This is a genomic window from Nocardia sp. JW2 (assembly GCF_051843015.1).
In the GTDB taxonomy this organism is placed as follows: domain Bacteria; phylum Actinomycetota; class Actinomycetes; order Mycobacteriales; family Mycobacteriaceae; genus Nocardia; species Nocardia coubleae.
In genome coordinates this window covers 1-114,205 of the sequence record NZ_JBPXLK010000004.1, presented here as the reverse complement: position 1 = coordinate 114,205, position 114,205 = coordinate 1, and the positions used below count along the sequence as shown (strand labels likewise).

The following is a 114,205-nucleotide window of genomic DNA, read 5'->3' as shown; positions in this document are numbered from 1 at the left end:
TCACCGACCGGACCGCGATCGTCACCGGCGCGGCACAGGGTATCGGCGCGGCCTACGCCAAGGCGCTCGCCGCCGAGGGCGCCCGCGTGGTGGTGGCCGACATCAATGCCGAGGCGGGCGAATCGGTCGCCAAGGAGATCACCGCGGCCGGCGGTGTCGCCGCTTTCCGTGAGGTCGATGTCGCCGACCCGGATTCCGCGGCCGCGCTCGCCGCGTTCACCGTCGAGAAGTTCGGCGGCATCGACCATCTGGTGAACAACGCGGCCATCTACGGGACCATGAAGCTGAACCTGCTGCTCACGGTGCCGTGGGATTACTACAAGCACTTCATGAGCGTGAACTTCGACGGCGCGCTGAACGTGACCCGCGCGGTCTGGCCGACGATGCGCGCCAGTGGTGGGTCCATCGTGAACCAGTCCTCCACCGCCGCGTGGACCTATTCGAGCTTCTACGGGCTGGCCAAGGTCGGCGTGAACGGTCTCACCCAGCAGCTGGCCCACGAGCTCGGCAGCTCCGGCATCCGGATCAACGCCATCGCCCCCGGCCCCATCGATACCGAGGCGACCAAGACGATCACACCGTCGGTCATCGTCGACGACATGGTGAAGCGGTTGCCGCTCAAGCGGATGGGCACACCGCAGGATCTCGTCGGCGCCTGCCTGTATCTGCTCTCCGACGACGCCGCCTGGGTGACCGGGCAGATCTTCAATGTGGACGGCGGACAGGTGATCCGCTCATGACCACCGACAACGCGCCACGTCTCGGCTACATCGGGCTGGGCAACATGGGTGCGCCCATGGCGCGCAGGCTCGTCGACTGGCCGGGCGGGCTGGTGGTGTGCGACGCGCGGGCCGCTGCCACCGAGAAGTTCGCCGCCGCGGGTGTCGCGGTGGCGGCGACACCGGCCGAGGTCGCCGCTCGCGCGGCGGTGATCTCGGTGACCGTCCTCGACGACACCCAGGTTCGCGATGTGCTGACCGGTCCGCAGGGAATTCTGTCGACGGCCGCCGCGGGCACGGTGGTCGCCGTGCATTCGACCATCGCCGACAGCACGGCGGTCGAATTGGCCGAGGAATGCGCGCGCCACGAGGTCGAGCTGGTCGACGCACCCGTCAGCGGTGGCGCGCCCGGCGCGAAACAGGGGCGCCTCGCGGTAATGGTCGGCGGCAGCGAGACCGCGTTCGAGGCGGTGCGGTCCCCGTTCGCCCGCTTCGCCGATCTCGTGGTGCACGCGGGCCCGGTGGGTGCGGGTACCCGGATGAAGCTCGCCCGCAATCTGGTGCACTTCGTCGCCTTCGCCGCCGCCGCCGAGGCCTCGCGCCTGGCCGAGTCGGCCGGGCTCGACATCCGCCGCCTCGGTGAGGTGGTGCGCCACTCCGACGCCGTCACCGGCGGACCGGGTGCCATCTTGTGGCGCGAGTCCACCGCCCGCCTCGCCGAGGGCGATCCGTGGCTGCCGATCATGTCGCACGTACGCGATCTGGGCGAGAAGGACCTGGCGCTGGCCCTGGACCTCGGCGCCCGGCTCGGCGTCGAATTACCGCTCGCCCGAATGGGTTTCGAGCATCTCGCCGAAGGTCTCGGCCTTCGGGTCCCCACATCCGACAGGAGCAGCACATGACCGACGACGCCCGCGCCCGCGGCCTGGCCCGCATGAAAGAGGTATACGGCTGGCAACCGCCGGAGATCGACGGCGCGTTCTTCGCCACCACCGTCGATCACCTCTTCGCCGAGATCTGGTCGCGCCCCGGACTCACCGACCGCGACCGTCGGCTGCTGCTGCTCGGCGCGCTCGCCGCCCAGGGCCGCATGGAAACCGCCGAAATCCAGATCCACGCCGCCCTGCACAACAAAGAGCTCACCGAGGAACAGCTCCGCGAAATCGCCCTGTTCCTGTGCCACTATGTCGGCTGGCCCAACGGGACCCGGCTCGATACCGCGATCAGCACCGTTTCCGAACGGGCGCGCGGGGGCGGCGAACCGCGCATGCGCAGGCCCAAATAGGTATCCCATGTACCTGCGACTAATATGGAATTGTGTCCGAAAACCATTCTGATCCCGCGATTCTCGAGGCCACGCGCAGGCGCCTGACCGAGAAACAGGCCGATACGGTCGACCGGCTCACCCGCGCCGCCGTCGACGTCATCACCGAGCAGGGTTATTCCGGACTCACCGTGCGTCAGGTGGCCGCCGCCGCGGGCGTGGGAACCGCGACCGCCTACACCTATTTCTCGTCGAAGGAACACCTCGTCGCCGAGGTGTTCTGGCGTCGCCTGCTGCAGACGCCGCAGCTCGAACACGACGACGACAAGTCGGCGGCCGAGCGGGTCGTCGAGACGCTGCGGCAGGTGTCGCTGATGGTCGGCGGGGAGAACGAGCTGGCGGGTGCCGTGACCAGCGCCCTGCTCGGCCAGGACCCCGACGTGTCGCATCTGCGGGTGCGGATCGGCCTGGAGATCCGGCAGCGGATCGCGCGGGCACTGGGTCCCGACCACGATCCGGATGCGCTCGAGGCGTTCGAATTGCTCTACGCGGGCGCGCTGGTGCGTGCCGGGATGGGATACGGGACCTACGACGAAATGGCGGACCGGATCGAGAAATCGGTCTATCTGATCCTGAAATAGTCTCCGCGACAACAGAAGCCGTCATCCGGTAACCGGGTGGCGGCTTTTTCGCGCATTGCGCCACGCCCGAGAACTGTAGTACCGTCTGGACATGTGTCTATATGACCCAGAGATTGAGAGGTCTTCGATGACGCTTCTGAAACCGCGACGGGTCTCCGGCGGCGAACACGAGCACGGTCACCTCGAGGAACTGCGTTCCGATCCGATCGCCCTCATGCGCCGGGTGCGCGAGGAATGTGGCGACGTGGGCGTTTTCGAGTTGGCCGGGCGCGACGTGGTGTTGCTCTCGGGTGCCGAGGCCAATGAATTCTTCTTCCGCGCCGGCGACGAGGACCTCGACCAGGAGGCGGCGTATCCCTTCATGAAGCCGATCTTCGGCGAGGGCGTCGTCTTCGACGCCAGCCCGGAGCGGCGCAAGGAGATGCTGCACAATCAGGCGTTGCGCGCCGACTACATGCGCGGCCACGCGGCGACGATTTCGCACGAGGTGGACCGGATGATCGCGGACTGGGGTGATTCCGGCGAAATAGATCTGCTCGGCTTCTTCGCCGAGCTCACCATCTACACATCCTCGGCGTGCCTGATCGGCACCAAATTCCGCAATGAACTCGACAGCCGTTTCGCCGAGCTCTATCACGATCTCGAGCGCGGCACCGACGCGCTGGCCTATGTCGATCCGTATATGCCGATCGAGAGCTTCCGTAAACGCGACGAATCGCGGCGCCGACTCGTCGAATTGGTCGGCGAGATCATGGACCGCCGCATCGCCGCGCCTCCCCAGGGCAAGGAGGAACGCGATCTGCTCGACGTGCTGGTGTCGGTGCGTGACGAACAGGGCGCACCGCGCTTCTCGGCGTCGGTGGTCACCGGCATCTTCATCTCGATGATGTTCGCCGGTCACCACACCACCTCGGGGACCTCGGCGTGGACGATGATCGAACTGCTGCGCCATCCCGACACACTCGCCGACGTGGTCGGGGAACTCGACAGCCTCTTCGCCGACGACACCGAGGTGAGTTTCCGTGCGCTGCGCCAGATTCCGCGACTGGAGGCGGCGTTGAAGGAGACGCTGCGACTGCATCCGCCACTCATCATCCTGATGCGGGTGGCCAGGGACGAGTTCGAGGTGTGTGGGCACCGCATCGCGCCGGGCGACCTGGTGGCGGCCACCCCGGCGGTGTCCAACCGGCTGCCCGAATGCTTCCCCGACCCGGATGCCTTCGATCCCGGCCGCTATATCGACCCCGAACAGGCCGATATCGTCAACCGCTGGACCTGGATCCCGTTCGGCGCGGGCAGGCATCGCTGCGTCGGTGCCGCGTTCGCGCTCATGCAGATGAAGGCGATCTTCTCGATCCTGTTGCGCGACTGGGAGTTCGAGATGGCGCAGCCGTCGGACAGCTATCGCAACGATCACTCCAAGATGGTCGTGCAGCTGCAGCAGCCGTGCCGGGTGCGCTACCGCAGGCGCCGCTGACGTCACACGCGAAAGCCGCCCCGAAAGGTTCGGGGCGGCTTTCGACGTCTGACGAGTCAGCGCAGCGGCGACTCGGGCTGGACCTCGCTGACGATCACATGGGCACCGCGCGGCGTGGACACCACCGCGGTGACGGCGTCGGCCAGGTCGGCGGCGCGCAGCATGTAGGGGTGGCGTGCGAAGCCCCAGCGTGCCCAGTCCTTCAGTAGCGGCTCGATGTCCTCGACGGTCGCGTCGGTGCCCATCTCGGTGGCGGTGGGACCGGGGCGGACCAGCGACACGCGAACGCCGGTGCCTTCCAGCTCCATCCGCATCTGGGTGGCCAGGGTCTCGATGCCCGCTTTGGCAGCGCTGTAGGCGCCGGTGCGCGGACGTGGCGTCACCGAGCAGTCCGAGCCGATGAGCACCACGTCGCCGCGGCGTCGCTCGATCATGCCGGGCACGAGCAGGCGCAGCAGGCGCTGAGGGCCCGCCAGGTGCAGGTCGAGCTGGCGGACGAAGTCGGCCGAGGACAACTCGTGCACGCACCCGAATTTCACCACCCCGGCGGCCGAAACCAGGATCTCGATGTCACCGAGTTCACGCTGCGCGGCGGCGACGAACTCCTCCACCGAGTCGTTGTCGGTGACATCGAGCCGGTGGGCGAACGCGGTGCCGCCCTTCTCCCGGATGGCCGCCGCGACGGCCTCGCACTCGGCCTCGCGCCGGGCACCGAGCGCGACCGGATGGCCCAGTTCGGCAAGGGCTTTCGCGGTGGCGGCGCCGATGCCGGACGAGCCGCCGGTGACCAGGGCGGGGCGCGCAGGCGGGTGGGGTTCGAATCGTGGCATGGTCACACCTTCCTTCCGTCCAGACGGAGCCTGGACACCTGTCTGGACATTACTACGGATCAGTCTTGGCGACCGGCGATCGGCCTCACTCGTAGGCGACCTGCCAGTGCTTGATCCCGTTGACGAAGCTCGACCGCAACCTGGTCGGCTCGGCCACCTGCCGTAGGCGCGGCATGGCGTCGGCGATGGCCCCGAAGATCAGCTCCAGTTGCAGTCGCGCCAGATTCGCGCCCACGCAGTAGTGCGGGCCTGTTCCACCGAATCCCAGGTGCGGGTTGGGGTCTCGCAGGATGTCGAAGGTGAAGGGGTTGCCGAAGGCGGATTCGTCGAAATTCGCCGAGCTGTAGAACATCGCCACCCGCTGCCCCGCGCGGATCGGCTGACCGCTCAGTTCGGTGTCCTCGGTGGCCGTGCGCTGGAACGCGATCACCGGAGTCGCCCAGCGGACGATCTCGTCGGCGGCGGTGCGTGGGCGCTGCGCGCGGAAGAGTTCCCACTGCTCCGGATGATCCACGAAGGCCTTCATGCCATGGGTGGTGGCATTGCGGGTGGTCTCGTTGCCCGCGACGGTCAGCAGGATCATGAAGAAGCCGAATTCGTCGGGTGTCAGTGAACCGCCGTCGATATCGGCGGTGACCAGTTTCGACACCAGGTCGTCGGCGGGGTCGAGGCGTCGCGATTCGGCCAGCTGCCAGGCGTAGCCGAGCAGATCCGCGGTGGCGCCGATGGGGTCGCCGTATTCGGGGTCGTCGAAATTGAGCATCTGGTTGGACCAGTCGAACAGGCGCAGCCGATCCGGTTGCGGGATGCCGAACAATTCGGCGATGGCCTGCAGCGGCAGCTCGCGCGCCACCTGGTGGACGAAGTCGCCGCCGCCGGTCGCACGGGCGGCGTGCACGATGGCCTCGGCGCGTTCGGCCAGCGCGGCGCGCAGCGCCTCGACCGCGCGTGGGGTGAATCCGCGCGAGATGATGCGGCGCACGGCCGAGTGCTTGGGTGGATCCATGTTGAGGAGCATGGATTTCGTCGCTTCGAAGGTGTCGGCGGTGACGGTACCGGGGAAGCGGATCACCGAACCCTTGGTGCTCGCGGAGAACAGGGTGGGGTTGCGCGAGATCGTTCGCACGTCCTCGTGACGGCTCACGACCCAGAATCCGCCGTCGTCGTGGGGCACGCACATGTCGTCGGACTGCGCGTTCCACCACACCGGGGCGGCCTTGCGCAACATCGCGAATTCCTCGACGGGCGTGCGCTGTGCCCAGAGTCCCGGGTCGGAGAAGTCCAGGCCGGCGGGGAGGGTGAGTGGGGGCATCGGGATCTCCTCACATCCGCGTCGCGACGCCGCGCGCCCACCGGTAGTCGGCCTTGCCGGTGGGTGAGCGCAGGATTTCGCGACAGCGCAGAATGGCTTTGGGCAGTTTGTAGCGGGCGATGTGCTTGGCGCATTCGTCGAGCAGCTCGGCATCGGTGACGGTCTCGTCGTCCATCTGTACGAGGGCGACGACCTCACTACCCCACCGCTGTGACGGTCTGCCGACCACGACCACGTCGAGCACGCTCGCGTGGGCGGCGACGGCGCGCTCGACCTCTTCGACGAAGATCTTCTCGCCGCCGGAGTTGATCGTCAGGTTGTCGCGGCCGAGCAGTTCGATCCGGCCGTCGCCCAGCACCTTCGCGCGATCACCCGCGATGGACCAGCGCACACCGTCGACGACCGGAAAGGTGCGCCGTGTCTTCTCCTCGTCGCCCAGATAGCCCAGCGGGATGCGGCCCTTGCGCGCCAGCCAGCCCGAGGCGCCCGGTTCGTCGAGCAGCCGGGTGAGGTCCTCGTCGATCACGGCGGTGTCGGTGTCGGCGGGCACGAAGCTGCTCGCTGTGGTTCGGGCGTCGGCGTCGTAGATCTGGGTCATCTGGATGCCGGACTCCGAGGAGCCCACCGAGTCGACGACGAGTACGGGTTTGCCGAAGGCCTCGATCAATCGCTGTCGCACGGCCGGGGTGAGCGGGGCGCCTGCGTTGTGCACGGCGGCCAGCGACGGCAGATCGTAGTGGCGCCGCTCGAGTTCGGCGACGATCGGTCGCGCCATGGCGTCCCCGACGAGCGGAAGGGCGATCACGTTCTCCCTGGCCACAGCCTCGAGGACCGAGGTGGCGTCGAAGCGGTCGACCACGGTGGGCAGCACCAGGGTTCCGCCGTTGGTGACGCACTGGAACAGCAACCACTGCGCGGCGCCGTGCATGAACGGGGCGGCGACGACCAAGCGGTAGGCGCCGCCGGTGACCGTGGCCGAATCGGCGAGTTCCGCATAGGAATTCAGTCGCACGCCGGTGCCGAAGCGGGTGCCGCCCATGGCGGCGAGGTAGATGTCGTCCTGGCGCCACAGCACACCCTTGGGCATCCCGGTGGTGCCGCCGGTGTAGAGCAGGTACAGATCGTCGCCGTCGGGTTCCGGCAGCTCGCCCTCGGTGGTGGCGACGGTGGTCTCGTAGTCGACCGCGCCCGGCAACAGGTCGTTGCCGCTGCTGTCGGCGACCTGGATCAGGAGCGGCGGGTCGGTCAGCGTGGGCAGTACCGCGGCCACCCGTGGAGCGAATTCGGCGTGGTACACCAGCACTCGTGCCCGGGCGTCGCGGAGCAGGTACAGCAATTCCTCTTCGACATAGCGGTAGTTGATATTGAAAGGCACCGCGCGCGCCCGGTAGGCACCGATCAAGATCTCCGGGTACTCGGTGCCGTTGCGCAAATAGACGCCCAAATGGTCCTGCCCGGACAAATGCCGGGCGGTCCGCTCGACCTCGGCACCGATCCCCCGCGCCGCCAGGAATTTCGCGAATCCCGTTACCCTGCGGTCGGTTTCGGCATAGGACATCCGGCGGTCACCGTGCACGAGGAATTCGCGCTCCGGAATCGCCGCCGCCACGGTCGCGAATACGTTCGACAAACTGAAACCAACCATGCAGTGCCTCGCAACTCGATACCGGTTCGCTATTTCTGAATTTCTGTCCAGACAGGTGTCCATGATACGGAGAATCGCTCTCGTTCGGAGTGATTCGCGATTACGACCTTCCGTCGAAGCTGGGTGTAGTACCGTCCAGACTGGTGTCCAGGCAATTGAACGGGCATTCGAACACCGAGGGGGTGTGCATTGTTCGGGCGGACCACATCGCGAGCCGGGCACGGCCATTCCACCGACGCTGAGCCACTCGCGCAGCCACGCACCGCGGGCGCGGTGCTGCGCCGCAACTTCGCCGACACCGTGCTGTCGGCGCTGGCCACCTTCGGCCGCGCCCTGCGCATGGGCACCTCGGCCGTGCGGATCGGTGCGAACGACGCCGTGCGCCTGCGGTTTCCGGTGCACGAAGCCTTGGAACAGGCCTGGTTCCTGGTGAAGGTGACCGCGATTCCGGCCGTGCTGATGGCCGTGCCGTTCGGGGTGATCCTGTCCACCCAGGTCGGCAATATCGTCTCCCAGCTGGGCGCCGACTCGATGATCGGCGCCGCAGGCGGGCTGGGGGTGATCAAACAGGGCGCGCCGATGGCCGCGGGCATTCTGCTCGGCGGGGCGGGCGCCGCCGCGATCGCCGCCGACCTCGGTGCGCGCACCGTGCGCGAGGAAGTCGACGCCATGCGCGTGATGGGCGTGGATCCGGTGCAGCGCCTGGTCGTTCCACGCATCGCGGCCATGATGCTGATCGCGCCGCTGCTCGACGTGCTCATCATCGTCGTCGGGATCGCCGCCGGATACGGCGTGGCGGTCACGGCCCTGGATGTCACGCCGGGCAGTTATTGGGACTCCTTCGGTGCGTTCACCACCTCGCTGGATGTGTGGGTGTCGCTGGTGAAGTCACTGATGTTCGGGTTCCTCGTGGTGGTGATCGCCTGTCAGCGCGGGCTGGAGGCACGGGGTGGACCACGCGGGGTGGCCGACGGTGTCAACGCGGCGGTGGTGATGTCGGTCGCGGCGATCACTGTGCTCAATACCGTTGTCACCCAGGTGGTCACGGTGTTCGTACCACTGCGGGCGGCCTGATGACCGCGAGCCCGTATCTGCCGTTCGGAGTGCGCTGGATCGGCCGGCTGCGCCGCCGCATCGGCCCGGTGCGCCCCGTGGAATCGCTCGGGTTCGTGATCGGGTTCTGCTGGCAGGTGCTGTCGTCGGTGCCGTACACCCTCGCGCACTACCGACGCCAGACACTCACCGCGATCACGGATATGACCTGGGGGCGCGGCTCGGTGATCGTCGGCGGCGGGGTGGTGCCGCTGATGTTGCTGATGGGTGCGGCGATGGGCGCCTCCATCGGCATCGAGGCCCATCACGCGCTGGACGCGCTGGCACTCGGTCAGCTCAGCGGGCTCATCTCCGCGTTCGGGGTGACCCGGGAGCTGGCACCGATCGCTGCCGGGGTGGGTTTCGCCGCACAGGCGGGCTGCCGGATGACGGCGGAGATCGGGTCGATGCGGATCTCGGAGGAGATCGACGCACTCGAATCCATGGGGATCCGGTCGGTGCCGTTCGTGGTCACCACCCGGGTGGTGGCCGGGATCGTCGCGGTGGCACCGGCTTTCGTGGTGGCGCTGATCCTGAGCTATCTGTCGTGTCAGCTGATCGTGACATCGATCCACGAGGTGCCGACCGGGACCTACGACCACTACTTCGACCAGTTCGTCCTCGGCTGGGATGTGTTCGCCGCGACCGTGAAGGTGGTGGTGTTCGCCGTCGCGGTGGTGCTGATCCATTGTTACCAGGGCTATTTCGCGGTCGGTGGACCCGAAGGTGTCGGTATCGGTTCGGGGCGCGCCATCCGCGCCAGCCTGGTGGCGATCATCGCGCTCGACATGGTGGCCACCGTCGTCCTGTGGGGCTGGCGCTCCCCGATCACGTTCACGGGGTGACGCGCATGCCTCCGTACGCACTTCCCGGGACCGAGGTGGGGCCGTTGCGTGCCCGTGTCCTCGGCGTCTGCGCGCTCCTGGTCGCGCTGGCGAGCGTGCTGGCTTGGCAGGTGTGGCCGGAATCTCTTGCCCCCGAGCAGATCCGGGTGACGTTGCGGACCGAGCGGGTCGGTGCGGGCATCGCCCCCGGCACCGATGTCCGTCTCGACGGGGTGCGGGTCGGGACGGTCGAGGCCATCGCACCGGCCGGGCTGGGGCGCGAACAGCTCACCCTGGTGCTCGACCGGCCGCAGCTGTTCGGGCTCACCGACACCGTCGATGTCGAGTTCGCGCCGGGCAATCTGTTCGGCATCAGCGCGCTGAATCTCGTGGCGCGGCCCGGTGGCACCGAGCTCGGGAACGGTTCCTCGGTCGACCTCGACGACGGCCGCGTCCGCGACGCCACGCTGGCGGCGCTGCTGCGCTCCACCGGCGGACTCGTCGAGCAGGTACTCACCCCGAAACTGGCCGCGCTGCTGCACACCATCGCCGGTGACCTGCGTGCCTTCACCCCGCTGCTGGAAGCCCTCGGTGCCACCCTGCGCGCCTACGCCGACACCCGCGAACTGCCGCCGTCGGAGCTGGCGAGTTCCTCCGGTTCGGTGCTGGCCGGTATGCCGCCGATGCTGACCGGCGCCGTCGACGTGCTCGAGGCCGCCTACACCAACGAGTACCTGCGCTCACCGGCGAACATCGCGCGGTTCGGGCAGTTCTGGGGCGATATGCAGTACCAGCTCCTGCCCGCCGTCACCGCGCTGATGACCACCGCGCGAACACATTTCGGCGACATGATGCCGATGGCCACACTGCTGCTCGACGAGGTGTCCGCGACCATGGGTCCACCGGGACGATCGGCGGATCAGCTCGCCACGCTGCTCGAACGCCTCGGCGCCGCGTTCCGTGACACCCCCGACGGTCCCGTGCTCCGGGTCTCGGTCGAACTCGACACCGTGCCGGGTCTGGCCGGGCCGCTGGCCGCACTGCTGCCGAGCGGAGGGCGCTGATGAGGACTCGCGGGCTCGCCGTGCGGGTGGCGATCGCACTGACGCTCACCGCCGTCGCACTGGCCGGGATCTTCCGGTTGATCGAGCGACCGGTGCGCGGCGACACCGAGTCCTTCACCGCGCTGTTCACCGATGCCAACGGGTTGCGCACGGGCGACGACGTGCGGTTGCACGGAGTCGCGGTCGGCAAGGTGTCGGGGATCGAGCTCGACGGCGCACTGGCCCGCGTCCGGTTCACCGTGCTGCGCGCGCACCCGGTCGACACGGCCGCCACCATCGCCGTCCGGTACCAGAACCTCACCGGCTTCCGGTATCTGGAGATCGTCGCACCGCAGCGGCCGAGTACACCGCGCGCGCCCGAGCAGGTGTTCGGGACCGCCGAAACCGTTCCTTCGTTCGACATCACCACGCTGTTCAAGGGTTTGCAGCCGGTGCTCGCGCAGCTGTCAACCGAGGAGATCAACCGGTTCACCACCAGCCTGCTCGCCGTGATCCAGGGGGACGGGGCCGGTCTCGGTCCCGCTCTCGACGCGGTCGACACCCTGAGCCGCTACGCCTCCGACCGGCAGGTCGTGCTGTCGACGCTGGTGCGTAATCTGGCCGTGATCGCGGAGCGCCTGGGCGGTAAGTCGGCGCAGGCGGTGCGGATGCTGACCAACCTCACCGGCTTGTTCACCGCCATCGCCGACAAGCTGCCCGGTCTGGTCGATTTCTCCGTTGCCATTCCCCCGGTGCTGCAACCGATCCGGTCGATGCTGACCGTCGCGGGCATCACCGGTGACGAGGACAGCGATCTGGACCTGGTGTTGCGCAATGCCTTTCCCGATCCGCAGGTGGCGGCCGAGGTCTTCGCCGGACTGCCGGGGCTCATCCAGACCATGGCGGCCACCGTGCCCGCGAACGGGCGGGCGGGCACGTGCACTCATGGGGTCGCTGCGGCGCCGGAGCCGTTGCGGGTGCTGTTCGACGGGCAGGGGGTGACGCTGTGCCGCACCCGATGACACGACTGCGGGCCCTGTTCGGTCGGCGCACGGACGGGCGTGCCGGTGACCTGCGCTGGGGGCTGGCCGGGCTGTGCGGTGCCGTGCTGCTCATGATCGCGCTGGGTGTGGTCGCGGTGGTCGGGACGGATGCCGAGCGGGTGTACCACGCCGAACTGGCCGACGCGGGTGCGCTGCGCGAAGGCGACGATGTACGGATCGCGGGGATCGGTGTCGGCCGGGTACGGACGCTTGACCTGCTGGCGGATCGGGTGCGGATGACGTTCACCGTGCGCGAGGACGTGGCCGTCGGCGATCAGACGATCCTGGAGATCCGCATGCTGACGGTGGTGGGCGGCTACTACGTCGCCCTGCGACCGGCGGGCACCGCTGCACTGGGTTCGGCCGTGATCCCCCGGGAGCGAGTGATCCTGCCCTACAACCTCACCGAGGTCTTCCAGGACGCGGTACGACCCGTGCGCGAGATCGACGGCTCGGTGCTGCGACAGAACCTGGCCGCCCTGTCCACCTCGTTCGACAACAGTCCCGACGCTTTCCGCTCGGCGCTGCGCGCCGCCGGTGACCTCGTGGCGGTGCTGGACACCCAGAACGCCGACATCTCGCGCGCGCTCGCCTTCGCCGACGAGTACCTGACCGCGCTGAGCGGGAGTTCGCAGGTGCTCGCCCAATTGGTGCGCAACCTGCACACCCTGGAAACGCTGGTGCAGACCAACAAGGCCATCGTGAGCCAGGCGCTGGGCGACCTGTCCGATGTGCTGCGCAAGGCGTCCCCGCTCGGCCGGGCCTGGGACCGCGACCTGCGAGCCCGCGCGCAACCGCTCGCCGACGCCGTCGCGGGCTTGGAAAACCTGGGCGCGCACCTGGGTTCGCTCTTCGAAGCACTGGTGGCGCTGGAACAGCGACTGACGCCGCTGCTCGCCGGTGGCGACGGAATGAGCATCGACCACTCGGCGGTGACGATCGTGCCGGACCGTATCTGTGTGCCGGTGCAGGGAGGTGGGTGCTGATGGTGACACGCCTGCTCGGTTCGCGCGGGTTCATGTCCACGGCGGTGGTGCTTGTCGTCGTCCTCGCGGGCGCGATGGCACTACAGCTGTCACGGCCCGCGCCGCCGGTGCGCACCTATTGCGCGGACATGCCCGACAGCATCGGGCTCTACCGGGGCAGCTCCGTCACCGTGCTCGGCATCCCGGTCGGTGAGGTCACCGGCATCGAGCCACACGGCGCCTCGGCTCGCGTGCGGTTCACCGTGCGCGCCGATCGCCGGCTGCCCCCTGATGTGGGCGCGGTGACCGTGAGCGACACCCTGGTGGCCGATCGCCATCTCGCTCTCGTCGGCGACGAACCGGCTGCCGGTGGCTGGGAGCCGGGCACGTGCATCACCAGAACACTGACGCCGCTGAGTCTTTCGGAGACCTTCGACGCGCTCGCCGGGCTGGCCGACGAACTGAACGCCGCCGACGATCCCGCGCAGCGCACGGCCCTCGGCTCGGGCTTGTCGGCGCTCGACCGGGCGACCGCGGGCACCGGCGACGACATCAACGCGCTCCTGCACCACCTCGGCCGGGCGCTGGCCGCCCCCGATGCCGCGATGGGGCACCTCGGCAGTCTCATCGACGCCCTCACCGAGCTGGTACGGCACGCCCGCAACGGGTGGGACACCGTGCGGGCGATGACGATCGAGCTGCCGCGGACGTTCGACGACATCGTCACCATCGCCTTCCCACCGATCATCGACATCGTCACCTACCTGATCCAGGTCCTGCCCCAGCTCAACGACGTGATGATGATGATCGGCACCCCGGCGGTCCGTGCGCTCGACAAGATCGCCGACCTGCCCGCACTGCTGACGGCGGGATTCGGCTCGGTTGCCGAAGTCATCGAGCTCACCCCCGCCCTCGCCGCCGGCTTCGCCGCGAGTATCGATCCGGACAGTGGACGGCCGACCGTCGGGTATGCGCCGCCGAGGTTGGCTGTCCCCCAAGCAGATTCTCCACACCTATGCGCCGCGATCCAGGTCGTGACCGGTCAGCCTTGTGCTCTCGGGCCGGACGGTACGGTCACCGTGCCCACGATCGCGGCCCTGCTCGCGGGGGTGAGCGCGCGATGACGACGATGAACAGCCTTGCCCGGCATCGGGAAGTAGTCCGCTCCACGCTGCCCACATGCCGGGTGCGATACCTGCTTTCGATCAGGGGGCGCGGCCGACTCCGCCACCTGTTCCTGATTGTCGTAGTGGCCTGCACCCTGCTCGGATGCGCGTCGACTCTGCCGGGCACCGGCGAACCCACCTATCGGCTGCGCATCGAATTCGCCAGTGTCCTCAACCTGCCGCAGGGCGCGAAGGTGATCGCCGACGGTGTCCGGGTGGGCAAGCTCTCGTCGGTCGCCCTCAGCGAAAAAGGCCATGCCACAGCGGAAGTCGAGATCAACGACACGGTTCGGCTGCCGGTGGGCACCACGGCCGAGCTGCGCCAGAACACCCCACTGGGCGACGTGCACATCGCGCTCACCGAACCGCGCGAATCCACCACCGGCACGCTGGGACCTGGCGCGACGATCCCGCTGGCCGACACCGCCCGCGCCCCGGCCATCGAGGACATTCTCGCCACGCTGTCGGTGTTCATCGGCACCGGCGCGGTCACCGATCTGCAGGACATCGTCACCACGATGAACGGGGTGCTGCCCGCCGATCCGCGCGACACCGCCCGCCTCTCCGAAACCCTCGGCACGGACCTGTCGGACCTGGCCGATCACCTCGACTCGGTCGACGCGATCCTCGACGGTCTCGGTGCCACCCTCGAGGACGGGGTTCTCGACAATGCCCCGGTGCTGGCCGAGCTGCTCACGCCCTACGGCGTCACCCAGACCACCGATGCGATCAACGCCCAGATCGGTGTCATCTTCGTCCTCACCGCGCTCGGCCCGGTCGCGCCGAGCGCCGCCTGGCTCGGGCCGCTGCTCGGTTCGCTCGACGCCACGACCGCCGCGGTGGTGCCGATGCTGTTCGGCAGCAGACCGTTCGACACCTCGTCGCCGTCGAACCTGAAGACGCTCGTCGACCTGATCCATACCAGGGTGCTGCCCTTCGCTCAGCGCGGGCCGAAGGTCGACGTGGTCGAGATCGGGGTGACGGGGGCGATGAGTACCGACGAGCAGACCGCGCGAATCGTCGACCTGCTGCGGATGATCGGAGCCGTCCGATGAATACCCGTGCCGCACTGTCGCTCTCGGCCATCGCGGCCGTGCTGGTGCTCGGCGTCGCGTACATGACGTTCGGGGTACTGAATATCGACCCGCGTCGCGACTACCTGGCTGTCGAGCTGGAGCTGAGCACCTCGGGTGGGCTCGGTCCCGGCGCGCCGGTGCTGCTCAACGGGATCGCGGTGGGCCGGGCCGAGTCGGTGCGCAAGCAGGCGAGCGGGGTGCTCGTTGCCTTGCGGATCGACGAGCGGTACCCGATTCCGGTGTCGAGCCGGATCCGCGTGGAACAGCTCTCGGCACTCGGCGAGCCCTACATCGGTTTCGACCCGGTCGACGACGCGGGGCCGTATCTCACCGACGGGCAGCGCATTCCGGCGCACCGCGTGCCCGCGCCGATGACCATCACCACCCTGTCCACCCGGCTGATCGACCTGCTCGATCAGATCCGCCCCGAGGTGATGGCGGGCCTGGTCGACACCTTCGACCGTGCCCTCGCCGACACCGAGGCGACCATGCAGACCCTGCGCCGCTCCACCACGTTGCTGGCGGCGACGCTGCTCAGCCGCACCGATCGGCTGCGTCAGCTGTTCGCCGACCTGCAATTCCTCGGCGCCGACATCGACTGGATGGGGCCGTCGCTGAGCACAGCGGGCCCGCTGTTCGGCGAGTTCGGCATCACTCTCAGCGCCATCGTGCAGTCCGGGTCGGCGCTGGTCGAGAGCCGCCCGGTCGCCGACTATTTCTCCGGGAGCGGGGTGCTGGTGTTCGTGCGCGAACTCGACGCGCTGCTCGCGAAGATCGGGCCGAGCGCCGCGGCCTTGGGTCCGATGCTGCAACCGGTGGTGCGCGACGCGGTGGCCACCGCACCCGATCTCGATCTCGGCGCCCTGCTCGACCAGGCCCTGCACGGCCTCGGCGACGACACGGTGCATCTGCGCATCGGCATCAAATAGGCACGAAAGGATCGGCACCCCATGACCGTTGACCTCGAGACCCGCCCCCACACGCCTGCCCCCGGCGGACCCCAGCCACGCACCCTCTCGATCCGGCTGTCGAGCGTGCTCACCGGGTGTGCCGTCGCGGCGCTCGTGGTGGCGACGGCCACCTTCGGCCTGCTGTATCTGTCGGCGCGCACCACCATCGCCGACCACGATCGGCGCGCCGCCGAGGATCGCCGGGTCGAACAGGTCGCCCTCGACTACGCGCTCGGGGCGTCGACCATCGACTACCGGGACGCCAAGGCGTGGCTGGCCCGGCTGAAAACCGGTACCACACCGCAGCTTTCGGGCAAGTTCGACGCGACAGCGCCGCAACTCGAGCAGATCCTGCTGCCGCTGCAGTGGACCTCGACGGCGACACCCTTGTCGGCGGGCGTCGTGTCCGAGTCGGGCGGGGTGTACAAGGTGAACGCCTATCTCACCGTCAACTCCACCAGCGTGCAGAATCCCACCGGCACCCTCACCACCGTGGCCTATTCGCTCACGGTCGACCGCAACGCGGACTGGCGGATCGCCGATGTCGGTGGGCTGCAGAACGCCCTGCCGCTGAAGTGACCTATCTCGCCCGCACCGACATCGGCAGCGTGGCGAAGCCGCGCACGCTCACCGAGTGCACCCGTTCGGCAGCCGCGGTGTCGATCTCGTAGCCGCGGATGGAGGCGGCGATCTGCCCGAGGCCGATATTGGCCTCCATCCGCGCCAGGTGCGCACCGAGGCAGAAGTGCACGCCGAGACCGAAACTCAGCAGGGTCTGGGAGCTGTCGCGGCCGATACGGTACTCGGCGGCGTCGTCGAAGACGTCCTCGTCGCGGTTGGCGGAACCGAGCAGCAACAGCACCCGCTCCCCCGCCGCGATGGTGTGCTCACCGAATTCGACATCCGCGAGGACACGGCGCACCAGAATCTGGGTCGAATTGTCGTAACGCAGCGTCTCTTCGGTCCAGTCCGGCACGAGCGACGGGTCGGCCAAGGGTTTGGCGACCTCGTCGGGAAACCGCGAACCCCAGTACATGGCGTTGCCGAGCAGCTTGGTCGTCGTCTCGTTGCCCGCGACGACCATCAGGATCAGGAAGCCGATGATCTCGGCGTCGGACAGGCGGGTGGTGCCCGCGTCGCCGTCGGTGATCTCGGCGTCCATCAGTACCGACACCAGATCCTCACCGGGGTTCTTGCGGCGCCCTTCGAGCAGGTCGCGGTAGTAACCGGTGAGTTCGAGATAGGCCATGATCGCGCCCTGCGGCACGTCGAGCACGCCTTCCTCCCGGTGCAACAGCAGATCCGACTGGGTGCGCAGGTGGGCGCGGTCCGATTCGGGGACGCCGAGCATCTCCGAGACCACGTCCATCGGCAGCAGCCCGGCGAAGTCGCGGATGTAGTCGAACTCGCCCAGCTGCAGACACCGATCCCAGTGGCTACGGGTGAGTTCGGCGATCCGTTCGCTCAGGTCCGCGAGCCTGCGCGGGGTGAAACCCTTGGACACCAGTTTGCGGATGCGCGCGTGCTTGGGGTCGTCCATCGCCAGGAAAGACATGGACCGGTGCGCTTCGGGACCGTAGGCGGTGGGGTCGAGCGAGACACCCCAGCTGTTGGACAGGCGGGCGCTGTCGCGCAGGGCGGCCCGCACATCGCGGTGCCGCGACAACGCCCAGAAGTCCATCGACGCGTTGCGGTACACCGGCGCCTCCGCCCGCAGCCGGGCGTAGGTGGGGTACGGGTCCTCGTGGAAGGCGTAGTCGTACGGGTCGAACGGGATCGAGGTCTCCATGTCAACGGTCACTGCGCACTCCACTCGAATCTACGACGGTCAACGGCAACGGGATTCCGCGATCGGCGAAGGTGAAGGCGGCCCCGGTGCTGATCCTGGTCAGCGCCACCTCCACCGCCTCGGCGGCCGGTTCCTCGGCACGCACGACCTCGACGACGAGTTCGGTGTCGGTCGCCTTCGAGGTGTGGCAGGTGTAGTGCGGGTCGACTCCACGCACCAGCGCGTCGAGCGGCGCGAGATGGTCCGGGTCGAGCAGGGCGGGCCACACACCGTCGGTGACCGCACCGCACCCGCGCTCGAGCACGAGACGCACTCCGGCACCGGACTTTTCGACTCTCGCGCCGACGTACTGCCGTGGATTGAGCGCCGGATGCAGGTCGAGCACGCGCGCCAGCGACTCCGGGTCACCACCCAGGCCCAAGGCCGATCTGATCCGCTCCGCGGCCACGCCCGCCACACCGGCGAACTGCTTGCGCCCGATCTCCGCCGCACGCTGCGCGTCGACCCGTTCGCGGATCGCGATGAGGAAACCGGCGACCAGCAGGTGCTGTTGCAGCGCGACCTCCTCGGCGATGCGGATCAGCGCCGACCGGGAGAAATCACCGAACCGCAGATCGCTCAGCAACGGGCCACGGTAGTCGGCGGTGCCGTCGTCGGCCGGGTCGATCGGCGACAACGCCACCGTCGCCGCGACGGACCCGGCCACCTGCCCCGCGTTGCGCGGAATCGGCGGCGGTTCGTTGGCCGGATCGATACTCACCCGCCACGCGCACACCGGCTTGCGGTCGGCGGGCGCACGCGGCGGGCGGTGGATCGGGCGGACCTGGGCGTGCGGATTGGTGGCCAGGGCGGTCGCGTCGAAGGTCGGATCCTCGATGTCGTGACACATGGCCCGCACGAACTGGTCGCCGAGTGGTTCCACGTCGGCCAGCGCTCCACAGTGGTCGAGCCAGAACTCGCCGTGATCGTGATCCTCGACGCGGAAGCGGAAGTCGAGAAACTGTGGCGGGGCGCCGATATCGAGCTGCAGGCCTTTGAAGATCGTCTCGACACCGTCACCGGCGAAGCCGAGCGCGGCCTGCATCCGCCGGGTGTAGACGGGACTGGCGACCTGCCACTCGTCGATGGCGACCTCGGTCATGCCCTCGCGACCGAACGCGCCGATCGTGTGCGGCATGCCCGACCGATCGATCAGGTGACCGCACAGCAGCAGTTCCGGGACGAGCGTGGCCAGTTGCGCGCGCGACAGTCCGGCGTAGGACTGTCGCGAATTCGGTGTCACCACAGCGGAACCGGCGCCTTCCCGATCGGGTACCACCCCGGCAGCGGCTGTTCGGTCGTCGCCTTCTTGATGCGGGTGAGCATGCCGGGGGTCATCGCCTTGTTCGTCATCATCTCCATGAACAAGGCGCCGACATTGCCGTAGTCGAAGAAGTCGCGCTGCCAGGACCATTGGAAATCGCCGCCGTAACGGAACCAGCTGCCACCGATGCCCTGCACCTGATAGTTGCTGCCGTCGGGGCGGGTCGCGCTCGAGGTCTGCTTCCAGAAACCGACCACGTCACCGGTCTTCTCGTCGATCACCACGTGCTGATACGGGTAGGTCCAGCCCTCGAGGCCGTCCATCTCCTGGCCGACCGCGATCTCGCGGATCTGCTCGCGACCCACCGCCATGAACTCGTGGTTCGGTCCGTAGTTCCAGCCGTAGGTGGCGTCCTCGGTGTACATGTCGGCCAGCGGCCGCCAGTCGCCTTCGGCCTCACAGCGCTTGTTCGCATCCAGCCAGCGCTGGACCATCTCTTCCAGTTCGCCGCGCGAAAAACCGGTCATGTCATTCTCCTTCGTCGTCGGCCGCGCTGTCGTCGACGATCGACAGCGCCCGCGTGGGGCAGTAGGTCACCGCGTCGGCGACGGCCGCGTGCTGGGCGCTCGACGGCCGTTCGACGAGGATTTCGACCTTCCCGCGTTTGGGCACCGTGAACACCTCCGGCGCTTCCTCCTGGCACGCGGCGTGCCCCTGACACAGATCCAGATCAACGACGATGCGTCTGCTCATCTCGTCGCCCGCCTTCCCCTGTCGCCCAGGTGTTCTCAGCTTCGAGACACCGAGCTGGACACCTGTCTGGACAGTATCATCGACGCGCGCGGACAGCAATGGTCCATCGGTGAGCGTGGAGCGTGTGGGAGGTGGGGTTACGACTCGTCGGTCGCGGCGCCCGGCGAGTAGGGCGACCCGAAACCGGAGTTCCACGCGAAGTCACCGCTGTCGGTGGTGGTCACCCGGAGGGCGGCGGCGGCCAATGGCGTGTTGTCACCGGTGAGCCGGGTGATGGTGCGCTCGAGGGCGGGCACGATGTCGGCGATGTCGAGGTCGCCGTGCGCGAACCGGGCGAGCAGGGCGAAGACCATGTTCGACAGGACGAGCGCGAGATCGGCGGCGTAGTCCTTGTCGAGGGTGGCGAACATCGGGGCGACCACGGGCAGGATGGCGGCGAAGCCCTGGTTGTCGAGACGCTGGCCGCCGGGACCCGACCTGGCGTGATGGTAGGCGGCCAGCATCCGTGGATGACGCTCCCACGGCTCGAAGACGTAGCGGATCACCCGGATGAGCACCTCGGCCAGCGACTCCCCCTGGCGCGGCGGCTCGAGTTCGGTGTAGGTGTTGGTGGCCATCCACTGCGCGACGGCGGCGAGGACCAGCTCGTCGCGAGTGGCGTAGAGCTTGTAGACGGTGCTCAGCGACGCGTGGGCGAGCCTGGCCACGGTGCGCAACTGCACCGCCTCGTACCCTTCGGTCTCGAGCAGCGTGAGGGTCACCTCGGTGATCCTGCGCGCCGGATCGCCTTCGCCCCTTCGTGCCACCCGGACAGGGTAGTGCACGGAGCTCAGATGCGAGTCCCGATGTCTTCGGCGACCACGGTGTCCATGGCCCGTTCGGCCACGGCGGCGATGGTCATGGACGGATTGCACGCGGCGGCGCTGCCCGGCAGCAGCGCGCCGTCGAGTACGTAGAGCCCCGGCTGGCCGTGTACGCGGCCGTTCAGGTCGCACACCGCGCCCATATTGGCACCGCCGAGCGGGTGCCAGGTGGAGGGGAACAGGGTGTTGGTGTCGAGCAGCGTGGCGCCGGGGCCCGCGATGCGCGCGACCGTCGGTCCGATGTGGTTGTCCTGGATGGTCCGGTCGCCGTCGGCGGGCCAGCGCAGCACGGCCTCGTCGCGCGCGGCGTCGTAGGTGAAGGCGCCACGGCTGTCGCTCACGCCGTAGCCGACGAGCATCGTGCTGCCCGCATCGAAGGACACGGGCGGGACGGACGCCTGGATCACCGTGTGCGCGGTGTGCGGGTCGTGCCAGTTCTTGCTGCCGTAGACCACCGGACCGCCCTGTGCCGCACCGAAATTCGCGGCCGGATCGCGCCAGACGTAGATGCGGTCGGCATTGGTTCCCCAGCCTCGGCCGAGGTCGTCGGGCAGGTCGGGGATCAGCCCCTTGGCGCCGGCACGGACCAGCAGGCGGGTGGTGTTGAGGCTGCCGGCCGCCATGATGAGCGCGCCGGTGGTGAGGATCTTGTGCTCGACGACGGCGCCGGTGGTGTCGAGCCGTTGCACGTGCACGACCCAGCGGCCGTCGGCCGCGCGCTCGACGTCGGTGACCTCGTGCAGGGTTTCCACCCGGCAGTTGCCGGTGGCCTCGGCGGCGGCGATATAGGTGACGTCGACGGAATGCTTGCCGCCGTTGTTCACTCCCATCGCGCCGTCGCCGTTGGTGTAGGAGGCCTTCATCTCCCCGCGCAGTTCGGCGAGGGCGAAGTTCCAGTCGATGGGCATCGGGATCTTCGACAGCGGCAGCCCGGCCTGGCGCACCCGTTCGGCGAAAATCCTCGCGACGCGGTAGTTCTCGGTGTTCACCAACTCGTCGGGCGCCTCGGCGAGGCCGAGCATCGCCGCCACCCTCGGGTAGTGGACCCGGTTCATCCGCGCCCAATCCAGCTCCTGCGGGAAGTGCGCCTCGAACACCTCCTGGGCAGGCTGCAGCGACATGCCCTGGTAGACCAGCGAACCGCCACCGACACCGGCGGCGCACAGGGCGGTCATGTTCTCACCGGGCACCGCCTCGACCAACCCGGCATAGGGCTCGACGAGCAGGGGGCGCCCGAACAGGTTCGGGCTCGACCGGCACCACAGCATCCGCTTGTCCGGCGCGGACGCGCGCGGGAAGGTCTCGGCGTTCGGGCCGGTCGGCCAGCGCAGCCCGCGTTCGAGCACGGTAACCGGCACGCCCGCCTGCGCCAGCCGCAAAGCGCTGACGCCGCCACCGAATCCGGAGCCGATGACGACGACCCGATGGTCCTCACGGGTCAGGGGAATGGTGCCGGTGCGCGCCGGAATCGGCGCGGCGAGGCCCGGGCGGTCGCCGAGCAGCATGCCGCCCAGCGCCGCCCCGGCCGCGAGCATGCTGCGGCGAGAGAACGTATTCACGGGGATTTCCTCGCAAGAAGTCAGTCGAAGGTGCAGCCGGTGACCGGCTTGTCCGCGAGGCGATCGAGCAGATAGGTGATCGCGTTGTCGGGACCGAATCCGTCGATCATCTCGGGACCGAAATGGTTCGGGATGGTGGTCCCGGGCAGGATCGGCGGCAGCTCGTTGGTGCGGAAGGTGACCGTTGCGCCCTTGGCGCACCAGGTCTCGGCGAGCGCGCGGGCCTGGCCGTAGGGGACGGTGTCGTCGTTGAGCCCACTGGTGATGAGCACCGGTGTGGCCGGGGTCATCGAGCCGACCCGCAGTTCTTCCAGAGCCGCTGCGGCTTCGGGCATTTCGGCCAGGTGCTCGGTCAGCGTGCGACCGTCCTTGGTCAGCGTCGTGGTCTTCAGGAACGGGTGTCGGGTGATGAGGTCGGCGATGCACGAGTCGCTCAGGGTGGCGAGCATGTCGCGGCCCGACGGGCTGATGACCCGGTCGATGGCCGCGTTCAGCTCCGGGTAGCGGGCGACCATGCCGTTCACCGCGAAGCCGATGGCACCACTGATCAGGGCGCCGTCGATCTTGGCGAGGATCGCGGACAGGTCGGCGACCGGCCCACCCGCCCAGGTGCCCTTCACCGTGAGTTCCGGCGCGTAGTCCGGCGCCATCTCCGCGGCGGCCGCGGTCGAACCGCCGCCCTGCGAGTAGCCCCACAGCACCACCGGTGTCTCCGGGCCGACACCCGCCAGGCGATGTGCCGCGCGGGCGCCGTCGAGCACCGCGTGGGCGCTCTCGATGCGATTGGCGTAGGTGTGGATGCCCGGGGTGCCGAGTCCGATGTAGTCGGTGACGAGCACGCGGGCGCCGAGCTGGCTCCACACCGCCGAGGACGGCAGTTCCTGGTTCGCCGACAGGCCGAGCGCGGGATCGGTGTGCACGCTCAGGCCGGTGGAGAACGCCTGCGACATGGCGCACCGGTCGGCTTGACCCGAGGTGCCGGGCGCGATGACGACGGTCGGGCGGGGGCCCGCACCCAGCCAGGGGCCGGTCGGTTCGAGGTAGGTACCCGACACCGCGACAGGCGACCCGTCCTGCAGGCGTGAGGTGTACATGACGTGCTGGGCGGCGCCCGGCCAGCCCTTCTCGGTGGGCGGGGTGGCGAGCAGGGTCATCGGGGCGGTCTTGACGATGGCGCCGGGTTCCTGCGGGATCTGCGCGGGCGGGGTGTAGAACGAGCCGACCGGCTCGGCCGACGAGGCATCGGTCTGCGCGACCATGACGGTGGCCGCCATCGCACAGGCTACGGCTGCTCCCAGGACGACGCGGCCTGTCTTCGGCCGCCGTCGCCCGATACCCTGCTGATCCATCGAGAACCTTTCCTTCCACCGCCCGGCGACGTCGCCGGAGTGATTCACGACGCAGGTGAAAGGAACCATGAGGCCCGTCACACCTGCGCCGCGGGGAAGAGTAACACTGTTACTACTCGAGTGGAAGGTGTGGTTACCGACGAGTTCAGAAGCGGGCGATCACCAGCGCGACGCAGCCGATCAGCGGCGGGACCAATTGGATCAGGGCCGGGCGCGCCTTGCTCGGCGAGGACGCGAGCAGCACGACACCCGCCGCGACCATCGAACCGGCTCCCGCGAGCACGAGCGCGAGCCCGATGCCCTTGTCGCCGAAGGCCGTGAACCCCATTCCGGTGGCCGCGACGACAGCCAGGAAGAGGTTGTAGAAGCCCTGATTGAAGGCCATCTCCTTGGTGGACTCGGCCTCGGCGGCCGACATCCCGAAGGTCCGCCGGGTGCTCGGAGCCGTCCATTGCAGCGACTCCAGCACGAAGATGTAGGCGTGCAGGAGCACCGCCACTCCGGTGAAGATCAAACCGATCGCGGTCATCGTCGCACCTCTCGCCGCCGTCCGGACCTACCGGGCTTCCGAGGTGATTATTCACCGGCAGCAGCCGCTGATCCCGCGCCGACTCGCGGCGAGGCACGAGAAACAGACCATACAATCTTGGAGTGATATGTATGGTTGGTGCGTGACCACTCCGCCCCGACCTCGTCAGCTCGATCATCCGGTGCTGCCCAAGATCTTCCGGATCGTCGGCCGCGCACAGGTGGCGATCTACCGGCGCACCGGTGGGCGCATCGGCGGCACCTGGCGCATCGGCGCGGGCTTCCGCAAGCCGGTGCCCACCCTGTTGCTCGAGCATCGCGGCCGTAAGTCGGGCAAGCAGTTCACCGTTCCGCTGCTCTACCTGGCCGACGGTGCCGACATCGTGGTCGTCGCCTCCCAGGGCGGGTTGGCGAATCATCCGCAGTGGTACCGAAACCTGTGCGTACACCCGGACACGCACGTGCAGATCGGGCGTGAGCGCCGGGCCGTGCGGGCGGTGGTCGCCGATGACGAGCAGCGCGCTCGGCTGTGGCCGGCACTGGTCGACCTGTACGCCGATTTCGACACCTACCAGGCGTGGACCGAACGCCGGATACCGGTGGTGATCCTGACGCCGCGGCCCGCCTGAGAACTACCTGCCCAGCACGACCGACATCGCCTCGGCCCCTGCGGTTATCGCCTCGACGTAGACCATTCGCTCGGCGCGGCCGACGGCCGGGCGCAGCGGGCCGAGCTGCAGTTCGTAGGGCGCGGCGCCGCCGGCGAACACCGGGGCCGACAGGTAGCTCACGGGCAGCGGATCGTCGCCGGTGAATTCGGTGTCGCGATACGGGCGGGCGGTGAGACGGGCGAGCTGGCGCAGGACGCGGGCGCGCAGGTCGGGTTGCAGGAGTTCCGCGCCGAGGGCGCCGAGCAGGTCGGCGAGCACGTCGACAACGCCCGCGTCGTCGGAGTCGGGACGGAAGACCGCGCACCCGTTGACCCGCACGAATTCCAGCAGGGCCGCGGCCTCGCCGGGAGCGGTCCTCGACCACGCGGCACGCTCGGCCGCCGCGCGCCACGGCATCACGGCCGCGCCCGCGGGATAGGCCAGCGGAATCGATTGACCCACACCGAGTCCCGGCACCACACGGGCATCCGGTGCGTACTCCTTCGCGACGACGGTCAGGGTGGTTCGTTCGATCCTGCTCAGCGTCACCCCGCAGCCCGCCGCGACCGCGAGCGCCCGCAGTTCGGCCCGCACGGCCGCCTCGGGCAGTTCGGATTCCGCCGGAGACAGCGCCGCCAGGGCCGGACCGGGGCGGAAACGGCGTTCCCCGTCCCGGCGCACCCATCCGGCCGCGGCGAGTTCGGTGAGGACGGCGGTGACCGTGGCGCGCGCCAGTGACAGTGCCGTCGCGACCTCCGAGGCCGTGAGCGGCTTGCCCGCGCTCGCGAGCAACTCCATCACCTCGACGACCCGCCGGGTCGGCGGCGATGCCGACTGCACCATGACAACCCCTTGTCCGCGGGGTCGCCCCGCCCTACACTGCTTCGACTATTCGCCACACATTAGTCGAATATTCGACGCCTGAGGGGCTTTCATGATTCTCGATCACTTCCGGCTCGACGACCGCGTCGCCGTCGTCACCGGGGCAGGACGCGGACTCGGGGCCGCGATCGCCGTCGGATTCGCCGAGGCGGGCGCCGATGTGGTGATCGCCGCGCGGACCGAGTCGGATCTGCGTGCGGTCGCCGAGCAGGTGGCGGCCACCGGCCGGCGAGCGGAGGTCGTGGTCGCCGACCTCGCCGACCCGGCGGCCGCGGCCGCGCTCGCCGAGGTGGCCGTCGAGCGGTTCGGGCGCCTCGATATCGCCGTCAACAACGTCGGTGGGGCGCTGCCGAAACCGTTGCTGGACACCACTCCCGAGGACCTGGCCGAGGCCTTCACCTTCAATGTCGGCACCGCGCACGCCCTGGCGCGGGCCGCGGTGCCGAGGATGCTCGCCACGGCCGAGGGTGGTTCGATCATCAACATCACCTCGACCATGGGCCGTTTGCCCGGGCGCGCGTTCGCCGCGTACGCGACGGCCAAGGCCGCGCTTGCCCACTACACGCGTACCGCCGCGGCCGATTTGAGCCCGCGGGTGCGGGTCAACGCCATCGCACCCGGTTCGATCCTCACCTCGGCGCTGGCGGTCGTCGCGGGCAACGAGCAGATGCGCGGCCAGATGGAACAGGCGACGCCGCTGCGGCGCCTCGGTGAGCCCACCGATATCGCCGCGGCGGCGGTGTATCTCGCCTCGCCCGCCGGGTCGTTTCTCACCGGCAAGGTGCTCGAGGTCGACGGCGGCCTGATCGCACCCAATCTGACGATTCCGCTTCCCGATCTGTGAGGACCACATCATGACTGTTCGCGTAATCCACTGGGGTACCGGCAATGTCGGAAGGCACGCGTTGGCGGGTGTGCTCGCCGACCCGCGGTTCGAACTGGTCGGGGTCCATGTTTCCGGACCCGACAAGGTCGGTCTCGACGCGGCCGAACTGGCAGGACTCGCCGCCCCGTCCGGCGTGCTGGCCACCACCGGCATCGAGGAGGTGCTGGCTCGCCGTCCCGACTGTGTCGTCTACACCGCGATGACCGACAACCGGCTACCCGAGGCGCTCGAAGATCTGCGCAGGCTGCTCGCCGCGGGCATCGATGTGGTGGCCAGCGCACCGGTGTTCCTGCAGTACCCGTGGGGTGTGCTCCCGGCGGAGCTGCTCGATCCCATCGAACAGGCTGCGGCACAGGGTGATTCGTCGCTGTTCGTGAACGGGATCGACCCCGGGTTCGCCAATGATCTGCTCCCCCTCGCCCTGCTCGGCACCTGCCGGTACGTCGAGCAGGTGCGCTGCCTCGAGATCGTCGACTACTCGACCTACGACAATCCGGCGGTCATGTTCGACATCATGGGGTTCGGCAAGCCGATGACCGAGACGCCGCTGCTGTTGCAGCCGGGGGTGCTGTCGCTGGCCTGGGGCAGCGTCGTGCGTCAGCTCGCGGCCGGGCTCGGCATCGAACTCGACGCCGTCACCCAGGAGTACCAGCGGTTGCCCGCCCCGGAGACCTTCGACATCGACTCCGGCACCATCGAGGCGGGTACGGCGGCGGCACTGCGGTTCGAAGTGCGCGGCATGGTTGGTGATCGCGCCGTCACGGTGCTCGAGCACGTCACCCGGCTGCGCGCCGATCTCGCACCCGACTGGCCGCAGCCCGCCCGGGCCGGCGGTTCCTACCGGGTGGAGGTCACCGGCGAGCCGAACTACACCCTCGATCTGGCCATGTTCAGCGACCACGGCGACCACAACCACGCCAGCCTCGTCGGCACCGCGATGCGCCTGGTCAACGCCATCCCCGCCGTCGTCGCCGCACCGGCGGGCATCCGCACCACGCTCGACCTCCCGCTGGTGACGGGAACCGGGCTGGCGGATACATCGCGGATCCCGGCCGCGAAACAGCGGTGACCCAGGTGCCGGTCAGGGCGCTTTCAACGGATCGTGGCCGAGGCTCATGAGCCGGTGCCGGAACTGGGCCTCACCGGCGACGGGTTCCAGATCGGCTCGGCGCGAGGCGTTGATCTCGTCGACCACCTGCCGCATGACCGCCACATCGTCGGTGGTCACGTCGGTGCGACGTTTGCCGAGGATCGCCAGCACGTGCCTGCCGATCTCGGGTCCGGACAGATCCGGCTCCCGTTCCGCGTCGGTGCCCGCCGCCGCGGTGCGCAACCAGTCGCTCAGCTCGCGTGAGGACATGTTCACCACGCGATGGAATTCGTCCCAGAGTTCGTCGTCGACCTGCGTCTCGGCCATGCGTCACACCTCCGTCAGCTGTCCCGGTTCTCCCCCAGCTCCTCCACGATCGGGTTCGGCGGTACCTCGCGGTCCCGCTCGGCGACACCGGGGTGCGCGTGATCGCGGCTCTGTGCCATGCGCTGTGCCTCGGTTCGTCCGTCGTCGAGGGTCACCGACTGCAGGACCTCGGTCAGGTTGGCATAGGCCACCGGTGGGATGGCGCGCAGGGCGCGCACCGTGTCCTCGTCGGCTTTCGCGTCGGTCGCGCACCGCACCAGGTCGTCCTTGTTCGCCGGGAAATCCACCTCCGACAACGCTCGCTCGACCCGCTGCACATCGGTAGTCACCATCACGGAACCTTTCCGGGCGCCGAAGCGACCTGCGTCAGTTTCCTCGAACGGCTGCCGAAATACCCGGGCGGACCGGCCTCAAACAGGGCTGTCTTCAGGCGGCGGGGATGACTTCCGGACGGGCGGGCTCCACCGCGACGGACTTGCGGTCCGCGCGTCTGCCGGTGACGAGGAACAGCACAACCAGCGCCACCGCCAACCACACGTAGGTATCGCCGATGAGGTGCTGATCCCAGGTCCACGACGTTTCCCGGTGTTCACCGTCGGGCAGGAAACTGTGCGGCGCGATGACGAAGACGGCGGCGACAACGACAGCCGTGGCGTACCAGCCGCGCGCGCTCGCGGCGGGCAGGGTGCGGGCGTGGCAGACGATGGCGAGCAGTGCGGGAGCGATCCACACCCAGTGGTGCGACCACGAGATCGGCGACAGCAGCAGGGTGAAGACGGCGTTGAGGGCAAGGGCGATCGCGGGAGCGTCGGCGGCCTTGCGCATGGCGACCACGACGAGGGCGAGCAGCAGGGCGCCGAAGAACAACCACAGGGCGTCGAACGGCAGGCCGGTGACGTGCAGGCGGGCCAGTACCGCCTGAATCGACTGGTTCGTGTGGAAGGCCGAACCGCTCAGTCCCGAGACATTGCCGAGGCCGCCGAACCAGTAGCGCACGGACTCCGTCGGCAGGATCGCGAACGAGGCGAGCGTGGCGATCGCGCCGGTCGCGGCCGCGGTGGCGGCGGCCTTGTAGTCCTTGCGGACGAGGAAGAACAGCACGAACGCGGCGGGCGTGAGCTTGACGGCGGCGGCCAGGCCGATGAGCATGCCGCGCGGGTAGCGGGTCTTCGGCAGCAGGCAGTCCGTGGCGACCAGGACCATGAGCAGCAGGTTCACCTGGCCGAAGTCGATGGTGGCCCGCACCGGTTCGAGCAGCATCGCGACCGGTAGCGCACAGGCGGTGACCAAGAGGGCGACCTGCTTGCGCTCGGGGTTGTAGCGGCGGGCGACCAGGTACAGGGTCCAGGCCAGCGCGGCGACCGACACCGCGACGTAGAGGGTTTTGGCCGCACCCCACGGCAGCAACGCGAACGGCGCGAGCGCGATCGCCGCGAACGGCGGATAGATGAACGGCAGTCCGATACCCACGCTGGTCTTGGGGAGCTGGCCGTACATGTCGGCACCGTCGCGCATGGCCTCGATCCCGAGGCGATACACCTGCAGGTCGATGAAGGCGCCGGAGTACGGTTCGAACGGCCACAGCGGGGTCCGCATGCACACCACCGCGACGACACCGAGCAACACCGGCACCAGCCACCAGGCTCGATTGATCGGGCGTGGGGTCGGTTGCGCGGGGTGGGTGGTGTCACTACTCATCCGCGGCGACTATACCGACCGAGCGCCCGAGTCGGGGCACCGACCTTCGGCGGCAGTGACGCGCACGACACCCCGTTCAGCCGTGGTTGTAGCGGACGAGCAGGCGGGCAAGGGTGCGGACATCCTCGTCGGACCAGTCGGCGAAACGGGCCGTGAAGGCGGCTCGGCGGGTGCGTTCGGCCTTGCGTGCGGCAGCGCGACCCTCGGGAGTGGCGCGCAGGATGTGGTTGCGCCGGTTGGCGGGGTCGATTTCGCGTTCGAGGTAGCCGAGCTGCTCGAGCGCGCCGACCTGTCTGCTGACAGTCGACTTGTCGAGCAGGAACTGCGCGGCCACGTCGGCGGCCTGGCAGCCGTCGCGTTCGAGGACCAGGTCGAGGATGCTGTAGGCGACCAGGCTCAATTCCGGGTGCAGTTCGGCGGCGCGGCCGCGGGCGCGGCGGGAGAAGGCGGTCAACTCCCGCTGGATGACGTCGACGGCGTCGTCCCTTGCCTCTGACTCAGTCATGGTTGTAGGATACAACAATCATAGTTGCATTTACCAACCTTCTTGGAGACTTCCCTCGATGACCGTCACCCAGCTGCGGCACCTCGCCGGCCACCTGCTCACCCCCCTGCTGATGTGTCTCGGTATGGCCCTGGCCTATCTCGGCGCCTTCCATCAGCCCACGCCGAACCATCTGGCGCTGGCCGTCGTCGGTGACTCCCCGCAGGCGATGGTGCTCGCCCAGACGATGCAGAACCGGGGCGGGTCGGGTGTCGACGTGATCACCGTGCCCACCCGCGAGGCCGCGACGGACCTGCTGCACGAGCGCGACCTCGTCGGCGCCTACGTGCCCGATGCCGCGCGCCCCGAACTGCTCGTGGCCACCGCCGGTTCGGACACGAGCGCGATGGCCGCCGAGGTGGCGTTCCGGTCGGTCGCCGACCATCAGGGCGTGCCGCTGGTGGTCACCGATGTGACGAGCAAGGCCGAGGGTGATCCGACCGGGCAGGGGCTGTTCTTCCTGCTGGTGGCGTTGAGTGTCGGCTCCTACGGCAGTGTCGCGGTGATCGGCGCCGCGGGCGCGATGCTGCGGATGCGGGTGCGCGCGGCGATCGGCGTGCTGACGGCCCTGGTGGTGAGCCTGATCGGTGTCGTGGTGGCGGGCCCGGTGTTCGGGGTGATCGACAGCGACTTCGCGAGCGTGTTCGGCATCGCCTGGCTGTATTCCGCGGGCATCATCCTGATCGGTATCGGCCTGCACACCTTCCTGAAGCGCTGGACCACGCTCGCCCTGATCACCCTGTTCGTGATGCTCAACTTCACCACCTCCGGCGGTGTCTACCGGCCGGAACTGCAGAACGGGTTCTTCGGTGCGCTGCATTCGTTCTGGAACGGTGCCGATTTCGTCGAAGGTCTGCGCAGCCTGCTGTACTTCGACGGTGGCGCCGGTTTCAGCGCCCGCCTCGGCGGGTTGTTCGTGTGGCTGGCGGTCGGTGTGCTGCTCGTTGCCGTCGCGGGAAGGTACGAGGCGCGGCATGCCCCTGCGCCGGTCAGCGAGCGTGCGGTCGAGGAGGAGATCGGCGAATCGGCCGCCGTCTGAATCGGGTGACGTGCGCCACAACAGCTTCCGCGGTGTCACATTCCGGCGCGCGGCGGTGTCTCGGGAGGCATGTCTGAACACAGCACACCGAGCAAGCAGGTTCTCGTGGTCGGCGGGGGTTACGCCGGGGCGCTCGCGGCCAACCGGCTGCGGATGCGCCCCGATGTCGACATCACGCTGATCAACCCACGCCCCACCTTCATCGACCGGGTCCGGCTACATCAATACGTGGCGGGCACGGGCGGGGTCGAGGTCGACTTCGGCACGCTGCTCGCCGAGCAGGTGCGGTTGGTCGTCGACCGTGCCGCCCGCATCGATACCGCCACCCGCACCGTGGAACTGGCCTCCGGGTCCACCGTGGACTACGACTACCTGGTCTATGCGGTCGGCAGCACCGGAGGCGCGGCGGCAGTACCCGGCGCGGCCGAGTTCGCCTACTCCCCTGCCGAATTCGAGGAGGCGCACCGGCTGCGCGCCGGGCTCGACGAGCTGCCGCTCGACTCGCCGGTCACCGTCGTCGGTGGCGGGCTCACCGGCATCGAGGCCGCGGCCGAACTGGCCGAGCGCGGTCGCCGCGTCACGCTGATCTGCGGTACGGAGCCGGCGCCCACCTTCAGCACGTGTGCGCGCCGGTCCATCGTCGAATGGTTGTCCCGCCACGGTGTCGACGTGCTCGAGCACGCCACGGTGGCCGAGGTCGAGCCCGACGCGGTGGTCCTCGCCGACGGTGTCCGACGGCCGAGCGCGGTCACCATCTGGGCGACCGGTTTCGGTGTGCCGGACCTGGCTCGCGCGAGCGGCCTGCGCACCGACGCCCTCGGGCGCCTGCTCACCGACGAAACGCTGACCAGCCTCGACGACGAGCGGATCGTCGCGGCCGGAGACGCCGCGGCGCCGTCGGGACACCCACTGCGGATGAGCTCCTACGCCGCGGGACCGCTCGGCGCGCAAGCGGTGGACACCGTGCTGAGCCGCCTCGCCGGGACCACCCCCGCGCCGCTGAGCGTGGCGTTCTCGGGAGCGTGCGTGAGTCTCGGCAGACGTCGTGGGATCCGCCAGCTCGCGGGCAAGGACGACGTTGCGATGAACGTCTACATCGGCGGGCGTGCGGGCGCCGCGATCAAGGAACTGACCTGCAAACTCGGCGTGGCGAAGATCCGCCGGGAAGCCCGCAAGCCCGGTTCCCTGGTCTGGCCCAAGGGCGGCACCCGGCCCGAGGCTCCCGCGGCCCCGGCGCGGGGAGTCCCGTCATCGTGACCACCGACATCTGCGCCATCCGCAACCCGAACCGACAGACAGGAAGAACGAATGCCCATCAGCGAGAACCGTTTCGGCAAAGCCGGTCGGTGCCTCGTCGCGATGACGCTCATCGGCGCCGTGGCCGGTGGCTGCGGCACGGCGGAGACCGAAACGCCCGACCCGGCCGGTCAGGTCGAGGTCCTCGAGCTGCGCGTGCAGAACATTCGGTACGAGGCGATCGACCTCGGCCCGGCGGGGCCCAGCCTGGGCGACATGGATGTCTACTCCGGGGACGCGATCCAAGACGGACGCGCGGTCGGCCACGGTGGCGGCACCTGTCAGACCCTCCGCATCGACGGCGGCGACGCCACCATGCAGTGCTCGATCACGATGGAGCTCGGCAACGGCTCGATCACCATGCAGTCGCTGTGGAAGCGCGGGACGAGTCCGCTCGACATGGCGATCTCCGGTGGCACCGGCGACTACCGCGAGGCGCGGGGCACCGTCCGGTTCTGGGACATCGCCACGCCGAACGAGCGTGCGCGGGCCGAGATCATCCGGTGAGCCGCGCGGTGGGTGCCGGCATCGGCGAGGCGCAGGCGGATCACGCGGAGGTGAGATGACCGATTCCGTGTCATGAATCAGCCCGCGTTCGGGGTGGGACGCGGGTACGGTGTAGCGCGCGACCGATGCAGGGGGTACTACGTCGGAAAGGGTGGGCTGCACCGATGAATCGTCCTGGCGCACAGCGCCCCGGTGACGTGCCGCTCGAGCACCGCTACACCGGGGCCGATCCCATCGACTGGTGCGGTGCCGACGTGTACCCCATGTACACCGAGGCACTACCGACCGGGACGACCGCGCTACGGCTGCGCGCGCTGTCGGTGATGCCGCCCGCCGACGTATCCGGATTGGGTCTCGGGCTCACCGTCACAGACGGCCACGTGAATCTGGGCGGGCGAACCCTAGGCGGCGTGGACATCTGGTCCGACGCGCTCGCGGCGGGCATCGACATCACCGTCACCGCCGAGGCGCCCGAGGCCCTGTTCACCCTCACGCCCGTCTGGGTGGCCGGTGCGGGCCCGCAGCAGTCGTGGACCGGCAACTACGGCATGGTCGTCGACCTGCTGCCCGACGGTGCGTCGACGCTGTGGTGCAGCACCGGCCCGGGTACCCCCGACTTCAATGAACTCGTCGTCGAACTCACCCGGGCCGACGCGGATCCCGCACCGACCGATCAGCTGCCGCGGGTGGGCGCCCAGCCACTCGTGCGGGCCGAGCCGCCCCTGTACGCCAAGCCGACCGCGCGTGTCCAGCCGGTCGTCGCCGCCGAACCGACCACGCAGCCATACGCGGAGCAGAATGTCGGACGCGCGCTGCACGACCTGGGCTCGGCCATGTTCGCACGGGGAGAACACGACTCGGCTCGTGTGCTCTGGGCCCAAGCCGCCGAGGCCGGAAACAGCGCCGCCGCCTACGACCTGGGCCTGCTCGCCCTGCACGTCGGCGATATCGACGCCGCCCGCACCTGGTGGCAGGCCGCGGCCCACGAGGATCCCCGGGCCGCGGCCTGCCTGGCCGAGCTGCCTCAGCGCACCTGATCCACCAGGTGCCGCTCGGCGGATAACGACCGCACGGGCGTGAAATCACGTGCGGCGATGTGCTCCGGCCTGCGCTGCGGCGCCGCGAACGGCTCGACCAGGGCGTTCTCGACACTGTTGAACACCAGGAAGATGTTCGACCTGGCATACGGCGTGATGTTGTTCGACGACCCGTGCATCAGGTTGGAATCGAACAGCAGCGCCGAGCCGGCCTTACCGGTGAACTGGGTGATGCCGTAGCGCGCGGCGAGGAAGGTGATGTCGTCGTTGGTCGGGATGCCGATGCGCTGCTCGCGCAACGACTCCCGGTAATGACCCTCCGGCGTCTCACCCAGGCACGGCACGAACGTGCGATGCGAGCCCGGCATCACCATCAGCGACCCGTTGAACGGGTAGTTGTCGGTCAACGCGATCGACAGACTCACCGCGCGCGGGGTCGGCATCCCGTCCTCGGCGTGCCAGGTCTCGAAATCGGAGTGCCAGCCGAAGCCGCTACCACCGAAACCCGGCATGTAGTTCACCCGGCTCTGATGCAGATACACCGGCGAACCGAGGATCTGCTCGGCGAGCCCGACGATGCGCGACTCGGCGAGCAGTTCCGCGATCGGCTTGCTCAGCCGGTGCACCTGGAACACCGAACGAACCTGTCCGGCAACGGGTTCCACGATCACGCGCTCGTCGCCGTAGAGCACCGGGTCGGCCGCCAGGTGCCCTATCTCGGCCCCGAAAGCCGCCACCTCGTCCGCACTGAGCAGATCCGGGATCGTCGCGAAACCGTTCGCGTCGAACTCGGCCAGCTCGGGTGTACTCACCTGCCCCCACACCGTCGGATCGGTGCGCTCGATGTGGGGGGCGGGCTCGGACAACCGCGTGGGGTAGCGGTCGGACCGATCAGACACTGGCATCCTCCTCGATAATCAGCGGATACACCCCGTTCTCGTCGTGTACCTCGCGGCCGGTGACCGGCGGATTGAACACACACAACATCCGCAGCGTGGTGCGGGCGGTGACCTGATGACGTTCGTGGCCGTCGAGCAGGTACATCGAGCCGGGACCGAGCGGGTACACGGTCTGGTCCTCGAGGTCGAGCAGTTCACCCTCGCCCTCGACCAGCCAGACCGCCTCCACATGGTTCTGGTAGTGGAACCGGTGCACGGTGCCTGCCTCGATCGTGGTCTCGTGGAACGAGAACCCGACCTTGTCGCCCGCGAGCACGATACGTTTGCTTCGCCACCCGGGACCGGCCACATCACGGTCGGTTCCGGTGATCTCGGCGGTGGTGCGCACGATCATGCGGCACCACCACAGACGGTGTCGATGCTGTCCGACAGCACCGAAAGACCACGGTCGAGCTCGTCGCTGCGCAGCGTCAACGGCGGCAGCAGTTTCACGACCTCGTCCATCGAGCCCGAGGTCTCCACCAGCAGACCCTGCTCGAACGCGGTACGGCACACCTTGCCCGCCTGCGACGGGTCGTCGAACACGATGCCGTGCACCATGCCGCGACCGCGGGTGGTGATGCCCTCGTGCCGCTGCGCCACGGCCGAGAGCGTGCGGCCGATGTACTCGCCGTTGGCGGCGGTGAGCCGGGCCAGCTTGTCGTCGGACCAGTACTCGCGCAGCGCGGCGGTCGCGGTGACGAAGGCGGGGTTGTTGCCGCGGAAGGTGCCGTTGTGCTCACCGGGAGCCCACTGGTCGTGCTCGGGCTTGAGCAGCACCAGCGCCATCGGCAGGCCGTAGCCACCGATCGACTTGGACAGGGTGACGATGTCGGGGGTGATGCCCGCGATCTCGAAGGAGAAGAACGGGCCGGTGCGGCCGCAACCCATCTGCACGTCGTCGACGATGAGCAGGATGTCGCGCGCGGCGCACAGGCCGGCCAGGTGGCGCAGCCACTCGGCGCGGGCCAGGTTCACACCGCCCTCACCCTGCACGGTCTCCACGATCACCGCGGCGGGGCGGTCGAAACCCGAGGAGCTGTCGTCGAGCACCCGCTGCATCCAGCCGAAGTCCTCGATGGTGTTGTCGAAGTAGCCGTCGTAGGGCATCGGGGTGGCGTGCTCGAGCGGCACACCGGCGCCCGCCCGCTTGGCCGCGTTGCCGGTGACCGACAGCGCGCCGAGCGTCATGCCGTGGAAGGCGTTGGTGAAGCTCAGGATCGTCTTGCGGCCGGTGACCTTGCGGGCCAGCTTCAGCGCCGCCTCGACGGCGTTGGCACCCGTGGGGCCGGGGAACTGCACCTTGTAGTCGAGCCCGCGCGGGGTGAGCAGGGTTTCACGGATGGTCTCGAGCAGTTCACGCTTGGCCACGGTCGACATGTCCAGACCGTGGGTGATGCCGTTGCTGCCGATGTATTCCAGCAGCGCCTTCTTGAGCACCGGGTTGTTGTGGCCGTAGTTCAGCGCGCCTGCGCCCGCGAAGAAGTCGAGATAGTCGCGGCCCTGCTCATCGCGGATCCAGGCACCTTCGGCGGTGGTGAACACGGCGGGCCAGTCGCGGCAGTAGCCACGCACATTCGATTCCATCGCTTCGAAAATGCTGGTGTCGGTGGTCGTGATCATGATCATGCCTCCTGGCGCTGAGCGGGCGAAATAATGTAGAGGTGCTCGGCTTCGTGGGAATCTGGAAAATGATGTGCTTCGAATAGTTCCTCGGTACGCAATTGCGCGCCGCGTTCGCGGGCCACCGCGGAGAACAACGCCTGGGAAGCGGAATTATCGGGAGAGATCGTCGTTTCCAGGGTGTTGATCCCGGCGGGTGCCACGGAATCGAGCAGGGCGTGCAGGAGTTTCGCGGCCAGACCCCGGCCGCGGAATTCGGCGTCGACGGCGATCTGCCAGACGAAAAGCGTGTCCGGCGCATCGGGACGAACATACCCGATCACGAATCCCACTGCCTGCCCGCCACATTCGACGACCATGGAGGTCGCCTCGAAATCCCGACACCACAGCAGATAGGCGTAGCTCGTATTCACGTCGAGTACGCGGGAATCGCGCGCGATGCGCCACAATTGGGCACCGTCACCCAATCTCGGGTGTCTGAGAATAATTTCCGAACCTCGAGCCGTCGCGGTATCGGTCGGCTCCATGGACATAGTCGGACTCGGCATACATTCCACCTTGACTAAGAGACTTTACGGTCTTTGTGTCGAGCTCTTTGCGGTTGTATGACGAATCGTTTACTGCGGCTGGATATCCAGCCGGTAACCCAGCCCGCGCACGGTCACCACGATGCGCGGATCCGAGGCGTCACGCTCGATCTTGGTGCGCAACCGGCGCACGTGGACGTCGACGATGCGTTCGTCACCGAAAAAGCCTTGATCCCAGACTCTTTCGAGCAGCACCGCGCGGCTGAGCACGCGACCGGGGGTCTCGGCGAGTTCGCACAGCAAGCGGAACTCGGTGACCGTGAGGTGCAGTTCCTCGCTGCCACGGCGCACCGCGCCCGCGTCGGCCGCGAGGACAAGGGGACGCACCGGGTCGTCGTCGAGGACGACTTCGGGAGTGGCATCGCGTTCGGCGGCGATCCTGGCGCGGCGGCGCAGGGCGCGCATCCGGGCGGTGATCTCCTTGATCTCGAACGGCTTGCTGACGAAGTCGTCGGCACCGGCTTCCAGGGCCGCGACCACGTCGTGGGTGTCGTACCTGGTGCTGATCACGATGATCGGCACGTCGTGGTCGCGGCGGATCTCGCGGATGCAGTCGAAGCCGTCGGTGGCCCCGCGCATCAGATCGACGATCATCAGATCGGGCGGTCCGTCGTTGCGCAGCCGGTCGAGGGCGTCCTCGGGGACACCCGCCTCGGCCACGGCGTAGCCCTCGTCTTCCATCGCGCGACGCAGATCGCCCCGCATCTGCACATCGTCGTCGACGATCATCAAGTTGGCGGTCATCCTCGCACCTCGCTGCCGCCCGGCGCGACCGTGACCGCCGATGCGGCTGTGTTCTGCCAATGCTCGCTCATGTGCACTTCCTTTGCTGACACGCTCGTGCGTGCGGCCGGTACACCTGGGGAATTCGCGTCCCCAGTCCGACACGACATCCCGCTTTCGAGCTTGTTACCAATCCGTTACTTACCCAGAGCGCTCGTCGCGTAAACCCGCCGTAACAATTCGTGCCCGATTTGCACGGTTTCAAAGGTCGGTCGGGGTGCCGCGCGCGGTGGCATAGTCGACGGGGTGATGCCCACTTTCGACGACATCGAGGCCGCCGCCGCGCGGATCGAGGGCCGGGTTCGCCCGGTGACGGTTGCACCCGCTGGACCTGGGGATTCCCCGCTCTGGTTCGCACTGGAGTTCTTGCAGTTCACCGGGACTTTCAAGGCGCGTGGCGCGCAGAACTTCCTGCGCGCCGCCGGAGAGTTGCCCGCCGCCGGTGTGACGATCGCCTCAGGCGGCAATGCGGGACTCGCGTGCGCGTGGTCGGCGCGGGAAGCGGGGGTGCCGGCGACCGTGTTTCTGCCCGAATCGGCGCCGCCGGTCAAAATCCGTCGACTTCGTGACTTGGGCGCCGATGTACGACTGATCGGTCCCGAGTACAAGCAGGCGCTTGCCGCGTGCCAGGAGTTCGCGGCGGACACCGGGGCGCTGTTCTCGCACGCCTACGATCATCCGCTCATCGCGGCGGGCGCGGGCACGCTGATGCGCGAGATCAAGCAGCGCGTGCCCGATCTGGACACGGTGGTCGTCGCGGTGGGCGGCGGTGGACTGTTCACCGGAACCGCGGTCGCCGCACAGCATTTCGGCATCCGCACCGTCGCGGTGGAACCGGTGGGCTGCCGCTCGCTGAACGCCGCGCTCGAGGCGGGCCGTCCGGTGCAGGTGAGCGTCGACTCGATCGCCGCCGATTCGCTCGGCGCACCGAACGTGTCGGAGATGGCGCTGGCCGCCGCCCAGCACCCCGACGTGGTGTCGGTGCTGGTCGCGGACGAGGCGATTCGCGCCGCGCGCCGACAGCTCTGGGACGAGCACCGGATCGCCGTGGAGAACGGTGCCGCGACCGCGCTGGCGGCGCTGCGCGACACCGGTTCCGGTGCGGCCTACCGGCCCGCCGAAGGCGAGCGGGTCTGCGTCATCCTGTGCGGTGCCAACACCGACCCGTCGGACCTGGTCTGAGCGTGCTCAGCGCACCAGTTCGTTCTTGGTGGCGTAGTTGGTCATCGCGGCGTTGAGGCCGCGCATGGCCAGCGTGTAGCCGTAGGGGACGTAGCGCTGGCCCCAGTGGGCGAGGTGGATGTCGCGGGAGGTGTAGACCCAGTAGCGGTTGCGTTCCACACCGCGGATCACCGCGTCGGCGGCCTGTTCCGGCGTGACGGCATGGCGCAGGAACAGGCCGATGGCCTTGCGCAGCGCGGCGTTGTCGCGGTCGACGCCCGCGATGTCGACGCTGTCGACCATCGGGGTGGCCATCGCCCCGGGAAGTACGAGGCTGACGCCGATCTTGTGCCTGCGTAGGTCGAACCGCAGCACCTCCGACACACCGCGTAGCCCGAACTTCGTGGCGCTGTAGGGCGCGTGCCACGGCAACCCGAACAGTCCGGCCGCCGAGGACACGTTCACCAGGTGACCGCCACGCCGCGCGGCGATCATCGGTGGCAGGAACTCCTCGATGACGTGGATGGGGCCCATGAGGTTGATGTCGATGGTGCGCCGCCACTGCTGATGGGTGAGTTTGTCGACGGTGCCCCAGGTGGCGATGCCCGCCACGTTCATCACGATGTCGACGTGCCCGACGGCCTCGAAGGTGTGCGCGGCCAGCCCGACGACGGCCGAATGGTCGCTCACATCGGCGGGATGGGCCAGGTGCACGGTGGCACCGGCGGCGCGCAGTTCCTCGGCGGTGGCGGCCAGCGTGTCGGCGGTGATGTCGGTGAGCACCAGCGACGCGCCCTTGGCGGCGGCCGCGAAGGCGGTTGCCCGGCCGAGACCGCTGGCGGCGCCGGTGATCAAACAGGTCTTCCCGTCGAACTTCGTCATGGTCCCGACCCTACGGTTCGCTCGATGTTCCCGTCTACGACAGGGTATCGATGGTTATGGTCGTCCAGCCGCCGACGTGCAGGCGGCTACCCGCCCGCAACGGCACCGGAACCTGTGGCGACAGCGGTGTCTCGGTGCCGTCGAGGCTGGTCCCGTTGGTCGAACCGAGATCGGTGACGGTGAGTGAACCGTCGGTCCCGACGCGCAACAGGGCGTGCGCACGCGACACACCCGGGTCGGCCGGGGCGATACCCAGGTCGATCTCGGGCACGATGCCCTGCGAGGCCGAGCGTTTGCCGATCAGGAACTCGCTGCCGCGCAACTCGATCCGGCGTTCGGGGTAGAAACCGGGGAAGGCCACCCGGTCGGCGTCGGGACCTTTGCGGGCTTGCACCCGGTCGTAGAACTCGCGGTCGGCGAGGACCCTGGCCACCCAGACGGTTTCGCGCGCATCGGCGGTACCGCGCAGATCGGTGGCGGGTGAGTCGGTGCGCGGTGGCGGCGCGGGCAGGGCCGAGTCGTATCCGCAGTTCTCGCAGAAGCGTCCGCTGGTCGGCACCGAACACGCGGGGCACAGGCGCAGATCGGCCGGATCGGCGGCCGGGACACCGGCGAGCGCCGACCCGCACACATCGCAGTAGTCGGTGGCCTGCGTCTGGTGACCGTCCGCGCACACCGCCATGTCAGGAACCCTCCGACCGCAATCGGGTGGTCTTGGTGGAGCGGATGTCGAGTGCGAGTTCGTCGGCGGCCGCGACCTGACCGCGCAGCTTCACCGTCCCGTCCTTCTCGTCGACCTCGACAACGGTGCGCAGCAGTTTGGCGGTCGACTCGTGTCCCGAGGCGGCGGCCAGTTCCACCGCGCGGCGCAATTTCGCGGTGGCCGTGGACAAGTCGCCCTCGCGGCGGGCGGCGAGACCCTCCTGGACGGCCTGGGCGAGTTCGACCTGGCCGGTGTAGTGGGCGACGCGGGTGCTGATCCTGGTCGACAGCGTGGAGTCGGTGGTCCACACCGCGCGGACCAGCCCCTGACCGAGCACGTCCTCGCCCGCGAGCACGCTGAGGCGGGCCGCGAGCTTCTCCCGCCCGGGCGCGGCCGGTTCCAGTTCGATCTGCAGATGGTATTCGCGTTCCTCGGCCGCCCACGACGACAGCGGGTAGTCCCCCACCTGCGCCCCGGAATCGGTACGGCGCCCGGTGAGGTCCTCCAGCACGGGTGCGACCTGCTTGACCATGCGCACCCGCGCGCCGGCCGGAGTCCACACGCGCAGGGTGAGTTCCGGGATCACCCGGGCCGCCGACGAGCGCATCATGGCGGCGAAATCGGCCGCCAGGTCCTTGGGATCGGCGACGATATCGGCGCCGCCGGACAGCTTCGAGGAGATCTTGTGCAGATCGGCCGCCGCCCAGTCGGCACCGACACCACGGCAGTCACAGACGAAAAGCCCTTCGGCGCGGTCGAGTTCGGTGGCCAGCTGCTCGGGGGTCTCGTGTTCGTTCTTGCCGTCGGTGAGCAGGATGGCGTGCGCCTGGGCACCCGGATGCCCGGCGGCGACCTGGCGAGCAAGGGCGAGCCAGGACCCCATGGCGGTGCCGCCGTCGGGCCGCAACCGGTCGAGGGCCCGCTTGGCGGCGGTGCGGTGGGTGTGGTCGGCGGGCGCCGACAGCGCGCCGGTGGGGTAGATCATCCGCGCGGACTCGGTGCCCTCGATGATGGCGAAGGCGGTGCCGTCGGGGATCTCGTCGAGCGCGGCGCGGGTGGCGGTGCGCGCGTTCTCGAACTTGCGCTTGTGCCCCATCGACCCGGAGCAGTCGATGATCAGGATCTCGAGCCGGGGCGGCGGGGTGGCGACGGCGGCCAACTCGGGGCCGGTGGCGACGGTGAGCACCGCGTCGACCACGCTCGCACCCTCGGCGAGGAATTCGTTCTGGTCGACGGCGACCGAAAGGCCTGCGATATCAGGGGAACTCATGACACTCCTGGATCGGGTACAGCGGCACGCGCGGGCACGGGGGCGAGCGCGACCGTGATGTTGTCGCTGCCGCCGCTGTCGAGCGCGAAGTCGGCCAGGGCGCGCGCCGCGGCCTGCGGGGTGGTCTCGACGGTGAACCCGGCCAGCGCGACCGGATCGGGCAGGTAGTTCCACAGCCCGTCGGTGCACAACAGCAGGGTGCCGGGTTCGGTGACGAGCATGCTCTGCAGGCAGTTCGCCGACCAGGGCGCCTCGCCGCCGTCGGCGCCGAGCCAGCGCAGCAGGGTGTGCGCGCGTGGGTCGCGCATGGCGGCTTCCTCGTCCATGGCGCCCGCGTCGACGAGGGCCTGGGCCCAGGAGTCGTCGACGCTGAGCCTGCGCGACGCCGTCGGATCGCCCGCGGCGAGCCAGAATGCCCGGCTGTCACCGACATTGGCGACGGTGATCTCGGTGCCCTCGGGGGTGTCGCGCAGGATCGCCGAGACGTAGGTGCACGAGGGCGCGTATTCGGGGGTGCGTGACATGCCGCGCACCGCGGCGACGGCGGTGGCCAGTCCGGCCATCACGGCGTCGGGGGCGGGGCGGCCGTCGGCGAGCGCGGCCAGCACCGCGTCGACGCCGGTGCGGGCGGCGGTGCCGGAGGCGGCCTGGGGGTCCTGGGAGGTCGAGACGCCGTCGCTGACGACGATCACCCGGACACCGTCACCGTCGCGCACGGCGGCGGCGACCGCGTCCTCGTTGCGGGAGTGGCTGATTCCGCGATCGGTGAGGATGTACACCGGGCCGAGGTCTTCCTCGAAACGGTCCGGAACCGGCTTCGGAGTGCGGCACACCACGCACAGCCCGGCCTCGTAACGCCGTTCCCCACAGGTGGGGCACTGCGGCACCGTGACCGGATCGTGCACCGGCAGGGCCGCCTTGCGCACCCCGAGTTCGCGACCGCAGCTCTCGCAGTACCGGTATCCCGCCCTGGCCGCGCCCGCGCAGTCCGGGCACCCCGCGGCGGTCACAGCGTGGTCCTGGGGCGCACGTTGTTGGCCTGATCCACCAGCACGAAGCGGGTCCACATGTCGTCGGCTTCGCGCGCCAATGTCCGCAAGCATCGTTCCAACCCCGTCCGCACTCCCACTTCGGTGAATTCCACATCCAACAGCTTGCCTGGTGCACTCGGCCGCTGTCCCGACCGGATCCAGTTCAGTGCCGCCTCGAGCACGTGCATGCGCACCCGGGCGGTGCGCGCACGCGAGTCGAGGCGCAGGTGCTCGACCCGCTCCCCCGCCTCGCGCAACGCGGCTTCGTCCAGTTCGGCCGGACCACGTTCGGCCAGCAGCGTCTCCACGGCACGCACGCGGGCCTCGGTGTACATCGACGAGGTGCGTTCGACCTGGTCGAGTACCCGCACCGCACCGGCGCGGTCGCCGTCGGCACGGCGCAACCGGGCGGCGCCGAAGGCCGCCGACAGATAGGTGTGGTCCGTGCACCAGACCAGGTCGTAGAGGGCGAGCGCCTCGCGTGGCCGGTCGCCGTGCTCCAGCGCCACGGCCAGGGCGAGCTTGGGCGCGGGTTCGCCGGGCAGCGCCGCGTAGACGGCCTCGAAATCGGCTGCGGCACTGCCGTAGTCGCCCTTCAGCAGGGCGGCCTGAGCGCGGTACCACACCGTGCGCCAGTCGAAATCCAGCTCCAGCCCGGCGAGCCGGGCGAGGGCGGCGTCGGCGTCGCCCGCCTCGAGTTCGGCACGCACGAGGCGCAACGGGATCTCCACCGATTCCCCGGCGCCGGTCACCACCGCGCGCAGGCCCGCGGTGAGTGCCTGCTCGAGTTCGGCGGGGGTCGCGGCGTCGGTGGTGGCCAGCAGCGCGGCGCCACTGTCGCCCGGGTCGACGAGCGGCGCGGGCAGGGCGGCGACGACCGCGGCGGGTTCCGGTGTGGCGCTTTCGATTCCGAAGACGGCGCGGGCGGGACCGAAGACAGCCGACATGCCGGGGCGCGGTACACCGTCCTCGGCGGCGAGGACCTCGCGCAGCACACCGGTGAGCTGGTCGGCCATCTCGCTCGTCGAGGCGAAGCGGGCCAGCGGATCGGGGTCGGTGGCGCGCAGCAGGAACCGGTACAGCGAATCGTGGCGGGCCAGCAGCGGTTCGGTGTCGGGCGTCGGCAGCGGCCCGAGGCGGCCGTCCACCGAGGGCACCCGCATCATCAGCACCGCGAGTGTTCGGCCGGCCGTGTAGATCTCGGTGGCCACGGTCGGGCCCGTTTCGGCGATCTCGGGTGCCTGGTAGCCCAGGGTGCCGTAGATCGGGGACGTGGTGTCGTCCATGGCGATCACGGCGCCGAGGTCGATGAGTTCGAGGCGTTCCTCGGTCTGCATCACGTTGTCGGGTTTGAAATCGCAGTAGGCCCAGCCGCGCGCGTGCAGATAGCCGAGGGCGGGCAGCATTTCCAGCACATAGGCGATGGCCCTGGCCGGCGGCAGGTAGGCGTTGTGCGCGGCGCGGTAGTCGCGCAGGATCTGTTTGAGCGAGGTGCCGCCCACGTAGGCCATCACGATGTAGCCCACCGGTTCGCCGTCGGCGTCGGCGTGTTCGGTGAAGTTGTGGATCTTGACGATATTGGGGTGGTCCACCTCGGCGAGGAAGCGCCGTTCGGCCAGGGCGGCGGCCTGCGCGTCGCTGTCGCCGGTGTCGATGAGGCCCTTGAGCACCACCCAGCGGTCGTTGACGCGGATGTCGGTGGCCAGGTAGATCCAGCCGAGGCCGCCGTGCGCGAGGGCGCCTTCGACCTTGTACTGCCCGCCGACCAGGTCGCCGGGTTGCAGGCGCGGCACGAACGAGTAGCGGGTACCGCAGTGCGGGCAGAAACCGCTGGTGCGTCCCGGGATTCCGTCGTTGGTCCGGCCGACCGGTTTGTCGCATCGGCCGCAGTAGCGGTCGGATTCGGGGACCTTGGGGTCGGTGAGCACGGCCGACGCGGGATCCACGCGCGGTACCGGCGGCACCTCGACCAGTCCGGCGCCGAGCCGGCCGCGCGCTGCCGATCGGGCCGAGCCCGAGCGGGTGCGTACCGATCGGCTCGAGGTGCGGTTGCCGCTGATGGTCGCCGCCGACGGGCTGTGCACGGGGGCGCCGAGCGGGGCGGGCGCGGTGCCGCAGGTATCGCAGTAGCCGTCGACGATCGTTCCGCCGCAGCCTGTTTCGGCGCAGAGTCCCGGCGCGGTCACCTTCGGGGCGGCACCGGTCGAGGTGCCGCCTGTCGGGGCAGGTGTTCGCCGGACGGCCGTGGTGTGGCCCGAGCGCCGGGGCGAGGTCGGCGCGGCGCCGTGGGCGGCGACCGCCACGGGCGCGGTGCCGCAGACGGCGCAGTAGCCGTCCTCGATCACACCGCCGCAACCCGGTTCACTACAGATCATGCTGTCCGCCCCGCTTTCTCCCCGATGATCGAACGATAGTCGGCGACCGCCCGGGTGACGGCGGCCAGATCGCACGGTGTGCGCGTGAGCAGGCCCGAGGCGATGCGGTCGGCGGCGAGCACATCGCGCTCTTCGGCCACACCCAGACGCGAGGCCTTGGCACGGTAGGCGGCGAGCCTGCCCTGCAGCTCGGCCCGCCGATCGAGCAGACCCTGCGCCAATTCCGTTCGGCGCGCGGTCTTGTCGGCCGCGTCGTCGGCACGGACGCGCAGGGCGAGCAGGTGTTCGACGGTCGAGCGGGTCGGTTCGTCGCCGAGGGTCGACAGCTCGGTGAGCAAGGTCGCGGCCGGCGCGCCGCCGGGCGGCAAGGGTCCGGTGTGGACCTTGCGTTCGGCGCGAGCGGCGGTGTCGTCGGCGCTTCGCTGCGCGTCGGCGAGGTCGGTGAGCCGAGCCCGCAGTGCGGCAACGGCGGCAGGGAGATCGGTGGCCACCGAGAGGTATTCGGCATTGCGGGCGGTTTCGGTCTCGATCAGCTCGGTGAGCGAGGCCAGTGCCGCGGCGATCTCCCCCGGCGCGAAACCGAGCGGGTCGGTGCCCGCGCGGCGCAGCAGGTCGGCCAGGGGTTCGGTGGCGGCGGCCAAGGCGCCGTTGGCCTGCTCCACCCGCTGCTGCAAGGGCGCGAGGGCGCCGAGTACCTGCCGGTCGACGGCCTCGACCTCCTCGGCGAACGGCGCGACGAACGCGAAGGCGGTGCGCATGCGGTCGAGGCAGTCGGCGATCCCGACGGTCACCACGGTTTCGCTCGGCCCGGTAAGCCCGCGCTGCGCCAACGGCACCGGCACCCGGGCGATTTCGTGCGGACGCCCCCGCAGCAGGTCGGTGAGCCGGGCGCGGGCACGATCATCGATCCGGCCGCGCCCACGCACCGTCTCGGCCTCGGTGAGGATGGCGCGCACACGGGCGAGGTCGTCGAAGAGCTCGCCGAGCGCCTTCTCCACCGGCGCCCATCGCCGCGCGGTCTCCCCCTCCGGCGGATAGCGGCGCACCAGGGCGATGCCGGGGTGCCGGTCCAACTCGAGCAGGGTGCTGCTCACCGTCGCCAATTCCGCGGTGCGCCCGGCCAGTTCACGATCGATCTCGGCGGTGCCGAGTATCGGCGAACTCATCCGGCGTACCTGGGCGCGGGTGCGCCGGGCGAGGGGCCGAGCGCCGACAGATGCTGGGCGTAGATCCGTTCCCAGGTGCCGTCGCCGCTGATCCGTTCGAGCACGCCGTTGACGAAACGCACCAATTCGTCGCTGCCCTTGGGCACCCCGACCGCGTAGGCCCCCGAACCGATGGGCGCACCGACGAGTTCGAGGTTGCGGTCCTGGGCGACCAGACCGGACAGGATCGGTTCGTCACCGCTGATCGCGTCGACGGTGCCCTGCTGCAGCGCGACGAGGCAGTCGGTCCAGTTGGTCACGCCGAGCACCGTCGGCGGGGTCGGCAGGGTGAACAGCGGCGCGGCCGCGGTGGTGCCCTTGGTGACGCACACCCGTTTGCCCGCCAGGTCGGCACCGGAGGCGATGCCGGCGCCGCGCGGTGCCGCGAAGCGTTGGGCCGCACGGTAGTACACGCTGGAGAAGTCGACGTCGCGGCGGCGTTCGCAGGTGGCGGAGAAGGTGCGCACGATCATGTCGACCTTGCGCTCCTGCAGCAACTGGATGCGGTCGGCGGCGGTCACCGAGCGCAACTCGATGCGGTCGGGGTCGCCGAACAGATCGCGGGCGATCTCGCGGGCCAGGTCGATGTCGAAACCCTCGAGCCGCCCGGTGGACGGATTGCGGAACCCGAACATGTAGGTGTTCTGGTCGACGCCCACCCGCAACCTGCCGTTGGCGACGATGGCGGCCATCGCCGATCCGGCGGGCATCGCCCCCGGTCGTGGCTGTGCACGCGGCGCCAAGGTGGCCTCGGTGTCGCAGGATCCGGTGCCCTCGGCGGTCGGTGCCGAGGTGATCGCCTCGGCGCCCGGCAGCGGGGGTGCGACGGCCGTGGCCTCGATCGACGACGGGGCGGGCGCGTCACCGCAGCCCGCGAGCAGGACGGCGGTCGTGGCGAGAACCAGCGCGAACCGGGAACGACGAATGCTCACAGGAACTCCTTCAAGCGTGGCCACAGGCCCGTGACCACCGCACCGGCCGCGGCGAGCAGCAGGAGCAGGGTGCCGAAGGGGCTCAGCGTCAAGGCCGTTCGCGCGTCGTCGACGCCGTCGCGCAGATCGGTGCGTGCCTGGGCGAGGGCGTCGCGCAGTTCGCTGTCGAGGCGGGTGAAGCTCGTGGCCGAGCTCTCGGGGCCGGTACCGATGGCCTGGGTGACCGCGCCGGTGAAGTCGGCCTTCTCGTAGGCGGTGCGCTGGGCGTTGTGTCCGGCGTTCCAATTCGTCAGCGCGCGTGCGGCATCGGAGTCGGCGGCACCGGCGGCGGCCAGGCGCTGTTCCAGGTCGGCGGTGTGGGTGCGGAAGGCGGCCTCGGGTGCGGTGATGTCGCCCCGGGTGATGAGGGCGAGGGTCTCGTCGGTGCGGGCCTGCTGGGCGAGGATGCGCGCGCCCGCCAGGTTCTCCACCCGCGCGCCCGCACCGGAGTCGCCGGTGTCGAGCAGCTGGGCGGCGGTGAGCGTCGAGCCGACGGTCCACAGCAGGGCGAGCGCGGCCGCCGCGGCCGCCAGGGCCACACCGGGGTTCACCAGGCGGTTGGTGCGGCGCAGCAGGATCACCGAGGCCACCGCGCAGGCGAGCAACACCAGCAGCAGCAACAGGATCGACGTCAGCGGCAGGGCGCCGATGCGCTGCTGATCGTCACGGACGGCGGCGAAGCGGGCCTCGTTGAGCTGCTCGGCGTGCGGCAGCAGCGAGGTCTGCATGAGGTCGGAGGCCTGGCGCAGATAGGCCGAGCCGACCGGGAAGCCCTGGCGGTTGTTGGCGCGCGCGGTTTCCACCAGCCCGGTGTAGGTGGGCAGGTCGGCGGCGATGCGGGCCACGATCGTCCTGGTCTTGGCATCGGTGGCGCCTGCCGTCGCCTCGGCGAGGGCGGCGGCGGCCTCGGCGAGCGCCTGCTCGTAGGTGTCGCGCACCTGCGGTGATTCGATGCCGCCGGACAGGAACGCGGTGGCGGCGCCCGCGTCGGCGGCCGAGAGCGACACGTAGAGGCTCTGCGCGGCGAAGGCCAGTGGTTCGGTGCGATCGAGCACCTGCTCGGAGCGGACGATCTTGGCGTCGAGCTGTTGTCCCGCAGTCGATCCCGCGATCAGACAGGCCAGGGTGGTGAGGACGAGGACAACCCCGATCACCCCCGGTGTCGTCGCGGCGAACCGCCGCAACCACGTCCCCGCGTCACGGATGGTCGCCGGTAGGCGAGATCCCACACCGTCCTCCTCACTTCTCCCCGGGCGGTGTCTTCGATCGCGATCCTACGGGAGCCGCGGATAATTCGCCCGCGCGCGGGAAATGCGCTCGCGCAACCCGATTCACCAGGGAAAAGCGACGGGCCCGCCGCACCTTCCGGTGCGACGGGCCCGTGAGTTCGGCCGGTCAGGCGCTGGCGACCTGCTCGTCGGGTCGGGCGGCCGAGCGGGTCTTGCCGAAGCGCAGCACACCGTCCTCGATGGGCGCCTTGTGCATGAGCGTGCGGTCGCGGTAGTAGTTGTTCACCAGCTTCCAGGCACCACGCTTGCCCTGGCGCGGCATCTCACCGTTGCCGCGCTGGATGTAGCCCGAGGTGAGGGCGCCACCCATCAGCGACTCGTCGGCGTAGTCCTCCGGATCGGCGTGCACCTCGAAGGTGCTGTAGCCCCGGTCGCGCATGATGTTGAGCACCCGGCACAGGTAGGCGGCGGCCAGGTCGGCCTTCAGCGTCCAGGAGGCGTTGGTGTAGCCGATGATCATCAGGAAGTTCGGGATGTCGGAGTACAGGACGCTCTTGTAGGCGACCGTCTCGTTCATCTTCACCGGGTTGCCGTCGATGCTCATGGTCGCACCGCCGAGGATCTGGACGTTGAGACCGGTGGCGGTGACGATGATGTCGGCCTCGAGCTCCTGGCCCGACTCGGTCAGGATGCCCGTCTCGGTGAACTTCGCGATGCGGTCGGTGACGATGTCGGCCTTGCCGCTCTTGAGCACCTTGAACAGGTCGCCGTTGGGGACCACGCACAGGCGCTGGTCCCACGGGTTGTAGCTGGGGGTGAAGTGGCGCAGATCGACCTTGTTGCCGAGCTGCAGGCGCACCTGGGCCAGCATCAGCTTCTTGGCCAGCTCGGGGTTGGTCCGCGAGAGCTGGAAGCTGGCGCGCTGCAGGGCGATGTTGCGGGCACGGCCGATCTTGTAGGCGATCGAATCGGGCACCCGGGTCTTCTTGAACCCGATGGCGACCGGGTCGTCCGACGGCAGCGCCTGGATCCAGGTGGGCGAGCGCTGCAGCATGGTGACGTGGGCGGCCTTGTCGGCCATCGACGGGATCAGCGTGATGGCGGTGGCGCCGGAACCGATGACCACGACCTTCTTACCGGTGTAGTCGAGGTCCTCGGGCCAGTGCTGCGGGTGCACGATCTGTCCCTGGAAGTCGGCCTCGCCGGGGAACTCGGGGCGGTAGCCCTTGTCGTAGTTGTAGTAGCCGCTGGCGCCGACGACGAAGTTCGCGGTCCAGGTCTCGGTCTCACCGGTGGCCTCGATCAGGGCGGTGACGGTCCACTGCGCGGCGTCGCGGTCGAAGGCCAGGTGCACGACCTTGCGGCCGAAGGTGATGTGGTCGGTGACGCCGTATTCCTTGGCGGTGTCCTCGACGTACTGACGGATGCTCGCGCCGTCGGCCAGCACCTTGGTGCCGATCCACGGACGGAAACCGAAGCCGAAGGTGAGCATGTCGGAGTCGGAGCGGATGCCGGGGTACTTGAACAGGTCCCAGGTGCCACCGATGTTCTCGCGGCGCTCGAGGATCGCGTAGCTGCGTCCGGTCTGCTCGCGAATGAGGTGACAGGCCGTGCCGATTCCGGACAGGCCAGCGCCGATGATCAGTACGTCGACATGCCGCGTCATTGAGGAAACTCGTTTCGTAGGGTCGTCGCCGCCCGGGCACCGTCGCCCGAGCCTGCCATGAGGTTACGTGTTTCGCATGGTTACGTCTAGTTCCGTGCGGCGGGTGGGAGTTGTGCGCACGGTGAGCACAATGCGTGACCTCATCGGATGCGCCGGTCAGCATCGTTGCCATGAGTAAGCAAGCACTGTCGTTCCACTGGTTCCTGCCCACCTACGGCGATTCGCGGGGGTTGGTCGCGGGTGGGCACGGCAGTTTCATGTCCGGTGACCGACCGGCCACCCTGCGCTATCTCAATCAGCTCACCGCCGCCGCCGAGGACAACGGGTTCACCGGCGTGCTCACCCCCACCGGCGCCTGGTGCGAGGACGCCTGGCTCACCACCGCGATGCTGGTGCAGACCAGTGAGACGCTCAAATTCCTGGTCGCCCTGCGGCCCGGCCTCGTCAGCCCCACCCTGGCCGCGCAGATGGCCGCGACCTTCCAGCGCCACTCCGGTGGCCGGTTGCTGCTCAACGTGGTCACCGGCGGTGAACCGAAGGAGCAGCAGGCCTACGGCGATTTCCTCGACAAGGAGCAGCGGTACGCACGCACCGGAGAATTCCTGCACATCGTGCGTGAACTGTGGCAGTCGACCGAGCCGGTCACGTTCACCGGCGAGCATCTGCGGGTGAACGAGGCGCTGCTCAGCGCGCGACCCGATCCGGTACCGCCGGTGTTCTTCGGTGGGTCGTCGGGTCCGGCGGGTCCGGTCGCGGCACGCTATGCCGACACCTATCTCACCTGGGGCGAACCACTCGACGCGGTCGCGAAGAAGCTGGACTGGATTCGTGGGCTCGCCGCGCTCGAGGGCCGGTCGGTCGACTTCGGGTTGCGCGTGCACGTGATCACCCGCGACACCGCCGCCGAGGCGTGGGCCGAGGCCGACCGGCTGCTCTCGGGCATCGCGCCCGGCGAGATCGAACGGGTGCAGGCGAGCCTGGCCCGCAGCGAGTCCGAGGGGCAGCGGCGGATGGCCCGGCTGCACAACGGACGCACCGACAACCTCGAGATCGCCCCGAACCTGTGGGCCGGTGTCGGCCTGGTGCGCGGCGGGGCGGGCACGGCCCTGGTCGGCTCCCACGCGGAGGTGGCCGAGCGGCTGCTCGAGTACGCCGCGCTCGGCATCGACCACTTCATCCTCTCCGGTTACCCGCACCTGGAGGAGGCGTACTGGTTCGGTGAGGGTGTGCTGCCGATCCTGGAACGCCAAGGGGTGTGGCGGCATCCGTCCCGGCCCGCCGCCCCACGGGTCGTCACCCCGTTCACCGCAGCGGCCCAGTGAGTCGGCCGGGCGCCTGGATCACCGATTCCGCCTGACCTCCGGCGAAACGGCGTTCCCGGCACCGGGTATCAGGCGCGCGGCTCGCCGAACCATCGAGTGAGGGCTTGGGCGAGGTCGTGGCGGCCGTCGTCGACCCAGGCGACGTGACCGTCGGGACGGATCAGGACGGCGGGTAGATCGTCCGTGCCGTCCACGAGGTGATCGACCCGGTCGGCCCAGCCGGTCACCGACAACGCGTCGGCCGGGTCGAGGAGCAGGGCACGACCGGCGTGCAGGCGGTCGTAGAGACTGCCCTGCGCGAGGTCGATATCGGGCAGGCGCCTGCCGAGTAGGTCGTGGCCGTCGCCCAGGTCGTAGCGGATGGCGGTGGCGATGATCTTCTCGATCAGGTGCCGGGTGACGCCCTCGAAGTCCATCAGTTCGGACAGGACGCGGCGCACCGCCTGGGCGCCGGGATCGAGCGAGACCAGAGTCATCTGCGCGCGGGTGTTGTCCAGGACGTCGGCGGCCACCGGGCGACGTTCGGCGGCGTAGCTGTCGAGCAGCCCTGCCGGCGCCCAGCCGTTGACCTCGGCGGCGAGTTTCCAGCCGAGATTCACCGCGTCCTGGATACCCAGGTTCAAGCCCTGGCCGCCCAGCGGCGGGTGGATGTGGGCGGCATCGCCCGCGAGCAGGACGCGGCCGCGGCGGTAGTCCTCGGCCAAGCGGGTGGCGTCGCCGAAGCGTGAGAGCCAGCGCGGTGCGTGCGCGCCGAGGTCGGTGCCCGCCGTGGCGATCAGCCGACCGCGGAATTCGTCGAACGTCGGCGGGACTGTGCGGTCCTCGGCTACTTCGTCGGCGGGCACGACCACGCGATAGAACCCGTCGCCGATCGGCCCGGCACCGAAGCGCAGCTGAGTCCGGCGCACCTCGGTGTTCACGGCGGACACCGTGTCGGACGTCGCGGTCAACCGCATCTCGCCGAGCAGGGTGTCGGCCCGGCTGGGTTCGCCGGGAAAGCCGATGCCGAGCAGCGAGCGCACCGTGCTGCGGCCACCGTCGCAACCGACGAGGTAGCGCGCGGCGAGGGTGGAGCCGTCGGCCAGTTCGGCGGTTACCGCGTGCTCGTCCTGGGTGAGGCCGATCAGCTCGGTGTCGCGCCGGATCTCGGCACCCAGGGCCACGGCGTGCTCGGTGAGCAGGCGTTCGGTGACGGGCTGCGGGAGGCCGAGTACGAACGGGTAGGTGGTGTCCAGGCCGGTGGGCTGAGGTTTGGCGATGCCGGCGAAATAGCCGCCGAGCGGGTGGCGCGAGCCGAGTGCGAGGAACCGGTCGACCAGGCCTCGCTGGGCGAGTACCTCGAGGCTTCGGGCGTGCAGGCCCAGAGCACGCACGACCGGGGTCGGTGCCGGATCCCGGTCGAGAACGACCACCCGCACGCCCTGCAACCGGAGCTCCCCGGCCAGCATCATCCCGGTCGGACCCGCGCCCACGACAATGACGTCGATCATCAATCCACCTCTGTTTCCGCTGGTCACACACTCAGGCAGGCGATTGTGCAGGACGACCGGGGGCTTGTGGCAAGACCCGGGGTGCGCTATATGTTGAGAGTGGCAGGGAGTGGTTCGACCTCCTTGCCATTGTTTTTGTCCGAGCACCTTCCCCTCGCGCGATGTGCGCTGAACCGAGACCGATCGGGCACCCCGCTCACCCGGTGGTAGGCACGATCATGGCCGGAATATTGCACTCGATGCATGACTGCACGCGATGTGAGTAACCGAGGATTCCGCAGGCGCAGCGAGGGCGAACTCGCCCCCACCTGCACGATCACGACCCCCGCCGTACTCGAGGTTATCCGGCCGTCACTGCTTGCCCGCACGCCGTGCACCGCGCATTCCCTCTCCCCCAAGCGATTTCGGCACCGAGTGCAGCGGCGGTTCCACGTGAATCAGGGCTCTACCGGCGGTTTCGCACCGATGCCTGAACGGTCGTCCAGCCCGGCGGCGATACGCTCGGCGACGTGACCATCACCGTCGGCTTCGACCTGGACATGACGCTCATCGACTCGCGGCCGGGCGTGGCCGTGGCGATCGACACGCTCGCGCAGGAGTTCGACCTGCCGATGATCGGCGCGCGTTTCGCCGAGCACCTCGGCCCGCCGCTGGCCACCCTGCTCGGCGACGCGGGCGCACCCGACGACCTCGTCCCACATCTGGTCACCCGGTACCGCGAGCTGTATCCGGATGTCATCGCGAGCATCCCGGCCCTGCCCGGCGCGGGCGACGCGCTCGAAGTCGTTCGGGCGGGCGGCGGGCGGGTCCTCGTCGTCACCGGCAAATACGAACCGCATGCCCGCCTGCATGTTGAACATCTGGGGTGGGACGTGGACCGGGTGGCAGGCGATCTGTGGTCCACCGGGAAGGCGGCGGTGCTCCGTGCGGAATCGGCGTCGATCTTCGTCGGCGATCACGCCGGTGACATGCGCGGAGCGAAGGCGGCCGGTGCGTTCGCGGTCGGTGTGACCACCGGCCCCTACGATGCCGACGGACTGCGCGCGGCCGGTGCCGATGTCGTGCTCGACGGCCTCACCGGATTCGCCGACTGGCTGGCCGGTCACACCGCCACCTGATCCGCGAAAACGCCTGTGCGGTGATCCTTTCGGAACCCTGTGGGCCGCGCGGGCGTTGACCGGTCATGTCGACGGACCCCTACTGGAACCACAACACGCACTACCACCCCTGGCTGCTCGATCAGGTGCCCGCGCACGCCCGCACCGCCCTCGATATCGGGTGCGGCGACGGCCTGCTCGCCCGCAAACTGGCCACCCGCTGTGATGCGGTGCTCGGCATCGACATCGATCCCGAGGTCATCGCGAACGCACCGTCGACACCCCACGTGCACCTGGACAAGGCCGACTTCCGCGACCTCGACGACACCTTCGACATGGTGACCGCCGTCGCCACCCTGCACCACGTCCCCGTCCGCGAGGGTATGGCGGCGCTGCGCGACCTCGTCGCCCCCGGCGGCACGCTCGCGGTGGTCGGGCTCTGGAAGATGCACCCGCTCACCGACATCGGCTACCTCCCCCTGCTACCGGTCGTCTGGGCCACCGACCGTCGCCACCGCCGCGAAGCAGGCGGACCGAACGCGACGATCCGGGATCCGGAGGAAACGCTCGGCGAAATCCGGCGGGCCGCCGAGGAATTCCTGCCCGGTGCGCAGATCCGCCGCCGCCTGCTGTGGCGATACACGCTGCTGTGGCAACGACCCCGCTGACCCCGCCGATCCCATCACCGCACACGGCCCGGTAGTCGGCTGTGATCTGAATCGCAGTTGCTCAACTCCCCACGGTCGGCGGCGCGAACCCGGTGATACAGTCCGGCCAGTTTTTCGACGGGGAGGGATTCTCATCAGCACAACGCCGACAGTTCTGTGGCGCACCGGTTTCGGGGTGCCGCGGTGACCCGGACAAGATGGATCGTGGTCGGCATCCTGGCCTCCGTGGTCGCGGTGATCGTCGCGGTGGTCACGGTCGTCGCGGTGACCGGGCCGCAGGATCCGCGCGAGTTCGTCGCCGAGAAGTACCAGCGTGCCCGCCAGCTCGACCAGGCCAACGACGGCCTCGCCTTCACCACGGCCGCCGCGCCCGCCGCGGTCGCGGCCGCCATCGCCAAGGCCACCGAGCCGCGCGACCGCCGCAATACCGGCGACAACCACTATCTGCGGTTCGACAAGGACCTCGTCGCGGTGTCGCCGCACGCGGGCGGCTCGCTCGTGCTGGTCGACAGCTGGGCCAACGGCACGCGTCGCCACCACTCGCACACCAGCACCTACGGCTGGACCAGCGGTTCCGCGGCGGGTGACTACCGCGGTGGCGGCAGCGACAGCGGCGGCAAGTAGTTCATTCGGGGCATCTCGCCTCACAAGCACAGGAGGACACTCATGCTCGCCGAACTGGGGGCGGACGCGGGCGCCGCGCTCGCCTATTCCGCGGTGGGAATCGTGTTGATGGCCGTCGGATTCGGGCTCGTCGACCTGCTCACCCCCGGTGATCTGCGCGCGCAGATCTGGATCGAACGCAACCGCAATGCCGCGACCCTGCTCGCCTCGAACCTGTTCGGCACCGGCATCATCGTCGCCACCGCCATCTGGACCTCCGACGGGGAGATCGTGAAGGCGCTGCTTGCGAGCGCGGTGTACGGCGTGATCGGGCTGGCCGCGATGGCGTTGGCGTTCGTGCTGCTCGACGCGCTCACCCCCGGTGATTTCCGGACCGTTGTCGCCGATCCCGAACCGCACCCGGCGGTCTGGGTGACGGCATCGGCCCATGTCGCCGTCGCGCTGGTGGTGGCCGCGGGCCTCACCTGATGCCCACCCACCGCCTGGCGCGAGTGGCGCTGTTGGCGACGGTATTCGTCTGCGCCGCCTGCGGTCTGGTGTACGAGCTGTCGCTGGTGACCCTCGGCAGCTATCTGATCGGTGACACCGCCGCGCAGGCCTCGATCACCTTGAGCGTGATGGTGTGCGCGATGGGAGTCGGTGCGCTCCTCGCCAAACCGTTGCGCCCGCATGCCGCCGCCGCGTTCGTCGCGGTGGAGCTGGCGCTCGCGGTGATCGGCGGGTTGTCGGTGGCGGCGCTCTACGCCAGCTACGCCTGGCTCAACGTGTACACCGCCGCGTTGGTCGTGGCGGCGGCGGTGATCGGGATGCTCGTCGGTGCCGAGATCCCGCTGCTGATGGAGCTGTTGCAGCAGGTGCGCAAGCAGGAGGCCAGCAGCGCGGTGGCCGACCTGTTCGCCGCCGACTATGTGGGTGCGCTGCTGGGTGGCCTGGCGTTCCCGTTCCTGCTGCTGCCGGTGTTCGGGCAGATCCGCGGCAGCCTGGTGGTGGGTGTGGTGAACGCGATCGCCGGTCTGGCGTTGGCGTTCTTCTTCTTTCGCGACCGGATGACCCGCGCCGCCCGGCACACATTGATCGCCACCACCGCGGTCGTGGCCTGCGGTCTGTCGAGCGCCTACCTGTACGCCGATCGTTTCGAGGCCACCGCGCAGCAGGCGCTGTTCGCGCATCCGATCGTGTGGCAGACCCGCACGCCGTATCAGCAGATCGTGCTCACCGAGTCGTTCTCGCCGTTCGCCACCACCGACACCCGGCTGTTCCTCAACGGCGGCCTGCAGTTCTCCTCCGTCGACGAGTACCGCTACCACGAGGCGCTGGTGCACCCGGTGCTCGCCGGGTCACGTCGCTCGGTGCTCGTGCTCGGCGGCGGCGACGGGCTCGCGCTGCGTGAGATCCTGCGCTACCCCCACGTGGAGCGGGTGACGCTGGTCGAGCTCGACCCGGCGATGGTGGCGCTGGCCCGCACCGACGACCGGCTCACCGAACTGAACCGGCACGCCTTCGACGATCCGCGCGTGCGGGTGGTCAACGCCGACGCCTTCAACTGGTTGCGCGGTGCGCCAGGGCTTTTCGACGCGGTGATCGTCGACCTGCCCGACCCCGACCAGACCTCTGTCGCCAAGCTGTACTCGCAGGAGTTCTACGCGATGGCCGCGAACGTCCTGGCGCCCGGCGCCCGCCTGGTGGTGCAGTCCGGTTCCCCGTTCTTCGCGCCACGCTCCTTCTGGACCATCGACGCCACCCTGCGCTCTGCCGGACTGCACACCACCCCGTTCCACGTGGATGTCCCCAGTTTCGGTGACTGGGGCTTCGTCCTCGCGGCGATGAACGAGTCCCCGACCCCCGCCCTGCGCTCCCCCACTCCCCTACGCTCCCTGGACGAGACAACCCTCACCGCGGCTACCGTCTTCCCGCCGGACCGCCGCCCGAAAGACCCTGAGGTCTCCACCCTCATGCACCCGGTGATCCTCGACCTCCAACGCCAGGAATGGCGTTGAACACCGCCCCGCCGCAGGCCGAGTTCCCAGCATCGACACCGAGGTCCTCATCCTGCCGACGCGGTGGTCCGGAACGGCACTGAACCCGGTTCAGCCGCACACCGAGTCCCCAGGACCGACCGAGGTCGCACTCCTGATTCGCCCAGTGATCCTGGACGCGCAGCGCCGTTCATAGCATCGGGTCCGGTTCAACCGCAGGCCAATTGGGTTCCCGTGATGGCCAAGGCCAGCACCGCCACCGAAGTCGACAGTGCCCGTCCCTGGTGCCGCATACGCCGTCCGAGACGGTTGATCTGGGCACCCGCGCCCGTCGCCACGGCGCGCACCGCGGCACCGGCACTCAGCGCGGCCGACGCCAGCCCGCGTCGCGCCCGGCGGTACTCCTCGACCAGCGCTACGGACCGCAGACGGCCCCCGAATACGGACGCGGCGTACACGCGCCGCGACACAGATCCCGCGCCTTCTTCGCCATCCGCGCGGCGACGCCGAGTCCGCCGGAACGCACCGACGAGGGTCAGGATCAGAGCGGTGATCAGCATCGTCTTCCCTTCCCGCTCAGCGTGTTCCGGCCGGAACGGCTGGTGCTGATCGACGCTTGCCCGGTGCGGTGACGACGCCGAAGGCGATCAGGCTGTCGGCGGTGTCGCGGACCGTCTGTTCCACCGGGCGCATGGTCCAGCCGAGTTCGCGGCGAGCCTTCTCAGCACTCACCCGTTCGGCACGGCCGAGGACCGGCACGGTGAGGCGGACGGTCTTGTCGAAGCGGGCGACGAGGCGGACAAGGGCGTTGGGCAGTACCCGCGTCGGCACGCGGAAGCCCTGGGGGCCGAAGTCGCGGGCGAGCAGGCCGGCCAGCTCCGCCATCCACAGCGGCTCACCGCCGCAGATGTACCGGTTGCCCGCCGCCGCAGGGACTTCCATGGCGAGGCGGTGGGCAATGGCGAGGTCACGCACGTCGACCGGGGACCAGCCGGTGCGCACCGAACCCGGCACGTCGCGGGCCAGCAGGCGCTGGATCGGTGCGTGCGAGGTGCTGGTTCGTGGTTCGAGCAGTGGCCCGAGGATCATGCCCGGGTTCAGCACTACCAGTTCGAGATCGCTGGTGTCGCCGAGGGATTCGACGTAGTCCCAGGCGGCGCGTTCGGCGAGGGTCTTGCTCTTCTGGTAGGCCGGAATCCGGTCGACGACCGACCAGTCGTTCTCGGTCCGCACGTCGTCGTTGCCGTGGCCGTAGGCGACCGCCGCCACCGAGGAAGTGAGCACGACCCGCCGCACCCCGGCCGCTGCCGCCGCACGCAGCACCCGCAGTGTGCCCTGCACGGCGGGCTCGATGAGGTCGCGTTCGTTCTCCGGCGGACTGTCGGGGAACGGGGAGGCGACGTGCAGCACGGTGTCGCAGCCGGCCACCGCCTCGGCCCACCCGGCGTCGTCGTCGAGCGTCGCGGCGGCGAATTCCAGCTCGCCACCGGTGCGGCGGGCCAGCTCGGTGAGGTGGGCGCGCTTGGCGGTGGCACCGAGATCGCGCACGGTGCCGCGCACGGCGTATCCGTGCTCGAGCAGTTCGGCGATGCAGTGTCCGGCGACGAAGCCGGTGGCGCCGGTGACGAGAACCCTTGCGGTCATGGTGTTCTTCCGTTCCCTCGGAGGAGCCCACCCATCTGAGCGGTGCTCAGATAATCTAAGCACTGCATAGATCTGCTGTCCAGTGCCTATTTTCCCGGGCGCGTCGCCTAGGCTCGGAGAGGTGAAGCGCACCAGTTACCACCACGGCGACCTGCGAGCCACCCTGATGGCGGCCTGCCTGCGCCTGATCGAGAGCGAGGGGCTCGCGGCGGTGAGCCTGCGCCGGGTCGCGCGCGAGGCCGGGGTGAGCAGCGGCGCGCCCTATCACCACTTCGCCGATCGCGCCGCGCTGCTGTCGGCGCTGTCGGTCGACGGTTTCCAGCGCCTGGCGGAGGAATTGATCGCCACGCGGGCGCAGGCGAGCAGCCCGCTGGCCGCGCTCACCGAACTCGCCGCCACCTATGTCCGGTTCTCCCGGGAGAACCCGGCCCTGTTCCGGCTGATGTTCCGGCCCGAATTGTCCCAACCGGACAAGCATCCCGACGCCGCGCACGCCGGTGACACCGCCTTCGGCGTGCTCGCCGACACCGTCACCGAATGTGTCGCCGCCGGACAGCTTCCCGCGAACCAGGCCGACACGCTGGCCGTGGCGTGGTGGAGTCTCGGCCACGGACTCGCCTCGCTGTGGCTCGACGGCCACCTCGAAAAGCGCAGTGAGCAGCTGGGAACCAACGCGCCCGACCTCGTCGACGAGATCATGCGCGCCTTCACCGCGCTCGTCGCCACACGCACCTGAAAATTTTGCGGTGCGGGGTGTGCGAGCGGCCCTAGAGTGGGTAAGGCTGTTCTACCCAGTGCGCCCGAACACGAGCAGGAGGCCCGATGGCTGAGACTGTGAAACTCGATCCCGCGGTCGAGGCGTTCGTCGACGCGCTCAACGCCCAGGACACCGACCGCTTCTACGGCGTGCTCGCCGAAGACGCCACCATGTCCGACGACGGCGTGGAACGCAACCTCGCGCAGTGGACCGAGGCCGAGATCTTCAGCGCCAACGGGCATCTGGAGATCGACACGGTGGAAGCCGACGGACTCGAGTTCACCGCCGACTACACCAACAGCCGGTGGGGTTCCATGCGCACCACCTGGCGATTCGATGTGCGCAACGGCCTCATCAGCCGCTTCGAGACCGGACAGGCGTGAACGAACTTCTCCTCCCGCGTTACGGCCACGCGTCACTGGCCGACCTGCTCCCCTCGATCCTGGCCTGCCTCGGCGTGCCCGGCGAGCACGACCGGCTCGGTCTCGAACTGGATGTCGACCATGTGTGCGTGCTGCTCGTCGACGGGCTGGGTGCCACCGCCCTGGACGCCGAAAGCGCTGCGGCGCCGTTCCTTTCGGGGTTGCCCGCGGCCACCCTCGATGCCGGGTTCCCCAGTACGACGGCGACCAGCCTCACCACCCTCGGTACCGGCCTGCCGCCGGGCGAACACGGCACCGTCGGCTACACCTTCCAGCTGCCCGGGCAGGACCGCCTGTTCAACGGCCTGCGCTGGCAGCTCACCGGCGACGGACCGAAGGTCGACGCTCTCGCCGAGTTCCCACCGGAGCGAATCCAGCCGCACCGCACCACCTTCGAACGCGCGACCGCCGCGGGCATCGCCGCCGTCCAGGTGGCACCGAGCTACCAGGACGGCTCGGGTCTCACCCGCGCGGGCTGGCGCGGTGGCGGATTCCGGACGGCCTTCTCGGTGGGCGACCTGGTCGACGGTGTGCTCTCCGCGCTCGGCTCGGCACCGAAAACCCTTGTCTACACCTATCATTCGGATCTCGACACCACCGGGCACGCGCGCGGCCCGCAGACCAGGGCGTGGCGGTTCGAACTGGCCAATGTCGACCGGATCGCGGCCGAGCTGGCAGGCAACCTGCCGCCGCGCTCGGCACTGATCGTCACCGCCGATCACGGCATGGTGCCGCTGGTGCACCGCATCGACTTCGACACCCACCCGCACCTGTCCGAGGGCGTGCGCGCGCTCGGGGGCGAACCGCGCGCCCGCCACGTCTACACCGAAGCGGGCGCCACCGAGCAGGTCGCCGACACCTGGACGGGCACGCTCGGTGACGAGTTCGTGGTGCGCACCAAGGCCCAGGTCATCGAGGCCGGGTGGTTCGGCCCGCGGGTGAATCCGGAGGTGGCGGCGCGGATCGGTGATCTCGTGGTGGTCGCCACCGGGACGAGCGGAGTGATCCGCAGCGGCGCCGAACCCCTGCAATCGCAGATGCCCGGCCATCACGGGTCGTTGACCGCCGACGAACTGCTCGTGCCGTTGCGGATCCACCGCAGCTGACCGCTTACTCTGAAGCGGACCCCGGCGAGTCGTCCCGGGCGCGACCTTTCAGGAGGAATCATGCACGCCACCCGCAGCGGCGCCGTCGCGGTCGGACTCGCGGTGCTGGCGGCACTGGTGACCGGCTGCTCCGATGTCGAGCGCCTGCTCAACCAGGGCGGCGACACCCCCTGCCGCGATTACATCAACCAGGAGCCGGACACCAAGCGGATCACCATCACCAAGGCGATCAAAGAGCAGACGGGCAACGACAACGAACCGGCAGGCACCGTGGTCGACGCGATGATCGTGCAGGTCGATCTGCTGTGCGCGGGCCAGCGCAATATCGACACCCCCATCAAGAACGCCGATATCGCGGGCCTGTTCCTGAACAAATAACCGACCGCGCGTCAAGCCGACGCGACAGGGCACACCCCGGTGACCCGGTAGTCCGCCCGTAATCCCGGCCCACGCCGGTGGCACACCTGATAGACAGGAACAGCCACCGACGAGCAGGAGTGAACGTGGGCGCATCCGACGATCCGATTCCCGGATCGCCCAGGCCCGACGGGCTCGCGGATTATCGCGGCGCGATCGAGAAGCAATGGAACCGCCTCGCCGCCCCGTCGCGTCCACTGCAACTACCCCGCGACACCGGGCCCGTGCGCCGGGAGGTGGCCAAATCCTGGCAGCGTTCCCTGCACACCGTCGACCCCGCCCAGACCGTCGCCCCCGGGCTCGACGACATCAGCGGCCGCTGGCGGGAGTCACCGCTACGCAGGCCGGTCACCGAACTCGCGGGCCAATTGCGTGGTATCGCCGAGGATTCCGGCTACCTCGCCGTCGTCAGTGACGAATCGGGCACCATCCTGTGGACCGCTGGCGACCGCACCCTGCGCCGCCAGGGTGAGCAGGTGAACTTCGCGCCCGGCGGGGTGTGGGACGAAAGCCATATGGGCACCAACGGCCTGTCGCTCGCCCTGCACGACGACCGCGCCTGCACCGTGTTCTCCGCCGAACACCTGGTGGCCGCCCTGCACGGGTGGGTCTGCTATTCGGCGCCCATCCACGGACCCGACGGCCGCACCGTCGGTGTCCTCGATCTGTCCTCCACGTGGGAACGCTCGCACCCGATGGTGATGACCTCGGTACGCGCCCTCGTGACGGCCGTGGAGACCATGCTGCGCGCCGAGGCACCGACTCCCGTTCCCGGTGTCCGTCTCGAATGTCTCGGCGCGGCAAGGCTGCTGCGCGACGGCCGACCCGTCCCGCTGCCGCCGCGCCAGCTCGAGATCCTCGCCCTGCTCGCCCTCGAACCCGACGGGTACACCCCGGAACAGCTGCACGCCGCCGTCTACGGCGACCGCGCGGTATCGCTGAACACGCTCAAAGCCGATGTCTCCCATCTGCGCCGGGCGACCAGGGGCGAGATCACCAACCGCCGGTACATGCTCACCGGTGCGGTGTCGTGCGACGCGGTGGAACTGCTCGCGGCCATCGAGGGCGGCGACCTCACCTCGGCGCTGTGGCTGTATCGCGGACCGCTGCTACCCGGCTCGGATCTGCCCGGCGTGCACCAGTGGCGCGACCATCTCGATGTCGGCCTGCGCGACGCGGTGCTCGGCAGCGATCGTCCCGAGCACGCGGTGGCCTTCGGGCAGCGCTGCCCCGGCGATGTCGCCGTGCACGAACACGCCCTGCGACTGCTGCCGCGCGACGACGTCCGCCGGGCCGTCGTCACCGCTCGCCTGTACACCGCGCGCCAGGGCTGACCTGCGCGAACGGTACAACCAACCTCGTACCAACCTTCGCCGACCATAGTGTGTCCCACCACGCACGAGGTCGCGAGGAGCGAGACGCATGATCTACGGCAAGCCCGGATCGGATACCGGCATAGTCAGCTATGCCGCCCGATACGACAACTTCATCGGAGGCGAATGGGTCGCCCCCGTCGAAGGCCGCTATTTCGACAACACCTCCCCGGTCGACGGCGAGGCGTTCTGCGCCGTTGCCCGTTCCGGCGCCGCCGACATCGACCTGGCGCTCACCGCCGCCCGCCGCGCCGCTCCCGGCTGGGCCGCCACCTCCCCGGCCGACCGCGCGGGCATCCTGCTTGCCATCGCCGACCGCATCGAGAACAGCATCGAACCACTCGCGGTCGCCGAGACCTGGGACAACGGCAAACCCGTCCGCGAGACCCTGCACACCGATCTGCCCCTGGCCGTCGACCACTTCCGGTATTTCGCCGGCGTGCTGCGCGGACAGGAGGGGACGATCTCCACGGTCGACAGCGAGACCGTGGCCTACCACCTGTCCGGTCCGCTCGGCGTCGTCGGGCACATCCTGCCCTGGAACTACCCGATCCTCACCGCCGCATGGGAACTCGCGCCCGCCCTCGCGGCGGGCAACTGCGTGGTGCTCAAACCGGCCGAGCAGACACCGGCCTCGCTGCTGCTCGTCGTGGAGCTGATCGCCGACCTGCTGCCCGACGGTGTGCTCAACGTGGTCAACGGATTCGGGGCGGAGGCTGGCGTTCCGCTGGCGCGCAGCCCGCACCTGGACAAGCTCACCTTCACCGGTGATACCGCGACGGCGCGGCTGATCCTGCGGCACGCCGCCGAGAACATCGTCCCGGTGTCGCTGCGGCTGGGTGGCAAGTGCGCCAACGTGTTCACCGCCGATGTCCTCGCCGCCGACGACACATTCCTCGACAGCGCCGTCGAGGGATTCGTGATGTTCGTCCTGAACCAGGGTGAGGTCGGCACGTGCCCGTCACGTGCGCTGATCCACTCGTCGATCTACGACGAGTTCCTCGCCCGCTGCATCGCCCGCACCGAGGCCGTCGTGTCCGGTCATCCCCTCGACACCGAGACGATGATCGGCGCGCAGGCAGGCAACGACCAGTACGAAAGGATCCTGTCCTACTTCGACATCGGCAGAGCCGAAGGCGCCCGCGTGCTGACTGGAGGGGAAGCACGCAAGGTCGACGGCCTGCCGGGTGGGTACTACATCGAACCCACCGTCTTCGAAGGCGACAACTCGATGCGGATCTTCCAGGAGGAGATCTTCGGCCCGGTGCTGGGGGTGACCCGCTTCGACACGCTCGACGAAGCGGTGCGGGTCACCGACGACACCTCCCACCGCCTCGGTGCGGGCGTGTGGACCCGCGATCTGGGCACCGCGCACCGGTTCGCGGGCGCGGTCGGCACCCGCCGGGTGTGGGCCAACTGCTACCACCCCTACCCCGCGCACGCCGCGGGCGAGAACACCGCCATGATGCTGGGGCGCTACCAGCGGTCCAAGAACCTGCTGGTGCGCCATTCGACGACGACACCAGGGATGTTCTGATGCAGAACACGATCCACCGCGTGGATATCACCGAACGCGCCCAGGACCTGCTGCGCCGCGTCATCGAGGACAACGGCCCGGTGCTGTTCCGGCAGGCGGGCGACTGCTGCGGGGACGACTCCGCGCCGATGTGCTTACCCACCCGGCAGTTCCCGATCGAGAAGAGCGACATCCTGCTCGGCCGGCTGAGCTGGCACACCGAATTCTGGATCAGCCCGGAACAATTCGAGTGCTGGAAAGACACCCACCTCACCATCGATGTGACCCGTGGACCCGCCTCCGAGCAGTCCCTGGAAGCCTCGCACGGCCTGCGATTCGTGCTGCGCGCGCGGCAGTTGACCGCGGCGGAGAACGCGGCGCTCGCGGCCGCACCGCCACCGCGCACCGGCGCCGACCGCACGCTGTAGGCGCGGGGAGAAGACCTGACCTGGCCCACCCCTCCGGGTACGCCAGGGCACGGCGAGCCCCCGCCGACTGGGCCATCGCGGCTCAGCCGGCGGGGCGAGCTCGAGGTCGCCCCGAATGCCAAACCGCGTCTCGCTCAGCGAGACCCGTGCGGCAACACTGCAACAATTCCGTTACGTTATGGCGATGTTCTTAGCGAGACTCGGTGTTCGCACCCGGATTCTGGCGATCGCTCTCATCCCCAGTCTGACCCTGGTGGTGGTCGGCGTCGGCACGGCGGGCTACCTGGTCGAGGAGAGCAACAAGGCCAAGACCTGGGCGACGGAGATGCAGGCGGCCGTCCCCTATACCCGCGCGCTGATCGAAGCGGTGCAGTCGGAACGTCAGCTCACCCTGGCCTATCTGGCCGGTGACGACACCGCCGCCGACGCCCTCGGCCCGGCCAGGACCCGCCTCGACGCGGCCGTGCAGGGCCTGATCGATATCTCCACCGATATCCGCGCGGTCGACGATTCCGAAATCGGTGACGACAAGGGCGGATTCAACACTCTCAAGACGCATCTGACCGGTGTGCGCCAGGGCGCCGACGCGCGGATGCTGCCCGCCAACGACGCCTACACCTTCTTCAGCCGCCTGCTCGACGTGCTCACCCAGGGCACCAAGGTGGCCGAGCGCGCCGCCCCCGACGCGGAGGTGGCCTCCGGTGTGGCCGAGGGCGTGCGTCTGCTGCACGCCGCCGAGGCGATGTCGCGCAGCAACGCGATCTCCCTGTCGCTGGTCACCGCCGACGGCCCGACGGGCATCCCGATCGAGGAGCTCATCAACCAGATCGGTTACTACCACACCGAATTGGCCGGCATCGTCACCGAGCTCGACGAGGACGAGCGCGCCCCGATCGCCGCGATGATGTCCTCGCCGCACTTCGCCCAGCTCGCCGCGATGGAGTCGGCGATCGTGAGCCGTTTCGCCGCGCCGCAGCAGCCGTCCGGCTCGTCGAGTCGCACGCAGGCCGTCACCGCACTGCCCATGTCGATCCCCGAATGGCACACCGCCGCAGGCGAAGTCAATCGGGCCATGATCGAGGCCTACGGTGCTCACAACAGCCATATCCAGAAGCTGGCCGAGAAGACCGCGCAGCGCGCCGAGGTGAACGCGGCGATGGCCGGTGGCGGCGTCGTGGTGGTCAGCCTGCTGGCGTTCCTGGTCGCGGTGATCCTGGCCAACCGGATCATCCGCCGCCTGCGCAGGCTGCGCACCGAAACCCTCGCCCTGGCCGACCAACAGCTGCCGGCCACCATGCGCGCCCTGCGCGAGGGCGGTGAGGTCGATCCCGCCGACATCGCCCCGAAGCTCGACTTCGGTCGCGACGAGATCGGTCAGGTCGCCGACGCCTTCGAGCACGCCGCCGCGGCGGCGCTGCGCGCGGCCGTCGACGAGGCACGCACCCGTGAGGGTGTGCGCGCGGTGTTCCTCAATATCGCCCACCGCAGCCAGATCGTGGTGCATCGTCAGCTCGAGATCCTCGACGAAGCCGAACGCAGCCAAGAGGATCCGGCGCTGCTGGAGACCCTGTTCCGGCTCGACCACCTGGCCACCCGCGAACGCCGCAACGCCGAGAACCTCATCATCCTCGGCGGTGGCCGCCCGGGTCGCCAGTGGCGCAACCCGATTCCGCTGATGGACATCGTGCGCAGTGCCATCGGTGAAACCCTCGACTACGCGCGGGTGCGGGTCACCAAGCTGCCCGAGGTCGATGTCGTCGGCACCGTGGTCGCCGACCTCGTGCACCTGCTCGCCGAACTCGTCGACAACGCCACCGCCTTCTCCCCGCCGCAGTCGCGGGTCGAGGCGGGCGGCAACATCGTCGGCAAGGGTGTGGTCGTCGAGATCACCGACCAGGGCATGGGCATGAGCCCCGAGGATCTGGCCCGCTACAACGACATGCTCGCCGATCCGCCGGACTTCGGCGTGGGCACGCTGTCCTCGGATTCGCGTCTGGGCCTGTTCGTTGTCGCGAGACTGTCCACCGCGCACGGTGTTTCGGTGCGGCTCAGCGAGTCCGACTACGGCGGCATCCGCGCCATCGTGCTCATCCCGCAGAACCTGCTCGCCGGGACCGCGGCGATGCCGAGCTCGCCCGCGACCACCGGTCCGCTGCGCCGTGGGCTGCCCCGCCCGCACGAGCAGGCGCCCGCCGCCGCGCTCGAGCAGGCACCGGTGGCCACCCTGGTCGCCGAACCGCCGGCACCGCGCCCCGCCGAGCCGATCGTCGACACCCGAGTCGTCGAGGTCGAAGCCCCGCCGCAGCCGGAGACCGGCCCCGACGGCAGGCCCCTGCTGCCCCGACGGCAGCGGCAGACGAATCTGCGCCCCGAACTCGCCGAGGAACCGACCACCGCCGAAACGACCGCACCCGCGCCGCGTCCCCGCTCCGCCGAGCAGGCCCGCGACCTGATGTCCGCGATCGAGATCGGCACTCGACAGGGCCGCAAGCCCCTGTCGAACTCTCACCAGGACGAACAGGAAGGCTGAGGTGAACTCTCCCCAACCAGGTGATCTCAACTGGCTGCTCGACGATCTCGTCGACCGGCTGGCAGGGGTCCGCTACGCGGTCGTGTTGTCCACCGACGGGCTGCTGCTCGGGCGCTCCACCCAGATGAAACGGGAGGACGCCGAGCATTTCGCGGCGATGTCGTCCACGCTCTACGGGTTGGCGCGCAGCGCGGGCAACCGGTTCGACGGCGGCGGCGTACGCCAGGCCGTGATCGAACTCGATCGGGCCGTCCTGTTCGTGACCTCCGCCGGTGACAACGCCTGCCTGGCGTTGCAGGCCACCGAGTCGGCCAATCTCGGGATGGTCGCCTACGAGATGAACCTCACCGTGCAGCGGGTCGGCAGCTTCCTGTCGGCGGAACCGCGTCACGGGCTGGCCGAAATATAGGACGCGGCACCATGACTCGACTCGGCGATCCGTGGTTCGACGACGCGGCCGGACCCCTGGTCCGGCCGTACGCGGTGACCCGCGGCCGCACCATGGGTGCGGCGCACGACCTGGACATGCTGACAGTGGTTGTCGCGGTGCATCCCGCGCCGACCCTGCGCAGGCCCGAACCCGAGTACGGCACGATCGCACAGCTGTGCAAACGTCCGCAGTCGGTGGCCGAGGTGTCGGCCGTGCTGAAACTTCCTCTTGCGGTGACCAAGATCCTCGTCGGTGATCTCATCGGCGACGGCCACCTCATCTTCCGGGCTCCGGTAGCGGCCGAGGCAGGCGCCGGCGACCTCAACGTATTGCGAGCGGTTCTGGATGGCATCCGAAAACTTTGACCCGACCATGAGCAGGCACCTCGCCGCCTCGGTCAAGATCCTCATCGCCGGCGGCTTCGGCGTCGGCAAGACCACGATGGTCTCCTCGATCAGCGAGATCGCCCCGCTGCGCACCGAGGAGCTGATCACCGAGGTGAGCACCGGTGTCGACGATCTGTCGGGGGTGGAGCAGAAGTCGACGACCACGGTCGCGCTCGACTTCGGCCGCATCACCATCGACCGCGACCTGGTGCTGTACCTGTTCGGCACGCCCGGCCAGGACCGCTTCTGGTTCCTGTGGGACGAGCTGTGCCGCGGCGCCCTCGGTGCGATCGTGCTCGCCGATACCCGCAGGCTGAGCAATTCCTTCGCCGCCGTGGACTTCTTCGAACGTCGTGGGCTGCCGTTCCTGATCGCGGTGAACTGCTTCGACGGTGCTCCCCGCTACACCGTGGACGAGGTCCGCGACGCGCTGGACCTGGACCCGAACACCCCGGTGATCCTGTGCGATGCCCGCGACCGTCCGTCGGCCAAGGCGGTGCTCACCCACCTGGTGGAGTACCTCATCGACCGCGCCACCCGCACGCCGGTCACCACCTAGCTCCCACGGCGACGCCCACCAGCACCCTGGTGGGCGTCGCCGCTTTCAGTGACCGCCCGGTGCGGCGACCGCTCGTTCGGCGGCCCGGCTGGTCGCCTCCCACGCCGCCCAGGTGTCGAGCTTGGCGCGGGTGAGGTCGAAGGCCAAGTCGTACACCATGTTTCCGAGCAGCAGGCGCCGCGGCGGGTCGTCGGAGCCGACCAGTTCCAGCAGTGCCTCGGCGGCCAGCGCCGGTTCGCTGTCGATGGAACCCTCCGCCCACTGGGCCTCCAGCTGGGCGCGCAGCGGGGCGTAGGCCTCGATCGGTTCGGTGTTGTGCATCGCGGTGTAGAGCTCGGTCCAGTAGCCACCGGGCTGCAGAATGCTCACCCGCACACCGAAATCGGCCGCCTCGAGCGCGAGCGCCTCACTCATGCCCTCGAGCGCGAACTTGCTCGCGGCGTACATTCCCGACAGCGGGAATCCGGCCAGACCCCCGATGCTCGAGACCTGGACGATGTGGCCCGAGCGCTGCTCCCGCAGGTGCGGGAGGACGGCCTGGCTCACCCACAGGGCGCCGAAGAAGTTCACCTCGAACTGGGCGCGGGCCTCGTCCTCGGTGAATTCCTCGATCATGCCCATCGACAGGGTGCCCGCGTTGTTCACCACGATGTCGAGGCGGCCGAAGTGCGCGACGGCTTCTTCGACGGCACCGATCACGGCGGCCCGGTCGGTGACGTCGAGGGTCAGGGGCAGTACCCGGCCCGGGTGGGCGGCGGCGAGTTCGTCGAGTGCGGTGCGGGTGCGGGCGGCGGCGACCACCCGGTCCCCCGCGGCGAGCGCGGCCTCGGCGAAGGCGCGGCCGAGACCACGGCTGGCGCCGGTGATGAACCAGGTGCGGGGAGATACGGCGGTGGTCATGTCACTCTCCTATCCAGTCGAGACGGTCCGTCTCGACTCACGAGTTACACCATGCCAACAGTCGGCCGTTCTGTCAAGACGCAACGTCTCGTCTATTTACGACTTGCTGAGCGCCACGCGCTCTCCGAGATATCCGCCCGTAGTCGGATCTGCGGACCGCCCGAACCGGTTAGCGTGGAACCAGGCGATTCTGCGGAAGGCGGGAAAAGCTGTGGACAGCAAGACGATCGCGCGCCAATGCACGCTGTGCGAGGCACACTGCGGAATTCTGGTGACAGTGCGGGAGGACCGCGTCACCCGGATCGAAGGCAATCCCGACGACGTTCTCTCCCAGGGCTACATCTGCCCGAAGGCCACCGCCATGGGCGGCCTGCATCACGATCCCGACCGCCTGCGCACCCCTATGCGACGCACCGCCACCGGATTCGTCCCGGTGACCTGGGACGAGGCGTTCCGCGAGATCGGCACCAGACTGCGAGCCGTGCGCGCCACGCACGGCCCGAGCGCGATCGCCATGTACATGGGTAATCCGGCAGCGCACAGTTCGTCGGTGCTCTACGGCGGGTTGTTGCGGGCGGCCCTGTTCACCCGCAACTTCTTCACCGCGTCCTCGATCGACCAGTTCCCGCAGGAATTCACCGCCTGGCGGATGTTCGGATCGAATGTGCTGATGCCGGTGGCCGATATCGATTGCACGCACCGGCTGGTGGTCCTCGGAGCCAATCCGGCGGTGTCGAACGGCTCGATCACCACCATGCCCGGCGCCAAACAGCGCATCAAGGACGTCCGCAAACGGGGTGGGACGGTGGTGGTGATCGACCCGCGCCGCACCGAAACCGCGCGCCTGGCCGACGAACACGTCGCCGTGCGGCCGGGCGGTGACGTCTATCTGCTGCTCGGCATGCTGCACGTGCTGCTCACCGAGGGGTTGTGCGACGAACGCCGGGTGCGCGGGCAGTGCGTGGGCCTGGACGAACTCAGCGCCTTGGTCGCCGACACCACGCCGGAGCGGATGGCCGGTCCGGCCGGGGTCGAGGCCGATACCATCCGCACACTCGCCCGCGACCACGCGGCCGCGCCGTCGGCGGTGCTGTACGCGCGGATCGGTGTCTGCCAGCAGGTCACCGGCACCCTCACCCACTGGCTGGTGAACACGATCAACGCCGTCACCGGCAATCTCGACCGGCCCGGCGGCCAGATGTTCGCCACGCCCGTCGTCGACGGCGCGCGGTATGCCAAGCACCTACGGGTGGGCTACGGCGCGTGGACCGACCGCACCGGCGCCTACCGGTCCTTCCGCAGCGAATTGCCCGTCGCCGCCCTCGCGCACGACATCCTCGAACCAGGCGAGGACCGGATCCGGGCGATGATCACCTACGCGGGCAACCCGGTGCTCTCGACACCACAGGGGGGCAAGCTCGACGAAGCCCTCGCCGCCCTCGACTTCTTCGTCGCCGTGGACATGTACATCACCGAGACCACCCGGCACGCCGACTTCATCCTGCCGCCCGTCTCCGCGCTGGAACGCGAGGAGCTGAACCTGCTGTTCCCCATCTTCAGCGTGCGCAACAACGCCCGCTACGACGCGAAGGTGTTCGACCCACCCGCCGACGGCAAGGACGACTGGCAGATCCTGGCCCGCCTCGTCACCGAGGTGACCCCACTGCCCGCCCGCCGACTCACCGGCCGGGTCCTCGACGCGGTCTTCGAACAGCTCAGCCCCCTGCGCCTGACCGCGGCCGCGGTGGCGGCAGGCCCCTACGGGGTCTTGCGGCGCGGCCGGAAAGGATTGACGCTCGGCAAGATTCGTGACACACCGGGCGGCATCGACCTCGGTCCGTTGCGCCCGCGCCTACCCGAACTGATCGGTACCCCCGACCGGGCGGTCCACCTGGCACCCGACGATTTCCTCACGGCGGTCCGCACGGTCCTCGACGAAACCGACTCCCCCACAACCGAATACGACCTGCAACTGATCGGCCGACGGCACCTGCGCAGCAACAACTCCTGGCTGCACAACATCGAGTCGATGGTCAAGGGCCGCGACCGCTGCACGGTCCTGATGCACCCCGACGACGCCGCCGCCCGCGGCCTCGCCGACGGCGACCACGCCACCGTCGAGTCCCCGGTCGGCGCCATCGAGGTTCCGGTGGAGATCAGCACCGACATCCGGGCCGGTGTGGTGGCCGTGCCGCACGGATACGGCCACCGCGAACCCGGCGTCGGCTGGCAGGTGGCCGCCGCGCTGCCGGGCGCCAATGTCAACCTGCTGCACGACCCGGCCCGCACCGACCCGCTCTCGGGCACGTCGGCGGTGAACAACACCTGGGTGCGGGTCGGCCGGGTCGAGAAGGCAGGCAGCGCAACCGGATCCGAGGTGGCCGTGGCGCCGCGGTGAAGTCACCGCGGCGAGACGGTCAGCGGAAACGCAGGTCGGCGGTGGCCAGGCCGAAGATCTTGCGACCGGCCGACTTGGCGACGACCGCGATCACCGCGGTACGGGCGACCGGGTCGAGGGACTTCACCCGGCCGGTGTACTCGACCTGCCCGCCCTCGCGCCCGACGATCGTGTAGTTCGACAGGCGGACACCGTAGCGGGTCACCGCGCCCGGATCGCCCGACCAGGCCGACAGGAAGCCCGCACCGAGGCCCATGGTCACCATGCCGTGGGCGATGATGTCGGGCAGCCCCGCCAGCTGGGCGATGCGCTCGTCCCAGTGGATCGGGTTGCTGTCGCCGGACACACCGGCGTAGTTCACCAGATCGCCACGCGACAGGCGCGCGTCACGCAGCGGCAGTTCGTCGCCGACACTGAGGTCCTCGAAGGCGAGCGTGGTGCTCGGCACCCGGGCGGCCCCGGCGGCGGACAGGTGGATGTCGCCCTCGGGGCGGCGCGGGGTCTCGACGTCGGACGCGGCGGCGTCCTTGTCCTGGCTGAAGACCTTCACCCCGTGCACCATCACGTTCTCCACCGCACGAGTGATCTCGGGGTCCACCCCGTCGTCACCGGTGATGCCGACGACCGTGGTGTGCATGATGTGCACGGTCTCGCCGGATTCGTCGGCGAAGGTGTTGGTGACGGTGATGAGGTCCTTGCCCGCGATGCGGCGCACCGAGGACAGCTCCACGTCCACGGTCAGGCGGTCACCGGCGACGATCGGCTTGTGCTGCTCGAAGACCTGCTCGGTCTGCACGAACATGTCGTAGCCGACGACCACCGATTCGAACAGGTGCCGGTTGGCCGCCATCGCGGGAATGGAGACGAACGTCAACGGGGCGACCAGACCCTGGTACCCGAGCGCGGCGGCCGCCTCGTCCTCCCAGTGCGCGGGATGGAAATCCTGCACCGCGCGGGCGTATTCGCGCACCTTCTCACGGCCGACCTCGTAGACGTCGTCCACCCGGTAGTAGTGCCCTACCTTCGACGCGATATCGGGGGCTTCGGCCACGGAAGTCACTATGGATCACCTTCGTTCGGGGGACGGACTCCCGGCAGGGTAGCCGACGAGCCCGTCCACCGGGCGCACCATGGCACAGTTCACAATCACGCGCGCTGTGCGATGGGCTCGATCAGAACGAGGGGACGTCGCTCGTGGAGGCGTTGCCGCCGATCGAGGGCTGCAGGGTGATCTCCCACTCGGTGTCGGCGTCGAACACGTCGTCGAACTTCGAGAATTCCTGATCCCGGGTGAAGCCGAGTGCGGCCTGGTCCCAGTCGGTTCCGTACTTCATGTAGACGTAGTAGGAGCCGGCGATGCCGCTCAGCGTGGCGTTGGAGTTGCCCTGCACGTAGATCGTGGCCTGCGGCGACTTCGGGTCGCTGCTGGTGACGACGATCGCGCAATCGGAGGAATTGCCGTTGACGATCTTCAGCTCGCCCGACCCGTCGAGGCCGTTCTGCTGGACGACGGCGCCGTTGTCGGCCCGGCGGTTCTGCAGCGGGTCGGCGACGGTGCTCGAGGTCGAGGTGGACCCCTTACCGGTCGGTGCGGATTTCGTGTCGTCCAGGCAGGCGCTCGTGGCGAGCGCGGTAGCAATGGCGATCACGGCGAACAGGCGGCGGTGAAGCATTCTTCCCCCGTACTCAGGACCGGAATTCGATACCGGTGTCGGCGCACAGTATTGCGCGAAATGCCGGAATTGTCAGATCGCCTGTCGGGGTTGCCGGTTCACTCCTGGGCATATGCGAGCAGGTCCTTACGTCCTCTAACGTTGCGGGGTGCTAGGACATTCACACGCGACCAGTGGGGCGCTTGCCTGGGCGGGGACCGCCGCGGCGCTGCCGCTCACCGTCGCCGCCTTCCCCCTGTTCGACAGCGAGACAACACGATTCGGCGTCGCCGAGCTGATCATGGGTACTTTCCTCACCGCGGGCGCGGCCCTGCTGCCGGACGCGGATCACCCGAGCGGGACCATTTCGCACGTGCTCGGGCCGGTGTCACATCACCTGTGCCGCTTCATCTCCTGGGTGTCGGGCGGACATCGACACGGCACGCATTCGCTGTTGTTCGTCGCGGGCGCGGTGGGCGCCACCTGGGCCGGTGAGCACTGGCTCGGCAGGCCGTTCACGCTGAGCCTGGTGTTCTTCCTGCTCGCGCTGGCGGTGCGGTCGTTGCACCTGTGTCCGCCGGGCAAGAGTGTGCGCACGTACGGCACGGTGATCGTGCTGGCCAGCGCGGGCACCTTCGCGGTCGATCACTGGATCGTCGACCGGCCCGCCTGGTTGCCGATCTGCGTCGGCCTCGGCTGCCTCGCGCACCTGCTCGGCGACTGTCTCACCGAGCGCGGCTGCCGGCTGCTGTGGCCGTTCCCGCTGCGCACCCGGGTGCCGCTGATCGACCGCACCGGCAACCGGGTGGAGACCTGGGTCATCTCACCGCTGTTCGTGCTCGGCACGATGGGCGCGCTCTGGTACGCGATCACCCAGCAGGGCTGACCGCGCAAGGACGGCGGAACCCCTCACCCCGCCGTCCTTGCCCGTTCTTTTCCTCGGTGTTCCAGCGAGGATTACATAGTTAGATGCGCATATCGCGCTGATCTAATGCCTTGTGCTGGAGCACGGAACCCGACCGGTGAGTCCGGTCAGATCTCCCGAAGCATCCCCGAATCCGCCGCGTTTCAGTGCACAGTTGTACTCTCAAAAGCGTGACCGAGCAACTCCCCCAGTCCCAGGCCGAAGTCCAGGCGCTCGCCCGCCTGGCGGGCGACGAGTTCGTCGGTGCGGTCGACGGGATCGCGGCCATCCACCGCGCCATCAGCGATCGGGTGTTCACCGCCGTGCGCGCGGGTGTCGGGTCGGCCGCGGACCCGGTGAAGGTCGTGCACGACGCCATCACCGAGAGCGTGTACGCGGTCGTCGGCGGCACCGGCTACGTCGTCGGCGAGATGGCGAGCGCGGTGCAGGTACCCGGCCTGCCCGCGCCCTCACGCACCGTCTGGGGCGCGGGCTTCCTCGCGGCCGTCCAGGGGCTGATCGGTGACGCGCTCGAGGACGACGCACCGATCCTGGCCTCCCCCATGACCATTCGTGTCGACGGTGCCCCGGTCCCGGCCGAACAGCTGGCCGCGCACGTTCCCGTGCCGACCACGAAGCTCGTCGTCCTGCTGCACGGGCTGGTCGAGACCGAACACGCCTGGCGCCTCGGCGGCAGGCCGACCTACGGCGAACGCCTCGAAGACGACCTCGGTTACACCCCCGTCTTCGTGCGCTACAACACCGGCCTGCACATCTCCGAGAACGCCGCGCAACTCGACGCCCTGCTCACCCGGCTCGTCGAGCAGTGGCCGCTCCCGGTCCACGAGATCTGCCTGATCGGGCACTCCATGGGCGGGCTCGTCGCGCGCAGCGCCTGCCACCGGGCCGAGCAGAGCGACGCCGTCTGGGCGCGTTCGGTGCGACAGGTGGTGTGCCTCGGCTCGCCGCATCTGGGCGCCCCGCTCGAACAGTTCGTGCACTACGCGGCCGCGGTGCTCGACCGGCTGCCCGAGACCCGCCCGCTGAGCACCCTGCTGCGCAGGCGAAGTGCGGGCATCCGCGATCTGCGCCAGGGCTCCCTCGTCGACGAGGACTGGCGCGACCGGGACGTCGACGCGCTGCGGGCCGAGGCGGTGCGCGAGGTACCGCTGCTGGCCGGTGCCGACCACTACTTCGTCACCGCGACCGTCACCCACAGTCCGAAGCATCCGCTCGGGATGGTGGTCGGCGACGGGATGGTGTTGCGCGGCAGCGGTTCCGGGGTCGGGCGCAGCAGGCGCATCGGTTTCGACAGCGGCAACGGGTTGCACGTACCGGGCGCCAACCATTTCAGCCTGCTCAATCACGACGCCGTCTACACCGCACTGCACGGATGGTTGTCGGGGACGCCCCACCATCCGGTCCAGCTCGATACGCTGGGGTCATGACTCTCGACCACGGCGATCCCGGCGACGCACCGGCCATTCCGCTGCCCACCGCTCCCCTGGCCAACGACGCGCGGCCGTCCGCCGCCGAGGAGGCCAGAACGATTGCGGCCGCGTCCAATACGGGCACGCTGGCCAGCCTGACCGCCGACGGCGCGCCGTGGGCGTCGTTCATCACCTACGGGCTGCTCGACGGCGCTCCCGTGCTGAGCGTGTCGCACCTGGCCGAGCACGGACGCAATCTGGCCGCCGATCCGCGCGCCAGCATCGCGATCGTGACGCCGGACATGCCCGCCGATCCGCTGGCGGGCACGCGCATCACCCTGGCCGGAGTGGTGGAGCGGCCGACCGGCGCCGAGGCCGAGGCGGCCCGCGCCGCGCACTTGGCCGCGGTGCCCGCGGCCAAGTACTACATCGACTACAGCGATTTCACGCTGTGGGTGCTGCGGGTCGAACGAGTGCGCTGGGTCGGCGGCTACGGCCGGATGGAGTCCGCGACCGCCGCGCAGTACCTGGCCGCGCGACCGGACCCGATCATGCCGCAGGCGGCGCCCGGCATCGCCCACCTCAACGCCGACCACGCCGACGCGTTGCTCGCCATGGCCACCCAGCTCGGCGGCTTCCCCGATGCCACAGCCGCGAGCTGCGAACGGGCCGACCGCTACGGTCTCGAACTGCGGGTCGAGACACCGCGCGGAGTGGCCCGCACCCGCGTCGGCTATGCCGAACCGCTCACCGAGATCGGTCAGTTGCGAGCCGCGACAGTGGAGTTGACGCGCCGGGCGCGGGCGATGGCCGGTCAGGTCTCGTAACCGGTCAGTTCCAGAGCACGGCGACCAGCACGTTGACGATGGCGAGTCCGCCCGCGGCATCGGTCATCCAGCCGACCTGCTTGCCGCGCTTGGCATCGGCCCGGCCGACTTCGGCGAACCCGGCCACCGCGATCGAGACGACGAGCTTCACGGCCAGTTTCGTCGTGTCGGGTTCCTTGTCCAGCGATTCGACGCCGGAGGCGAGGCCCGCGAGGATCACGCCGGTGACGAGCTGGGCGCGGGCGCCCCACACCATCAGTTCCGAGACCACCGGGCGCGACGCGACATACCCACCGACCACCGCGGCCATGCCGAGCAGATGGGTGACGACCACCAGGTCGTAAACGAATTCCATGACTGCCGAGGGTAGTTCACACGACAATGGCCGGCACCCGATGGCGCCGGCCATTGTGGACGAATGCGGCTAGCGGGTGGCCTGGTCGAGCAGGTGCGCGTCCTTGCGCATCCCGAACGCCGTGACGACCTCCATGATGCCGATGACGATCAGGAAGATACCGACGACGAGAACCAGCGTGGCGATGGAGCCGATCGGCCAGACGATCAGGATCACACCGGCGATCGCGCTCAGCACACCGTAGAAGATCTGCCAGCCGCGGCCCGGGATGCTCGGTTCCGAGATCGCCGCGAAAAGCACGGTGATACCGCGGAACAACCAGCCGATGCCGATCCACAACCCGAGCAACACGATCGAGGTGAGGTCGTCGCGAAAGCAGAACACACCGATGATCAGCGAAAGCACACCGCTGATGAACGAGAGCACCCGCAGGCTCGTACTCGGCAGATGAGTGAATGCGGCGACCAACTGGAAGATGCCGCTGGCGACCATATAGATACCGAAAAGAACGCCCGCGACAAGCAATGACGGACCGGGCCATACGAGCACGATGATGCCGAGGACCACCGCGAGAAGACCGGTGACCAGAATTGTTTGCCAGGTTTTCTTGGCAAGCGCGGTAAATGGGCTCTCCAACACGGTATTTGTCGTCATGACGAGATGTTATGCCCGCCAGCTCTCATTCCCTGGAAAGTTGCTGAAGCTGTGATCGTGTCGCGGCACACAACCCGCCGCCGAACGGGCGGGACGCGGCGCGCGGTGACGAGCGACACCTCATTGCCACTGCGAACGTTTGGCGCGTTCCGGTCCCGGGTAGGTGATGGGAGTGTCGGTTGTACTCGTGCTGCAAGCTCGTGGACTCGGTGATCTGCTCGCCGCGGTCCCGGCTCTGCGTGCCCTGCGCCGGGCCGAACCAGGCAGCCGGATCGTGCTGGCCGCGCCCCATCGCCTCGAACAGATCGTCGACCTGATCTCCTCGGTCGACGAACTCGTCGCCACCGCCGATCCGGCGGCCCTGATCTGGGACGGTCCCGCGCCCGAGCTGGCGGTGAATCTGCACGGCCCCGACGGTGCGAGCGCGCGAGCGCTGGCCGATACCGGCGCCAAGCGGATCATCGGGCACCGGACGCCGGGCCTGCCCCGGCTCACCGGGCCGCGCTGGGATCCCGAGGCCCATGTGGCGGATCGGTGGTGTCAGTTGCTCGAGAGCGAGGGCATCACCGCCGATCGGCGCAATCTCGGACTGGTCCCCCCTGTTGCCTCCATCAGCCGTCGCGACTGCGTCGTGGTGCATGTCGGCGCCGGTGCGCCCGCGCGCCGCTGGCCGCCGGAGCGGTTCGCCGCCGTGGTGCGGCACCTGATGGTCCTCGGCCGCGACGTGGTGCTCACCGGCGATCCGTTCGAACGCGACATCGCCGTGCAGGTCGCCGCGCAGGCCGGCCTGCCCGACGACCGGGTACTCGCGGGCAGGCAGAACCTCACCGATCTCGCGGCCACCGTGGCCGGCGCCGCCCTCGTGATCTGCGGCGATACCGGCGTCGCGCATCTGGCCACCGCTTTCGGCACCCGGACCGTGCTGCTGTTCGGGCCCACCCCGCCGCGTCGTGGCGGTCCGCCCGCGCATCTGCTCGGCAGGCACGCGGTGCTGTGGGCGGGGCAGGTCGGCGATCCCGATGCCCGTACCCCCGACCCCGGCCTGTTGCGCATCGGCGTACCCGAGGTGATCGCCGCGGTCGACGCGCAGCTCGACAAGCAGGATTGGGCCGAGTCGAGTCGCTCGCGTTATCGCCGGGTGGGCTGACCGGCGGGCGGTACCGCAGTGGTCGGCTGACCGGCGGCGCGCAGCGCGGCGGCGTGGGCGGCCAGTGCGCTCGGCCAGAACTGTTCGAGGTAGTCCCGTGCGTCGTTGAGACCGCGCGGATCCAGTGAGTACAGGTGGCGGTTGCCGTCGCGGCGCATGCTCACCAGGTGCGCTTCGCGCAGGATGCGCAGGTGCTGGGAGGCGGCCGAGCTGGTGATACCGGTGGCCTCGGCGAGCTCGGCGACCGAGCGTGGACCCTGCGGCAGCGACTCGAAGATCGCGCGCCTGGTCGCGTCGGATAACGCGGTGATTGCCCGAACTCCGTTAGCGTCCACTGAACAAGTGTGCGCGGATAACGCCTGGTCGGCAATGATCTTGCGGTCACGGTATTTCACCCGGTCGCTCCCAGGAATTTCTGCTTTCGAGATGCGATTGTTATAGATCAACTGGGGTTATAGCCGCTCGTGATGGCAGCCACAGGATTCGCCGCGCCGGTTACGAATTAGCTACCTTCGAGACATGTTCGTGACCAACCCGTTATCCGCCCGAATCTCCGACGCCTTCGCAGGTCGTCTGGGAGGCGTTGTCGCGGGTGCGGTGGCCCTGTCCGCACTCGTGGGAACGTCCGCCGCCGCCTTCAGCGGCCCCGAGACCCCTACCACCACCGCCGTCGCGGCGTCTTCGGCAGACGCCCTCGGCGTTTCGCAGGCCCGCTTCACCTCCGCCACCGCGCCCGAGGTGCAGGCCGAGACCCCCGCCGCCGCACCGGTGGCCTGGGAAGAGCACCGCGAGGCCATCCAGGCCGCGCTGCCGCCGCTGCCCGCTCCGCTGCCCTTCATCGCGCCGCCCCCGCCGCCGCGCCCGCAGACCGTTCGACCGGTCAACGGCCGCCTGACCTCCTACTACGGCCCCCGCTGGGGTGCCGCGCACAACGGCATCGACTTCGGTGACCCGATCGGTGCGCCGGTCTTCGCCGTCACCGACGGTACCGTCATCGAGACCGGCCCGGCTTCCGGGTTCGGGCTGTGGGTCCGCGTCCAGCAGGACGACGGCACCATCGGCGTGTTCGGTCACGTCAACGAGATCCTGGTCCAGCCGGGCCAGCACGTGAACGCCGGCGACGTCATCGCCACCGTCGGTAACCGTGGCCAGTCCACCGGCCCCCACCTGCACTACGAGGTGCACGTGCCGGACGGCTCGCTCTACGGCGCCCCGATCGACCCGCACCCGTGGCTCGCCGCGCGCGGTATCGACGTCGGCGTCCCGCAGGACTGATCCTCACCACCCACTGATCGCCGCCCGACCGGCGATCAGGAAATCCCGAAGCCGCGCGACCGCGAGCGTCGACCCATGGTCTCCCGAGACCAGGCCGATCTCGCGGTCGCGTTCGCCATCGATGCGCACCACGGCCAGGTCGGGGTGTGGTGTCTCGGCGGGTGGGAGCAGCGCCACGCCGAGCCCCAGCGCGACGAGCGCGCGCAGCGTCTCGAACTCGGTGATCTCGAACAACACGCGTGGAGTGAAACCCGCTGCGGCGCACCAGGAATCGAGTAGGGCTCGCAACTGGTAGCTCGGCGGGTTGGCGATGAACGCCGCATCGGCGAGCTCGGTCAGCGCCACCCGCGTGCGCCCCGCCAGCGGGTGGGTTCGGGCCACGTGCAGATCGATGCGCTGGCGCCCGAGGACGACCGTCGGCAGGTCGTCGGGCGGCGGGATCATCACCGCCAGATCGAGCCTGCCGTCACGAACCTGCTCCGCCAGCGCCTCACCGTGGGCCTGCACCAGGTGCAGGCGGATGCCGGGCGCACGGGTATGGAACTGGGCGAGCAACGCCGGGACGCTGATCGGTCCGAGGGTGAGCGGGAATCCGAACCGAACGAGACCGGTCTCCGGGTCGGCGTCGGCCCGCACGCGGCGCACGGCGTCGTCGAGTGCGCGCAGCACGCCGCGCGTTCGTTCGTGCAGGTCGCGACCCTGAGGCGTGAGCGTCACGCCGCGCCCCGACGGCTGGAACAGGGACACCCCGAGGTGCTGTTCGAGTGACTTGATCCGGCGGCTCAGTGACGACTGGGGCACCCCGAGACGCTGCGCCGCCCGGGTGAAGTTGCCCTCCTCGGCGGCCGCGTCGAAGGCCGCGAGCAGGGGCGCGACGGCCTGCGCGCCATATTCATCCATATCCGGATCATATGCCCGGCGATTCCGTATTGGACGGATCGGTAGTGGCGGCCCGACGATGGCGGTACACGGCTATCGGGAGGTTCGACATGGATGCCAGGACACACGAATCCGGTTGCGGGGACGACATTCTCGACGCGGTGCTGATCGGTGGCGGCATCATGTCGGCCACCCTCGGCGCGCTGCTGAGCACCCTCGCTCCGGACTGGTCGATCGCGCTGTTCGAGCGACTCGGGGAACCGGCGGGCGAGAGTTCCGGTGCGTGGAACAACGCGGGCACCGGGCACTCGGGGCTGTGCGAGCTCAACTACATGCCCGACCCGGACGACGCGAGCAAGGCCGCGCGGATCGCCGAGCAGTTCGCCCTGTCCCGGCGGTTCTGGTCGGCGCTGGCCGCACGCGGCGCGTTCCCCGACCCGGACGCTGCCCATCCGTCGGCCGAGCGCAGTCCCCTCGGAGCCTTCCTCACCCCGACACCGCACGTGACGGTGGTCTTCGGCGACCGCGATATCGCTTACCTGCGGCGCCGCTGGGCCACCCTGCGCGAGCTGCCGGCCTTCGCCGAGATGGAGTACACCGAGGATCGCGCGGTGATCGGCGCGTGGGCGCCGCTGCTGGTGCGTGGACGGGCCGACGACCAACCGATGGCGGCGACCCGGCACACCGGCGGCACCGATATCGACTTCGGCGCCCTCACCAGGGCGTTGCTGGCGACGATGACCGAGGCGGGTAATCCGGTGCGGCTGCATCGCGAGATCACCGGCCTGCGGCGCGGCGCCGACGGGCTGTGGACCGTGCGTGGGCGCGATCTGGATTCCGGGCGGACGTTCCTGGTTCGCACCCGGTTCGTGTTCGTCGGCGCGGGCGGTTACGCGCTGCGGCTGCTGCAGCGGGCCCGGCTGCCCGAGGTGCGCGGGTACGCGGTGCTGCCGATGGGCGCACAGTTCCTGCGGACCCGCGAGCCCGAAGTGGTGGCCGAGCATGCGGCGAAGGTGTACAGCCAGGCCTCGCTCGGTGCACCGCCGATGTCGGTGCCGCATCTGGATCGGCGGGAGGTCGACGGGTCGGCCGCGTTGATGTTCGGCCCGTACGCCACTTTCAGCACCCGGTTGCTGCGCCACGGGTCGCTCACCGACCTGTTCACCACCCTGCGCCCGCACAACGTGGTGCCACTGTTGTCCGCGTGCTTGCGGAATCTGCACCTCGGGCGCTATCTGCTCGGTCAGCTCCTGGCTTCGCGTCGGGACAAGTTCGCCGAGCTGCAGCGGTTCTATCCCACCGCCGACGCCACCGACTGGGAGCTGATCCAGGCCGGTCAGCGCGCGCAGCTGGTGAAACCCGACGGGCGCTTCGGCGGGGAACTCCAGTTCGGTACCGAACTCGTCACCGGGGCCGACGGCACCATCGCCGGACTGCTCGGTGCCTCCCCCGGCGCCTCCATCGCCCCCGACATCATGCGCGATCTGCTCGATCGCTGCTTTCCCGCGCGACGCAACGAGTGGGCGCCGTTGCTCGCCGAGCTCCTGCCGGACGCCCCGGAAACGAACTCGGCGGGGATTCCGTTGGCCACTGTGCTCTCCCTTGTCGCCCAACAGATTTCGCTGGACGATGCCTCCAGCGACAGCTGACACTCCGGTAACCGCGCGCCCTGGAATGGTCACCGCGCCGAAGGCTCGCTCAGGGGTGAGACACGCACCGAGTTCTAGGGGTGGTCCCACGTTCTAGGGGTGGTCCTACGGGTGAGCCAGGGGTGAGGTCGGCATAGTACGGCGGTAGGGGTACCCGGACCGTTCCGCAGCGGGAGGTGCTGGGGCGCACGGCATTTCTACCGTCGGGACATGGCGACGATCGACCTCACCCAGACCCTTTCCCGCTTCCGGTTCCAGACCGGGCCGAGGAGCGCGCAGGCACCCTGGCACGGCCCGCTGTTGGTCAATTCGGCCCTGATGTCCGCGCTGGTGGTGGTGTCGATGATCGGCATGGTCGTCGACGACCGGTTGCTGCTCGGTGAATCGGTGTGGCTCAAACCGGCGAAGTTCGGTTTCGCGTTCGCCGTCTACGGCCTGACGCTGGCCTGGATACTGCGGTTGCCGCATCGGGGGCGGCGGGCCACCTGGTGGCTCGGCACCGTCTTCGCGGTCACCGGGGTCCTCGACGTCGGGTTCATCGCCGTGCAGGCCGCGCGCGGGACCTTCAGCCATTTCAATACCGCCGCCGACCCGGTCAATCAGATCGGCCAGCAGATCTTCGCCTCCGGTGTACCGGGCTTATTTTTGGCGAATCTCGTTCTGGTGGTGATCATCTCGTGGCAGAAGCTCACCGATCGTCCGACCGCGATCGCCTTGAAGGCCGGATTGTGGCTGGCAGTGGCAGGCATGATGCTCGGGTATCTGATGGGCTTCACCGGCGCGCAGCTGGTGCGTCAGGCCGACGGCACCGTGATCGGGTTGATGGCGGGGCACACGGTCGTGCCGGGCTCCCCCGCCGACGCCGCCCGGGACGGGCTCGGCGCGATGCCGATCACCCACTGGAGTACCACCGGTGGCGATCTGCGGATCCCGCATTTCGTCGGACTGCACGGCATCCAGGTGCTGCTGGTCCTGGCCGTCGCGCTGACCGCGCTCGCCGCCCGCTATCGGTGGCTACGCACCGAGCGCACTCGTGCCGCACTGATCGGCGTCGCCGCCATGGGTTACGCCGGACTGCTCACTCTCGTGTTCTGGCAGGCACTGCGCGGTCAGCCGCTGACCGGTCCCGATCTGGCAACTGTCGGCGCGACGCTCGGACTGATCGGGTTCGTCGCCGCCGGTGTCACGGCGATCTACCTGCGCTCCCGCGAGACACCGACCCCGGCCTAGCCACTGTCAGCGCAGGCGTTCGGCTTCCTTGGTCAGCTGCACGAGCGTCGCACTCAACTGCGCCAGCTCGGCCTGATCCGCACCCTCGGCCACGGCCGTCGCCACGTCCTCGGCCGCGCACCGCGCCGCGAACCACCGGTCGGCCAGATCGGCGGCCTCCTGGGCGGTGAGCACCACCGCGTCCTCGGGAATCCCCGTCCCCTTGAGACTCGTGCGGTGTTCGTAGGCACGTTGCCGACACGACTGACGGCAATAGCGGCGACGCCGACCCGATTCGGAATCGACGATCTCCCGCCCGCACCACGAGCAGGACAGCAGGCGACTGCGCGACATGCTGCGAAACCCTAGCGGCCCGACGACCGATCCGGCGGTTCAGGTCTCGCTGAGCGGGCACTCACCCAGTGGGTCCGACGGCCACCCGGGCCGTAGCGACTACAATGGAACAGTTCAGTCTTCCCGCGCGTTGAACGGTAGTACCACGTACCGGTTGTCGGCCGCCTCGATCTGGACTGACCAGAGGGTGCGGGGAACAGGCCGACAACCACGCGGCGCCAGCCGCCAAAGACACAGGAGCACACATGGCAGATCGCGTACTCCGGGGCAGTCGGCTCGGAGCGGTGAGCTACGAGACCGATCGCGACCATGACCTGGCCCCGCGCCGGATCGCCCGCTACCGCACCGACAACGGTGAGGAATTCGACGTCCCGTTCGCCGACGACGCGGAGATCCCGCCCACCTGGTTGTGCCGTAACGGCCAGGAGGGGCAGCTCATGGAGGGCACCTCGGTCGAAACCAAGAAGGTGAAGCCGCCGCGCACCCACTGGGACATGCTGCTGGAGCGCCGCAGCAAGGAGGAGCTCGAGGAGCTGCTCAAGGAGCGCCTCGACCTGCTCAAGTCCCGCCGCCGCGGCTAGCACAGGCGACAACGGCGAAGGCCGCCTCCCCTCGGGAAGGCGGCCTTCGCCGTTTCATCTCGTCAGTGACTGGCCACTTTTCGGTACTGCAGCAACGCCGCGGGCATGGCGACCGCCAGGATGACCAGCGAGCAGATCACCGCGTAGAGGATGCAGTTGTCGGCTGCCCAGCCGGTGGCAGGCGCGAACGACGGCGGCGCGGAGTTGTCGAACAGTTTGCGCCCGGCGGCCGAGACGGCGGTGATCGGATTCCATTCGGCGATGGTGCGCAGCGGACCGGGCAGGGTTTCGGCGGAGATGAACGCCGAGGAGATGAACGACAGCGGGAACATCCAGATCAGGCCCGCGCTCTGCGCCACCTCGACGGTCGGCGAGATGAGCCCGGTCAACGCGCCGACCCAGGACATGGCGAAGGCGAACAGCAGGATGATGGCGAAGGCGAGCGCGGCGTCGGCGATGCTGCCGTTGATCCGCCAGCCGACGATGTACCCGCAGATCACCATCACCCCGAGGCTCGCGACATTGACCACCAGGTCGGACAGTGTGCGGCCCATCAGCACCGCGAGCCGCGACATCGGCAGCGTTCGCATCCGGTCGATGATCCCCTTCTGCAGGTCACCGGCCAGCCCGACCGTGGTGAACGCGGCATTGAACGCCACGGTCTGGGTGAAGATGCCCGCGAGCAGGAACTCGCGGTACTGGTCGCCACCGAGGGACGCGCCGAAGATGTAGGCGAAGAGGAACACGAACATCAGCGGCTGGATGGTCGCGGTCACCAGCAGCGTCGGCACCCGCAGGATGGTGAGCAGATTGCGGTAGGCCACGATCGCGCTGTCGCGCAGGAATCGGGCACGCGGCTGGGTCTGGTCGGCGGCAGCGGGCCGCGAGGCGCCAGGGGTGATGGGCATTTCGCGGGTGTCGTTGTCCGCCTCGACGTCGGGGGCCACGCTCACGACAGGATCTCCTCTGGCACATCGTCGGTTTCGGGTTCGGTGGCCGGTTCGGCCGGGGTTCCGGTGAGCGAGAGGAACACGTCGTCGAGGGTCGGGCGGACCACGACGGCGTCGAGCACGCACACCCCCGCGTCGTCGAGCCGGCGCAGGGCCTCGACCATCGTGCGGGAGCCGTTGCCGACCACCACCGATACTTCGTCGCTGCCCGGCTCGTGGATCGGCGTGCCGACACCCACCTGATCGAGGACCGAGACCGCGAGGTCGGGGCTCTGCCCGGCGGCCAGGGTGACCGTGAGCCGGTCGCCGCCGATGGAGGTCTTGAGTTCGTCGGCGGAGCCACGGGCGATGACGGTGCCCTTGTCGATCACCGTGATCCGGTCGGCGAGCAGGTCGGCCTCCTCCAGGTACTGGGTGGTGAGCAGCACCGTGGTGCCGTCGTCGACGAGGTCGCCGATCACTTTCCACATGTCCAGGCGCCCCCGGGGATCGAGGCCGGTGGTCGGTTCGTCGAGCACGACCACCGGCGGCCGCGCGACGAGGGAACCGGCCAGGTCGAGTCGGCGGGCCATACCACCGGAGTAGGTGCCCGCGCGTCGGCTCGCCGCGTGGTCGAGACCGAGCGCGGTGAGCAATTCGTCGGCACGTTCGGTGGCCTGCTTCTTCGACATGCCGTAGAGGCGAGCCACCATGCGCAGGTTCTCGTATCCGGTCAGGTTCGCGTCGACCGCCGCGTACTGGCCGGACAACCCGAGGCGGGTGCGGGCCGCGGCCGGATCGGCCAGCACGTCGACCCCGGCCACGCGCACCGTGCCCGCGTCGGGGCGAAGCAGGGTAGTGACGATCCGCACGGTGGTCGTCTTGCCCGCGCCGTTGGGCCCGAGCAGGCCGAGCACCGTGCCCGCCGGTATCTCGAGGTCGATCTCCTTCAGTACGCGCACCTTGCCGAAACTCTTGGCGAGGCCGCACACTTCTACCGCCAGACTCACGGACGCATCTCCTTCTCGGCGCCGCCGCACACGGTGATCCCGGGCACCCCGTCGAGATGACGGTGCAGCACGGGGCCGATCGCCGCCAGCGCCTCCGGTGTGGTCATCGCCGCGTGCCTGCAGGGCAGGTCGTGGTTGTGGATGGTGCCGGTGACGAACTGTTGCCAGGAACCGGCCCGCCTGGCGGGATCGGCGGCGTTGATCTCGTCCGCCGCCGCGGTGAAGAACAGCAGGTCGCCGTCGAAGGTGCGCGGCCGGAACGCGTTGGCCATCACCGTCCCGTCGGCGTACCCGGTGTAGAGGCGTTGCAGATTGTCCACCGACAGCGCCGCGAACGGCCCCGGCTGTGCCCGCAGCAGATCCGCCGCTTCGTGCAGGTCGAGGTCGGCCGGCAGTGGTGCGCCGTCGACGAGGTCGGCACCGAACTCGCCGAGAATGTCGGCGACGCTCGGCATCGCGGTGTCGAGCCAGCGGTCGCCGAGCTGGTAGCTGTCCATCATCGCCAGCAGCGCAACGTCCTCGCCGAGTTCCTGCAGCTGCACCGCGATCTCCTGGGCGATGAGCCCGCCGAGCGACCAGCCGAGCAGGTGATACGGCCCGTGCGGCTGGATCGCCCGGATATTGGCCACGTAGTGACCCGCGGCCTCCGGGATGGAGGTGAAGCTGTCCTGACCGGACACGTGCGGGGCCTGCAGCCCGTACACGGGACGATCGGGAGCCAGGTGTGCGAGCAGCCCCGAGTAGCACCAGGCCAGGCCGATGGCCGGGTGCACACAGAACAGCGGGGTGTCGTGCGGCCCGGTCGACGGGCGGATCGGCAGCACCGGTTCCAGGGCGGCGGCCATCACGTCCGCCGGGTCGGCGCCGTCGAGCCGGGCGGCGATGGCGGCCGGTGTGGCATCGCCGAACATCATCTGCACCGGCATCTCGTAGCCCTGCTCCCGCAGTGCCGCGACGACTTTGGTGGCCAGCAGCGAGTTGCCGCCCAGTTCGAAGAACCCGTCGTCGGCGCCGACCCGTTCGACACCGAGTACCTCGGCGAAGGCGGCGCACAGCGCCACCTCGGCAGGAGTCACCGGTGCGCGGTACCCGCCCGAGGCGGTGAACACCGGTTCGGGCAGCCGGGCACGGTCGAGCTTGCCCACCGGGCTGAGCGGCACCTCGTCGAGCAGCATGATCGCCTGCGGCACCATGTAATTGGGCACGTGCGCACCGATGTGCTCGAGCAGTTCGGGCACCGTCGGGGTCGCACCCGCGCGGGCCTTCACATACGACACCAGCGCGGTGACCCCGGCCTGAGTGGTGTGCCCGACGGTGAGCGCCAGCTCCACGTCGGGGTGCCGGGCGAAGGCCACGTCGATCTCGCCGAGTTCGATCCGGAACCCGCGCACCTTCACCTGGTGGTCGGTGCGGCCGACGTATTCCACGTCGAGCGCCGACTTCTTGCCGTCACGCCAGCGCACCAGGTCGCCGGTGCGGTACATGCGCTCGCCGGGCGCACCGTACGGATTGGCGACGAAACGCTGCGCGGTGAGCCCCGGCCGATTGTGGTAACCGCGGGCCAGTGCCGCACCGGCCAGCTGAAGTTCACCCGTGACGCCGATCGGGGTGGGATGCAACCGCCGGTCGAGCACCGTGGCCGAGACACCGCGGATGGGACCGCCGATGGTGATCGGGCCCTGCGGGCTCATCGGTTGCGGCATCAGGGTGACGATGGTCGTCTCGGTGGGTCCGTAGACGTTGTAGAAGTTGCGCCCCGGCGCCCAGCGGGCGAGCAGGTCCGGCGGCAGCGCCTCACCACCGGTCAGGATGTGCGCGAGCGAATGCACACCCGCCGGATCGACGGTGCCGAGCGCGGCGGTGGTGATGAAGGCGTGCGTGATCCGCTCCCGGATGAACAGCTGACGCAGTTCCTCGCCGCCGACGATGCCCGCGGGCGTGATGACGAGGGTGCCCGCCCCACCGAGCGCGAACAGGATGTCGAGCATCGACCCGTCGAAGCTCGGGGTGGCGAAGTGCAGCACCCGGCTGCCCGGTCGCACGTCGTAGCGGTCGGCGCATTCGGCGGCGAAGTTCGAGATGCCGCCGTGGGTGACCACCACACCCTTCGGGGTGCCGGTCGACCCGGAGGTGTACACCACGTAGGCCGGGTTGGCCAGGCGCAGCGGCCGGACCCGGTCGGCGTCGGTGATCGGCGCGTCGTCGGTGCCGAGCACGGTGGCGCGGGTGTGCGGGTCGTCGAGCACCAGCCACCGGCAGTCACCGGGCAGCTGGTCGCGGTGCGCGAGCAGCGTCAGCCCGATCGCGGCACCGGAGTCGGTGAGCATGTGACTGATCCGCTGTGGCGGGTAGTTCGGGTCCACCGGGACGAACGCGGCACCGGCCTTGGCGACGGCCAGCATGGTCGCCACCGACTCCACCGATCGCGGAATACCGAGCGCGACAAGGCTTTCCGGGCCGATACCCTGGCCGATGAGCAGCCGGGCGAGCCGGTTGGTCCAGCGGTCGAGGGCGTCGTAGGTGACCACGGTGTCGCCCGCGCTGAGCGCCACACCGTCGCGGGCCCGCGCCGCCGCGGCGTCGAACACCTCGGCCAGGGTGACCGGGGTGTCGGGCCGGGCACCGTGGACGGGTGCCAGCGCGGTCCACTCGACCGCGTCGAGCAGGGCCAGGTCACCGACGGCGGTGTTCGGGTCGGCGGCGACAGCGGTGAGCAGCCGCACCAGACGGTCGCCGAGGCGGCGCGCGGTGACCTCCTCGAACAGGTCGGCGGCGTAGTTCACCGACAGGGTGATGCCGTCACCGACGCGATCACCGGTCTGGGTCTCGGTGAAGGTGAACTGCAGATCGAACTTGGCGATGCCTGCGTCGGCGTCGACCGCCTCGATCCGCAGGCCGGGCAGTTCCAGCATCCGCACCGGGTTGTTGCGCACCGAGAGCATCACCTGGAACAGCGGGTGATGCGCCTGCGAGCGTGCGGGATTGAGCACCTCGACCAGCCGCTCGAACGGCAGGTCGGCATGGGCGAAGGCGTCGAGGTCGCGGTCGCGCACGGTGCGCAGCAGGTCGACGAAGGCGCGGTCGTCGGACACCTCGGTGCGCAGCACAAGGGTGTTGACGAACATGCCGATCAGCGCGTCGAGTGCCGGATGACCACGTCCCGCGCTCGCGGTGCCGACGACGATGTCGTCGGTGCCCGTCACCCGGTGCAGCAGCACCGCGAGCGCGGCGTGCAGCACCATGAACATGCTGACGTTGTTGGCGGCGGCGATCCCGCGCAGCGCCCGGTGTGTGGCGGCGTCGACCGTGCAGTCCACGGTGCCGCCCCGGTAGGAGGGCACCGGCGGGCGCGGCCGATCGGCGGGCACGGTGAGCAGTTCGGGCAGCCCGTCGAGGGTGTCGCGCCAGTGGTCGAGCTGCTTGCGGATCAGCGAGTTCTCGTCGTCCTCGGTGCCGAGGAGCTGCTGCTGCCACAGCGTGTAGTCGGCGTACTGGATCTCGGGGATCTGTTCGCCGAACGGTTCACCGGTGCGGATGCCACGGTACGCGGCGGCCACCTCGGCGGCGAGCGGTTCCAGCGACCACCCGTCCATGGCGATGTGGTGCACCACCAGCACGAGCACGTGCTCCTGAGACCCGGCTACGGCCAGTTTGGCCTGGGCGGGCACCGGCAGCCCGGTGCGGTCGACGGTGATGAGCGCGGCCCGCAACGGCACCGAGACCGACAGGTCGAAGCCCGGCGCGGCGAAACGCGCGACGGCGGCGTCGACCTCGTGCGGTGTCGCACTCGCATGGAAGAGGGTGACCGCCGCGAGCCGCGGGTCGAGCACCAGCTGCTCGGGCTCGCCCGCCGTTTCCGGGAACACCGTGCGCAGCGTCTCGTGCCTGCGTTGCACCGTGTGCAGGGCGGCGATGAGTGCGTCGAGGTCGATCGGACCGTGCAACCGCAGCACCACCGGGATGTTGTACGCGCCGGCGGACTGGTCCCGCGCACCGGCGTTGAACCGGTTGAGGAACCACAGCCTGCGCTGGGCCGCCGAGAGCGGGATCCGTTCCGGGCGATCCTGTTTCACCAGGTCCGGGCGACCTTCATCGCCGGACGGCCCGGTCTCCACCAGCGCCGCGAGCTCGGCGACGGTCGGTGCGGCGAACACGGTACGCACCTCGAGTCGCACATTGCTCGCGGCCGCCAGCCGGGCGACCAGCTGGGTGGCCAGCAGCGAGTTGCCGCCGATGTCGAAGAAGCTGTCGGTGGCCGACACGTCCTCGACGCCGAGCAGCTCGGCGAACACCCTGGCCACCAGGCGTTCGGACTCGGTGCGCGGGGCGCGGCCCGCCGCGACGGTGAACTCCGGTTCGGGCAGCGCCGTCCGGTCGAGCTTGCCGACGGGTGTGAGCGGCACGGCGTCGATCAGGTTCAGCGAGGCCGGGACCATATGCCCGGCCAGGTGTTTGACGGCGTGATTGCGCACGTCGGCCAGATCGGCCGGGACCGCGCCTTCACCCAGCTGCACCCAGGCGACGATCCGGTCGTCACCCGCGACGGTGCGCACCTCGGTATGGGCGAAACGGACATCGGGGTGGCTGCCGAGCACGGCGCTGATCTCACCGAGCTCGATGCGGAAACCGCGCACCTTCACCTGGTGGTCGCTGCGGCCGAGGTAGTCCAGTTCGCCGGTGGCGGTCCAGCGCACCACGTCGCCGGTGCGGTACATCCGGCTGCCCGCGGGCCCGCACGGGTCGGCGACGAAGCGCGACGCGGTGAGCCCGAACCGCTGGTGGTAGCCCTGGGCGATACCCGCGCCACCGATGTAGAGCTCACCGGGAACCCCGGTCACGACCGGTTTCAACCGTTCGTCGAGCACCAGGGCCCGCGATCCGCGCACCGGTGTACCGATGGTCACCGGCACACCGACCCGCAGCTCCGACATGGCCGCGATGACGGTGAACTCCGTCGGCCCGTAGGCGTTGACGAATCGGCGCCCGGGCGCCCAGTTCTCCACCAGGTCCGGCGGCACGGCCTCGCCACCGGCCATCAGCCCGCGCAGGCGCGGCAGCGGCCAGCGGCTCGCGTCGATCGAGGCGAGTACGGCGGGGGTGAGGAAGGTGTGGGTGATCTCCTCCCGTTCCAGCAGGGCGCCGAGTTCGTCGCCGCCGTAGACGTCGATCGGGCCGATCACCATCTCCGCGCCGGAGTACACCGCGAGCAGCATGTCGAGCACGGACACGTCGAAGCTGGGGGTGGAGAAGAAGAACGTCCTGGCGAACCGGTCGAGGCCCATCCGCTCGCGCAGGTCGAGCGCGAGGCTGACCAGACCACCGTGGGTGACGGTGACGCCCTTGGGCAGACCGGTGGAACCGGAGGTGTAGATCTGGTACGCCAGGTCGGCGGTGTGGATGGGGCGGATGCGTTCGGCGTCGCGGATCGGGGCGTCGTCGTATCCGGCCAGTTCGGTGCGCAGGTCGGGGTCGTCGACCAGCAGCCACCGGGTGTCGAGCGGTCCGGCGGCCTCGCGCAGGGCGGGGGCGTCGGCGCTGGTGGTGAGCACGGCGCGCGCACCGGAGTCGGTGAGCATGTGCCGCACCCGGTCGGCCGGGTAGCGGGGGTCGACGGGCACGAACGCGGCACCGCTCGCGGCGACACCGAAGATGGCGAGCGCGCAGTCCAGCGACCGGGTGAGGCCGACGGCGACTCGATCGCCGGTGCCGATCCCCCGTGCGATGAGTGCGCGACCGAGCCGGTGGGCACGGCGGGCCACCTCGTCGTAGTCGAGTTCACCGACCTCGCCCGCCACGCTGCCGCCGGCGAACCACCGCAGCGCGGGCCTGCTCGGATACCAGTCGGCGGCCCGGTCGATGATGTCGGACAGCACCACCGGGGTGACCGGCGCCGGGCCCTGCGCCGGGACGAGCGCGCGATGTTCGGCGACGGTGAGCTGGTCGATATCGGACACCAGCCTGCGCGGGTCGGCGGTCACCTGGGTGAGGATCGACGCGAACCGGGTGGCCAGCGTCTCGATCGTCGCCCGGTCGAACAGCTCGGTGGAGTAGACGAATTCGAAACGCTGTCCGTCGCCGTCGGGGGCCACCCGCAGTTCCAGGTCGAATTTGGCGCGGGCGATGTCGAGTTCCTCGGCGCGCAACCGCAGGCCGGGCAGTTCCAGTTCCGGTGCGCTATCGTCCTGCATGCTCAGCGCCACCTGGAACAGCGGGTGCCGGTTGTTGGCCCGGCTGTCGCGGCCGAGCGCGTCGACGACCCGTTCGAACGGCAGGTCGGCGTGCGCGAGCGCGGCCAGCTCCGAATCGCGGTCGGCGTGCAGCAGTTCGGTGAAGCTGGCGCCGGGGTCGACGTCGGAGCGCAACACGAGGGTGTTGACGAACATGCCGACCAGCTCGTCGAGCTGGATGTCGGTGCGTCCGGCGACCGGGGTGCCGATCGGGATGTCGCGACCACCGGTGACCCCGCGCAGCAGCACCGCGAGCGCCGAACGGACGACCATGAACAGGCTGACGCCGGTGTCGGCCGCCAGCTCCTCCATCGCCGCACGCAACGGCGCCGACACCGGGCACACCACGGTGGCCGCCGTGCCCACCGGCTCGGCCGGACGCGGCCGGTCGAACGGCAACGGCAGTTCGTCGGGCAGTTCGGCCAGTGTCTCGCGCCAGAACGCGAGCTGGGTGGCGGCGATGCTGTCCGGGTCGTCGTCGGCGCCGAGCACGGCCCGCTGCCACAGGCTGAAGTCGGCGTACTGCACCGGCAGCGGTTCGCGCACCGGGACACTGCCGCCGGCGCGCGCCACGTACGACACCGCGAGATCCTTGGTCAACGGGCCGAGCGACCACCCGTCGGCGGCGATGTGGTGCACGACCACGCCGAGCAGGTACTCCTGAGTGCCGGTGCGCAGCAACAAGACTCGCAACGGCGTCTCGTGGGTCAGATCGAAGCCCTGCCTGGCGAACTCGGCGAGCACCTCCTCCGCCCGTGCGGGATCGGTGTCGACGGGCTCGATCGCAGGCACCGACCCGGCCGTCGGCAAGACCACCTGCTGGGCGCCCGAGAGGTCCTCGGGGAAGACCGTGCGCAGCACCTCGTGCCGCTGTACCAGGTCGGTGACCGCGCCGCGCAGGGCGTCGATATCCAGATCGCCGCCGATTCGCAAGACGAAAGCGATGTTGTAGGCGCTGGATTCGGGTGACAATCGGTTGAGGAACCACAGTCGTTGCTGCGGCAGCGACAGTGGTATGCGTCCCGGGCGCGGGGTGTGTACCGCCAGCGCCACCCGCTGCGTCCGGGGCGCTTCCGCGATCAGACCGGCGATGCCCGCGACCGTCGGCGCCTCGAAGATCTGGCGTACCGGCAGATCGACCTCGAAGTCGGCGTGCAGCGCCGCGGCCAGCCGGGTGGCCAGCAGCGAGTTGCCGCCGATGTCGAAGAAGCTGTCCTCCGCGCCGGGCACCGGCCTGCCGAGGATCTCGGTGAACACCGCCGCCACCCGCATCTCGAGGTGGGTGCGCGGTGCGCGCGATCCACCTGCCGCCGCGAATTCGGGTGCGGGCAGGGCCTTTCGGTCCAATTTGCCCGCCGGGGTCACCGGCATCCGGTCGAGTACCGCCAGCGCGGCGGGCACCATGTAACCGGGCAGCCTGCCGCGTGCGGTGTCGAGCACGGCCGCCGGTTCGATCGGCCCGTCGGCGGTGACGTAGGACGCGAGCCGCTGCTGACCGTGTTCGTCCACGTGCACCACGGTCGTCGCCGAGCGCACCCCCGGGTGTTCGCGCAGCACATGGTCGATCTCGCGCAGCTCGATACGGAAACCACGGATCTTGATCTGGTCGTCGGCGCGCCCGAGGAAACGCAGGCGTCCGGTGGCGTCGGCGACCACGAGATCGCCCGTGCGGTACATCCTTTCGCCCACCCGGCCGTGCGGGTTCGCGACGAAGCGCTGTGCGGTGAGCCCGAGTTTGCCCAGGTACCCGCGTGCCACGCCGGGACCGGACACATACAGTTCCCCCGGAGTCCCCGGCGGCACCGGGTGCAGCCGGGAATCGAGGAGGAACAAGCGCATCCCGCGCACGGGCGCACCGAGTGGCACCGGTTCGCCGGGCACCATGGCGGCGCTCGCGGTGACCGCGACGGTCGCCTCCGACGGGCCGTACATGTTGTGCATCCGGTAGCGACCGGCCCAGGTGTCGACCAGTTCGTCGGAGCAGGCCTCGCCGCCGACGATGACGGTGTTGAGTTCGGGGAACTCACCGGCGGGCACGGTCGCCAGGGCGGCCGGGGTGATGAAGGCGTGCGTGATCCGCTCCGAGCGAAGGAATCCAGCCAGTTCGGCGCCGCCGTACAGGTCGGCCGGGGCGACGACGACGGTCGCGCCCGCGGCGAAACCGAGCAGCAGCTCCAGCACCGAGGCGTCGAAACTCGGTGAGGAGAAGTGCAGGGTACGGGCGGCATCGGTCACCCGGAACAGCTGGGTCTGCTCGCTGGCCAGCGAGGAGATGCCCGCATGGGTGACGACGACCGCCTTGGGCAGGCCGGTGGAGCCCGAGGTGTAGATCAGGTACGCGGGCTGGGTCGGGCGCATCGGGTGCGTGCGCTCGATGTCGCGCACAGGCGCGGCCGAGCGGTGTGCGCAGTCGGCTTCGAAGGCGGCGGTCCCGAACACCAGCCATTCCGGCGCCCGGCGGTGCTTGCCGACGGTGGTCGGCAGCGCGGCGAGGTGTTCGGGCAGGGTGAGCCCGAGCACCGCACCGGAGTCGCCGATCATGTGCGCGATGCGCTCGGTGGGGTACGCCGGGTCGACCGGCACGTACGCGGCACCGGTCTTGGCCACCGCCCAGATGGCGATGATCGATTCCAGCCCACGCGGCAACGCCACCGCCACCACCGACTCCGGGCCCGCGCCGTGGGCGATCAGGCTGCGCGCCAACCTGTTCGAGCGCTCGTCGAGCTCCCGGTAGGTCGTATCGAGCCCGAGATAACGCACCGCGACCGAATCGGGCAGGCGCTGGGCGGTATCGGCGAGCAGGCGTGCGAGAGTGTCGGCCGGTTCGGCCGGTGCGCCCGCCACGGGCACGAGCCGCGCGATCTCGCGACGGTCGAGCAGCGGCAGGTCACCGATCGGTTCCTGCGGCGCGGCCAGCGCGGACCGCAGCATGGTGGTGAACCGGCGGGCGATGGCCTCGATGGTCGAGCGGTCGAAAACATCGGTGGCGTAACCGAATTCGGCGTGCAGCGGGCCGTCATCGTGGTTGTCGCGCACCTCGAGCTGCAGATCGAACTTGGCGACACCGGTCTGCACGGGTACGAGTTCGGCGGCCACGCCGGGCAGTTCGACGCGCAGCTCGGGGGTGCGGTCGTAGGACAGCATCACCTGGAACAGCGGATGCCGGTTGGTCGACCGGTCCGGGTTCACCAGTTCGACGAGCCGTTCGAAAGGCACGTCGGGGTTGGCGAAGGCGTCGAGGTCGGTTTCGCGGACCTGGTCGAGGACCCGGTCGAAACCGGCGCCGAGGTCGACCTCGGTGCGCAGCACGAGGGTGTTGACGAACATGCCGACGAGTTCGTCGAGCGCCGGGTCCGAACGTCCCGCGATCGGGGTGCCGATGGTGATGTCGGTGCTGCCGCACACACGCGCGAGCACCGTGGCCAGCGCGGCGTGCAGCACCATGAACATGCTCACCCCGCGGCCGCTCGCGAGTTGGGCTGCTGCCCGGCGTGTTTCGGCATCGATGGTGAAGGCGACCGTGTCGCCGCCGGTGGTCCGTCGCAGCGGGCGCGGGCGGTCGAGCGGCAGGTCGAGCTGATCGGGCAGTCCGGCGAGGGCCCGGCGCCAGTGCCCGAGCTGACGCCCCAGCGGTGCCTCCGGGTCGGTCTCGTCTCCGAGCAGTTCCCGCTGCCACAGTGCGAAATCGGCGTACTGCACGGGCAGTGGCGTCCACCGCGGCGCATTGCCCTCGGCGCGGGCGGCGACGGCGGTCATCAGATCCCTGGCCAGCGGCGCGATCGACCAGCCGTCGCCACAGATGTGGTGCAGCACCACGACCAGCAGATGCTCGTCGGGGGCCAGGCGGTACAGCACCACCCGCAGCGGAGTCTCGTCACGCAGGTCGAAGCCGCGACCGGCGACCTCGGCGACGAGGTCGTCGATCCGGCCGTCCACGTCGCGCGCGACGAGATCGGGTGCCACGGCGGCGGCGGGATGGATCAGCTGGTACGGCCCGTCCGGGCCGTCGGGGAAGCTGGTGCGCAGGCTTTCGTGGCGGTCGAGCACGTCCCGCAGGCCGGCCCGCAGGGCGGTGAGGTCCAGCCGGCCGGTCAGCCGCAGCGCCAGCGGCATGTTGTAGGCGGCGGCGTGTTCGGCGAACCGGTTGAGGATCCAGAGCCGCTGCTGGGCCAGCGACAGCGGCACCCGTTCCGGCCGGGTCGCGGGAACCAGCTCGGGCGTGGAGGTCTCGGGCCGGTGGGTGCTGATGTACTCGGCCAGCGACGCGATGGTCGAGTACTCGAACAGGTGCCGGATGCTGATGCTCGCGTCGAGGGTGGTGTTGATCCTGGCGACGGCGCGCGCGGCGACGAGCGAGTTGCCACCGAGGTCGAAGAAGCTGTCCTGCACGCCGATTCCGGTGCCGTCGAGCGCGAGCACCTCGGTGAAGATCTCGGCGAGCGCGCATTCCAGCTCGGTCTGCGGTGCGTCCGCGCCGGTGGTCACCCGCACACCCACCTCAGGGGCGGGCAGTGCCTTGCGGTCGACCTTGCCGTTGGCGCTCAGCGGCAGTTCGTCGAGCACGACCAAGGCCGAGGGCACCATGTAGGAGGGCAGCGCCCGGCGCAGCGCCGCCATCAAGGCCGCCACCTCGGGTGCGACGGCACCCGGCGCGGCGACCACGTAGGCGACGAGTTCGTCGTCGCCGGTGCGGCTGGTGCGTGCCACGCAGACGGCACGGGCGATACCGTCCTGAGCGAGCAGCGCCGACTCGACCTCGCCGAGTTCGATGCGCAGCCCACGGATCTTGACCTGGAAGTCGGTGCGCCCCAGGTATTCCAGGACGCCGCCGTCGAGCTGCCAGCGGGCCAGGTCGCCCGTGCGGTACATGCGTTGCCCGGGGGTGAACGGGTTGGCGACGAACCGGTCGGCCGTCAGATCGGGCCTGCCGAGGTAGCCGCGCGCCAGCTGGGTGCCCGCGAGGTACAGCTCGCCGACCACGCCGGGCGGGACCGGGCGCAGCTGTGAATCGAGTACGTAGGTCTTGGTGTTCCACACCGGCGACCCGATGGGCACGGTGGTCGCCCCGACCGGGCACGGCCAGTAGGTGACGTCGACCGCGGCCTCGGTCGGCCCGTACAGGTTGTGTAGTTCCGGCCCGCGCAGAGCGGCATGGAAGTGGGCGACGGTGGCGCCGGGCAGCGCCTCACCGCTGCAGAACACCCGCCGCAGGTTCGCGCCCCCGCGCACGCGCGGATCGGTGACGAACAACGACAACATGGACGGCACGAAATGTGCCGTGGTGACGGACTTCTCGGTGATGATCCGCGCCAGGTACGCCGGATCGCGGTGCCCGCCGGGTGCGGCGACGACCAGCCGCGCCCCGACCTGCAACGGCCAGAAGAACTCCCAGACCGACACGTCGAAGGTGGCCGGGGTCTTCTGCAGCACCGCGTCGCTGTGGTCGAGCGGGTATTCGGCCTGCATCCACCGCAGCCGGTTGACGATGGCGGCGTGCGTGACCGCCACCCCCTTCGGCTTACCGGTGGAGCCCGAGGTGAAGATGACGTAGGCGGGATGTTCGGGCCGCAGCGGCGCACGGCGGTCGGTGTCGCTGATGGGGGCGACGTCGTGTCCGGTGACGTCGAGCGTGTCCAGATCGACACGCAAGGCACCCGCCGGCAGTCGCACACCGTCGCGAGCGGCGGTCAGCACGCACACCGGTTTCGCCTGTGCCACAACGGCATCGATGCGGTCCACCGGATGTTCCGGATCGATCGGCAGGTAGGCGGCGCCGGTGGCGAGCACGGCGTACATGCCGATCACCATCTCGATGCTGCGGTGCAGGCACAATCCGACGGTGGTCTCCGGGCCCGCACCGCGCGCGATGAGTTCGCGGGCCAGCTGGTTCACCCGTTCGGACAGTTCGGTGTAGCCGATGGCGCGGTCGCCGTACTCGAGCGCGACGGCGTGCGGGCTGCGTCGCACCTGATCGGTGAACAGCGAGACGAGCGTGCCGGTGGGCACCGGGATCTCGGTGGCATTCCATTCCCGCAGCACGCGTTCGCGTTCGGTCGCGGTGATGGCGTTGAGCGCGTTGGCCGGGCTGTCGGGGGCGGCGGCCAGGAACCGGGCGAGGAAGTCCAGGTAGCGGGCGTGATGCGCCGAGTTCTCGGCCTCGCCGTAGAGGCGGGGGTTGGCCTCGAAGTCGAGCTGGATACGGCCGCCGTCGCCGTTGTAGATATTGATCGAGAGATCTTCGACAGGGCCGGTCGCCAGCACGTGCAGCTGACCGGTGATGTCACCGAACTTCAGCTCGTCGTGGAACAGCATGATGTTGACCATCGGCCCGAAGAACCCACGGGCGTCGCGCGAGTAGCCGCAGTCGCGGCGGATGTCGTCGGAGCGGTAGCGCTGGTGTCGCAGGGCGCCGGTGATCTGCAGTTCGGTCTGGCGGACCACGTCGGCGACGGTGGTGTTCTCGTCGAAACGCACGCGCAGCGGAACGACGTTGGACACCACACCCGCCGAGCGGCGCAACGCCACGGTGGTGCGCGCCGAGACGGGCAGGCTCAGCACCACGTCGGGATTGCCGGTGACCGAGCGGACGTAGGCGGCGAGGGCGGCGACGATGAGCGCGGAATTGGCCGAGTTGTGCGCGGTGATCGCCTGCGTGAGCAGGGTGTCGAGGTCGGTGTCGAGCACAGCGGTCGCGCGGTGCCGGCCGGGGTCGTGGGTGTCGCCGGTCGCGGTCACCGACGACAGTGTCATCGGCTCGCCGACACCGGCGAGCTGCTGCATCCAGTACTCGCGGTCGGCGTGGAAACGGCTGGACTCGCGGTAGCGCGACTCGTCGGCGTAGAGGTCGACCAGGGCGGCGGCGCGCGACACGGAGGGTTCGCGCTGCTCACCGACCGCGGTGTAGATCTCGGCGGTGCGCGCGAGTGCGTTCATCGCCCCGTAGCCGTCGATCACGATGTGGTGACCGCGCTCGTACCAGAACCAGTCGCGCTCGCCGATGCGCAGCACCACATTGATGGTGAGCGGCTCGTTCTCCATGTCGATGGGCGTGCTGGCGTGCTCGTTCATCCACCGTAGTGCGGCCGCGCGCGGATCGGGCTCGCCGCGCAGGTCGAGGCGGGCCCAGCCGGGTCGCCAGCTCGGATCGACCCGCTGATGGGGTACGCCGTCGATCTCGAGTAGGCGCACGTGTCCCACCTGGGATTCGGCACCGAATCGCTCGATGGCGTAGAGCAGCCTGCCCGGGTCGAGATCGCCGTGCAGTTCCACATAGTGCGCGATCGTGAGCGGGATGTCGGGCCTGATCCGTTGCGCGTACCACAGCGCCGTCTGACCGGGCGACAAAGCGAACGGCTGGCTCGAGTCCTCGTCGGTGACGCATGAGCTGACGCGGTCGGTGGCCAATGAACTCATCAAGCACTCCGTTCTGGTGTGTCACGACTCCCCGAGCAGCGCCCGGGCACACGACGGCCCAGGGCGTGGCTATCCACGCCCATGATTCGGAGTACTCCGGCGGCCGGATGGCTACCGATCTGGATTTATTTCGCGCTCAACGAATTACACCCCTGTAGCAGCAACTCGATGCCGCTTCCCCCGGGCTGAAACAAACCGCTTATTCAGAATTTCCCGAGCTGCGCATAACCTGCGTCTGGTTCGCTCGGTGGCGGCGGGTCAAGAGCAGTCCCGCGCCGATCGCGGTCAGGATAACGGACGCCACTTCGGGCGCCGCACCGATCCTGGTCGCGATCGTCGCCGTGTCGCGCAATGGTAACTGGGCGACCAGCGCCGCGGGGACGACTTGGTCGGAGTGCTGCGTGAGAGTGCCGTCGGCGGTGATGATCCCACTGACCCCGGTGGTTGCCGCGACCACGAGCGCCCGCCCGTGTTCGACCGCGCGCACCCGCGACATCGCCAATTGCTGATACGTCATTTCGCTCTCGCCGAAGGTGGCGTTGTTGGTCGGGACGGTCAGCAATTGCGCGCCCGCGGCAAGGGATTCCCGGAATGCCCGGTCGAAGGCGACCTCATAACATGTCGCGACGCCGATTCGGACATTCGCGGCAGTGACGGTGCCGTCGCCGTGGCCGGGTACGAAATAGCCCGCGCGATCGGCATAGGAAGAGAACAAACGGAAGAAACTTCGCATCGGCAGGTATTCACCGAACGGCTGGATGATTTTCTTGTCGTGGCGCTCCCCCGGCCCGGCGGCACCGTTCCAGACGATCACCGAGTTCGTGGTGGTCCGGTCGCCGTTCACCAGAACCGCGCCGACGAGGATCGGTGCACCGATGCGTTCCGAGGCGCGGGTGATGACGGCGGCGGCGTCGGCATTGCGCAGCGGGTCGATATCGGAGGAGTTCTCGGGCCAGATCACGATGTCGGGTTTGCGCTCCAGACCGCGTGCGACGCTGTCGGCCAGTTCCTCGGTGCGCCGGACGTGGTTGTCGAGCACGGCGCGGCGCTGGGCGTTGAAGTCGAGGCCGAGTCGCGGCACGCTGCCCTGGATGGCGGCGACCGTCACCGTGCGCAGGCCGTCGTCGGGGGCGGGCAGGGTGGGGCGCAGCGCGAGCCCGGCCAGCGGCGCGACGATCACGGCGAGACCGGTCAGCGCGATGGCCTTGTCGACAGTGCGCTGTCCGGCGCGCACCCGCAGCACGAGGGCTGCGAGCGCGGTGCCGGTGAGGGCCACCGCGAAGCCGATCAGCGGGGCGCCGCCGTAGGCCGCCAGGGGCAGGTACCAACCATCGGCCTGACCGAAAGCGATTCTGCCCCACGGGAATCCACCGAAGGGAACGTTCGAGCGCGCCCATTCGGTCGCCGTCCACGCCAGCGCCAGCCACACGGGCCATCCGCGGAGTCCGCCGAGCCACCGCGCGAGCACGCCCCAGAGCCCGAAGAACACCGCGCACGCCGTCGACAACGCCAGCCACGGCACGGGCCCCACGTAGATCCCGGTCCACGGCAGCAACGGCAGGAAGAACGCCAACCCGCCGAGCATCCCGTACCCGAACGCGGCCCGCACCCTGTTCGTCCCGTAGACCGCGAGCGTCAGCAGCGCGACGGCGAAGGGCGCGAGAAACCACAGCGGCCGCGGCGGAAAGCTGGCGAACAGCAACAACCCGCCGAGCACCGCCACGGCCATCCGCCAGAACACGGCCCCAGCCGTCGCCGTCCCCACCGCGTGATCGGAACCGGCATCGCCTTCCCGCCCCGCGCTCCACTCCGACGGCGACGTGGAGTCAGGTCCGTGAGTGGCGCTCGTTCCGGCTGCAGGTCGTTCCGTCGACCTTCCCCGCTCAGCGGAGCGGTCGTCGACAGGGCCCGCCTCCGGCGCGGGCGGACTGTCGCGCCCCTCGTCGCCGGGATACGCAGGTCCCTCGGTCTGTCCCGATGGCTGGGTGGGTAGGGGCCGGTCGCCGGTGGCGGGGTCGATCATGGTGTCGCGCTCCGTGATTCGTGGCGGGTCGGCTCAGGCCGCGTAGATGGTCGTGCCGTTGTGCACGGTGCGCAGGCAGGTCGGCAGGGGCGCGTCCGGGTCGAGGGCGGGCAGGCCGGGAACGCGTGAGCGCGGGTCGGTCGACCAGCGCTGGACGGTGTCGGCAGCGGCGGCGACGACGAGATCGCCCGCGTCCCAGACCGCGTACGACGCGGGGGCACCGGGGACGAGGGTGCCCGCCATCCCGTCGCGGACACCGCCCGCGCGCCAGGCGCCACGGGTGGCGGCGGCGAAGGCGGCGCGCGGTGACAGTCCGTGGCCGGAGGTGCGGTGGTGGACCGCGGCGCGGATCTGTTCCCAGGGATTCAGGGTCGTCACGGGGGCGTCGGAGCCGATGGCCAGTGAGATCCCGGCGGCCGCCATCGCGGCGAACGGATTGAGCCCCGCGGCGCGCTCGGCGCCCAGGCGGGTGGCGTACATGCCGTCGGTTCCACCCCAGGCGGCGTCGAAGCCCGGTTGCACCGACAGGATCACTCCGAGCCGGGCGAGCTGTTCGATCGCGGCGGCGTCGGTCATCTCGGCGTGCTCGACCCGGTGCCCGCGCGCGGCGACGGCGGGGCCGCCGAGTTCGCTTGCCACCCGGGCGAATCCGTCGACCACGAGGTCCATGGCCGCGTCGCCGATGGCGTGGAACCCGGCCTGGATCCCGGCTTCGGTGCAGGCGCGCAGGTGGTCGGTGACGGCATCGGCGTCGAGGATGTTCTTCCCGCAGCCGGCGGCGTCGGCGTACGGTTCGCGCAGCAGTGCGGTGTGTGAACCGAGCGACCCGTCGACGAACAGGTCGCCGCCGAGTCCGTGCACGCCGAGTTCGGCGAGCAGCGTGCGCGCCTCGTCCGCGCCGCGCACGGCCTGGCCCCAGTAGGCGCGCACCTGCACGCCGTGGTCGAAGGCGAGCAGTTCGCGCACGTCGTCACGGCTGGAGATGTCGGGTCCGGCGCATTCGTGCACGGCCACGATGCCGTGCGCGGCGGCGCTGTCGAGGGCGGCGGTGCGGGCCGAATCCCGTTGGGCGCGAGACAGTCCGGCCAAGGCGACGGCACGTACCCGGTGGTGGGCGTCGGCGCGCAGCGGTTCGCCACGGTCGCCGGACTCACCGGCGGCATCGAGCAGCGCCGACGACGCGACCGCCGAGTGCGCGTCGATGCGCGCGAGGTAGACAAGCCTGCCAGGCCCGGCGGCCTCGTCGAGTTCGGCGACCGTCGGCGGCCGCTGCTCAGGCCAGGTGGTGTCGTCCCAGCCGTCGCCGATGATCACCCCGTCGGGCTGCCGCGCGGCGTGGGCGCGCACCGCGTCCAGGAGGTCGGCCAGCGAGCGCGCGCCGCGCAGATCCAGCCCGGTGAGTCGCAGTCCGAGGGCGGTGACGTGGACGTGCGGGTCGACGAACGCGGGCGCGACGAACGCGCCGTCGAGGTCGATGATCTCCGCGTCGGGATGCATGGCACGCCCGGGCGCTTCGGCGCCGAGCCACACCACGGTGCCGTCGGTGACCGCCATCGCGGTCGCGTCCGGGGAGCTGGAACTGTAGAAACGACCGCCGATCAGCAACTGGGTACTCACGGTGCCCCAGTCTGCCGTATCGGCGGATCGTCAGGTCGGCAGGGACAGCACGGCGCACACGTCGGCGTCGCCGAGTCCCGCCGGTGTGTGTCCGCCCGCTCGGGCGGCGATCAGTTCCAACCGCCACGCGGCGGTGGTGAAGTCCGACATCGACTGTCCGGCAGCGGTACTCGCTCGGCGTACCGCGTCGGCCAGTTCCTCGCTCACCGTGACGGTGATCTGCTCGGTGGCCATGCGGGTCACTGTAGACCGTCGGCCGGTATGAGTGTCGGCGGTTCAGGCGGAACCGAGCGCACGCGGTCCACGAGTGTGCCCGTCGTCATACCACTGGCCGACGACGTCACCGTCGACCACGTCGCCGCCGGCATCGACGACCACGCCACGGTAGGGCGCGGGCGCGAACGAGGGCAGCGGGCCGAAGCGCCTGGTACCGAGCTTCTCGAGCACCGGCCGCAGCAGCGCGCGGGTGGGCGGGAACAGGGCGAGCAAGCCGAGCACACCGGTGACGAGGCCCGGCACGAACAGCAGTACCGATCCCGTCGCGACGAGCAGTCCGTCGGCGACCGCGCTCTCCGCGCTCACCTCACCGCGCGAGGCCCGGCGGAACCGGTCGAACACCCGCCGCCCCTGCTTGGCGAGCAAGGCCAGTCCCACGCCGGACACCGCGACGAGCACCAGCAGCGCCCAGCCGACGCCGATCACCTGGGCGAGAGCGACGAGGGCGGCGATCTCGACGACGAGGTAGAGCACGAACAGCAGGGCGGTCATGGTGATCCTTTCGGACGATCTACCCGTTCAACGCACGAGCACGCGTTTTTTCTCCCGGCCCGTGGCGGATCACTCATCCGCCGGGCCGCACCAACCCGGTCTCGTACGCCAGCACCACCGCCTGCACCCGGTCGCGCAGCCCGAGTTTGGTGAGCACCCGGCCCACGTGTGTCTTCACGGTGGCTTCGGACAGGAACAGAGCGGCGGCGATCTCGGCGTTGCTCTGCCCGGCGGCGATCTGCTCGAGCACCTCGCGTTCGCGGACGGTGAGCACGTCGAGCACCGAGGGGTCGCGCAGCCCGGCCGGGTCATCGGCGACGAGGCGGTCGAGCAGGCGTTTGGTCACTTTGGGTGACACCACGGCGTCACCGGCGGCGACGCTGCGGATCGCCGAGACGAGATCTTCCGGCGGAGTGTCCTTGAGCAGGAATCCGCTCGCCCCCGCGCGCAGCGCGCCGAGGGCGTGTTCGTCGAGGTCGAAGGTGGTCATCACGAGCACGCGCACGCCGTCACCGGTGGCGACGATGCGGCCGGTGGCGGTGACGCCGTCGACCACCGGCATGCGCACGTCCATCAGCACGACGTCGGGGCGCAGCTCCCCGGCGCGGCGCACGGCTTCCTCGCCGTTGGCCGCTTCGCCGACGACCTCGATGTCGGGGTGGGCGCCGAGGACCATTTTCAGGCCCATCCGCATGAGTTCCTGATCGTCCACCACGAGCACACTGATCGGCATTCCCTCACCCTAGCGGCCGGTTCAGTCGGTTTCGGCGCGCAGCGGGAGGCGGGCGCTCACCTGCCAGCGCCCGTCGGGCAGCTTGCCCGCGTGCAGGGTGCCGCCGAGTACGGCGACGCGTTCACGCATGCCGACCAGGCCCATACCGCCACCATGAATCGCGCTCTCCCGCACGGGAACTCCGCCGCTGTCGGTGATCTCGACCAGGATCTCCTCGGCGCCGCGCTGCACCCGCACCACGGCCTTGGCGCTCGCACCGGCGTGCCGGAGGGTGTTGGTGAGCGACTCCTGCACGATGCGGTGCACGCCGAGGCTCACCTCGGGTGCGATGTCGTCGAGTTCGCCGGTGAGCTCGAGGTCGACGGCCAGGCCCGCCTCGCGCATCATCTGCGCCAGTTGCGCGATGCCCGCGCTGCCGTGCTGGGGCAGCAGTTCGGGTGCGTGTTCGGTGCGCAACAGGGCGACGGTGCGGCGCAGTTCGCGCAGGGCGTCGCGGCCGGTGCCCGCGATCGTCGACAGCGCGCGTTCGGCGGCGTCCGGGTCGGTGCGCAGGGCGTATTTCGCGCCGTCGGCCTGCACGATGATGACGCTCACCGCATGCGCGACCACGTCGTGGAGTTCGCGGGCGATGCGGGTGCGTTCGGCGGCGACGGCCTCGTGGGCGCGGCGTTCCTTGTCGTAGTCGGCGACGGCCAGCCGGGCGGCGACCTCGGCGTCGTAGGCGTGCCGGGCGCCGTTGAACTCCGCCAGCGTCCAGCACAGCGCGTAGATGGCGCCGACGAGGATCAGGTCGCCACCCTTGGGCTCGCGCACCAGCAGCACCGACAGACCCAGGTCGAGGGCGAGGAAGCCCACGTAGATCAGCCCGTCACGGCGTCCGACATAGGCCACCAGCGTGTAGAGCATCACGCCGAGCCCGATCAGGGCCACGTGCGGTGCGGTGCTCTCGTTCAGCAGGTAGGCGGTGAACGTGCACAGCAGCGACAGCACGAGCAGGGTCGCGGCCATGGCGCGCGGGTACAGCCGCCGCAGGGCCACCGGCATCGGCAGCAGCACCGACAGCGCGAGGTAGACGACCTTGTTCCTGGCCTCGCCCACGCCGAGGACGTCGAAGCACAGCAGCATCGCCGCGAGGAGGGAGTCGGCGACGATGGGTCGTCCACGAAGCCACAGACTGAACCGGCGCACCGGCCAAGCCTAGGCGCCCGCTGGCTTTCCGGCCGTGATCTTGATTGCCTTGACGCGTGCAACTCGGAGACTGGACGGTGCTACTGGTGGCCGCGGCGGCGGCGGGCTGGGTCGACGCGGTGGTCGGCGGCGGCGGGCTGATCATCCTGCCCACCCTGTTGCTGGTGGCCCCCGGCATCGCACCGCAGACCGCGCTCGGCACGAACAAGATGGCCGCGCTGGCGGGAACGGCCACGGCGGTACTGACCTTCGCGCGCAAGGTGCCGATGCAGTGGAAGGTGCTGGTGCCCGGTGGGGTGATCGCCGCGATCACCGCCGCGTGCGGTGCGGCGGCCGTGTCGCTCATCGACCGGGAACTGTTCATCCCGATGGTGATGGTTGTGCTCGTCGGCGTGGCGATCTTCGTGACGTTGCGCCCGAAGGTCGGGTTGACGATGGCGACGCACCCGCCGACGCGACGCAAGGTGATCCTGGTTGTCGCGCTCGCCTCGGGCCTGATCGGCCTCTACGACGGCTTGCTCGGCCCCGGCACCGGAACCTTCCTGATCATCACCTTCGCCACCCTGCTCGGCACCGAGTTCGTGCGCGCCGCGGCGATGGCCAAGGTCGTCAACTGCGGGTCGAACGTGGGCGCGCTGCTGTATCTCGGTGCCACCGGGCACGTGCTGTGGGGGCTCGGCGCGGGCATGGCGGTGGCGAATATCGCCGGTGCCGTTGTGGGTTCGCGGATGGCGCTGGCCAAGGGCGCGGGCTTCGTCCGGGTGGTGCTGCTGGTCGTCGTCGTGGTGATGGTGGTGCGGCTGGGCTGGCAGCAGTTCGCCTAGCGCACCGCGTCGGGTTGGGCCGCCAGCCACGGTTGCAGGACCCGCGAGGTGGTTTCGTGGATCTTGCGGTGCAGGCGTTCACCGTCGTCGATGCTGTGCTGCGGTTGCTGGAACAGCACCGTCAACGCGCCCGAGACCGCCCCGACCACGGCGCCGACCAGGGCGGCGGCGCCGACCTCGTCGAGTTCGTGGGGAAACGCCAGGTGCAGTTGCCTGGCGATCTCGCGCTGGGCGACGAGCTGGGCATGCGCGGCGCGACCGCTCACCGACGGAACGGTGCGCGACACGCGGGCGCGCAGGGCGGCGATGCGGGCGCCCAGGTCGTCGACGAGGTGTTCGCCGGGGTTGTCGCCCGCCGCGCGAAGGGCACGCAGCAACACCTCGACGGGTCGCTCCCCCGGCCTGCGGGTGGCGATGGCTGCGACCGCCGCGCGCACGCGGTCGTCGGGTTCGGGGAAGAGCAGTTCTTCCTTGCTGGCGAAGTAGTTGAAGAAGGTCCGGGTGCCGACCTCGGCCGCGGCCGCGATCTCGGCGACGGTGGTCTCCTCATAGCCTGCTGCCTCGAACAATTCGACGGCGGCCAGCAGAATCGCACGACGGGTTCGTTCCCTTTTTCGATCGCGGAGGGCAGATGGCGGCACGGCGGGCACCCTACGGCATCCGCGGGTTCCCCGGCGGGAGGATCGGGGCCCGCGCGTCATGGTTGTCGCTGCCACGGCCCGGTTTTCACGCGGGCGTGGGGCACGTGTCGGTGGGAGCCGCTAGCGTAGGCGCGGTGAGTACCACGACTTCGCACGAGGTGGACGAAGAGTTCCGCGCGCTCGGGCTCGCCGCGTTGGCCGAGGCCGCGTTGTCGGCGGCCCGCGCGGCGGGCGCCGAACACGCCGATCTGCGGGTGCAGCGGTTGGTGACCCAGTCGATCCGGTTGCGTGACGGCCGGGTCGAGGCGGTCACCGATGCCACCGAACTCGGGTTGGCGGTGCGTGTGATCGTCGACGGCACCTGGGGTTTCGCGTCCCATGCCGCCCTCACCCCCGACACTGCCACCGAGGTGGCGCGTCGCGCGGTGACCGTCGCACGAGCGCTGCGTTCGCTGAACCGGGAGCGGGTGGAGCTGGCCGACGAACCGGTCTACGACGACGTGTCCTGGGTGTCGGCCTACGATCTCGATCCGTTCGCGGTGCCGACGGCCGACAAAGTGGCGCTGCTGCAGGACTATTCGGGGCGGTTGTCCTCGGCCGACGGCGTCGACCACGTCACCGCCTCGGTGTTGCAGGTCAAGGAACAGACCTTCTATGCCGACACCGCGGGATCGTCGATCACCCAGCAGCGGGTGCGGTTGCATCCAGAGCTCGAGGCGGTGACCGTCGATGCCGCGTCCGGGGTGTTCGAGACCATGCGCACCCTCGCCGCGCCGGCGGGTCGCGGGTGGGAGTACGTCACCGGCGCCGACGGAACCTGGGACTGGGCAGACGAACTCGCGCGGATCCCCGGCTGGCTGGCCGAGAAGGTGAAGGCGCCTTCGGTCGAGGCCGGGCCGACCGATCTGGTGATCGACCCGACCAACCTGTGGCTCACCATCCACGAATCCATCGGGCACGCCACCGAGTACGACCGGGCGATCGGCTACGAATCCGCGTACGCGGGTACATCGTTCGCCACTCCCGACAAGCTGGGTACCTTGCGCTACGGCACACCGATCATGCACGTCACGGGTGACCGCACGCAGGTGAACGGGCTGGCCACCGTCGGCTACGACGACGAGGGTGTGGCGGGCCAGCGGTGGGATCTGGTGCGCGACGGTGTCCTCGTCGGCTATCAACTCGACCGCGTGTTCGCCCCGCGCCTCGGCCTGGACCGCTCCAACGGCTGCTCCTACGCCGATTCGCCGCACCATGTACCGATCCAGCGGATGGCCAATGTGTCGCTGCAACCGGATCCCGACAACGACACGAGCACTGCCGAGCTGATCTCGCGGGTCGAGGACGGTCTCTACGTCGTGGGCGACAAATCCTGGTCGATCGATATGCAGCGCTACAACTTCCAGTTCACCGGACAGCGGTTCTTCCGGATCCGCAACGGGGAACTGGCCGGTCAGGTGCGTGATGTCGCCTACCAGGCCACGACAACCGATTTCTGGGGGTCGATGGAGGCGGTCGGCGGGCCGAGCACATGGCAGCTGGGTGGGGCGTTCAATTGCGGTAAGGCTCAACCGGGTCAGGTGGCGGCGGTGAGTCACGGTTGCCCGTCGGTGCTGGTGCGCGGGGTCAATATTCTCAACACCCGGACGGAGGGCGGCCAGTGAGCGCGAGTGTGTTCCCGGCGGGCGCGGTGGTCGAGCGGGCGCTTGCCGCGTCGACGGCCGACGAGGCGATCGTGCTCGTCACCGACGCGCACGAGGCGTCGCTGCGGTGGGCCGGTAATTCGATGACCACCAACGGTTCGTCGGTGTCGCGGTCGTGGGCGGTGATCTCGATCTTCCGCGACGGACCGAACTCGGCTCGCGTGGGCTCGATCGCGTCGACCAGCGTCGATCCGGCCGACATCGCGGCCGTGGTGCGGGCCGGTGAGGAGGCCGCGCGCACGGCCGAACCGGCCCAGGACGCCATGCCGCTGCTCGAGCCGACCGAGGACGATGCGGACACCTGGGAGCAGGCGCCGGGCAGCACCGGGATCGAGGTGTTCGCCGGGCTGGCCCGCGACCTGTCGACCGGATTCGACGGCACCGACCGGCTCTACGGTTTCGCCCACCACCAGGTGCACACCACCTGGCTCGGCACCTCCACCGGTATCCGGCGCCGGTTCACCCAGCCGACCGGGTCGGTCGAAATCAATGGAAAGCGCGGGGAGGGCAGCGATCTCGCCAGCGCCTGGGTCGGCGTCGGGACACCCGATTTCGTCGATGTGGACACACCCGGGCTGCTGTCGGAGCTCTCGCGGCGGCTCGACTGGGCCGCCCACCGGGTCGACCTGCCCGCGGGCCGCTACGAAACCCTGTTGCCGCCCTCGGCGGTCGCGGATCTGATGATCTACATGGCGTGGAGCATGGAGGGTCGCGGTGCCAAGGAAGGGCACAACGCGTTCGCCCGGGCGGGCGGCACGCGTGTCGGTGAGCGACTCACCGACCTCCCGCTCACCCTGTATTCCGACCCGAAGGCGAGCGGCCTGGAGTACCGGCCGTTCGTGGCGACACCCTCCTCGTCGGAGTCGCTGTCGGTGTTCGACAACGGTCTGTCCGCGCGGCGCGTCGACTGGATCTCCGACGGCACCATCGAATCGCTGATCTACCCGCGCGCCACCGCCGCCGAGTTCGGCGCCAACGCAACGGTTCCCGGCGAGAACCTGCTGCTCACCGGCGGCAGCGACGCCACCCTGGACGACATGATCGCCCGCACCGAGCGCGGCCTGCTGCTGACCTGCCTGTGGTACATCCGCGAGGTCGATCCGGCCACCCTGCTGCTCACCGGCCTCACTCGCGACGGCGTGTACCTCGTCGAAGACGGAAAAGTCACCGGCGCGGTGAACAACTTCCGCTTCAACGAGAGTCCTCTCGACCTGTTGCGGCGGGTCTCGGAGGCAGGCGCGACCGAGATCACCCTTCCTCGCGAATGGAAGGACTGGTTCAGCCGAACGGCTATGCCGCCCTTGCGGATTCCGGACTTCCACATGTCGTCGGTGAGCCAGGCGACCTGAGTTCGTAGGGCGGCGGTGCCCGACCGCACCCCCGCCCCGGGACTGGTCAATCGCGACCGACCAGGCCTAGCCCCAATTGGCTAGACTGGTGGCGCTTCCCTCGGGCAGGTGCAGGATCACGTCTGCTCCCTTGATCGTGTCGGGGTCCAGGGGAAAGTAGCCCTGCTCAGGTTTCGTATCGGTGCGGATGTCGGCAGTACCTAGGTTGCCGGCGGCCACCAGTCCCCAAGCGGACGTCGACTTCTGGAGAATGCCCTCGTAAGTACCGGCGTCTGGTTCGCCGAGTTCCAGGCCGGTGCTGCGGCCCAGGCTGCCGAGGATCGCCCGGTAGCGCTCCCCCATCAGGGCCGCGACGATCGCGCCCGCTCCCGACCAGGTGAGGTTCATCGGGCCCATTCGCATGATGCTCGAGGTGCGGCGCAGGTGGAGGTTGTGGGCGCACACCAGGGTCGGACCGCGTGAACTCTCGACGGTGCGGATGTCGAGCAGATTCTCGGCCATGAGGGCGTCGCGGGTGGCGGACAGGGCCGACCAGCGATCGTCGTCGGGGAGAGGGTCGGCTGCTCTTGCGTGGTAGCGCAGCAGGCCGAGTCCGGTGGTGAGATGAACTGCGGCCCTGCGCCATTCGTCGAGCGAGGTGGTGGCGATTCGTTCCGGTGCCCGGGCGCGGAGGCGGACGAGCAGGTCGTCGGCGATGACGCGCAGGCGCGCGGCATCGGTGCCTGCGCCGACCGAGACCGTCGGGTCCATGATCGCCTCGGTGCGGTTCCACCGGTCGTCCTCGCCTGCCACCTCGCGGATGCCGAGGTCGAGTTGCAAGTAGTCGCAGGCATATTCGAGGTAGGGGCGCGGACTCGGTGCGTGCATCGTTTCCATCGCGCCGTCGAAACCGTGGATGCTCACGCGGTCCGCGGGTGCCAGTTCGGCATTGTGGGCGCGCAGCCAGGTCACCAGTTCCCGGTTGGCGTCGAAGGCGCCGAAGCCGTGGGTGAAGCCGGTGCGCATCACCTCGTCGAGGGTGCCGACACCGTGGCGGACATAGTCGTCGATGCTGAGTGCGGCTGTGCGGCAGGTTTCCAAGGCGATGGAGCGGAAGCCGCTTTCGACCAGGTCGGCGAACAGTTCGTTGCGCAGGGCGGCGAAGCCCGGCTCCTTGTGCGTGGGTTCGCCGAAGGCGAGGAGCTCACAGGTGGAGGGGATGAAGTCCCAGATCTTCTGACTCATGTGGGTATATCGTATCGTTGAAGAAACGGTGTAAACCTCACCCGGTTTTGCAAGTCACATGCCAGGTAAAGTCTCGAAACGTGAGGAACCTGCGACCGACGGATCTTGCCCGTGAGCACGGCATTTCCACCCAGGCGGTGCGCAACTACGAGCAGGACGGGTGTCTTCCGACCGCCGACCGCACACCCACCGGATACCGCGTCTACACCGATCTCCACGTCGTCGCCTTGCGTACCTACCTGACCCTGATTCCGGCCTTCGGGCACGCTGTCGCGAGTCGCGTCATGCGTGCGCTGCACGCTGACGACCTGGACACCGCTCTGAGCGAGATCGACCGTGCCCATGCCCGTCTATTGGAAGACCGCGAGACTCTGACCGCTATCCGTCGCGCGGTCGACCACCTGACGAACGAATCATCCTCCCCCACATCGAATCCCGAGACCGCGTACACCATCGGTGAACTAGCCGCGCACCTGCGGCTTACTCCCGCCACTCTCCGAGCTTGGGAAACGGCAGGCATCCTCTCCCCTGCCCGCGATTCCGCCACCGGCTATCGGCTCTACACCTCCGCTGACCGCCGCGACGCTCATCTGACGACGATCCTCCGTCGTGGTGGTTACCGTCTCGATCACATCGCGGCCGTTATCGCTCAGATCCGTGCCGCGGGGAGTACCGAGGCCCTTACCGCTGCTCTGACTGCTTGGCAGGCGAAGCTGACCGAGCAGGGTCTTGCGATGCTGGATGCGGGGGCGGTGCTTCGTGGTTATGTAGCCGAGCTCGGTGCGTAAGTGGTTCTTGCGGAACGTATTTGGGTGCGGCAAGCGCTGGTCGGTCGGTATCAGGCGAAGCTTTCATGTAGTGCAGGACCGGCCCTACGGGGCGGCTCGAGTGGTGCCACCTGCCGCACTCCCAGCCGTGCGGAACCCGCTCGGTGTTTTGTGCACCACAAAGGTATTGGGCTGTGTTTATTGGAGCGCTGGCGCGCTCGAGCGCGGCCCCTGGAGGGCCGCGCGAACAGCGCTCGAG

General features: G+C 69.4%; 104 protein-coding genes (1 of these 104 cut by a window edge). 52 read left to right on the top strand and 52 right to left on the bottom strand.

All coding sequences use genetic code 11. The features are described from left to right. From ACSVDM_RS08120 to ACSVDM_RS08100, 5 genes are all read left to right on the top strand, one after another. On the top strand, positions 1–740 hold the 3' portion of the coding sequence (locus ACSVDM_RS08120) for an SDR family oxidoreductase (protein WP_067487511.1). The gene continues 10 nt to the left of window position 1, outside the view; 740 of the gene's 750 nt are visible here — the last part of the coding sequence; its start codon lies beyond the left edge, outside the window; the stop codon is at positions 738–740. Next, positions 737–1,621, top strand: a complete 885-nt coding sequence (locus ACSVDM_RS08115; RefSeq protein WP_439263822.1) for an NAD(P)-dependent oxidoreductase — start codon at positions 737–739, stop codon at positions 1,619–1,621. Before ACSVDM_RS08120 ends, ACSVDM_RS08115 begins: the two co-directional genes overlap by 4 nt. Continuing rightward, a complete protein-coding gene (locus ACSVDM_RS08110; RefSeq protein ID WP_067487507.1) occupies positions 1,618–2,004 on the top strand; it encodes a carboxymuconolactone decarboxylase family protein in 387 nt (128 codons plus the stop codon). Before ACSVDM_RS08115 ends, ACSVDM_RS08110 begins: the two co-directional genes overlap by 4 nt. 32 nt (positions 2,005–2,036) lie before the next feature. Next, entirely contained in the window at positions 2,037–2,624 is a 588-nt protein-coding gene (locus ACSVDM_RS08105; protein ID WP_439263821.1) for a TetR/AcrR family transcriptional regulator, read from the top strand. 127 nt (positions 2,625–2,751) lie between these two features. Beyond that, on the top strand, positions 2,752–4,101 hold the full coding sequence (locus tag ACSVDM_RS08100) for a cytochrome P450 (RefSeq protein WP_439263820.1): 1,350 nt from the start codon (positions 2,752–2,754) through the stop codon (positions 4,099–4,101). A gap of 56 nt (positions 4,102–4,157) precedes the next feature. On the opposite strand, the gene ACSVDM_RS08095 is transcribed toward ACSVDM_RS08100, so the two are convergent. From ACSVDM_RS08095 to ACSVDM_RS08085, 3 genes are all read right to left on the bottom strand, one after another. Further along, positions 4,158–4,931: an SDR family oxidoreductase gene (locus ACSVDM_RS08095; RefSeq protein WP_067487837.1), complete on the bottom strand. Its 774-nt coding sequence runs from the start codon at positions 4,929–4,931 to the stop codon at positions 4,158–4,160. Between the two features lie 85 nt (positions 4,932–5,016). Further along, on the bottom strand, positions 5,017–6,243 hold the full coding sequence (locus ACSVDM_RS08090; RefSeq protein ID WP_439263819.1) for a cytochrome P450: 1,227 nt from the start codon (positions 6,241–6,243) through the stop codon (positions 5,017–5,019). 10 nt (positions 6,244–6,253) lie between these two features. Further along, entirely contained in the window at positions 6,254–7,888 is a 1,635-nt protein-coding gene (locus ACSVDM_RS08085) for an acyl-CoA synthetase (protein ID WP_439263818.1), read from the bottom strand. A gap of 339 nt (positions 7,889–8,227) precedes the next feature. Here ACSVDM_RS08085 and ACSVDM_RS08080 point away from each other — a divergent pair, with 339 nt between their 5' ends. The 9 genes from ACSVDM_RS08080 to ACSVDM_RS08040 are packed head-to-tail and all read left to right on the top strand — an operon-like array spanning position 8,228 to position 16,626. Continuing rightward, positions 8,228–8,962, top strand: coding sequence for an ABC transporter permease (locus ACSVDM_RS08080; RefSeq protein WP_312032647.1), 735 nt, complete (start codon positions 8,228–8,230; stop codon positions 8,960–8,962). Then, positions 8,962–9,825: an ABC transporter permease gene (locus tag ACSVDM_RS08075; protein ID WP_067487495.1), complete on the top strand. Its 864-nt coding sequence runs from the start codon at positions 8,962–8,964 to the stop codon at positions 9,823–9,825. The genes ACSVDM_RS08080 and ACSVDM_RS08075 overlap by 1 nt, the downstream gene beginning before the upstream one ends. Before the next feature lie 5 nt (positions 9,826–9,830). Next, the gene (locus ACSVDM_RS08070; protein ID WP_439264015.1) at positions 9,831–10,868 is read left to right on the top strand and encodes an MlaD family protein; all 1,038 of its coding nucleotides are present in this window, start codon (positions 9,831–9,833) and stop codon (positions 10,866–10,868) included. Next, entirely contained in the window at positions 10,868–11,869 is a 1,002-nt protein-coding gene (locus ACSVDM_RS08065) for an MlaD family protein (RefSeq protein WP_439263817.1), read from the top strand. The genes ACSVDM_RS08070 and ACSVDM_RS08065 overlap by 1 nt, the downstream gene beginning before the upstream one ends. Then, on the top strand, positions 11,866–12,876 hold the full coding sequence (locus ACSVDM_RS08060) for an MlaD family protein (RefSeq protein ID WP_439263816.1): 1,011 nt from the start codon (positions 11,866–11,868) through the stop codon (positions 12,874–12,876). Before ACSVDM_RS08065 ends, ACSVDM_RS08060 begins: the two co-directional genes overlap by 4 nt. Then, positions 12,876–13,979: an MlaD family protein gene (locus ACSVDM_RS08055; protein ID WP_439263815.1), complete on the top strand. Its 1,104-nt coding sequence runs from the start codon at positions 12,876–12,878 to the stop codon at positions 13,977–13,979. The genes ACSVDM_RS08060 and ACSVDM_RS08055 overlap by 1 nt, the downstream gene beginning before the upstream one ends. Beyond that, entirely contained in the window at positions 13,976–15,076 is a 1,101-nt protein-coding gene (locus ACSVDM_RS08050; protein WP_439263814.1) for an MlaD family protein, read from the top strand. The genes ACSVDM_RS08055 and ACSVDM_RS08050 overlap by 4 nt, the downstream gene beginning before the upstream one ends. Continuing rightward, on the top strand, positions 15,073–16,026 hold the full coding sequence (locus tag ACSVDM_RS08045; protein ID WP_067635410.1) for an MlaD family protein: 954 nt from the start codon (positions 15,073–15,075) through the stop codon (positions 16,024–16,026). Before ACSVDM_RS08050 ends, ACSVDM_RS08045 begins: the two co-directional genes overlap by 4 nt. A 21-nt stretch (positions 16,027–16,047) precedes the next feature. Then, positions 16,048–16,626, top strand: a complete 579-nt coding sequence (locus tag ACSVDM_RS08040; protein WP_439263813.1) for a hypothetical protein — start codon at positions 16,048–16,050, stop codon at positions 16,624–16,626. A 1-nt stretch (position 16,627) separates the two neighbouring features. Here the strand turns inward: ACSVDM_RS08040 and ACSVDM_RS08035 are convergent, their stop codons facing one another. The 8 genes from ACSVDM_RS08035 to ACSVDM_RS08000 form a co-directional block, all read right to left on the bottom strand. Further along, entirely contained in the window at positions 16,628–17,836 is a 1,209-nt protein-coding gene (locus ACSVDM_RS08035; protein WP_181696480.1) for a cytochrome P450, read from the bottom strand. A gap of 1 nt (position 17,837) precedes the next feature. Continuing rightward, positions 17,838–19,121 carry a hypothetical protein gene (locus ACSVDM_RS08030; protein WP_439263812.1) on the bottom strand — a complete coding sequence of 428 codons (1,284 nt, stop codon included), beginning with the start codon at positions 19,119–19,121 and terminating at the stop codon, positions 17,838–17,840. After that, on the bottom strand, positions 19,115–19,666 hold the full coding sequence (locus ACSVDM_RS08025; protein WP_067487481.1) for a nuclear transport factor 2 family protein: 552 nt from the start codon (positions 19,664–19,666) through the stop codon (positions 19,115–19,117). Before ACSVDM_RS08025 ends, ACSVDM_RS08030 begins: the two co-directional genes overlap by 7 nt. Before the next feature lies 1 nt (position 19,667). Further along, entirely contained in the window at positions 19,668–19,892 is a 225-nt protein-coding gene (locus ACSVDM_RS08020) for a ferredoxin (RefSeq protein ID WP_067487825.1), read from the bottom strand. 137 nt (positions 19,893–20,029) lie between these two features. Continuing rightward, a complete protein-coding gene (locus ACSVDM_RS08015; protein WP_439263811.1) occupies positions 20,030–20,698 on the bottom strand; it encodes a TetR family transcriptional regulator in 669 nt (222 codons plus the stop codon). A gap of 23 nt (positions 20,699–20,721) precedes the next feature. Continuing rightward, positions 20,722–22,260 (bottom strand): GMC oxidoreductase, encoded by a 1,539-nt coding sequence (locus tag ACSVDM_RS08010; RefSeq protein ID WP_439264014.1) that lies wholly within the window; start codon positions 22,258–22,260, stop codon positions 20,722–20,724. Positions 22,261–22,334: 74 nt separating this feature from the next. After that, a complete protein-coding gene (locus ACSVDM_RS08005; RefSeq protein ID WP_439263810.1) occupies positions 22,335–23,663 on the bottom strand; it encodes a lipase family protein in 1,329 nt (442 codons plus the stop codon). Positions 23,664–23,808: 145 nt separating this feature from the next. Beyond that, entirely contained in the window at positions 23,809–24,192 is a 384-nt protein-coding gene (locus tag ACSVDM_RS08000; RefSeq protein ID WP_439263809.1) for a DUF1304 domain-containing protein, read from the bottom strand. A 142-nt stretch (positions 24,193–24,334) separates the two neighbouring features. Between ACSVDM_RS08000 and ACSVDM_RS07995 the strand changes: the two genes are divergently transcribed. Next, positions 24,335–24,820, top strand: a complete 486-nt coding sequence (locus tag ACSVDM_RS07995; RefSeq protein ID WP_439263808.1) for a nitroreductase family deazaflavin-dependent oxidoreductase — start codon at positions 24,335–24,337, stop codon at positions 24,818–24,820. A 3-nt stretch (positions 24,821–24,823) separates the two neighbouring features. Here ACSVDM_RS07995 and ACSVDM_RS07990 read toward each other — a convergent pair whose 3' ends face one another. Further along, complete coding sequence (locus ACSVDM_RS07990; protein ID WP_439264013.1) at positions 24,824–25,681, bottom strand: helix-turn-helix domain-containing protein; 858 nt, start codon at positions 25,679–25,681, stop codon at positions 24,824–24,826. A 94-nt stretch (positions 25,682–25,775) separates the two neighbouring features. Between ACSVDM_RS07990 and ACSVDM_RS07985 the strand changes: the two genes are divergently transcribed. Beyond that, entirely contained in the window at positions 25,776–26,567 is a 792-nt protein-coding gene (locus tag ACSVDM_RS07985; RefSeq protein ID WP_439263807.1) for an SDR family oxidoreductase, read from the top strand. A gap of 10 nt (positions 26,568–26,577) precedes the next feature. After that, a complete protein-coding gene (locus ACSVDM_RS07980) occupies positions 26,578–27,678 on the top strand; it encodes an NAD(P)H-dependent amine dehydrogenase family protein (protein ID WP_439263806.1) in 1,101 nt (366 codons plus the stop codon). A gap of 12 nt (positions 27,679–27,690) precedes the next feature. Here the strand turns inward: ACSVDM_RS07980 and ACSVDM_RS07975 are convergent, their stop codons facing one another. The 4 genes from ACSVDM_RS07975 to ACSVDM_RS07960 form a co-directional block, all read right to left on the bottom strand. After that, positions 27,691–28,026, bottom strand: coding sequence for a DUF3140 domain-containing protein (locus ACSVDM_RS07975; RefSeq protein WP_439263805.1), 336 nt, complete (start codon positions 28,024–28,026; stop codon positions 27,691–27,693). A gap of 14 nt (positions 28,027–28,040) precedes the next feature. Next, the gene (locus tag ACSVDM_RS07970; protein ID WP_439263804.1) at positions 28,041–28,358 is read right to left on the bottom strand and encodes a DUF2795 domain-containing protein; all 318 of its coding nucleotides are present in this window, start codon (positions 28,356–28,358) and stop codon (positions 28,041–28,043) included. Positions 28,359–28,452: 94 nt separating this feature from the next. Continuing rightward, positions 28,453–29,724, bottom strand: a complete 1,272-nt coding sequence (locus ACSVDM_RS07965) for a glycosyltransferase 87 family protein (RefSeq protein ID WP_245655186.1) — start codon at positions 29,722–29,724, stop codon at positions 28,453–28,455. A gap of 76 nt (positions 29,725–29,800) precedes the next feature. Continuing rightward, complete coding sequence (locus ACSVDM_RS07960) at positions 29,801–30,229, bottom strand: MarR family winged helix-turn-helix transcriptional regulator (protein WP_439263803.1); 429 nt, start codon at positions 30,227–30,229, stop codon at positions 29,801–29,803. Between the two features lie 58 nt (positions 30,230–30,287). On the opposite strand from ACSVDM_RS07960, the gene ACSVDM_RS07955 reads away from it, so the two are divergent. The 4 genes from ACSVDM_RS07955 to ACSVDM_RS07940 all read left to right on the top strand — a co-directional run bounded on the left by ACSVDM_RS07955 (position 30,288) and on the right by ACSVDM_RS07940 (position 34,147). After that, on the top strand, positions 30,288–31,307 hold the full coding sequence (locus ACSVDM_RS07955; RefSeq protein ID WP_439263802.1) for a hypothetical protein: 1,020 nt from the start codon (positions 30,288–30,290) through the stop codon (positions 31,305–31,307). 69 nt (positions 31,308–31,376) lie between these two features. Further along, a complete protein-coding gene (locus tag ACSVDM_RS07950) occupies positions 31,377–32,564 on the top strand; it encodes an NAD(P)/FAD-dependent oxidoreductase (RefSeq protein ID WP_439263801.1) in 1,188 nt (395 codons plus the stop codon). Between the two features lie 51 nt (positions 32,565–32,615). Then, positions 32,616–33,110: an allene oxide cyclase barrel-like domain-containing protein gene (locus ACSVDM_RS07945; RefSeq protein ID WP_439263800.1), complete on the top strand. Its 495-nt coding sequence runs from the start codon at positions 32,616–32,618 to the stop codon at positions 33,108–33,110. A 164-nt stretch (positions 33,111–33,274) separates the two neighbouring features. Next, positions 33,275–34,147, top strand: a complete 873-nt coding sequence (locus tag ACSVDM_RS07940) for a tetratricopeptide repeat protein (RefSeq protein WP_439263799.1) — start codon at positions 33,275–33,277, stop codon at positions 34,145–34,147. Here ACSVDM_RS07940 and thpD read toward each other — a convergent pair. From thpD to ACSVDM_RS07915, 5 genes are all read right to left on the bottom strand, one after another. Continuing rightward, a complete protein-coding gene (thpD, locus tag ACSVDM_RS07935) occupies positions 34,135–35,052 on the bottom strand; it encodes an ectoine hydroxylase (RefSeq protein ID WP_067635438.1) in 918 nt (305 codons plus the stop codon). The genes ACSVDM_RS07940 and thpD overlap by 13 nt on opposite strands. Beyond that, the gene (locus ACSVDM_RS07930; RefSeq protein WP_067487457.1) at positions 35,039–35,440 is read right to left on the bottom strand and encodes an ectoine synthase; all 402 of its coding nucleotides are present in this window, start codon (positions 35,438–35,440) and stop codon (positions 35,039–35,041) included. Before ACSVDM_RS07930 ends, thpD begins: the two co-directional genes overlap by 14 nt. Then, positions 35,437–36,705 (bottom strand): diaminobutyrate--2-oxoglutarate transaminase, encoded by a 1,269-nt coding sequence (gene ectB, locus ACSVDM_RS07925; protein ID WP_357145143.1) that lies wholly within the window; start codon positions 36,703–36,705, stop codon positions 35,437–35,439. The genes ACSVDM_RS07930 and ectB overlap by 4 nt, the downstream gene beginning before the upstream one ends. A gap of 5 nt (positions 36,706–36,710) precedes the next feature. Beyond that, positions 36,711–37,235, bottom strand: a complete 525-nt coding sequence (gene ectA / locus ACSVDM_RS07920; RefSeq protein WP_067635440.1) for a diaminobutyrate acetyltransferase — start codon at positions 37,233–37,235, stop codon at positions 36,711–36,713. A 90-nt stretch (positions 37,236–37,325) separates the two neighbouring features. Further along, positions 37,326–38,039: a response regulator transcription factor gene (locus ACSVDM_RS07915; RefSeq protein WP_067635442.1), complete on the bottom strand. Its 714-nt coding sequence runs from the start codon at positions 38,037–38,039 to the stop codon at positions 37,326–37,328. 288 nt (positions 38,040–38,327) lie between these two features. On the opposite strand from ACSVDM_RS07915, the gene ACSVDM_RS07910 reads away from it, so the two are divergent. Then, the gene (locus tag ACSVDM_RS07910; protein WP_439263798.1) at positions 38,328–39,260 is read left to right on the top strand and encodes a threonine/serine dehydratase; all 933 of its coding nucleotides are present in this window, start codon (positions 38,328–38,330) and stop codon (positions 39,258–39,260) included. A 6-nt stretch (positions 39,261–39,266) separates the two neighbouring features. Here the strand turns inward: ACSVDM_RS07910 and ACSVDM_RS07905 are convergent, their stop codons facing one another. The 9 genes from ACSVDM_RS07905 to ACSVDM_RS07865 all read right to left on the bottom strand — a co-directional run bounded on the left by ACSVDM_RS07905 (position 39,267) and on the right by ACSVDM_RS07865 (position 50,571). Continuing rightward, on the bottom strand, positions 39,267–40,121 hold the full coding sequence (locus ACSVDM_RS07905; RefSeq protein ID WP_181696305.1) for an SDR family oxidoreductase: 855 nt from the start codon (positions 40,119–40,121) through the stop codon (positions 39,267–39,269). 34 nt (positions 40,122–40,155) lie between these two features. Beyond that, a complete protein-coding gene (locus tag ACSVDM_RS07900; RefSeq protein WP_439263797.1) occupies positions 40,156–40,803 on the bottom strand; it encodes an FHA domain-containing protein in 648 nt (215 codons plus the stop codon). 1 nt (position 40,804) lies between these two features. Further along, on the bottom strand, positions 40,805–42,094 hold the full coding sequence (locus ACSVDM_RS07895) for a VWA domain-containing protein (protein WP_067635448.1): 1,290 nt from the start codon (positions 42,092–42,094) through the stop codon (positions 40,805–40,807). Next, a complete protein-coding gene (locus tag ACSVDM_RS07890) occupies positions 42,091–43,104 on the bottom strand; it encodes a PP2C family protein-serine/threonine phosphatase (RefSeq protein WP_225280264.1) in 1,014 nt (337 codons plus the stop codon). The genes ACSVDM_RS07895 and ACSVDM_RS07890 overlap by 4 nt, the downstream gene beginning before the upstream one ends. Continuing rightward, complete coding sequence (locus ACSVDM_RS07885; protein WP_439263796.1) at positions 43,101–45,500, bottom strand: tetratricopeptide repeat protein; 2,400 nt, start codon at positions 45,498–45,500, stop codon at positions 43,101–43,103. Before ACSVDM_RS07885 ends, ACSVDM_RS07890 begins: the two co-directional genes overlap by 4 nt. Further along, a complete protein-coding gene (locus ACSVDM_RS07880) occupies positions 45,497–46,666 on the bottom strand; it encodes a hypothetical protein (RefSeq protein ID WP_439263795.1) in 1,170 nt (389 codons plus the stop codon). Before ACSVDM_RS07880 ends, ACSVDM_RS07885 begins: the two co-directional genes overlap by 4 nt. Further along, a complete protein-coding gene (locus ACSVDM_RS07875; protein ID WP_439263794.1) occupies positions 46,663–47,637 on the bottom strand; it encodes a glutamate ABC transporter substrate-binding protein in 975 nt (324 codons plus the stop codon). The genes ACSVDM_RS07880 and ACSVDM_RS07875 overlap by 4 nt, the downstream gene beginning before the upstream one ends. Further along, on the bottom strand, positions 47,634–48,905 hold the full coding sequence (locus ACSVDM_RS07870; RefSeq protein WP_439263793.1) for a hypothetical protein: 1,272 nt from the start codon (positions 48,903–48,905) through the stop codon (positions 47,634–47,636). The genes ACSVDM_RS07875 and ACSVDM_RS07870 overlap by 4 nt, the downstream gene beginning before the upstream one ends. 166 nt (positions 48,906–49,071) lie before the next feature. After that, positions 49,072–50,571, bottom strand: coding sequence for a flavin-containing monooxygenase (locus ACSVDM_RS07865; RefSeq protein WP_439263792.1), 1,500 nt, complete (start codon positions 50,569–50,571; stop codon positions 49,072–49,074). Between the two features lie 170 nt (positions 50,572–50,741). On the opposite strand from ACSVDM_RS07865, the gene ACSVDM_RS07860 reads away from it, so the two are divergent. Next, positions 50,742–51,893, top strand: a complete 1,152-nt coding sequence (locus ACSVDM_RS07860; RefSeq protein ID WP_439263791.1) for an LLM class flavin-dependent oxidoreductase — start codon at positions 50,742–50,744, stop codon at positions 51,891–51,893. A 68-nt stretch (positions 51,894–51,961) separates the two neighbouring features. On the opposite strand, the gene rox is transcribed toward ACSVDM_RS07860, so the two are convergent. After that, positions 51,962–53,383: a rifampin monooxygenase gene (gene rox / locus ACSVDM_RS07855; protein ID WP_439263790.1), complete on the bottom strand. Its 1,422-nt coding sequence runs from the start codon at positions 53,381–53,383 to the stop codon at positions 51,962–51,964. Between the two features lie 509 nt (positions 53,384–53,892). On the opposite strand from rox, the gene ACSVDM_RS07850 reads away from it, so the two are divergent. The 5 genes from ACSVDM_RS07850 (at position 53,893) to ACSVDM_RS07830 (ending at position 57,769) form a co-directional block, all read left to right on the top strand. Beyond that, positions 53,893–54,501, top strand: a complete 609-nt coding sequence (locus ACSVDM_RS07850; protein WP_439263789.1) for an HAD family hydrolase — start codon at positions 53,893–53,895, stop codon at positions 54,499–54,501. A gap of 65 nt (positions 54,502–54,566) precedes the next feature. Beyond that, positions 54,567–55,148 (top strand): class I SAM-dependent methyltransferase, encoded by a 582-nt coding sequence (locus tag ACSVDM_RS07845; RefSeq protein WP_439263788.1) that lies wholly within the window; start codon positions 54,567–54,569, stop codon positions 55,146–55,148. A 183-nt stretch (positions 55,149–55,331) separates the two neighbouring features. Next, on the top strand, positions 55,332–55,772 hold the full coding sequence (locus tag ACSVDM_RS07840) for a DUF4247 domain-containing protein (RefSeq protein WP_167353228.1): 441 nt from the start codon (positions 55,332–55,334) through the stop codon (positions 55,770–55,772). Positions 55,773–55,814: 42 nt separating this feature from the next. Continuing rightward, a complete protein-coding gene (locus ACSVDM_RS07835; protein WP_067492240.1) occupies positions 55,815–56,240 on the top strand; it encodes a DUF350 domain-containing protein in 426 nt (141 codons plus the stop codon). Further along, the gene (locus ACSVDM_RS07830; protein ID WP_439263787.1) at positions 56,240–57,769 is read left to right on the top strand and encodes a polyamine aminopropyltransferase; all 1,530 of its coding nucleotides are present in this window, start codon (positions 56,240–56,242) and stop codon (positions 57,767–57,769) included. The genes ACSVDM_RS07835 and ACSVDM_RS07830 overlap by 1 nt, the downstream gene beginning before the upstream one ends. A 188-nt stretch (positions 57,770–57,957) precedes the next feature. On the opposite strand, the gene ACSVDM_RS07825 is transcribed toward ACSVDM_RS07830, so the two are convergent. Together ACSVDM_RS07825 and ACSVDM_RS07820 are read right to left on the bottom strand one after the other, a co-directional pair. Then, the gene (locus ACSVDM_RS07825; protein WP_439263786.1) at positions 57,958–58,308 is read right to left on the bottom strand and encodes a hypothetical protein; all 351 of its coding nucleotides are present in this window, start codon (positions 58,306–58,308) and stop codon (positions 57,958–57,960) included. Between the two features lie 16 nt (positions 58,309–58,324). After that, complete coding sequence (locus ACSVDM_RS07820) at positions 58,325–59,392, bottom strand: NAD-dependent epimerase/dehydratase family protein (protein ID WP_439263785.1); 1,068 nt, start codon at positions 59,390–59,392, stop codon at positions 58,325–58,327. A gap of 121 nt (positions 59,393–59,513) precedes the next feature. On the opposite strand from ACSVDM_RS07820, the gene ACSVDM_RS07815 reads away from it, so the two are divergent. From ACSVDM_RS07815 to ACSVDM_RS07765, 11 genes are all read left to right on the top strand, one after another. Then, complete coding sequence (locus ACSVDM_RS07815) at positions 59,514–60,128, top strand: TetR/AcrR family transcriptional regulator (protein ID WP_067635471.1); 615 nt, start codon at positions 59,514–59,516, stop codon at positions 60,126–60,128. Positions 60,129–60,214: 86 nt separating this feature from the next. After that, entirely contained in the window at positions 60,215–60,532 is a 318-nt protein-coding gene (locus tag ACSVDM_RS07810) for a nuclear transport factor 2 family protein (RefSeq protein ID WP_067492236.1), read from the top strand. Next, positions 60,529–61,677 (top strand): alkaline phosphatase family protein, encoded by a 1,149-nt coding sequence (locus tag ACSVDM_RS07805; RefSeq protein WP_439263784.1) that lies wholly within the window; start codon positions 60,529–60,531, stop codon positions 61,675–61,677. The genes ACSVDM_RS07810 and ACSVDM_RS07805 overlap by 4 nt, the downstream gene beginning before the upstream one ends. 60 nt (positions 61,678–61,737) lie before the next feature. Next, positions 61,738–62,055, top strand: a complete 318-nt coding sequence (locus ACSVDM_RS07800; protein WP_067492235.1) for a hypothetical protein — start codon at positions 61,738–61,740, stop codon at positions 62,053–62,055. A 119-nt stretch (positions 62,056–62,174) separates the two neighbouring features. Beyond that, positions 62,175–63,428 carry a transcriptional regulator gene (locus ACSVDM_RS07795; RefSeq protein ID WP_067635473.1) on the top strand — a complete coding sequence of 418 codons (1,254 nt, stop codon included), beginning with the start codon at positions 62,175–62,177 and terminating at the stop codon, positions 63,426–63,428. An 88-nt stretch (positions 63,429–63,516) separates the two neighbouring features. Beyond that, on the top strand, positions 63,517–65,004 hold the full coding sequence (locus tag ACSVDM_RS07790; RefSeq protein WP_357144958.1) for an aldehyde dehydrogenase family protein: 1,488 nt from the start codon (positions 63,517–63,519) through the stop codon (positions 65,002–65,004). Beyond that, positions 65,004–65,411: a DUF779 domain-containing protein gene (locus tag ACSVDM_RS07785; protein WP_067635477.1), complete on the top strand. Its 408-nt coding sequence runs from the start codon at positions 65,004–65,006 to the stop codon at positions 65,409–65,411. The genes ACSVDM_RS07790 and ACSVDM_RS07785 overlap by 1 nt, the downstream gene beginning before the upstream one ends. 184 nt (positions 65,412–65,595) lie before the next feature. Beyond that, entirely contained in the window at positions 65,596–67,941 is a 2,346-nt protein-coding gene (locus ACSVDM_RS07780) for a nitrate- and nitrite sensing domain-containing protein (protein WP_439263783.1), read from the top strand. 1 nt (position 67,942) lies between these two features. Next, the gene (locus ACSVDM_RS07775) at positions 67,943–68,350 is read left to right on the top strand and encodes a roadblock/LC7 domain-containing protein (RefSeq protein WP_067492231.1); all 408 of its coding nucleotides are present in this window, start codon (positions 67,943–67,945) and stop codon (positions 68,348–68,350) included. A gap of 11 nt (positions 68,351–68,361) precedes the next feature. Next, the gene (locus ACSVDM_RS07770; protein WP_067492230.1) at positions 68,362–68,736 is read left to right on the top strand and encodes a DUF742 domain-containing protein; all 375 of its coding nucleotides are present in this window, start codon (positions 68,362–68,364) and stop codon (positions 68,734–68,736) included. After that, positions 68,717–69,316, top strand: a complete 600-nt coding sequence (locus tag ACSVDM_RS07765; protein ID WP_067492229.1) for a GTP-binding protein — start codon at positions 68,717–68,719, stop codon at positions 69,314–69,316. The genes ACSVDM_RS07770 and ACSVDM_RS07765 overlap by 20 nt, the downstream gene beginning before the upstream one ends. Positions 69,317–69,361: 45 nt before the next feature. Here the strand turns inward: ACSVDM_RS07765 and ACSVDM_RS07760 are convergent, their stop codons facing one another. Then, positions 69,362–70,216, bottom strand: a complete 855-nt coding sequence (locus ACSVDM_RS07760; protein WP_439263782.1) for an SDR family NAD(P)-dependent oxidoreductase — start codon at positions 70,214–70,216, stop codon at positions 69,362–69,364. A 211-nt stretch (positions 70,217–70,427) separates the two neighbouring features. On the opposite strand from ACSVDM_RS07760, the gene ACSVDM_RS07755 reads away from it, so the two are divergent. Beyond that, a complete protein-coding gene (locus ACSVDM_RS07755) occupies positions 70,428–72,614 on the top strand; it encodes a molybdopterin oxidoreductase family protein (protein WP_439263781.1) in 2,187 nt (728 codons plus the stop codon). Positions 72,615–72,633: 19 nt separating this feature from the next. On the opposite strand, the gene ACSVDM_RS07750 is transcribed toward ACSVDM_RS07755, so the two are convergent. Next, the gene (locus ACSVDM_RS07750; RefSeq protein WP_067492226.1) at positions 72,634–73,674 is read right to left on the bottom strand and encodes a fused (3R)-hydroxyacyl-ACP dehydratase subunits HadA/HadB; all 1,041 of its coding nucleotides are present in this window, start codon (positions 73,672–73,674) and stop codon (positions 72,634–72,636) included. Positions 73,675–73,786: 112 nt separating this feature from the next. After that, the gene (locus ACSVDM_RS07745) at positions 73,787–74,287 is read right to left on the bottom strand and encodes a hypothetical protein (RefSeq protein WP_439263780.1); all 501 of its coding nucleotides are present in this window, start codon (positions 74,285–74,287) and stop codon (positions 73,787–73,789) included. Positions 74,288–74,435: 148 nt separating this feature from the next. Here ACSVDM_RS07745 and ACSVDM_RS07740 point away from each other — a divergent pair, with 148 nt between their 5' ends. The 3 genes from ACSVDM_RS07740 (at position 74,436) to ACSVDM_RS07730 (ending at position 77,427) form a co-directional block, all read left to right on the top strand. Beyond that, positions 74,436–75,152 carry a metal-dependent hydrolase gene (locus ACSVDM_RS07740; RefSeq protein ID WP_067492224.1) on the top strand — a complete coding sequence of 239 codons (717 nt, stop codon included), beginning with the start codon at positions 74,436–74,438 and terminating at the stop codon, positions 75,150–75,152. Positions 75,153–75,361: 209 nt separating this feature from the next. Then, positions 75,362–76,618 carry a lipase family alpha/beta hydrolase gene (locus ACSVDM_RS07735; RefSeq protein ID WP_439263779.1) on the top strand — a complete coding sequence of 419 codons (1,257 nt, stop codon included), beginning with the start codon at positions 75,362–75,364 and terminating at the stop codon, positions 76,616–76,618. After that, on the top strand, positions 76,615–77,427 hold the full coding sequence (locus tag ACSVDM_RS07730; RefSeq protein ID WP_067635490.1) for a HugZ family protein: 813 nt from the start codon (positions 76,615–76,617) through the stop codon (positions 77,425–77,427). Before ACSVDM_RS07735 ends, ACSVDM_RS07730 begins: the two co-directional genes overlap by 4 nt. A 4-nt stretch (positions 77,428–77,431) precedes the next feature. Here ACSVDM_RS07730 and ACSVDM_RS07725 read toward each other — a convergent pair whose 3' ends face one another. Both ACSVDM_RS07725 and ACSVDM_RS07720 read right to left on the bottom strand, forming a co-directional pair. Further along, entirely contained in the window at positions 77,432–77,782 is a 351-nt protein-coding gene (locus tag ACSVDM_RS07725; protein WP_439263778.1) for a hypothetical protein, read from the bottom strand. Positions 77,783–77,851: 69 nt separating this feature from the next. Beyond that, positions 77,852–78,436, bottom strand: coding sequence for an HdeD family acid-resistance protein (locus tag ACSVDM_RS07720; protein WP_439263777.1), 585 nt, complete (start codon positions 78,434–78,436; stop codon positions 77,852–77,854). 172 nt (positions 78,437–78,608) lie between these two features. Between ACSVDM_RS07720 and ACSVDM_RS07715 the strand changes: the two genes are divergently transcribed. Continuing rightward, positions 78,609–79,583: a glycosyltransferase family 9 protein gene (locus ACSVDM_RS07715; RefSeq protein ID WP_208115296.1), complete on the top strand. Its 975-nt coding sequence runs from the start codon at positions 78,609–78,611 to the stop codon at positions 79,581–79,583. Here ACSVDM_RS07715 and ACSVDM_RS07710 read toward each other — a convergent pair. After that, complete coding sequence (locus ACSVDM_RS07710; protein ID WP_067492218.1) at positions 79,565–79,918, bottom strand: ArsR/SmtB family transcription factor; 354 nt, start codon at positions 79,916–79,918, stop codon at positions 79,565–79,567. The two genes, ACSVDM_RS07715 and ACSVDM_RS07710, sit on opposite strands and share 19 nt — an antisense overlap. Before the next feature lie 184 nt (positions 79,919–80,102). Here ACSVDM_RS07710 and ACSVDM_RS07705 point away from each other — a divergent pair, with 184 nt between their 5' ends. After that, positions 80,103–80,858, top strand: a complete 756-nt coding sequence (locus ACSVDM_RS07705; RefSeq protein WP_084456271.1) for a M23 family metallopeptidase — start codon at positions 80,103–80,105, stop codon at positions 80,856–80,858. Between the two features lie 3 nt (positions 80,859–80,861). Here ACSVDM_RS07705 and ACSVDM_RS07700 read toward each other — a convergent pair whose 3' ends face one another. Beyond that, positions 80,862–81,758: a LysR family transcriptional regulator gene (locus tag ACSVDM_RS07700; RefSeq protein WP_439263776.1), complete on the bottom strand. Its 897-nt coding sequence runs from the start codon at positions 81,756–81,758 to the stop codon at positions 80,862–80,864. A gap of 89 nt (positions 81,759–81,847) precedes the next feature. Between ACSVDM_RS07700 and mqo the strand changes: the two genes are divergently transcribed. Both mqo and ACSVDM_RS07690 read left to right on the top strand, forming a co-directional pair. Beyond that, positions 81,848–83,386: a malate dehydrogenase (quinone) gene (mqo, locus tag ACSVDM_RS07695; protein ID WP_439263775.1), complete on the top strand. Its 1,539-nt coding sequence runs from the start codon at positions 81,848–81,850 to the stop codon at positions 83,384–83,386. Positions 83,387–83,596: 210 nt separating this feature from the next. After that, a complete protein-coding gene (locus tag ACSVDM_RS07690; RefSeq protein WP_439263774.1) occupies positions 83,597–84,616 on the top strand; it encodes a hypothetical protein in 1,020 nt (339 codons plus the stop codon). 6 nt (positions 84,617–84,622) lie between these two features. On the opposite strand, the gene ACSVDM_RS07685 is transcribed toward ACSVDM_RS07690, so the two are convergent. Further along, positions 84,623–84,949 carry a hypothetical protein gene (locus ACSVDM_RS07685; RefSeq protein WP_067492213.1) on the bottom strand — a complete coding sequence of 109 codons (327 nt, stop codon included), beginning with the start codon at positions 84,947–84,949 and terminating at the stop codon, positions 84,623–84,625. Positions 84,950–85,194: 245 nt separating this feature from the next. Here ACSVDM_RS07685 and ACSVDM_RS07680 point away from each other — a divergent pair, with 245 nt between their 5' ends. Beyond that, positions 85,195–85,530, top strand: coding sequence for an RNA polymerase-binding protein RbpA (locus tag ACSVDM_RS07680; RefSeq protein WP_067492212.1), 336 nt, complete (start codon positions 85,195–85,197; stop codon positions 85,528–85,530). A gap of 62 nt (positions 85,531–85,592) precedes the next feature. Here ACSVDM_RS07680 and ACSVDM_RS07675 read toward each other — a convergent pair whose 3' ends face one another. From ACSVDM_RS07675 to ACSVDM_RS07635, 9 genes are all read right to left on the bottom strand, one after another. Next, positions 85,593–86,438, bottom strand: a complete 846-nt coding sequence (locus ACSVDM_RS07675) for an ABC transporter permease (RefSeq protein ID WP_439264012.1) — start codon at positions 86,436–86,438, stop codon at positions 85,593–85,595. Between the two features lie 41 nt (positions 86,439–86,479). Then, entirely contained in the window at positions 86,480–87,469 is a 990-nt protein-coding gene (locus ACSVDM_RS07670; RefSeq protein WP_439263773.1) for an ATP-binding cassette domain-containing protein, read from the bottom strand. Next, a complete protein-coding gene (locus ACSVDM_RS07665) occupies positions 87,466–101,109 on the bottom strand; it encodes an amino acid adenylation domain-containing protein (RefSeq protein WP_439263772.1) in 13,644 nt (4,547 codons plus the stop codon). Before ACSVDM_RS07665 ends, ACSVDM_RS07670 begins: the two co-directional genes overlap by 4 nt. Before the next feature lie 199 nt (positions 101,110–101,308). Next, positions 101,309–102,838 carry an apolipoprotein N-acyltransferase gene (gene lnt, locus ACSVDM_RS07660; protein WP_439264011.1) on the bottom strand — a complete coding sequence of 510 codons (1,530 nt, stop codon included), beginning with the start codon at positions 102,836–102,838 and terminating at the stop codon, positions 101,309–101,311. Between the two features lie 327 nt (positions 102,839–103,165). Beyond that, positions 103,166–104,749 (bottom strand): amidohydrolase, encoded by a 1,584-nt coding sequence (locus tag ACSVDM_RS07655; protein ID WP_439263771.1) that lies wholly within the window; start codon positions 104,747–104,749, stop codon positions 103,166–103,168. Positions 104,750–104,779: 30 nt separating this feature from the next. Further along, on the bottom strand, positions 104,780–104,983 hold the full coding sequence (locus tag ACSVDM_RS07650; protein WP_067492208.1) for a hypothetical protein: 204 nt from the start codon (positions 104,981–104,983) through the stop codon (positions 104,780–104,782). A 42-nt stretch (positions 104,984–105,025) separates the two neighbouring features. Continuing rightward, positions 105,026–105,517: an FxsA family protein gene (locus ACSVDM_RS07645; protein ID WP_439263770.1), complete on the bottom strand. Its 492-nt coding sequence runs from the start codon at positions 105,515–105,517 to the stop codon at positions 105,026–105,028. Between the two features lie 73 nt (positions 105,518–105,590). Next, a complete protein-coding gene (locus ACSVDM_RS07640; protein ID WP_067635505.1) occupies positions 105,591–106,250 on the bottom strand; it encodes a response regulator in 660 nt (219 codons plus the stop codon). Positions 106,251–106,271: 21 nt separating this feature from the next. Beyond that, entirely contained in the window at positions 106,272–107,438 is a 1,167-nt protein-coding gene (locus tag ACSVDM_RS07635) for a sensor histidine kinase (RefSeq protein WP_439263769.1), read from the bottom strand. Positions 107,439–107,494: 56 nt separating this feature from the next. Here ACSVDM_RS07635 and ACSVDM_RS07630 point away from each other — a divergent pair, with 56 nt between their 5' ends. Further along, on the top strand, positions 107,495–108,262 hold the full coding sequence (locus ACSVDM_RS07630; protein ID WP_067492204.1) for a TSUP family transporter: 768 nt from the start codon (positions 107,495–107,497) through the stop codon (positions 108,260–108,262). On the opposite strand, the gene ACSVDM_RS07625 is transcribed toward ACSVDM_RS07630, so the two are convergent. Then, positions 108,259–108,903 carry a TetR family transcriptional regulator gene (locus tag ACSVDM_RS07625; protein WP_303745828.1) on the bottom strand — a complete coding sequence of 215 codons (645 nt, stop codon included), beginning with the start codon at positions 108,901–108,903 and terminating at the stop codon, positions 108,259–108,261. The two genes, ACSVDM_RS07630 and ACSVDM_RS07625, sit on opposite strands and share 4 nt — an antisense overlap. Positions 108,904–109,037: 134 nt before the next feature. Here ACSVDM_RS07625 and ACSVDM_RS07620 point away from each other — a divergent pair, with 134 nt between their 5' ends. Further along, on the top strand, positions 109,038–110,567 hold the full coding sequence (locus tag ACSVDM_RS07620) for a TldD/PmbA family protein (protein WP_357145013.1): 1,530 nt from the start codon (positions 109,038–109,040) through the stop codon (positions 110,565–110,567). A gap of 8 nt (positions 110,568–110,575) precedes the next feature. Next, positions 110,576–111,955: a metallopeptidase TldD-related protein gene (locus tag ACSVDM_RS07615; RefSeq protein WP_439264010.1), complete on the top strand. Its 1,380-nt coding sequence runs from the start codon at positions 110,576–110,578 to the stop codon at positions 111,953–111,955. A gap of 66 nt (positions 111,956–112,021) precedes the next feature. On the opposite strand, the gene ACSVDM_RS07610 is transcribed toward ACSVDM_RS07615, so the two are convergent. Further along, complete coding sequence (locus ACSVDM_RS07610; RefSeq protein WP_439263768.1) at positions 112,022–113,179, bottom strand: erythromycin esterase family protein; 1,158 nt, start codon at positions 113,177–113,179, stop codon at positions 112,022–112,024. Between the two features lie 80 nt (positions 113,180–113,259). Between ACSVDM_RS07610 and ACSVDM_RS07605 the strand changes: the two genes are divergently transcribed. Continuing rightward, a complete protein-coding gene (locus ACSVDM_RS07605; RefSeq protein ID WP_439263767.1) occupies positions 113,260–113,967 on the top strand; it encodes a MerR family transcriptional regulator in 708 nt (235 codons plus the stop codon). The last annotated feature ends 238 nt before the right edge of the window (positions 113,968–114,205 follow it).

Excerpts from the sequence above, each read along its gene's own strand:
- ACSVDM_RS07835 (WP_067492240.1), top strand. The coding sequence starts at position 55,815 with ATGCTCGCCGAACTGGGGGCGGACGCGGGCGCCGCGCTCGCCTATTCC.
- ACSVDM_RS07765 (WP_067492229.1), top strand. The coding sequence starts at position 68,717 with ATGGCATCCGAAAACTTTGACCCGACCATGAGCAGGCACCTCGCCGCC.
- ACSVDM_RS08115 (WP_439263822.1), top strand. The coding sequence starts at position 737 with ATGACCACCGACAACGCGCCACGTCTCGGCTACATCGGGCTGGGCAAC.
- ACSVDM_RS07955 (WP_439263802.1), top strand. The coding sequence starts at position 30,288 with ATGACCGTCACCCAGCTGCGGCACCTCGCCGGCCACCTGCTCACCCCC.
- ACSVDM_RS08000 (WP_439263809.1), bottom strand. The coding sequence starts at position 24,192 with ATGACCGCGATCGGTTTGATCTTCACCGGAGTGGCGGTGCTCCTGCAC.
- ACSVDM_RS07680 (WP_067492212.1), top strand. The coding sequence starts at position 85,195 with ATGGCAGATCGCGTACTCCGGGGCAGTCGGCTCGGAGCGGTGAGCTAC.
- ACSVDM_RS08050 (WP_439263814.1), top strand. The coding sequence starts at position 13,976 with ATGACGACGATGAACAGCCTTGCCCGGCATCGGGAAGTAGTCCGCTCC.
- ACSVDM_RS08045 (WP_067635410.1), top strand. The coding sequence starts at position 15,073 with ATGAATACCCGTGCCGCACTGTCGCTCTCGGCCATCGCGGCCGTGCTG.
- ACSVDM_RS08020 (WP_067487825.1), bottom strand. The coding sequence starts at position 19,892 with ATGAGCAGACGCATCGTCGTTGATCTGGATCTGTGTCAGGGGCACGCC.
- ACSVDM_RS07650 (WP_067492208.1), bottom strand. The coding sequence starts at position 104,983 with ATGGCCACCGAGCAGATCACCGTCACGGTGAGCGAGGAACTGGCCGAC.
- ACSVDM_RS08070 (WP_439264015.1), top strand. The coding sequence starts at position 9,831 with ATGCCTCCGTACGCACTTCCCGGGACCGAGGTGGGGCCGTTGCGTGCC.
- ACSVDM_RS07645 (WP_439263770.1), bottom strand. The coding sequence starts at position 105,517 with ATGACCGCCCTGCTGTTCGTGCTCTACCTCGTCGTCGAGATCGCCGCC.
- ACSVDM_RS07930 (WP_067487457.1), bottom strand. The coding sequence starts at position 35,440 with ATGATCGTGCGCACCACCGCCGAGATCACCGGAACCGACCGTGATGTG.
- ACSVDM_RS07845 (WP_439263788.1), top strand. The coding sequence starts at position 54,567 with ATGTCGACGGACCCCTACTGGAACCACAACACGCACTACCACCCCTGG.
- ACSVDM_RS08025 (WP_067487481.1), bottom strand. The coding sequence starts at position 19,666 with ATGACCGGTTTTTCGCGCGGCGAACTGGAAGAGATGGTCCAGCGCTGG.
- ACSVDM_RS07720 (WP_439263777.1), bottom strand. The coding sequence starts at position 78,436 with ATGACGACAAATACCGTGTTGGAGAGCCCATTTACCGCGCTTGCCAAG.
- ACSVDM_RS07940 (WP_439263799.1), top strand. The coding sequence starts at position 33,275 with ATGAATCGTCCTGGCGCACAGCGCCCCGGTGACGTGCCGCTCGAGCAC.
- ACSVDM_RS07770 (WP_067492230.1), top strand. The coding sequence starts at position 68,362 with ATGACTCGACTCGGCGATCCGTGGTTCGACGACGCGGCCGGACCCCTG.
- ACSVDM_RS07790 (WP_357144958.1), top strand. The coding sequence starts at position 63,517 with ATGATCTACGGCAAGCCCGGATCGGATACCGGCATAGTCAGCTATGCC.
- ACSVDM_RS07965 (WP_245655186.1), bottom strand. The coding sequence starts at position 29,724 with ATGAGTAGTGACACCACCCACCCCGCGCAACCGACCCCACGCCCGATC.
- mqo (WP_439263775.1), top strand. The coding sequence starts at position 81,848 with ATGGATGCCAGGACACACGAATCCGGTTGCGGGGACGACATTCTCGAC.
- ACSVDM_RS07800 (WP_067492235.1), top strand. The coding sequence starts at position 61,738 with ATGCACGCCACCCGCAGCGGCGCCGTCGCGGTCGGACTCGCGGTGCTG.
- lnt (WP_439264011.1), bottom strand. The coding sequence starts at position 102,838 with ATGGCCGTGGCGGTGCTCGGCGGGTTGTTGCTGTTCGCCAGCTTTCCG.
- ACSVDM_RS07705 (WP_084456271.1), top strand. The coding sequence starts at position 80,103 with ATGTTCGTGACCAACCCGTTATCCGCCCGAATCTCCGACGCCTTCGCA.
- ACSVDM_RS07865 (WP_439263792.1), bottom strand. The coding sequence starts at position 50,571 with ATGACGCGGCATGTCGACGTACTGATCATCGGCGCTGGCCTGTCCGGA.
- ACSVDM_RS07915 (WP_067635442.1), bottom strand. The coding sequence starts at position 38,039 with ATGACCGCCAACTTGATGATCGTCGACGACGATGTGCAGATGCGGGGC.
- thpD (WP_067635438.1), bottom strand. The coding sequence starts at position 35,052 with ATGCCAGTGTCTGATCGGTCCGACCGCTACCCCACGCGGTTGTCCGAG.
- ACSVDM_RS08005 (WP_439263810.1), bottom strand. The coding sequence starts at position 23,663 with ATGGATCAGCAGGGTATCGGGCGACGGCGGCCGAAGACAGGCCGCGTC.
- ectA (WP_067635440.1), bottom strand. The coding sequence starts at position 37,235 with ATGGAGCCGACCGATACCGCGACGGCTCGAGGTTCGGAAATTATTCTC.
- ACSVDM_RS08055 (WP_439263815.1), top strand. The coding sequence starts at position 12,876 with ATGGTGACACGCCTGCTCGGTTCGCGCGGGTTCATGTCCACGGCGGTG.
- ACSVDM_RS07860 (WP_439263791.1), top strand. The coding sequence starts at position 50,742 with ATGAGTAAGCAAGCACTGTCGTTCCACTGGTTCCTGCCCACCTACGGC.
- rox (WP_439263790.1), bottom strand. The coding sequence starts at position 53,383 with ATGATCGACGTCATTGTCGTGGGCGCGGGTCCGACCGGGATGATGCTG.
- ACSVDM_RS07950 (WP_439263801.1), top strand. The coding sequence starts at position 31,377 with ATGTCTGAACACAGCACACCGAGCAAGCAGGTTCTCGTGGTCGGCGGG.
- ACSVDM_RS07825 (WP_439263786.1), bottom strand. The coding sequence starts at position 58,308 with ATGCTGATCACCGCTCTGATCCTGACCCTCGTCGGTGCGTTCCGGCGG.
- ACSVDM_RS07685 (WP_067492213.1), bottom strand. The coding sequence starts at position 84,949 with ATGTCGCGCAGTCGCCTGCTGTCCTGCTCGTGGTGCGGGCGGGAGATC.
- ACSVDM_RS08090 (WP_439263819.1), bottom strand. The coding sequence starts at position 6,243 with ATGCCCCCACTCACCCTCCCCGCCGGCCTGGACTTCTCCGACCCGGGA.
- ACSVDM_RS08060 (WP_439263816.1), top strand. The coding sequence starts at position 11,866 with ATGACACGACTGCGGGCCCTGTTCGGTCGGCGCACGGACGGGCGTGCC.
- ACSVDM_RS08075 (WP_067487495.1), top strand. The coding sequence starts at position 8,962 with ATGACCGCGAGCCCGTATCTGCCGTTCGGAGTGCGCTGGATCGGCCGG.
- ACSVDM_RS07970 (WP_439263804.1), bottom strand. The coding sequence starts at position 28,358 with ATGGTGACTACCGATGTGCAGCGGGTCGAGCGAGCGTTGTCGGAGGTG.
- ACSVDM_RS07910 (WP_439263798.1), top strand. The coding sequence starts at position 38,328 with ATGCCCACTTTCGACGACATCGAGGCCGCCGCCGCGCGGATCGAGGGC.
- ACSVDM_RS08085 (WP_439263818.1), bottom strand. The coding sequence starts at position 7,888 with ATGGTTGGTTTCAGTTTGTCGAACGTATTCGCGACCGTGGCGGCGGCG.
- ACSVDM_RS08040 (WP_439263813.1), top strand. The coding sequence starts at position 16,048 with ATGACCGTTGACCTCGAGACCCGCCCCCACACGCCTGCCCCCGGCGGA.
- ACSVDM_RS07880 (WP_439263795.1), bottom strand. The coding sequence starts at position 46,666 with ATGAGTTCGCCGATACTCGGCACCGCCGAGATCGATCGTGAACTGGCC.
- ACSVDM_RS07895 (WP_067635448.1), bottom strand. The coding sequence starts at position 42,094 with ATGAGTTCCCCTGATATCGCAGGCCTTTCGGTCGCCGTCGACCAGAAC.
- ACSVDM_RS07760 (WP_439263782.1), bottom strand. The coding sequence starts at position 70,216 with ATGACCACCGCCGTATCTCCCCGCACCTGGTTCATCACCGGCGCCAGC.
- ACSVDM_RS07700 (WP_439263776.1), bottom strand. The coding sequence starts at position 81,758 with ATGGATGAATATGGCGCGCAGGCCGTCGCGCCCCTGCTCGCGGCCTTC.
- ACSVDM_RS08100 (WP_439263820.1), top strand. The coding sequence starts at position 2,752 with ATGACGCTTCTGAAACCGCGACGGGTCTCCGGCGGCGAACACGAGCAC.
- ACSVDM_RS07785 (WP_067635477.1), top strand. The coding sequence starts at position 65,004 with ATGCAGAACACGATCCACCGCGTGGATATCACCGAACGCGCCCAGGAC.
- ACSVDM_RS07945 (WP_439263800.1), top strand. The coding sequence starts at position 32,616 with ATGCCCATCAGCGAGAACCGTTTCGGCAAAGCCGGTCGGTGCCTCGTC.
- ACSVDM_RS07665 (WP_439263772.1), bottom strand. The coding sequence starts at position 101,109 with ATGAGTTCATTGGCCACCGACCGCGTCAGCTCATGCGTCACCGACGAG.
- ACSVDM_RS07820 (WP_439263785.1), bottom strand. The coding sequence starts at position 59,392 with ATGACCGCAAGGGTTCTCGTCACCGGCGCCACCGGCTTCGTCGCCGGA.
- ACSVDM_RS07725 (WP_439263778.1), bottom strand. The coding sequence starts at position 77,782 with ATGGAATTCGTTTACGACCTGGTGGTCGTCACCCATCTGCTCGGCATG.
- ACSVDM_RS08095 (WP_067487837.1), bottom strand. The coding sequence starts at position 4,931 with ATGCCACGATTCGAACCCCACCCGCCTGCGCGCCCCGCCCTGGTCACC.
- ACSVDM_RS07690 (WP_439263774.1), top strand. The coding sequence starts at position 83,597 with ATGGCGACGATCGACCTCACCCAGACCCTTTCCCGCTTCCGGTTCCAG.
- ACSVDM_RS08080 (WP_312032647.1), top strand. The coding sequence starts at position 8,228 with ATGGGCACCTCGGCCGTGCGGATCGGTGCGAACGACGCCGTGCGCCTG.
- ACSVDM_RS07905 (WP_181696305.1), bottom strand. The coding sequence starts at position 40,121 with ATGACGAAGTTCGACGGGAAGACCTGTTTGATCACCGGCGCCGCCAGC.
- ACSVDM_RS08065 (WP_439263817.1), top strand. The coding sequence starts at position 10,868 with ATGAGGACTCGCGGGCTCGCCGTGCGGGTGGCGATCGCACTGACGCTC.
- ACSVDM_RS07980 (WP_439263806.1), top strand. The coding sequence starts at position 26,578 with ATGACTGTTCGCGTAATCCACTGGGGTACCGGCAATGTCGGAAGGCAC.
- ACSVDM_RS07745 (WP_439263780.1), bottom strand. The coding sequence starts at position 74,287 with ATGCTTCACCGCCGCCTGTTCGCCGTGATCGCCATTGCTACCGCGCTC.
- ACSVDM_RS07730 (WP_067635490.1), top strand. The coding sequence starts at position 76,615 with ATGACTCTCGACCACGGCGATCCCGGCGACGCACCGGCCATTCCGCTG.
- ACSVDM_RS07975 (WP_439263805.1), bottom strand. The coding sequence starts at position 28,026 with ATGGCCGAGACGCAGGTCGACGACGAACTCTGGGACGAATTCCATCGC.
- ACSVDM_RS07830 (WP_439263787.1), top strand. The coding sequence starts at position 56,240 with ATGCCCACCCACCGCCTGGCGCGAGTGGCGCTGTTGGCGACGGTATTC.
- ACSVDM_RS08035 (WP_181696480.1), bottom strand. The coding sequence starts at position 17,836 with ATGGAGACCTCGATCCCGTTCGACCCGTACGACTACGCCTTCCACGAG.
- ACSVDM_RS07960 (WP_439263803.1), bottom strand. The coding sequence starts at position 30,229 with ATGACTGAGTCAGAGGCAAGGGACGACGCCGTCGACGTCATCCAGCGG.
- ACSVDM_RS08010 (WP_439264014.1), bottom strand. The coding sequence starts at position 22,260 with ATGCTGCTCGGCGACCGCCCGGGCCTCGCCGCGCCGATTCCGGCGCGC.
- ACSVDM_RS07610 (WP_439263768.1), bottom strand. The coding sequence starts at position 113,179 with ATGAGTCAGAAGATCTGGGACTTCATCCCCTCCACCTGTGAGCTCCTC.
- ACSVDM_RS07885 (WP_439263796.1), bottom strand. The coding sequence starts at position 45,500 with ATGATCTGTAGTGAACCGGGTTGCGGCGGTGTGATCGAGGACGGCTAC.
- ACSVDM_RS07780 (WP_439263783.1), top strand. The coding sequence starts at position 65,596 with ATGTTCTTAGCGAGACTCGGTGTTCGCACCCGGATTCTGGCGATCGCT.
- ACSVDM_RS08110 (WP_067487507.1), top strand. The coding sequence starts at position 1,618 with ATGACCGACGACGCCCGCGCCCGCGGCCTGGCCCGCATGAAAGAGGTA.
- ACSVDM_RS07985 (WP_439263807.1), top strand. The coding sequence starts at position 25,776 with ATGATTCTCGATCACTTCCGGCTCGACGACCGCGTCGCCGTCGTCACC.
- ACSVDM_RS07675 (WP_439264012.1), bottom strand. The coding sequence starts at position 86,438 with ATGCCCATCACCCCTGGCGCCTCGCGGCCCGCTGCCGCCGACCAGACC.
- ACSVDM_RS07810 (WP_067492236.1), top strand. The coding sequence starts at position 60,215 with ATGGCTGAGACTGTGAAACTCGATCCCGCGGTCGAGGCGTTCGTCGAC.
- ACSVDM_RS07900 (WP_439263797.1), bottom strand. The coding sequence starts at position 40,803 with ATGGCGGTGTGCGCGGACGGTCACCAGACGCAGGCCACCGACTACTGC.
- ACSVDM_RS07640 (WP_067635505.1), bottom strand. The coding sequence starts at position 106,250 with ATGCCGATCAGTGTGCTCGTGGTGGACGATCAGGAACTCATGCGGATG.